The sequence below is a fragment of the Micromonospora sp. NPDC047557 genome, assembly GCF_043205095.1.
In the GTDB taxonomy this organism is placed as follows: Bacteria; Actinomycetota; Actinomycetes; order Mycobacteriales; family Micromonosporaceae; genus Micromonospora.
Map to the genome: position 1 here is coordinate 56,758 of NZ_JBIDDK010000017.1, position 90,457 is coordinate 147,214.

At 70.4% G+C, this 90,457-nt stretch carries 65 protein-coding genes and 3 pseudogenes (1 of these 68 cut by a window edge); 28 read left to right on the plus strand and 40 right to left on the minus strand.

All coding sequences use genetic code 11. The features are described from left to right. Positions 1-725, minus strand: the 5' portion of a protein-coding gene (locus tag ACGGAQ_RS28760; RefSeq protein ID WP_393054554.1) for a hypothetical protein. 1,129 nt of this gene lie to the left of the window's left edge; 725 of the gene's 1,854 nt are visible here — the first part of the coding sequence; the start codon lies at positions 723-725; its stop codon lies beyond the left edge, outside the window. Between the two features lie 630 nt (positions 726-1,355). Further along, positions 1,356-1,769 carry a winged helix-turn-helix transcriptional regulator gene (locus tag ACGGAQ_RS28765; protein ID WP_393054556.1) on the minus strand — a complete coding sequence of 138 codons (414 nt, stop codon included), beginning with the start codon at positions 1,767-1,769 and terminating at the stop codon, positions 1,356-1,358. A gap of 109 nt (positions 1,770-1,878) precedes the next feature. On the opposite strand from ACGGAQ_RS28765, the gene ACGGAQ_RS28770 reads away from it, so the two are divergent. Then, a complete protein-coding gene (locus ACGGAQ_RS28770; protein ID WP_393054558.1) occupies positions 1,879-2,730 on the plus strand; it encodes an NAD(P)H-binding protein in 852 nt (283 codons plus the stop codon). Here ACGGAQ_RS28770 and ACGGAQ_RS28775 read toward each other — a convergent pair. The 8 genes from ACGGAQ_RS28775 to ACGGAQ_RS28810 are packed head-to-tail and all read right to left on the minus strand — an operon-like array spanning position 2,722 to position 8,940. Continuing rightward, entirely contained in the window at positions 2,722-3,549 is an 828-nt protein-coding gene (locus tag ACGGAQ_RS28775) for an IclR family transcriptional regulator (RefSeq protein WP_393054560.1), read from the minus strand. The genes ACGGAQ_RS28770 and ACGGAQ_RS28775 overlap by 9 nt on opposite strands. Then, complete coding sequence (gene pcaC, locus ACGGAQ_RS28780; protein WP_355139690.1) at positions 3,546-3,926, minus strand: 4-carboxymuconolactone decarboxylase; 381 nt, start codon at positions 3,924-3,926, stop codon at positions 3,546-3,548. Before pcaC ends, ACGGAQ_RS28775 begins: the two co-directional genes overlap by 4 nt. After that, on the minus strand, positions 3,923-4,702 hold the full coding sequence (gene pcaD / locus ACGGAQ_RS28785; RefSeq protein ID WP_393054563.1) for a 3-oxoadipate enol-lactonase: 780 nt from the start codon (positions 4,700-4,702) through the stop codon (positions 3,923-3,925). The genes pcaC and pcaD overlap by 4 nt, the downstream gene beginning before the upstream one ends. Further along, positions 4,699-6,039, minus strand: a complete 1,341-nt coding sequence (pcaB, locus tag ACGGAQ_RS28790; protein WP_393054565.1) for a 3-carboxy-cis,cis-muconate cycloisomerase — start codon at positions 6,037-6,039, stop codon at positions 4,699-4,701. The genes pcaD and pcaB overlap by 4 nt, the downstream gene beginning before the upstream one ends. Next, positions 6,014-6,586, minus strand: a complete 573-nt coding sequence (gene pcaG / locus ACGGAQ_RS28795; RefSeq protein WP_393054567.1) for a protocatechuate 3,4-dioxygenase subunit alpha — start codon at positions 6,584-6,586, stop codon at positions 6,014-6,016. Before pcaG ends, pcaB begins: the two co-directional genes overlap by 26 nt. Beyond that, positions 6,579-7,328: a protocatechuate 3,4-dioxygenase subunit beta gene (gene pcaH / locus ACGGAQ_RS28800; RefSeq protein ID WP_393054569.1), complete on the minus strand. Its 750-nt coding sequence runs from the start codon at positions 7,326-7,328 to the stop codon at positions 6,579-6,581. The genes pcaG and pcaH overlap by 8 nt, the downstream gene beginning before the upstream one ends. Further along, the gene (locus tag ACGGAQ_RS28805; protein WP_393054571.1) at positions 7,325-8,095 is read right to left on the minus strand and encodes a CoA-transferase subunit beta; all 771 of its coding nucleotides are present in this window, start codon (positions 8,093-8,095) and stop codon (positions 7,325-7,327) included. Before ACGGAQ_RS28805 ends, pcaH begins: the two co-directional genes overlap by 4 nt. A gap of 26 nt (positions 8,096-8,121) precedes the next feature. Then, the gene (locus ACGGAQ_RS28810; RefSeq protein ID WP_393054573.1) at positions 8,122-8,940 is read right to left on the minus strand and encodes a CoA transferase subunit A; all 819 of its coding nucleotides are present in this window, start codon (positions 8,938-8,940) and stop codon (positions 8,122-8,124) included. A 297-nt stretch (positions 8,941-9,237) separates the two neighbouring features. Here ACGGAQ_RS28810 and ACGGAQ_RS28815 point away from each other — a divergent pair, with 297 nt between their 5' ends. The 7 genes from ACGGAQ_RS28815 (at position 9,238) to ACGGAQ_RS28845 (ending at position 16,485) form a co-directional block, all read left to right on the plus strand. After that, on the plus strand, positions 9,238-10,698 hold the full coding sequence (locus ACGGAQ_RS28815; protein WP_393054575.1) for a benzaldehyde dehydrogenase: 1,461 nt from the start codon (positions 9,238-9,240) through the stop codon (positions 10,696-10,698). Between the two features lie 17 nt (positions 10,699-10,715). After that, positions 10,716-11,897 carry a 4-hydroxybenzoate 3-monooxygenase gene (gene pobA / locus ACGGAQ_RS28820; protein ID WP_393054577.1) on the plus strand — a complete coding sequence of 394 codons (1,182 nt, stop codon included), beginning with the start codon at positions 10,716-10,718 and terminating at the stop codon, positions 11,895-11,897. 188 nt (positions 11,898-12,085) lie between these two features. Continuing rightward, positions 12,086-13,060 carry an ABC transporter substrate-binding protein gene (locus tag ACGGAQ_RS28825; RefSeq protein ID WP_393054579.1) on the plus strand — a complete coding sequence of 325 codons (975 nt, stop codon included), beginning with the start codon at positions 12,086-12,088 and terminating at the stop codon, positions 13,058-13,060. Positions 13,061-13,131: 71 nt separating this feature from the next. Next, positions 13,132-13,932, plus strand: a complete 801-nt coding sequence (locus ACGGAQ_RS28830; protein ID WP_393054581.1) for an ABC transporter permease — start codon at positions 13,132-13,134, stop codon at positions 13,930-13,932. Then, positions 13,929-14,753, plus strand: a complete 825-nt coding sequence (locus ACGGAQ_RS28835; RefSeq protein ID WP_393054583.1) for an ABC transporter permease — start codon at positions 13,929-13,931, stop codon at positions 14,751-14,753. The genes ACGGAQ_RS28830 and ACGGAQ_RS28835 overlap by 4 nt, the downstream gene beginning before the upstream one ends. Next, the gene (locus ACGGAQ_RS28840; protein WP_393054585.1) at positions 14,746-15,558 is read left to right on the plus strand and encodes an ABC transporter ATP-binding protein; all 813 of its coding nucleotides are present in this window, start codon (positions 14,746-14,748) and stop codon (positions 15,556-15,558) included. Before ACGGAQ_RS28835 ends, ACGGAQ_RS28840 begins: the two co-directional genes overlap by 8 nt. A gap of 39 nt (positions 15,559-15,597) precedes the next feature. After that, positions 15,598-16,485, plus strand: a complete 888-nt coding sequence (locus ACGGAQ_RS28845) for a PaaX family transcriptional regulator C-terminal domain-containing protein (protein ID WP_393054587.1) — start codon at positions 15,598-15,600, stop codon at positions 16,483-16,485. Here ACGGAQ_RS28845 and ACGGAQ_RS28850 read toward each other — a convergent pair. From ACGGAQ_RS28850 to ACGGAQ_RS28890, 9 genes are all read right to left on the minus strand, one after another. Then, positions 16,409-17,935 carry a long-chain fatty acid--CoA ligase gene (locus ACGGAQ_RS28850; RefSeq protein ID WP_393054589.1) on the minus strand — a complete coding sequence of 509 codons (1,527 nt, stop codon included), beginning with the start codon at positions 17,933-17,935 and terminating at the stop codon, positions 16,409-16,411. The two genes, ACGGAQ_RS28845 and ACGGAQ_RS28850, sit on opposite strands and share 77 nt — an antisense overlap. Positions 17,936-17,994: 59 nt before the next feature. Further along, positions 17,995-18,447, minus strand: a complete 453-nt coding sequence (locus ACGGAQ_RS28855) for a MaoC family dehydratase (RefSeq protein WP_355066778.1) — start codon at positions 18,445-18,447, stop codon at positions 17,995-17,997. Positions 18,448-18,464: 17 nt separating this feature from the next. After that, positions 18,465-19,346 (minus strand): amidohydrolase family protein, encoded by an 882-nt coding sequence (locus ACGGAQ_RS28860; RefSeq protein WP_393054591.1) that lies wholly within the window; start codon positions 19,344-19,346, stop codon positions 18,465-18,467. 51 nt (positions 19,347-19,397) lie between these two features. Beyond that, positions 19,398-20,324: an SDR family oxidoreductase gene (locus ACGGAQ_RS28865; RefSeq protein WP_393054593.1), complete on the minus strand. Its 927-nt coding sequence runs from the start codon at positions 20,322-20,324 to the stop codon at positions 19,398-19,400. Between the two features lie 100 nt (positions 20,325-20,424). Next, positions 20,425-21,162, minus strand: a complete 738-nt coding sequence (locus ACGGAQ_RS28870; RefSeq protein WP_393054595.1) for an IclR family transcriptional regulator — start codon at positions 21,160-21,162, stop codon at positions 20,425-20,427. Positions 21,163-21,216: 54 nt separating this feature from the next. After that, on the minus strand, positions 21,217-22,170 hold the full coding sequence (locus ACGGAQ_RS28875; RefSeq protein WP_393054597.1) for a PDR/VanB family oxidoreductase: 954 nt from the start codon (positions 22,168-22,170) through the stop codon (positions 21,217-21,219). After that, positions 22,167-22,385, minus strand: coding sequence for a hypothetical protein (locus tag ACGGAQ_RS28880; protein WP_393054599.1), 219 nt, complete (start codon positions 22,383-22,385; stop codon positions 22,167-22,169). Before ACGGAQ_RS28880 ends, ACGGAQ_RS28875 begins: the two co-directional genes overlap by 4 nt. Further along, a complete protein-coding gene (locus ACGGAQ_RS28885; protein WP_393054601.1) occupies positions 22,382-23,425 on the minus strand; it encodes a Rieske 2Fe-2S domain-containing protein in 1,044 nt (347 codons plus the stop codon). Before ACGGAQ_RS28885 ends, ACGGAQ_RS28880 begins: the two co-directional genes overlap by 4 nt. 264 nt (positions 23,426-23,689) lie before the next feature. Then, positions 23,690-27,196 (minus strand): BTAD domain-containing putative transcriptional regulator, encoded by a 3,507-nt coding sequence (locus ACGGAQ_RS28890; RefSeq protein WP_393054603.1) that lies wholly within the window; start codon positions 27,194-27,196, stop codon positions 23,690-23,692. A 174-nt stretch (positions 27,197-27,370) separates the two neighbouring features. On the opposite strand from ACGGAQ_RS28890, the gene ACGGAQ_RS28895 reads away from it, so the two are divergent. From ACGGAQ_RS28895 to ACGGAQ_RS28920, 6 genes are all read left to right on the plus strand, one after another. Continuing rightward, positions 27,371-28,999: an AMP-binding protein gene (locus ACGGAQ_RS28895; RefSeq protein WP_393054605.1), complete on the plus strand. Its 1,629-nt coding sequence runs from the start codon at positions 27,371-27,373 to the stop codon at positions 28,997-28,999. Beyond that, positions 28,996-29,502, plus strand: coding sequence for a pyruvoyl-dependent arginine decarboxylase (locus ACGGAQ_RS28900; protein WP_393054607.1), 507 nt, complete (start codon positions 28,996-28,998; stop codon positions 29,500-29,502). Before ACGGAQ_RS28895 ends, ACGGAQ_RS28900 begins: the two co-directional genes overlap by 4 nt. Then, on the plus strand, positions 29,499-30,938 hold the full coding sequence (gntF, locus tag ACGGAQ_RS28905; RefSeq protein ID WP_393054609.1) for a guanitoxin biosynthesis pre-guanitoxin forming N-methyltransferase GntF: 1,440 nt from the start codon (positions 29,499-29,501) through the stop codon (positions 30,936-30,938). The genes ACGGAQ_RS28900 and gntF overlap by 4 nt, the downstream gene beginning before the upstream one ends. A gap of 138 nt (positions 30,939-31,076) precedes the next feature. After that, positions 31,077-32,180 carry an FUSC family protein gene (locus ACGGAQ_RS28910; protein ID WP_393054611.1) on the plus strand — a complete coding sequence of 368 codons (1,104 nt, stop codon included), beginning with the start codon at positions 31,077-31,079 and terminating at the stop codon, positions 32,178-32,180. Positions 32,181-32,350: 170 nt separating this feature from the next. Next, on the plus strand, positions 32,351-33,235 hold the full coding sequence (locus ACGGAQ_RS28915) for a class I SAM-dependent methyltransferase (protein ID WP_393054613.1): 885 nt from the start codon (positions 32,351-32,353) through the stop codon (positions 33,233-33,235). Between the two features lie 534 nt (positions 33,236-33,769). Beyond that, the gene (locus ACGGAQ_RS28920; RefSeq protein ID WP_393054615.1) at positions 33,770-34,837 is read left to right on the plus strand and encodes an aromatic acid exporter family protein; all 1,068 of its coding nucleotides are present in this window, start codon (positions 33,770-33,772) and stop codon (positions 34,835-34,837) included. 153 nt (positions 34,838-34,990) lie between these two features. Here the strand turns inward: ACGGAQ_RS28920 and ctaD are convergent, their stop codons facing one another. Continuing rightward, a complete protein-coding gene (ctaD, locus tag ACGGAQ_RS28925) occupies positions 34,991-36,991 on the minus strand; it encodes a cytochrome c oxidase subunit I (protein ID WP_393054617.1) in 2,001 nt (666 codons plus the stop codon). 540 nt (positions 36,992-37,531) lie between these two features. Here ctaD and ACGGAQ_RS28930 point away from each other — a divergent pair. Further along, positions 37,532-38,638, plus strand: a complete 1,107-nt coding sequence (locus ACGGAQ_RS28930; protein ID WP_393054619.1) for a glycosyltransferase family 4 protein — start codon at positions 37,532-37,534, stop codon at positions 38,636-38,638. A gap of 340 nt (positions 38,639-38,978) precedes the next feature. Here ACGGAQ_RS28930 and ACGGAQ_RS28935 read toward each other — a convergent pair whose 3' ends face one another. Continuing rightward, positions 38,979-40,073 (minus strand): ROK family transcriptional regulator, encoded by a 1,095-nt coding sequence (locus tag ACGGAQ_RS28935; protein WP_393054621.1) that lies wholly within the window; start codon positions 40,071-40,073, stop codon positions 38,979-38,981. A gap of 88 nt (positions 40,074-40,161) precedes the next feature. On the opposite strand from ACGGAQ_RS28935, the gene ACGGAQ_RS28940 reads away from it, so the two are divergent. The 3 genes and pseudogenes from ACGGAQ_RS28940 (at position 40,162) to ACGGAQ_RS28950 (ending at position 42,566) form a co-directional block, all read left to right on the plus strand. Beyond that, on the plus strand, positions 40,162-41,436 hold the full coding sequence (locus ACGGAQ_RS28940) for a DUF1479 domain-containing protein (protein ID WP_393054623.1): 1,275 nt from the start codon (positions 40,162-40,164) through the stop codon (positions 41,434-41,436). 61 nt (positions 41,437-41,497) lie between these two features. Then, positions 41,498-42,255: pseudogene (locus ACGGAQ_RS28945) on the plus strand (transposase); the annotation flags it as partial. Then, positions 42,252-42,566 carry a hypothetical protein gene (locus ACGGAQ_RS28950; RefSeq protein WP_393054625.1) on the plus strand — a complete coding sequence of 105 codons (315 nt, stop codon included), beginning with the start codon at positions 42,252-42,254 and terminating at the stop codon, positions 42,564-42,566. The pseudogene ACGGAQ_RS28945 and the gene ACGGAQ_RS28950, both read left to right, overlap by 4 nt. A gap of 1,160 nt (positions 42,567-43,726) precedes the next feature. On the opposite strand, the gene ACGGAQ_RS28955 is transcribed toward ACGGAQ_RS28950, so the two are convergent. Then, positions 43,727-44,293 carry a hypothetical protein gene (locus tag ACGGAQ_RS28955; RefSeq protein ID WP_393054627.1) on the minus strand — a complete coding sequence of 189 codons (567 nt, stop codon included), beginning with the start codon at positions 44,291-44,293 and terminating at the stop codon, positions 43,727-43,729. A gap of 618 nt (positions 44,294-44,911) precedes the next feature. After that, the gene (locus ACGGAQ_RS28960) at positions 44,912-46,024 is read right to left on the minus strand and encodes a hypothetical protein (protein WP_393054629.1); all 1,113 of its coding nucleotides are present in this window, start codon (positions 46,022-46,024) and stop codon (positions 44,912-44,914) included. Positions 46,025-46,831: 807 nt separating this feature from the next. Here ACGGAQ_RS28960 and ACGGAQ_RS28965 point away from each other — a divergent pair. Beyond that, positions 46,832-47,311, plus strand: a complete 480-nt coding sequence (locus ACGGAQ_RS28965; RefSeq protein WP_393054631.1) for a hypothetical protein — start codon at positions 46,832-46,834, stop codon at positions 47,309-47,311. 240 nt (positions 47,312-47,551) lie between these two features. After that, a complete protein-coding gene (locus ACGGAQ_RS28970) occupies positions 47,552-48,124 on the plus strand; it encodes a hypothetical protein (protein ID WP_393054633.1) in 573 nt (190 codons plus the stop codon). Positions 48,125-48,180: 56 nt separating this feature from the next. On the opposite strand, the gene ACGGAQ_RS28975 is transcribed toward ACGGAQ_RS28970, so the two are convergent. The 5 genes from ACGGAQ_RS28975 to ACGGAQ_RS28995 form a co-directional block, all read right to left on the minus strand. Then, the gene (locus ACGGAQ_RS28975) at positions 48,181-48,999 is read right to left on the minus strand and encodes a hypothetical protein (protein WP_393054635.1); all 819 of its coding nucleotides are present in this window, start codon (positions 48,997-48,999) and stop codon (positions 48,181-48,183) included. Between the two features lie 36 nt (positions 49,000-49,035). Continuing rightward, positions 49,036-50,577 carry a glycosyltransferase family 39 protein gene (locus tag ACGGAQ_RS28980; RefSeq protein ID WP_393054637.1) on the minus strand — a complete coding sequence of 514 codons (1,542 nt, stop codon included), beginning with the start codon at positions 50,575-50,577 and terminating at the stop codon, positions 49,036-49,038. A 19-nt stretch (positions 50,578-50,596) separates the two neighbouring features. Next, positions 50,597-51,730 (minus strand): glycoside hydrolase family 26 protein, encoded by a 1,134-nt coding sequence (locus ACGGAQ_RS28985; protein ID WP_393054639.1) that lies wholly within the window; start codon positions 51,728-51,730, stop codon positions 50,597-50,599. Further along, positions 51,718-53,433: a glycosyltransferase family 2 protein gene (locus tag ACGGAQ_RS28990; protein ID WP_393054641.1), complete on the minus strand. Its 1,716-nt coding sequence runs from the start codon at positions 53,431-53,433 to the stop codon at positions 51,718-51,720. The genes ACGGAQ_RS28985 and ACGGAQ_RS28990 overlap by 13 nt, the downstream gene beginning before the upstream one ends. Positions 53,434-53,725: 292 nt before the next feature. Beyond that, a complete protein-coding gene (locus tag ACGGAQ_RS28995) occupies positions 53,726-54,880 on the minus strand; it encodes a glycosyltransferase family 39 protein (RefSeq protein WP_393054643.1) in 1,155 nt (384 codons plus the stop codon). A gap of 172 nt (positions 54,881-55,052) precedes the next feature. On the opposite strand from ACGGAQ_RS28995, the gene ACGGAQ_RS29000 reads away from it, so the two are divergent. Next, positions 55,053-55,727: a hypothetical protein gene (locus ACGGAQ_RS29000; RefSeq protein ID WP_393054645.1), complete on the plus strand. Its 675-nt coding sequence runs from the start codon at positions 55,053-55,055 to the stop codon at positions 55,725-55,727. A gap of 569 nt (positions 55,728-56,296) precedes the next feature. Beyond that, a pseudogene (locus ACGGAQ_RS29005) lies at positions 56,297-56,491 on the plus strand (cation:proton antiporter); the annotation flags it as partial. A gap of 112 nt (positions 56,492-56,603) precedes the next feature. On the opposite strand, the pseudogene ACGGAQ_RS29010 reads toward ACGGAQ_RS29005, so the two are convergent. Further along, a pseudogene (locus ACGGAQ_RS29010) lies at positions 56,604-57,218 on the minus strand (metallophosphoesterase); the annotation flags it as partial. Between the two features lie 206 nt (positions 57,219-57,424). On the opposite strand from ACGGAQ_RS29010, the gene leuS reads away from it, so the two are divergent. Continuing rightward, positions 57,425-59,890 carry a leucine--tRNA ligase gene (gene leuS, locus ACGGAQ_RS29015; RefSeq protein WP_393054647.1) on the plus strand — a complete coding sequence of 822 codons (2,466 nt, stop codon included), beginning with the start codon at positions 57,425-57,427 and terminating at the stop codon, positions 59,888-59,890. Positions 59,891-60,091: 201 nt separating this feature from the next. Beyond that, entirely contained in the window at positions 60,092-66,067 is a 5,976-nt protein-coding gene (locus tag ACGGAQ_RS29020) for an amino acid adenylation domain-containing protein (protein ID WP_393054683.1), read from the plus strand. Here the strand turns inward: ACGGAQ_RS29020 and ACGGAQ_RS29025 are convergent. The 9 genes from ACGGAQ_RS29025 to ACGGAQ_RS29065 are packed head-to-tail and all read right to left on the minus strand — an operon-like array spanning position 66,030 to position 81,636. Then, positions 66,030-66,797, minus strand: a complete 768-nt coding sequence (locus ACGGAQ_RS29025) for an aspartate/glutamate racemase family protein (protein ID WP_393054649.1) — start codon at positions 66,795-66,797, stop codon at positions 66,030-66,032. The two genes, ACGGAQ_RS29020 and ACGGAQ_RS29025, sit on opposite strands and share 38 nt — an antisense overlap. Beyond that, positions 66,794-68,068, minus strand: coding sequence for an MFS transporter (locus ACGGAQ_RS29030; protein ID WP_393054651.1), 1,275 nt, complete (start codon positions 68,066-68,068; stop codon positions 66,794-66,796). The genes ACGGAQ_RS29025 and ACGGAQ_RS29030 overlap by 4 nt, the downstream gene beginning before the upstream one ends. Next, positions 68,065-71,163 carry an amino acid adenylation domain-containing protein gene (locus ACGGAQ_RS29035; protein ID WP_393054653.1) on the minus strand — a complete coding sequence of 1,033 codons (3,099 nt, stop codon included), beginning with the start codon at positions 71,161-71,163 and terminating at the stop codon, positions 68,065-68,067. The genes ACGGAQ_RS29030 and ACGGAQ_RS29035 overlap by 4 nt, the downstream gene beginning before the upstream one ends. Next, on the minus strand, positions 71,160-73,058 hold the full coding sequence (locus ACGGAQ_RS29040) for an amino acid adenylation domain-containing protein (protein WP_393054655.1): 1,899 nt from the start codon (positions 73,056-73,058) through the stop codon (positions 71,160-71,162). The genes ACGGAQ_RS29035 and ACGGAQ_RS29040 overlap by 4 nt, the downstream gene beginning before the upstream one ends. Continuing rightward, on the minus strand, positions 73,058-77,608 hold the full coding sequence (locus tag ACGGAQ_RS29045) for an amino acid adenylation domain-containing protein (protein WP_393054657.1): 4,551 nt from the start codon (positions 77,606-77,608) through the stop codon (positions 73,058-73,060). The genes ACGGAQ_RS29040 and ACGGAQ_RS29045 overlap by 1 nt, the downstream gene beginning before the upstream one ends. Positions 77,609-77,667: 59 nt before the next feature. Next, positions 77,668-78,534 carry a hypothetical protein gene (locus tag ACGGAQ_RS29050; protein WP_393054659.1) on the minus strand — a complete coding sequence of 289 codons (867 nt, stop codon included), beginning with the start codon at positions 78,532-78,534 and terminating at the stop codon, positions 77,668-77,670. Further along, on the minus strand, positions 78,531-79,481 hold the full coding sequence (locus ACGGAQ_RS29055) for a fatty acid desaturase family protein (RefSeq protein ID WP_393054661.1): 951 nt from the start codon (positions 79,479-79,481) through the stop codon (positions 78,531-78,533). Before ACGGAQ_RS29055 ends, ACGGAQ_RS29050 begins: the two co-directional genes overlap by 4 nt. A gap of 8 nt (positions 79,482-79,489) precedes the next feature. Continuing rightward, entirely contained in the window at positions 79,490-80,566 is a 1,077-nt protein-coding gene (locus tag ACGGAQ_RS29060) for an amidinotransferase (protein WP_393054663.1), read from the minus strand. Then, positions 80,563-81,636 carry an aldo/keto reductase gene (locus tag ACGGAQ_RS29065; RefSeq protein WP_393054665.1) on the minus strand — a complete coding sequence of 358 codons (1,074 nt, stop codon included), beginning with the start codon at positions 81,634-81,636 and terminating at the stop codon, positions 80,563-80,565. The genes ACGGAQ_RS29060 and ACGGAQ_RS29065 overlap by 4 nt, the downstream gene beginning before the upstream one ends. A 214-nt stretch (positions 81,637-81,850) precedes the next feature. Between ACGGAQ_RS29065 and ACGGAQ_RS29070 the strand changes: the two genes are divergently transcribed. Further along, positions 81,851-82,576, plus strand: a complete 726-nt coding sequence (locus ACGGAQ_RS29070) for an alpha/beta fold hydrolase (protein WP_393054667.1) — start codon at positions 81,851-81,853, stop codon at positions 82,574-82,576. Here ACGGAQ_RS29070 and ACGGAQ_RS29075 read toward each other — a convergent pair whose 3' ends face one another. Beyond that, positions 82,577-84,676, minus strand: coding sequence for a BTAD domain-containing putative transcriptional regulator (locus tag ACGGAQ_RS29075; RefSeq protein ID WP_393054669.1), 2,100 nt, complete (start codon positions 84,674-84,676; stop codon positions 82,577-82,579). 349 nt (positions 84,677-85,025) lie between these two features. Between ACGGAQ_RS29075 and ACGGAQ_RS29080 the strand changes: the two genes are divergently transcribed. Genes ACGGAQ_RS29080 through ACGGAQ_RS29090 form a run of 3 tightly spaced genes read left to right on the plus strand, consistent with a single transcriptional unit; the run spans position 85,026 to position 88,305 of the window. Further along, entirely contained in the window at positions 85,026-86,903 is a 1,878-nt protein-coding gene (locus ACGGAQ_RS29080; RefSeq protein WP_393054671.1) for an amino acid adenylation domain-containing protein, read from the plus strand. Next, complete coding sequence (locus tag ACGGAQ_RS29085; protein WP_393054673.1) at positions 86,900-88,057, plus strand: NAD(P)/FAD-dependent oxidoreductase; 1,158 nt, start codon at positions 86,900-86,902, stop codon at positions 88,055-88,057. Before ACGGAQ_RS29080 ends, ACGGAQ_RS29085 begins: the two co-directional genes overlap by 4 nt. Before the next feature lie 35 nt (positions 88,058-88,092). Continuing rightward, on the plus strand, positions 88,093-88,305 hold the full coding sequence (locus ACGGAQ_RS29090; RefSeq protein WP_393054675.1) for an MbtH family protein: 213 nt from the start codon (positions 88,093-88,095) through the stop codon (positions 88,303-88,305). Positions 88,306-88,563: 258 nt separating this feature from the next. Here the strand turns inward: ACGGAQ_RS29090 and ACGGAQ_RS29095 are convergent, their stop codons facing one another. Then, positions 88,564-89,706: a transposase family protein gene (locus tag ACGGAQ_RS29095; protein ID WP_393054677.1), complete on the minus strand. Its 1,143-nt coding sequence runs from the start codon at positions 89,704-89,706 to the stop codon at positions 88,564-88,566. Positions 89,707-90,457: the final 751 nt, after the last annotated feature.

The window sequence follows — 90,457 nt, forward strand, 5'->3', positions numbered from 1 at the left end:
AGGTAGGCGAACGCGATCAGCACCGCGCCGGTCGCGCCGGTCGCGCCGTTGACCAGAGGCGGATGCCTGCGCCAACGGGCCAGCCCGCCGGTCGCCGCGCCGACGAGCAGGGCCACCGCTGGCAGAGTCAGGAGAGCCTGGCGGTGTGCCGCGTCGGCGTCGAGCCCGGCCTGCTCCAGCACGCCGATCCGTACGGCGGGCAACGGCCCGGCGGTTGCGAGCGCCGGGACGACCGAGATGAGCGCCAGCAGCCAGACCACGCCGCCCACCGCCGCCATGTTCCAGCCCAGCGGCGGCTTCAGCAGTACGGCGATCGCGGCACCCGCGCCGACCAGCGCGCCGACGATCGCGCAGATGCCGAGGGCCCACATCGGGTCCACAGAGAAACGATCGGCGGCCTGGGCCGGCCGGACGCAGAGCGGCGCGATGACGGTGGCGCCCAGCGCGGCAGCGGCGGCGATGGCCACCAATCTGCCGGTGCTTTCCAGCACCCCGTACCGGCGGGCCAGGCGTGCGGTGACTACGGTGCCGGCTACTGCGGCGTGTGCCGCGAACCAGCCCACCCAGGCGAGCTGGGCGGGCCACTGGTTGACGGTGGCTCCGGTGGAGACGCCGGTGAGCTGGACGATGCCGAAGCTGAACGCGATGCCGAGCTGACCGGCACCGGCGAGCACGCCCATCCCGAGAGCCGCGACCAACAGGTTGCGCCAGGTGCGAGAGACCATGTCCGGCACCGTACGCACCTTTTAGGCCGATTGTGACTGAAATGCGATATTCCATGTCGGACGGCCGTGCCAGCGGTCATCCCAATTCGACCAGGTGCGCGACCTACCTGGTGCGGCCCACATCGGTGCGCATGTGGACCGTGCCGGGGTCGCGGGTGGCCGGTCGGCTCGTCGGCGTCGATCACCGCCCCCGGCGTCCTCGCCACGGTGGCGGCGAGGTGAGGCCGGCCACGGCCGACGCGCCCGGCGTCAGAGCCGGAAGGTGAAGGTGGCATCCGCATTCGCCCCGGACCACCTCAACCAAACGATCACGGCAATGGCCGACGCCCAGCCAGTGGCCAACTAACGCCACTCACGGCCGCAGTCCAGGCCACGATCACGGCTTGTAACGCAAAGCTCGCCCGGTCACCAGTTCCGCAGTGGGGGTGACGCTATGCACCTGGTCGGTGCTGGTGCTGGAGTCCGCCCAGTCCCTGACCTGGCTGTTGTCCCCCGAGTTGAGCCGCGTACTACTGGTCGCCGGGCTGGCGTTCCATATCGCTATCACCGTCGTCTTCGAGCTGGTCACCTTCGGCCTCGCGATGAGTGGGGCGCTGCTGCTCTACCTGCTGCCCGCCGGACACCACCAGGTCAGGCCGTCGGCGCTGTCCCTAGGACGCGCGGCGCGGGGTCGACGTGTGCCCATCGCCCGACGTCATAGGAGCGCCGCGCTCGCTCCACCTCTGGAAGGTGGGCATCGGCCCAGGTGGTCAGGTGCGCGAAGAGCGGGCCGAGACTGGCACCCAACTCGGTAATTTCGTACTCGACTCGAGGGGGCACCTCGGCGTGGTAGGTACGCGCCACGAGCCCGTCGCGTTCGAGTTGCCTAAGCCGCTGCGTGAGCACCTTCGGCGTGATGCTGGTCAGCAGGCGCTGTAGCTCCACAAAGCGCTGCCGACCATATTCGTGCAGGGCCCACAGGATGGGCGTGGTCCATCGACTGAACACGATGTCGACGACCGGCGCGACCGGACATGCCAGCTCGGGATCTGCCGACTGCTTCACGTGCCCTCCGTCACAAACGCATTACTATCCTCTAGGTACCTACTATGCCGATGCTACTAGCGTCTCCTTTCAGCCGTGCGAACGCCACGGTCGAACTGGAGAAACAGACATGTTTGTCGTGGTAGGAGCCACCGGGAACGTCGGCCGTACGCTCTCGTCAATTCTCGTGGCGTCGGGTAACGCCGTGACGACGGTGTCGAGGGGACGACGCCCACTCGCCGTACCGGACGGGGTTCGCCATCACCGCGCGGACCTTGAGCAGCCGGAGAGCCTTCGCCCGGCGGTCGCCGGCGCCGAGGCGCTTTTCCTGCTCGTGGAAGGCGCCGGAGCCCATCTCGACATGCGCGAAATCCTGCGGGTCGTCGCAGCGGGTGGCGTGAAGCGCATCGTGCTGCAGTCCTCGCAAGCGGCCGGCACCCGGCCGGATTCGCCGTCACATGCGCCACTGCGCGCCATCGAGGACCTCGTCCGCCACTCCGGCCTCGGCTGGACAATCCTGCGCCCCGGCGGCTTCGCCTCCAACGCCCTTGCCTGGACTGAACCGGTCCGGGGCAACCGGATGGTCGCCGCACCGTTCGGCGACGTCGGCCTGCCTCTGATTGACCCGGCCGACATCGCCGAAGTGGCGGCCGCCGCCCTACGCGACCACTCACATGATGGCCGCACCTACGAACTGACCGGCCCTGCCCTGAGTACGCCGCGCGAGCGGGTCGCCGACCTCGCCGCCGCGCTCGGCGAGCCGATCGGCTTCGTGGACCAGACGCCAGACGAAGCCCGCGAACAGATGCTGCGGTTCATGCCACCACCGGTGGTCGAGGGCACGCTGGCGATCCTCGGCGCGCCGACCAAACGTGAGCAGCGGATCAGTCCGGACGTGGCCGACGTCCTGGGCCGCTCACCACGCCCCTTCGCCGCCTGGGCCACGCGTAACATCGACGCCTTCCGCCGGCCCTCAAGCTGAGCTGAGCCCGCGCGCGTCGGCCGTCGGCGCCCGGCTCAGGCCGCCCTGGATGTCCTCCTCGATCCGCTTCGCGGCGGCCAGCAGCGGCGGGAGCAGTTCTCGACGGATCATCTCGAAGGACCCTCGGCTGGCGTGCGCGGACACGTTCACCGCGGCGATCACCGACCCGTTCTCGCCGTGGATCGGCGCGGCCACCGAACGCAGCCCCTCCTCCAACTCCTGGTCCACGATGGCGTACCCCTGGGCGGCGATCTTCGTCAGGACGGCGCGCAGCTTGGCCGGGTCGGTGACGGTGCGCCGGGTCAGCGGCCGCAGCTGCGCGGTGGCGAGGTAGTCGTCCAGCCACTCCACCGGTTGCGCGGCGAGCAGCACTCGGCCCATGGAGGTGGCGTACGCGGGGAACCGGGTGCCGACGCTGATCCCCACGGTCATGATCCGCTTGGTGGGCACGCGGGCGACGTAGACCACCTCGTCACCGTCGAGCACGGACACCGAGCAGGACTCGTGCACCTGCGCGACCAGCGCCTCCATGTGCCGCTGCGCGACCTCGGGCAGGCTCAGGCTGGACAGGTAGGCGTAGCCGAGTTCGAGGATCCGGGCCCGCAGCGAGAAGAGCCGGCCGTCGGTGTGCACGTAGCCCAACTCGACCAGGGTGAGCAGGAACCGGCGCGCCGCGGCCCGGGTCAGCCCGGTCCGTCTGGCCACCTCGCTGAGCGTCAGCTGCGGATGTTCGCCGTCGAACGCCCGGATCACCGCGAGGCCGCGCTCCAGCGACTGAACGAACTCCGGCGACCTCGTCGCCTCCTCGCTCACGCTCACCCGGCCTCCTGCCGCAGGGTCTCCCGGGCCACCTTGAACGCCCGGTTCGCCGCCGGTACACCAGCGTAGACGCCGACCTGGAGCAGGACCTCCGCCACCTCCTCCGGGCTGAGCCCGTTGCGCAGCGCGGCCCGGACATGCATCGCCAACTCCTCGTCGTGGTGCAGGGTGGCGAGCACGGCGAGAGTGACGCAACTACGGGTCCGCCGGTCGAGGCCCGGCCGGCTCCACACCTCCCCCCAGGCGTAGCGGGTGATGAAGTCCTGGAAGTCGGCGGTGAACTCGTCCGTGCCGGCGATCGCCCGGTCCACGTGCGCGTCACCCAGCACCTGTCGACGTACCGTCATGCCGGCCTCGTGCCGCTCGCGGTCGTTCATCCGTCACCCCGTCCCTCGTGGAAGTGTTCCAACAGGAGTCGGCACACCTGCTCGGGTTGCTCGACGTTGGCCAGGTGCGCCGCCGCGTCGACCACCGCCAGCCGGGCCCGTGGGATGCGCCCCACGATCTCGCGGGCGTGCTCCACCGGGGTGGCCGGGTCGTCCGCGCCGGCGATGACAAGCGTCGGCGCGGCGACCCGGCCGAGGTCGGGTCGGAGGTCCATCGCGGCTATCGCCTCGCAGCAGGCGGCGTATCCGGCCGGCGACGTCGTGGTCAGCATGGCGCGGTGGGTGGCGACCACCTCCGGCCGGGCGGCGGCGAAGGCCGGGGTGAACCAGCGGGCCACCACCGCGTCGGCGATCGCCGGCAGGCCGTCGGCCCGGACCGTCGCGGCTCGTGCCCGCCACTGCTCGGGTGGGCCGAGCGATGCCGACGTGCAGAGCAACGCCAGCCGCCGCACCCGGTCGGGCGCGTACGTGGCGAGCCACATGCCCACCATGCCCCCGATGGACAACCCCGCGTAGTGGACCCACGGCACGTCGAGGTCGTCCAGCGTCCGCAGCAGCTCCCGGCCCAGCAGGTCCAGCGTGTACGGCCCGGGCGGCACCGCCGACCGGCCGTGGCCCAGGTGGTCGTACCGGATGACCCGGAACCGTTGGGCGAGCGCCGGCACCTGGGGTTCCCACATGGCGGCGGCGGTGCCGAGGGAGCTGCCCAGCAGCAGCACCGGCGCGGCGACCGGGCCGTCGACGGTGAGATGCAACCGGGTGGTCATCCGCCCGCTCCCCCGACGGCGGCCAGGGCACTGTCGACGAACCGGCCGGCCGAGCCGAGCCAGCGGTACGGGTCGAGCGCCTCGGCCAGCTCCGTGTCGGACAGGTGGGCGCGGACCTCGGGGTCGGCGAGCAGCGCGGCGGAGAACGAGGGTTCGGCGGCGGCGCGGGTCACCAGATCGTGTGCGACGCGGCGGCCGACGGCGGGCGCCAGGCGCGCGGCGACCGCCTCGGCGAGCAGGCGGCCGCCGGTCGCGTCGAGGTTCTCCCGCATCCGCTCCGGACGGACCTGCAGCCCGGTCAGCATCCGGGCGCACCGGGCGGTGGCGCCACCGGTCACGTGCAGCAGATCGAGCAGCGGCTCCCACTCGGCGTGCCAGCCGCCCGCAGCCCGCTCGTGCTCCTGCACCGCCGTGGCGAACAGGGTGGCGACGAGACCCGGACCGCGTCGCGCCGCGGCCGTGACGAGGATCGAGTCCACCGGGTTGCGCTTGTGCGGCATGGCCGAGGAGCCGCCTCGTCCGGCGCCGCCCTCGGCGACCTCACCCACCTCGTTCTGGGCGAGCAACCCGACGTCGAGCGCGATCTTGCCGGTGGCCACCAGGAGCGCACCGAGGGCGGCGGCCAGATCGAGCCAGGGTTGACGGCGGGTGTGCCAGGGCAGCGGGCTGGGCGGGAGGCCCAGGTGCGCCGCGAACCGCTCGGTGACCTCGGCGCCGGCCGGGCCGAACGCGGCCAGGGTGCCGACCGCACCGCCGAGTTGCGCGGGCTGCGCGGCGCGGGCCTGACGCAGTCGGTCTCGGGCCTGGACCAGACCGGTCAACCAGCCGGCGGCCTTGAGCCCGAAGGTGCTGGGTGCCGCCTGCTGCCCGAGCGTCCGGGCGACCATCACAGTGTCCCGGTGCGCGTCGGCCAGCCGGGCGGCGGCGTCCACTGCCACGTCGAGCTGAGCCAACAGCGGCCCGAGCGCCCGCACCGCCACCAGGACCAGCGCGGTGTCCAGCACATCCTGGCTGGTCGCTCCACAATGCACCCAGGCTCGGGCGTGCTCCGGCACGGCGGCGGTCAGCTCCCGCACGAGCGGGACGACCGGGTTGCCGGTGGCGTCGGCGGCCCGGCCCAGCGCCGCCGGATCGTACCGCTCGGCGCGGCACCGCTCGGCGATCGCCTCCGCTGCCGGTACGGGCACGATGCCGGCGCCCGCCGCGGCCCGGGCGAGCGCGGCCTCCACGTCGAGCATCGCCTGGAGCACTGCCGGGTCGCTGAGTTCCGCGTCGACGTCCGGGGCGCCGGAGAGGCCGCCGAGCAGACCGTCAGAGGGCGAAGAAGACGGTCTCATGGTCGCCCTGAAGGTGGATGTCGAACCGGAACCCCTCCGGGGCGGGACTCGCCAGCAGGGTGCCACGGCGGTCGGCGTCGACGCTGCGCAGCACGGGGTCGTCGGCGTTCGCCGCCGACTCGTCGGGGAAGTAGAGCCGGGTGACGAGGCGGTGCAGCAGCCCACGCCCGAAGACCGACAGGGTCAGGTGGGGGGCTTCGGTGCCGCCGTCCGGCTCGGGCAGCGCACCGGGCTTGAGGGTCAGCAGCCGGTACCACCCCTGCCCGTCGGTCTCGCTCCGCCCGAATCCGCGAAAACCCGGGAGCGCGGGCGGCCGGGCACCCCGAGGGTCGTCCGGATGGTCGAACCGGCCCTCCGGGTCGGCCTGCCAGCTCTCCACCATCGCGTCGACCACCGGCGCTCCGGTGCCGTCGACGATCCGACCGCTGATCCAGAACGCGCCCGGCGTGCCCTCGGGCACCACGTACGGGCCGTCGGGCCAGCGCAGACCGATGTGCAGGTACGGCCCGACGGTCTGCGCGGGCATGACGCCCAACTGCTCACTCATCGTCGTCCTCGTCCTCGAAAGGGGTGCTCTCCCGGCCGCGCAGCACGATGTCGAATTCGTACGCCAGCGCCCACTCCGGTGCGGTGCTGGCGTGGTCATACCGGGCGATCATCCGTTCCCGGGCCTTCGGGTCGCGGACCGAGTTGAAGATCGGGTCCTGGAAGAAGAGCGGGTCGCCCGGGAAGTACATCTGCGTCACCAGCCGCTGGGTGAACGCGCGGCCGAAGAGGGAGAAGTGGATGTGCGCGGGCCGCCAGGCGTTGTCGTGGTTACGCCAGGGGTAGGCGCCGGGCTGCACCGTGATGAACCGGTAGCGCCCCTGGTCGTCGGTGAGCGCCCGGCCGACCCCCTCGAAGTGGGGGTCGAGCGGCGCCGGCCAGGTGTCCCGTGCGTCGCGGTACCGACCGGCGGCGTTGGCCTGCCAGATCTCGACCAGCGTGTGGGGTACCGGTCGGCCGTCACCGTCGAGGACCCGCCCATGCACGATGATCCGCTGTCCCTGCGGCTCGCCGTCGTGCTGGCGGGTCAGGTCGTGGTCGAGCGCACCGACCCGCCCCTGCCCCAGCAACGGCCCGGTGATCTCGGTCAGCCGCTGCGGCAGGTGGACCAGTGGGTGTCTCGGCGCCCGCGCCACTGTCGACTTGTAGCCGGGGCTGAGCAGGGGTGGGTGGGCATCGACGTCGTCGCGCCGGTACCGCGGTAGCACCAGGCCGCTGCTGGTCCGGCTGTCCTGAGTGGTCATTGTCGTCTCCCGTCGGACTTCGTCGCCTCCAGCGCCCGCAGCACCGCGAGTTCGCGTGCCGTCGGCGGCGCACCGGTGGCCAGTCCCCCGGCGACGGCGAGGTCCCAGCCGGTGGCCGCCCCCGCCTGGTCCCGGGTCACGCCGGGGTGCAGTTGGGTCAGTGTGAGTTCGCAGGTGACCGGGTCGGGTTCGAGGACGCCGAGGTTGGTGATCACCACTCGGGGGCCTCCGCCGCGCAGACCGAGTCGCTCCCGGTCGCCCGGGCCCGTCCCGTACCCGACCGAGGTGACGAAGTCGACCCGTTCGGTGAACGTCCGGAGGTCCTGTCGGACGATCACCACGACCTCGCCGCAGGAGGCGGCGATCTCCGGGGCGCCACCGGCGCCGGGCAGCCGGACCTTCGGGGCGTCGTAGTCGCCGCCGACGACAGTGGTGTTGATGTTGCCGTAGCGGTCGATCTGCGCGGCGCCGAGGAAGCCCACGTCGATCCGGCCGGGCTGGAGCCAGTAGTTGAACACCTCGGGCACCGAGACGACCGCGTCAGCGGTGTCGGCGAGGATCCCGTCTCCGATGGAGAGCGGAAGCCGGTCCGGCTTCGCGCCGAGGCACCCGGATTCGTAGATGAGCACCAGGTTCGGGGCGTGGGTCGCCCGGGCGAGATTCGCCGCGGTGCTGGGCAACCCGATCCCGACGAAACAGACGGTGCCGTCGCGTAGTTGCCGTGCTGCGGCGACGGTCATCATCTCGTCCGCGGTCCAGTCCGTCATCGCGTTCCCTCGCTCGCTGCGCTGGCTCACGCCGCCGCGCCGGCCTTGTGCACATGCTCGTCCAGCCAGGCGCGGAAGGTGTCGCGGTGTCGGCTGACGGCGTCCCAGTCCCGGTAGAAGTCGTTGTCCCGCACCGAGTAGCCGTGGGCGTAGGAGGGGTGCGCGCCTCCGGGCACCTCGGCCACCGCGGTGACCGCCCAGCCGGGCAGGACCACCTGCCCGGGTACGGGTTCCAACTCGTCCACGATCTCCTCGACGGTGACCAGTGACCGGTGGGCGGCGAGCACCGCCTCCTTCTGCACCCCGGTGATGCCCCACATCTGCACGTTGCCGTTCCGGTCGGCGCGCTGGGCGTGCACCACCGTCACGTCCGGCCGCAGGGCGGGGACGGCGGTCAGCGTCTCGCCGGTGAACGGGCAGGTGATGGGCCGGATGTTGGTGGTGTGCCCGGGCAGGTCGGTGCCGGTGTAGCCGCGCAGGACGGCGAACGGCAGCCCGGACGCCCCGGCGACGTACCGGTTGGCCATGCCCGCGTGACTGTGCTCCTCCAGGTCGAGTGGGCGTGGCCAGGCGTGCTGCACGGCGTCCCGGAAGCGGTGCAGCGACCCGACGCCCGGGTTGCCACCCCAGGAGAAGACCAGGCGACGGGCGCAGCCCGCCCCGATGAGCTGGTCATAGATGACGTCGGGGGTCATCCGCACGAGGGTCAGATCCTGTCGCCCCTGGCGGATGATCTCGTGGCCGGCGGCGAACGGAATGAGGTGCGTGAACCCTTCCAGGGCCACCACGTCGCCGTCGCGGACCAGGTGCGCCACGCCGTCGGTCAGCGAGACGAGCTTCGCCATGGGCCTCCCCCGCCTCCTGCCCGAACCGTGCTGCCGTCAGCCGTTCGCTATGCGGACTGCCGTACTCATCTCGAACGTACGACGGGGAACGACATCCGTCAACGACAGGCGGGACAGCCGTCCACAGTGCTCGGCAATCACGCCCGGCGATGCGTTGACGCGAGCCGGGCCACGTGCCAACGTTCATAGAGAGAACGGCCGTTCGGTAAGCGAACACCTTCGGGCCCTTCGTGAGCGGAAGTCCGCCCGGTCACCCCGGGACCAGCCCACCGGCCCCACGCTCCGAGGAGGACCGCCATGACACTGCTGGACGTCACGACCTGGCAGGGCACCCTGCACAGCGACGGCTGGGTGGAACCGGCCGGCGGCACGGCACCCGTACGATCCCCCGCCACCGGCGAGGAGATCGGCCAGATCGGCGTGGCGAACGCCGCGGACGTGACGCGCGCCTGCGCCCGCGCCGCCGCCGCCCAGCGCGCCTGGGCCGCCGCCGGCTACGCCGAGCGGGCCGCTGTGCTGCGCCGGGCCGGGCAGCTGTTCGAGCGGCACGCCGCCGAGATCGGCGACTGGATCGTGCGGGAGTCCGGGTCCATCCCACCCAAGGCCGGCGTCGAGACCGACACCGCGGCGCAGGAGTGCTACGAGGCGGCGGCGCTGGCCTCGCACCCGCTCGGCGAGATCATCCCGAGCGCGCAACCGCGGCTCAGCCTGGCTCGCCGGTTGCCCGTCGGCGTCGTCGGGGTCATCGCGCCGTTCAACTTCCCGCTCATCCTGGCCACCCGTTCCGTCGCCCCGGCCCTGGCGCTGGGCAACGCCGTGGTGCTCAAGCCCGATCCGCGCACGGCGGTCTGCGGCGGTGTCTCGATCGCCCGGGTCTTCGAGGAGGCCGGCCTGCCCGACGGGCTGCTGCACGTCCTTCCCGGCGGGGTCGAGGTCGGGGAGGCGCTGGTGGCCGACCCGAACGTACGGGTGGTCAGCTTCACCGGGTCCACCGCTGCCGGCCGCAAGGTCGGCGAGGCGGCGGCACGCCACCTCAAACGCGCGCACCTCGAACTCGGTGGCAACTCGGCGCTGATCGTGCTCGACGACGCCGATCTGGACCTCGCGGTCTCCGCCGGCGCCTGGGGGTCGTTTCTGCACCAGGGCCAGATCTGCATGACCACCGGTCGGCACCTGGTGCACGAGAGTCTGTCCGAGCGGTACGTCGAGCGGCTGGCGGAGAAGGCGAACCACCTGCCGGTCGGCGATCCGGCCAAGGAGCAGGTGGCGCTCGGACCGATCATCGACGAGCGCCAGCGCGACAAGGTCCATGCACTGGTCACGGCGAGCGTCGACGCGGGTGCCCGGTTGGCGGCCGGGGGCACGTACGAGGGGCTGTTCTATCGGCCGACGGTGCTCACCGACGTCACCCCCGCGACCCCGGCGTACGCCCAGGAGGTCTTCGGCCCGGTCGCCCCGGTGATCACCTTCGCCGACCAGGACGAGGCCGTGCAGTTGGCCCGACAGACCGAGTACGGCCTGTCGCTGGGGATCCTGGGCCGCGACGTGATGAGGGCGATGGCCCTCGCCGACCGGATTCCCAGCGGGATCGTGCACATCAACGATCAGACGGTGAGCGACGAGGCGGTGGCGCCGTTCGGTGGGGTGGGGGCGTCCGGCACCGGCTCCCGGTTCGGTGGGCCCGCGGCGAACGTCGAGGCGTTCACCGAGACCCAGTGGCTCACCGTGCAGGGCGCCATCACGCGGTACCCGTTCTGACTCGGGAGGACAGGAGCATGCCGGGAATGCGTACCCAGGTCGGCATCGTCGGCGCCGGGCCGGCGGGGCTCATGTTGTCGCACCTGCTGCACCTGCGCGGGATCGAGTCGGTGGTGTTGGAGAGCCGCAGCCGCGACCACGTCGAGCACCGGCTCCGCGCCGGGGTCCTCGAACAGGGCTCGGTCGACCTGCTCTGCCGCAGCGGCGTCGGTGAGCGGCTGCGACGGGAGGGACTGCGCCACGAGGGCATCGAGCTGCGCTTCGCCGGGGAGTCGCACCGGGTGCCGATGGCAGATCTGACCGGGCGGGCGATCACCGTCTACGGGCAGCAGGAGGTGGTCAAGGACCTGATCGCCGCCCGACTCGCGGCCGGTGGCGCGATCCTCTTCGAGGCCGACGCGGTACGCCTGGACGGTCTCGACTCGGACTCGCCGGTCGTCCACTTTAGACGGGACGGGCGCGACGAGGAGCTGCACTGCGATTTCGTGGCCGGCTGCGACGGGTTCCACGGGGTGAGCCGCGGCGCGGTGCCCGAGGGGGTGCTGACCACCTACGAGCGGGCGTACCCCTTTGCCTGGTTGGGCGTCCTCGCCGCCGCGGCGCCGGCGGTGGACGAACTCATCTACGCCAACCACGAACGGGGCTTCGCCCTCTACAGCATGCGCTCCCCCGAGATCTCTCGGCTGTACCTGCAGGTCGCGCCGGACGAGGACATCGCCGCGTGGCCGGACGAGCGGATCTGGACGGAGCTGCGGGCCCGGTTGGAGACGGTGCCGGGATGGTCGCTCAACGAGGGGCCGATCCTGGAGAAGTCCATCACTCCAATGCGCAGCTTCGTGGTCGAGCCGATGCAGTGGCGGCGGCTGTTCCTGGCCGGGGACGCCGTGCACATCGTCCCACCCACCGGCGCGAAGGGCATGAACCTTGCCCTCGCCGACGTCGCGCTGCTCGGGGACGCCTTCGCCGCGTGGTACGACGAGGGCCGCACCGATCTGCTGGATGCCTACTCGGCCACGGCGTTGCGCCGGGTCTGGCGGGCCCAGCACTTCTCCTGGTGGATGACCTCGATGCTGCACCGGCTGGAGCGCGACGACCCGTACGAGACGAAGCTGCAGACCGCCACGCTGAGGTACGTCGCCACCTCCCGCGCCTACGCCACCAGCCTGGCCGAGAACTACGTGGGCCTGCCGGACGTCTGACCGGGCCGCCGAGCGATGTTTAACCTATTCATGACGGGCGTCAGAAATTATTGACTTTCAATGCCGGGGTGACTGACCATGGCCAACACAGCGGCGTGCGCCCCCACGCAGCGGTAGTTCACCTGCAGATCCGAGGCATCCGCCGACTTCCGACGCACCCACCACCCCGCCCAGGAAGGGCCTCGCCAATGAAGAAGGTCATGGCTCTCGGGCTGGTCGCCGCTACCGCGATCGCCCTCACCGGATGTACCGACTCCGACGCGTCCAACCCGTCCGACCAGACCTCGGGGGACCTGCGCAAGGTCCGGGTCGCGGCGCTGCCCATCACCGAGACCGCCGCGCTCTGGGGCGGCGTCAAGGCGGGCATCTTCGCCGAGCGCGGGCTCCAGGTCGAGGTGCTGCCCGCCCAGGGCGGCGCGCAGGCCATTCCGGCGCTCATGAACGGCGACATCGACTTCGCGATCGGCCAGCCCTTCGGCCCGTTCCGGGCCGACCTGCGGGATCTCGGCGTCGTCATCATCGGCAACTACGCCTCCTCGTACGCCGACGGCGACGACATCAACGCCGTGGTCGCCTCCGCGAAGTCCGGCATCAAGCGGCCGGCCGACCTCGCTGGCAAGCGGGTCTCGGTCAACAGCCTGGGCGCGGCCGGCGACGTGACGATCATGGCGGCGGTCGAGAAGGACGGCGGCGACCCGTCGAAGATCAAGTTCGTCGAGGTCGCCTTCCCGGACGCCCCGGCCCAACTCGAATCCGGCAACATCGACGCCGCCTGGGTGCCGGAGCCCTTCGTCACCCAACTGAAGGCCCGCGGCGACACCTTCGTCGTCGCGCCCTACCAGGCGGTGGTGCCCGGCCTGACCACGCTCACCACCATCACCACAAAGGAACGCACCGAGAAGGACGCCAAGCTGGTCGAGGACTTCACCGCAGCGATGAAGAAGACGCTGGAGTGGGCCAAGGACCCCGCCAACGAGGCGGCGCTGCGGCAGGCCATCAAGGACAACCTGCAGCTGCCCCCGCCGGTGGCCGAGTCGGTGCGGCTGCCGGCCTTCGGTTGGGAGGTCGACCGGTCGAGCCTGCAGACGCTCGCCGGGCTCGCGCAGAAGTACAAGGTTCTCGACAGGCAACCCAACTTCGACCGTCTCATCCAGCAGCAGTAGCCGGCGCGATCCCGCCCTCCCCGCCCCCGGACCGGGGAGGGCCTCGCCGCCCGCCTGACGACGGGAGTGACATGCGCGTGTTCCCCACCCGACGCCTGCGCGCGTTACGCAAAGCGATGCTGGGCGTCGTCGGCCTGACCGGGTTCCTCGTCGTCTGGCAGTTGATCCCGATGCTGGGCCTGATCAACCCGCTGTATCTGCCGTACGTGACGGACGTGCTGGCGCGGCTGTTCGAGCAGCTCGTCGACCTCGCGTTCTGGCGGCGGCTGGGCAGCACCATGACGTCCTGGGCGATCGGCCTGACGGTGGCGACGGTCGCCGCCCTCGTCCTCGGCACTGTCGTCGGGTTGGTGCCGTTCCTGCGGCGCGCGACCCACACGGTGGTCGAGTTCCTGCGACCGATCCCGTCGGTCGCCCTCATCCCACTCGCCGTGCTGATGTTCGGCATCCAGCGGCAGGCCGCCCTCGTCATCATCATCTACGCGTCGTTCTGGCAGGTGTTCGTGCAGGTGATCTACGGCGTCGCCGACGTCGACGCGGTGGCTCGCGACACCGCCCGCAGTTTCGGTCTGACCCGGCGGGAGCAGTTGTCGCACCTCGTCCTGCCGACCACCCTGCCGTACCTCATGACGGGCCTGCGCCTCGCGGCCGCGGTCGCGCTCATCCTCGCCATCACCGCGGAGATGGTGATCGGTAACCCCGGTCTCGGGCGCATGATCGAGCTGTCCCGGTCCGCCGGAGACGCCGCCGGCCTGTACGCGCTGGTCGTGGTCACCGGCCTGCTCGGGCTCACGGTGAACATCGTCTTCCGGTTCGTCGAGCGTCGGGTGCTGTCGTGGCACCAGTCGGTACGAGGAGAGGAGCCGTTGTGACCGCGTACACCGGGCGGATCGCCACCACGGCACGCCGTTGGACGGTCGGATCCCGGATCGCGGCGAGCCTGCTCTACCCGTTGGGGCTGCCGATGCTGCTGCTGGTGCTCTGGGGTCTGGTGGCGACGAGGTCGACGAGTCGGTTCTTCCCCGACCCGTTGACGATCGCCGAAGCCTTCCGGGAGACCTGGGTCGGCCCGGCGTTCGTCGAGGACGTACTGCCGAGCCTCGCCCGCCTCGGCCTCGGTGTCGTCGCGTCCATCGTGCTCGGCATCGCCGCCGGCACCGTCATCGGCCTGACCCGCTGGTTGCGCGAACTCCTCGAACCGCTGCTGGAGTTCCTCCGGGCCATCCCGCCACCGGTGCTGATTCCGGTGGTGATGCTCCTGCTCGGGATCACCGACACCATGAAGGTCGTGGTGATCGCCTCCGGCGCGGTCTGGCCGATCCTGCTGAACACGATCGAGGGTGTCCGGGGGACGGACAGCGTCATGACGGAGACCGCGGAATCGTTCCAGGTCACCTGGTGGGAGCGGCTCTGGTTCCTCGTTCTCCCGGCCGCCAGCCCACGGATCATGGCCGGGGTTCGGCAGGCCCTCTCGGTCGCGCTGATCCTGATGGTCATCTCCGAGATGTTCGCCTCCTCCTCCGGCCTCGGCTACCGGATCGCCTACTTCCAGCGCAACTACCTGATCGCCGAGATGTGGAGTGGCATCCTCCTCCTCGGTCTCGTCGGCGTCTTCCTCGCCGTAGCTTTCGGTCTCGTCGAACGGCGTGTTCTGCGCTGGTACCACGGAATCAGGGAGGTCAACCGTGCCTGATCGGAGCACCCTGCTGCGGGTGGAGCACCTGCGGAAGGTCTACGAGTCGGCGACGGGCACCGTCGAGGCGATCGGGGACATCAGCTTCACCATGGACGCCGGTGAGCTCGTCTGCGTCGTCGGGCCGTCCGGTTGCGGCAAGACCACCCTGCTGAAGTGCCTCGCCGGCCTGCTGCGGCCCACCAGCGGCGTGGTCGAGATGGACGGCTCGCCGGTGACCGGGCCCAGCCCGGCCATGGCCGTCGTGTTCCAGGAGTACGGTCGCAGCCTCTACCCCTGGCTGACGGTGCGCGGGAACGTCGAGCTGCCACTGCGGCACAAGAGGCTCACCCGCGCGACCCGGGACAAGCTGGTCGTCGACGCTCTTGAGGCGGTGGGCCTCGCGCACGCCGCGCGAAGCCACCCGTGGCAGCTCTCCGGGGGGATGCAACAGCGGGTGGCGATCGCGCGGGCGATCGCCTACCAGCCCGACGTCCTGATCATGGACGAACCGTTCGCCGCCGTCGACGCGCAGACCCGGGCCGACCTGGAGGACCTGGTCCGCGAGCTGCACGCCAGCCGCACCATCTCGGTTGTCTTCGTCACCCACGACATCGACGAGTCGGTGTATCTCGGTCAGCGGGTTCTAGTATTGTCCACGTCGCCGACCTGGGTCCAGGAGGACCTCGCGATCGACCTGCCGCCGGAGCGCGATCAGATCACGACCCGCGCTCTGCCCCGTTTCACGGAACTGCGGACGCACGTCTACGACCAGATCCAGCGGGCCAAGCGCGGGCAGGCTGTGGCCCCGCGATCCGCGCGGTGATCGGCGGCCAGGCCAACGAGTTCGCCGAAGGGAAGCGCTGTGGGTAGTCGTCAGCCGAAGCAGTTGTTGCTCGCCTTCTTCGGCGAACACGTCGTCGACGCCGCCACGGGGCCCATCCGGGCGAGCGCCCTGATCAACGTGCTGGAAGGCGCGGACGTCGCCGCGCCGGCCACCCGCGCGACCCTCGACCGTCTCGTGCACAGCGGCATCCTCGCCCGCAGTAGGAGCGGCCGGGAGACGCTGTTCTCACTGACCGAGCACGGGGCGGCGGTGTTGCGCGAGGCGAAGGACCGCGTTCGCGGGCCGCGGCCGTTCGACCCGCAGGGCAGCGGCTGGACCCTGGTCACCTTCTCGATCCCGGAGGGTCAGCGGATGCTGCGGCACCGGCTGCGCTCCACCCTCACCTGGGAGGGCTTCGCGCCGATCCGGGACGGGCTCTGGCTCGCGCCCGGCGAGGTCGACCTCGCCGGGTCGTTGGAGCCGCTGCGCCAGGACCTCGCGCCCAACACCGTGATCGCCTTCCACGCCCGCGAACTCGCCGGCTTCCCGATCGGCGAGAGCGTGCGCGCGGCCTGGGACATCGAGGCGATCCGACGTGCGCACCTCGCCTTCATCGAGGTGTGGGACGACCCGTCCGCGCTGGCGATGGCGCCGAGCGCCCTCACCGTACGAACCATGCTCGTGGCGGACTGGCTCGCGCTGCTGCGCGCCGACCCGAGGCTGCCGGCCGAGTTCATGGACGCGGAATGGCCCGCCGCGAGATCGGTGCGAACCTACCGCCGGGTGCACGACGAGCTGGCCGAGGCGTCCGCGGCGGAATTCGCCGAGCTCGTCGCGACCCGGCCCGCGACTAGGCGCCGAACCGGGTCCGCAGATCGGCCTTCCGCACCTTCCCCGACGCCGTCCGCGGCAGCTCGTCCACGATGACGACGTTCTTCGGGAGCTTGTAGCGCGCGATCCTGCCGTCCAGGCGGGCCCGGACGGTGGCGGTGTCCACGGACGCCCCGTCCCGGACGGTCACGATCGCCCACGGCACCTCCCCCCAACGCTCGTCCGGTACGCCGATGACCGCGGCCGAGGTCACCCCGTCGACCTCGGTGAGCAGCTGCTCGAGTTCGAGCGGGTAGATGTTCTCGCCCCCCGAAATGATCATGTCCTTGAGGCGGCCGGAGATGTAGAGGTAACCGTCGGCGTCCAGGTGGCCGAGGTCGCCGGAGCGGAACCACCCGTCGGCCGTGAACGCCTCGGCGGTCGCCTCCGGCAGCCCGTGGTAGCCGGGGAATACGTTGGGACCGGCCACCTCGATCTCACCGACAGCGCCGGCGGGTAGCACCGCACCGGTCGCATCGGTGATCCGCACGTCGGTGAAGAAGTGCGGCAGACCGACACTGCCCTGCTTCACGCGGGTCATCGTGGGCGGCAGCGCGGTGGCGCCCGGCGCGGCCTCGGTCATTCCGTAACCCTGGGAGAACGACAGGCCCCGGGCCTCGTACGCGTTGAGGATGCGGGCCGGCACCGCCGACCCTCCGCAGGTGAGCTTCGTCAACGTCGACAGGTCGGTCGACGCCCAGGCGGGGTGGTCGGCCAGCAGCTGGTAGGTGGTCGGCACACCGCTGAGCATGGTGACCCCGTGCCGCTCGATCTGCGCGAGCGCGCGGCCCGGCTCGAAGCCCCTCTCGATGACCATCGTGGCGCCCTTGAGGATGACGGGCAGGGCGCCCATCCCGAGCGAGGCGACGTGGAACAGCGGCGAGATCATCAGCGCGACGTCGGTGGAGACGACGTCGTAGTCGACCACACAGTTGAGCGCCACCCAGGTGAGGTTGCCATGGGTCAGCACCGCGCCCTTGGCCCGGCCGGTCGTGCCCGAGGTGTAGACGATCGCCGCCGGATCCCCGTGGGCGGTGTCGGCATGGTCGGTGAACGGGGTGACGGCGCCTCGGGCAAGCCGGGCCAGCCCGGGCCGGTCCGCGCTGCCCTCGCCGTTGACGATGACGTACGGGGTCCGGGCGGTCGTCGCGGCGGAGGCCACCGGCACCGCGAAGTCCGGGTCGTGGATCAGCACCCGCGCGGCACAGTCGGCGAGCACGTAGCCGATCTCGGGTGCGGCGAGCCGGGTGTTGACCGGCACGAAGACCGCCCCGACCTGCGCCGCCCCGAACATCACCTGGAGGAGTTCGGGGCTGTTCTCACCCAGGTAGGCGACGGAGTCGCCGTTGCCGACGCCCCGCTCCCGCAGCACCGCGGAGATCCGGTCCGTGGCGTCGGCGAACTGGCGGTACGTCATGGGCGACCGGTCGCCGTGGATGATCGCGATCTGGTCCGGGGACTTGAGCCGGCGCTTGGCCAGCCAGGCGCCAATTCCGTGCTGGTGCATCATCATTCTCCTGGGGGTGGAGGTGGTGTGCTCGCCCGGCTCGACGGATGCCCCCGGGCTCAGGCGTAGAAGCGGTACAGCCCGCGCGCGACGACCGCCGGCTTGGTCCCGCCCTCGATCTCGATCGTCTGGTCGACGGCGAGCTGGTAGCCGCCGCGGACCTCGACGACCTCGACGACTGTGGCCCGCATACGCACCCGAGCCCCCACCACGACCGGCGCGGGGAAGCGCACCTTGTCGAGGCCGTAGTTCACCTTCGTGGTCACGCCCTTGACCTCGAGCAGCTCGGTCCAGAAGGGAACCGCCAGCGAGAGGGTGAGGAAGCCGTGCGCGATCGGCGCGCCGAACGGGCCGGTCTTCGCCCGCTCCGGGTCGACGTGGATCCACTGGTGGTCGTCCGTGGCGTCCGCGAACAGGTCCACCTGGTCCTGGGTGACAGTGCGGTACCCGGTGTGGCCGAGGTCGGTGCCGGCGAGGTCGCCGAGCCGCTCGTAGGTGATGGTCGTCGTCATGGCGTTTCCTCTCGTCGTCACCGGGCCAGGCCCAGCAGTCGGGCCGCGTTGTCCTTCAGGATGCCCGGGAGCACGTCCGGCTTGAGGTCGGTCGACTGCACGTCGCGAAGCCACCGGTCCGGGGTGAGCATCGGGTAGTCGGTGCCGAAGAGCACCCGGCGCTTCAGCAGCGAGTTCGCGTAGCGCACCAGTTCGGCCGGGAAGTACTTCGGGCTCCAGCCGGACAGGTCGATCCAGGTGTTGTGCTTGTGCGTGGCCACCGACAACGCCTCGTCCTGCCAGGGCACCGACGGGTGGGCCATGATGATCTGGAGGTCGGGGAAGTCGGCTGCGATCGGGTCGAGCAGGATCGGGTTCGACCGGCCGAGGCGCAGGCCGTAACCGCCCGGCGTACCCGCGCCGATGCCGGTCTGCCCGGTGTGGAAGAGCGCCGGGACGCCGGCCCGCTCCAGCAGGCCCCACAGCGGCGCGTACTCGTCGTGGCTGGGGTCGAAGCCCTGCACGGTGGGGTGGAACTTGAAGCCGCGAACGCCCTCCTCCCGGATCAACCGGTCGGCGAGTTCGACTGCCGCTCCCCCGGTGCGCGGGTCGACCGACCCGAACGGGATGAGCACGTCGGCGTGCTCGGCCGCCGCGCGGGCGATCTCGACGCTCGACAGTGGCTGGTGCTTCAGTTGGGTACGCGCGTCCACGGTGAAGACGACAGCCGCCATCTGCCGTTCGCGGTAGTACCGCGCCACCGCGTCGACCGCGGGCCGTGGGCCGTCGGTCTTGAAGTACGCCGACGCCGCTGCCACGAGCGGTTCGGGCAGTGAGGTGTGACCGTGGTCGTCGACCTCGATGTGCACGTGCATGTCGATCGCCGTGACGTCGTCGAGGTCGATCGCGGGCTGGTACATGGGGCCAACCTCCGTCGGGCGGGTCGGGGCGGGCAGGTCTGCTCGGGCCGGTCAGGACGGCGCGGTCTCGAACTCCTCAGGGAGTTTCGGGAATCGTTCGCCGACACTCTGCGCGGCACCGGCGAACGTCGTCGGCCAGGCCTGGACCAGCGCGTCGTACGTCCAGCCGCCCTCGCGGTGCGCGGTCAGCGCCGCCTCCGGGTGGGTCCAGATCTGCAGGCGGTCCCCGCCGACACCGATCACCTGACCGGTCACCGAGGCCGCCGCGTCGGAACCGAGGAACGCGACCAGCCCGGCCACGTCGTCCGCCGTGCCGAATCCCAGCTCCTTTCGGAAGAACGCGGGCATCGGCTCGCCGTTCGCCTCGGCCCGCACCGCCGCGGCGAAGTAGGGAACGGTGGCGGTCATCGCGGTCGCGGCGACCGGGACGACGGTGTTGGCGGTGATGCCGGCCCGCTTCAGCTCCAGCGCCCAGGTCCGGACCATGCCGACGATGCCCGCCTTGGCAGCCGCGTAGTTGGTCTGGCCGAAGGTGCCCCGCTGCCCGGTGGGTGACCCGACGCAGATGATCCGCCCGCCCTCGCCGGCCTGCCGCATGTGCTGCACCGCCTCGCGCACGGTGGTGAACGTGCCACGCAGGTGCACGTTGATGACGGTGTCGAAGTCGTCGTCGCTCATCTTCCACAGCACCGTGTCGCGCAGCACGCCGGCGTTGGTGACGAGGATGTCCAGCCGTCCGAAGTGCTCGACCGCCGTGCTGACGAGTTCCTTCGCGGTCTCGGTCGGACCGACCGGTGCGACCACCGCGACGGCCCGACCGCCGGACGTTTCGATCGTCGCCACGGTGTCGGCGGTGGCCTCGGCGTCGACGTCGTTGACCACGACCGAGGCGCCCCGCCGCGCCAACTCCTGCGCGTAGGCGAGGCCGAGACCCCGCCCGGCGCCGGTGACGATGGCGACTTTGCCGTCCAGTGACATGGGTGCTCCCTCTCGTCGGTGCCGGGCCTCCGGGTAACACGCGCACCGGAAACGTAATGCAGAATTTGGCCGGGCGTCAACGATTTGCAGTATGTCTACATCAGACGGCCGGGCCGGCGGAGCTGATCAGCGCCCGGGAGACCACCCGGCCCGCGGCCTGCACCAGTGGCGCCAACGCCACCGGGTCCGCCCGGTCATGGGCGACCACCAGCGAGATCGCCGCCACCACACCCTCCGGTACGCGGATCGGCGCGGCCACCGAGAGGGCGTCCATGGTGACCTGACGGTCGCTGACCGCGTACCCGGCCCGGCGCACCTCGGCGAGGCAGCGACGCAGCCGCTTCGGGTCGGTGATGGTCAGTTCGGTGTACCGCTCCAGCGGGGCGGCCAGCACCTGCTCCTGGACCTCGGCGGGCGCGTGGGCGAGCAGGACCAGCCCGACGCCGGTGGCGTGCAGCGCGAAGCGACCCCCCACCCGGGTGAGCACGGGCACCGCGTGTCGCCCGGCGATCCGTTCGATGAAGACGAGTTCGAGATCCTGCCGGACGGCGAGCTGGACGTTCTCGTGGGTCACCTCGTACAGGTCCTCCATCACCGGCAGAGCCAGCTCCCGCAGCCCCAGGCCCCTGGGGGCGAGCGAGCCCACCTCCCACAGCCGCAGACCGATCCGGTACCGCCCGTCGTCGCCGCGTTCCAGCGCCCCCCACGCGACCAGCTCCGCGGCCCGCCGGTACACGGTGGGCAGTGGCATCCCGGTGCGACGCGCCAACTCGCTCAGGGTCAACGCCGGGGTCGCCGGGCTGAACGCGTCGAGCAACGCCAGCACCTTGCTCGTCACCGACCGTCCCGGCTCTGCGCGCACCCCGTCATCATCCCCGCCCATGTCGGGCGCTCACAGCTCCAGCACGAGTCGGTGCGTACGGGCCCGGGAGACGCAGATCATCATGGTGTCCCCGGCGGCCCGTTCCTCGGCGGTGAGCAGGCTGTCGCGATGCTCGGGCACACCGGCGAGCACCGGCGTCTCGCAGGTGCCGCAGGTGCCCTCCCGGCAGGACGAGAGGACCTGCACCCCGGCCTCCTCCACCGCCTGCAGGATCGGTGTGCCCGGCGGCACGGTCACCGTCCGCCCGGAGAGCGCGAGTTCGACCTCGATCGTCGTCTCCGGCGCGCCGGTGTCGCCCCGGGCGGTGAAACGCTCGACGTGCACGCAGCCGGGTGGCCAGCCGCGGCAGTGCTCCTCGACCGCCGTGATCAGTGGTTCCGGGCCGCAGCAGTAGACGAGCCCGGTGCCGGGCCGGCCCAGCAACCCGGCCAGGTCGAGCAGGCCGGTCTCGTCCTGGGGGTGCAGGCTCACCCGGTCGCCGTACTTCTCCCGCAGGGTGGTGGCGAAGGCCATGGTGGCCCGGCTGCGTCCGCCGTACACCAGCCGCCAGTCGGCGCCTGCGGCGTCGGCCGCGGCGACCATCGGTGCGATGGGGGTGATACCGATGCCGCCGGCAATGAAGAGGTAGCGGCGTGCCGCGACCAGCGGGAAGGTGTTGCGCGGTCCGCTCACCCGGACGGTCGCGCCGACGGTGAGCCGCTCGTGCGCCAGCCGGGAGCCGCCGCGCCCGTTCGGTTCGCGCTGCACCGCGATCCGCAGAACGGACCGCTCCGCAGGGTCACCGCAGAGGGAGTACTGACGGGCCAGCCCGGCGTCCAACTCCAGGTCGATGTGCGCGCCCGGGGTCCACTCGGGCAGGTCACCGCCGTCCGTGCGACAGAGGCGGATCGCCACCACCTCCGCCGCCACCTGATCGCGACCGGCGACCACCAGCTCGACACCGGTCAGCACGTCCGCAGTCACTCGCGCATCGCCAGTTGCCTCGCCGGCCCGGGCACCGGCCCGGCCGCACCCTGGTGACCCTGCGGGTGGCCGAGCAGCCACTCCCACAACTCGACCGGCTCCTCGGTGCGGCGCTCGGCACCGCAGTGGCAGATCCCGCGCAGGGTGTCGGTGCCCGGCACCCAGTGGATCCGGTAGACCCGGTCCCCGGTGCGGGAGCCCGCCCCGGACCTCATCGCGCCGCTCCCACCGTCCCCGACCCGACCATCCGCGCCAGCAGCCGCCGGGCGGCCAGGCCACCGGTGTCGATGTTGATGCTCAACTCCTGATACCTGTCCGGCTCGGTCGCGATCACCTGCTCCAAGATGTTGAGCGCGGTCACGTCCTGCATGACAACTTTGTGATTGCTGTGGTGGAGGTACTCGCTTACCGACTCGTCGTCGATCGCGAAGTCGCGCGCCACCGCCCAGAAGTCATAGGTGGTGTGCTCCGTCGACGGGGTGATGGCGTACACGATCTCGGCGTGGAACGCTTCGTGGTCCTCGCCCTCGGCGGGCGGGTAGACACCCTGCGGCGCGATCCGGCTGTGCAGCAGGTAAAGGCAGGGCGGGTGGTACTCGATGTCCTGCCACCGGGTGATCCGGCCCTGGATGCCTGTGGAGCGCGCGTAGAACGGCGGACATGCGGCGTCGTCCATGTGCCGACTGACGTAGACGATCCCCCGGTCCTCGTCCACCTCTGTGGTGATCGGGGTGTTCGCCACCTCCGGCGTGCCGATGTAACCGCCGTGCAGATAGGTCTCGTGGGACAGATCCAGAAGGTTGTCGACCAGCAGGCCGTACCGCGCGTTCAGTGGCGCCATGCCCCGCACCACCGCGTAGCGCGGGTCGGCCAGCCACGGTGCGCGGGGAATCGCAGCCGGGTCGGCCCGGTCCAGGTCGCCGATCCAGACCCAGATGAAGGAGTCCTGTTCGACCACCGGGAAGGAGACCACCCGCGCGGTGCGCGGGATGCGCTGTTGACCGGGTACGAAGACGCAGGCGCCGGTCGGATCGTAGGTGAAGCCGTGGTAGCCGCAGACGATCGTGTCGCCGTCGAGCCGGCTCTCCGACAGCGGGAAGCGCCGGTGTACGCACCGGTCGGCGAGCGCCACCGCCTGCCCGGCACCGGTGCGGTACAGCACCAGCGGCTCACCGAGCACCGTTCGGGCGAGCAGGTTCCGCCCCACCTCGCTGCCGTAGGCGGCCACGTACCACTGGTTACGCGCGAATGCCATGCGACCGGACCTCCATGCCGACGGACGTCGATGGAGCCGGATCGTCCCGTGCGGTGTCCCCGCTGCGGAACCGGAGCTTTCACTGAATGAAAGGCCGGGGCTTTCGCACCTGACGGTGTGGCTGCCGTGCCGACAGTACGGCAGCCACACCGGGGCGTCACCTGTTCTGCTTCTCCTGGCAGGGCACGCAGAAGCGAGCCGCGTCACCGCCGGCGATGATCACGGTGCCGGCGGAGAACGTCAACGGTGGTATTGCGATGCGTGCTACGAGCCGGTCCGCCGGGCGAGCGCCTGAACTCGGCGCAGGTCCGCTCGGCATCCGGCAAGGCCGAATTCGGCGATCGCTCGCTCGAGGTGCTCAGCCCGGTCGAGCCCGAGGGCTGACCGCTGTCCCGCGACGAGGTGACGGCCGAGTTCGTAATGGGCGCGTGCCAGCTCGTAGGGCATCTGACGTCGCTCGGCGTCGCGGGCTGCCCGGACCCACGCCCGCCGGGCGGGCTCGGCCCGGCCGCCCAGCCATCGGTACCAGCCCAGGCAGATGAGCGCCCTCGGACGGGCAATGGGAAACGTGCGGGCGTAGCGGCGTAACCGGCGCAGGGCGACTGCGGTGCTTTCGCGCAGCTCGGCCGGGTCAGGCTCGCCCGCTCCGCGCGCCGATCGTCGATGCGGATCCGCCAGCTCGAGCAGCGCCAGAGAGACCTCGGCAATGCCGGCGAGCGCCTCGATGGCGTACTGCTCGAACGACGGATGTGGGCCGATCAGGTGGTCGGCGGTGCGGATCGCCTGCCACGCGTCCAACGGCTGCCCGCGGGCAAGGTGTTGGCGAGCCACGGCGGCGTGGAGGCGGGCCGCGTCGATCCTGGCCGCTGCCGGCAAAAGCTGTGCGGCCTCTTCGGACCAGCCTGCCAGCGCCGGGTCGTCGGGGTTGGCGCGCAGGGCCGTCTCGATCAGGACGAGTAGACCCCAGAGGTGTACGACGGGATCGCGGCGGTGTCGGCCGGAGGCCATCGCCTCGGCGGCCGCTGCGGCCGCCTGCGCGTAGCGGGCGGTGAGGTACCGGGTGGCTGCGCTGATCAGGAGCACCTCGTCGGCCCACCGGTGCATCGGTGTTCGGCGCCGGAGTTTCAGGACCCGGTCGACGCCGAGGTCGACGGCGGCCCAGTCGCCGACCCCGGTCCAGTGCAGCCCGCCCACAATGCCGACCCAGCAGGCGGTGAGCGGATCGTTGGTGCGTTCGACGGCGCTGCTCGCGGCGCGAAGGTGGCGGCCCGCGAGCCGGTGCAACCCCACGGTGCCGATCATCATCCCGACACCAGCCTGCGCCCGCACGATCAGATCGAGGTCCCCGGCGCGTTCGGCAGCGTTCAGCGACGAGATCGACGCGGCGAGGACCGGAAGGTGCTCATCGAGTACCCAGTAGACCTCGGCGATCGTGAAGCAGGCGGCAGCGCGTTCGCGGGCCGCCTCACGCCGGTCCGCATCCCGGGCCACGACACCACCCGGCCGCAGGCCGTGAAGCGTCCGGCGGATCACCTGTGACGCGAGCATCCCCAGTCGCCCCGACCTCGACGTCGGGACGCGGCCGACCAGGAGGTCCAGTGCCCGCTCCAGGTGGTACCGAGCGGCGTTCGCCTCCCCGATCTGCTGGTGCGTCTCGCCGAGCATGCGGTGCCAGCGGGCCCGATGCAGGGGCGCGACGTCACGTTCCAGGGCCGCGCGGAAGAAGGCCTGAGCCTCCCGGAACCAGCCCAGGCGCTGGTACACCGCCCACAGCCGGACCAGGTGAGCGTCGAGCGTCATCGGGTCGGCGCCGAGGATGAGCCATTCGGTGGCGGCGCGCAGGTTCTCCTGCTCCGTTTCCAGACTCGGCCCGCCCTCGGCGCGGGCCTCGCCCGGCGGGGGCAGCAGTGCGACGTAGTGCTCGGCGTGGCGCCACCGGGTCCGCGCCTCCTCCGCGGGGTCCGCGGCCAGGCTCTCGGCCGCGTACTGCCGGAGCAGCTCGTGCATCTCGTAGCGGCCGTCCTCGTCGACCGCGATCAGCGACTGGTCGACGAGGCTGGCCAGCATCGGCAGTCCGGCGCCCGCCACGGCGCCGGCGGCCGCGAGGTCGAAGCTACGGCGCAGCACCGACAACCGCCGTAGGGTCCGGCGTTCCTCGTCGGTCAGCAGCTGCCACGACCAGTCGATCACGGAGCGGAGGCTGCGGTGTCGCCGCTCCACGTCGGGTGCGGTGGTCTCGAGCAGTTCGAGCCCGCTGGCGAGCCGATCGGCGATGGCGGCCGGGGTGGCGGAGCGCACCCAGCGGGCGGCCAGCTCGATGGCCAGCGGCACACCGGCGACCAGCCGGCACACGCGGCCGGCCCCCGCGGTGCCGTCGATGGCCAGGGAGTTGGGACGCAGCAGCCGGGCCCGCTCCTGGAAGAGCTGCACCGCCTCGTAGCCGGCGGCGTCCGCGTCGGCGCCCGGCGGTGGGTACGGCAGACCTGGCACCTCGACCAGCCACTCCACACCCAGCCCCAGCGGCCGCCGGGACGTCACCAACAGCTGCGCGCCGGGTGCTCGCCGCAGGAGTTCGGCGAGCATCCCCGCGCTGTCGCGGAGATGCTCCAGATTGTCGAGCACGAGAAGCAGCTCGCGGCCGGCCAACTGCTCGGCGAGCAGGTCCAGCGGTTCGCGGGGCACAGCCAGGTCGATCTCGAGCGCGCGGGCGAGACCGGCGACGACCAGATCGGCGGCCTCGGCCGGCCGGGCCGGGCTGGTGCCAACGAACGACACGAACACCGTCCCGTCACGACGACGCCCCTGCCGATACGCGGCGACCTCTACCGCCAGCCGGGTCTTTCCGATCCCGCCGGGACCCACCAGGGTCACGAGCCGGCACGTGGGATCATCGAGAAGCTCATGCAGGCGCGCCAGCTCCTTTTCCCGACCGACAAGCGCGGTGAGCGGGCGAGGCAGATCGGTCGTCGGCGACCCGGCCGCCAGGGCCACGTCCTGCCGAGCGGCGGACGCGAGCGGGTCAACACCCAGCGCGGTGAACCCACGGGCGGCGGCGATCTCGTCACGGAGGGCAAGCGTGTCCGCCGCCGGCTCGATACCCAACTCCTCCCGAAGGAGATAGCGGCAGGTCTCGTACTGGGCGAGCGCGGCGCTACGCTGACCGCCCACGGCCAGGAACCACATCAACGCACGGTGCGCCTCCTCGTGCAGGCGCTCCAGCTGCAGCAGGCGGCGGGTCACCTCAATCCCGGCGGCAGCATCCCGCCGGTCTCTGGCCCGCTGCACGGCACGGTCCATGAGCGCGAGCATGTCCGCCCGAACAGCGGCGCGCCGCTCGGTCAGCCAATCATCGAAAAGCGGCGCTCCCGGGACGCCGAAACCCTCGAGGAAGTCGCCTCGGCAGAGCCGGACGGCCTCCAGCAGCTCGTCGTCGTCCTGGTGGGCGGCGGCGACCCGGCTCACCTCCGCGACGTCGACCCACACCTGCCGGCTGTCCGCCAGCGCTATGGTCTGCCTGCTCACTGCCACCTGCTCCGGGACGACCCGGCGCAGCTTGGTCAGCACCAGCCGCAGATTGGCCCGGGCCGTCGGCTCCGGAAGGTCGCTCCAGAGCAACCCGGCCAGCGCCGAGCGTGAGTGCGCGGTGCCGGTGACCGCCAGGTAGAACAGGAGCGCCGTCGCCTTGGCGGAGGCCAGCTCCACCAGGGGACGCCCATCCATCGTCAGCTCGGCCCCGCCGAGCACCCGGACACGCAACTGTTGGTTCCGCATAGCCACCACCGTCGTCGTCCGGAAAGAACTCTATCGCTTTCCACGCTGCGAAAACGGTCGGGAAACGGTCTGCACACGGCAGCTCCCTACGGTCGGCTCATGAGTGTCGGAACCCGGGCCCACCAGCGGCAACCTGCCCAGGTTGGTGCCGGCGTCAACGGTGAAGGAGTAGCCATGGCCGTTGTTCATCCGTCCCGCAGCGATCTGCCGGACGTCCAGGTCGGCGGGACCACCGTGCCATCGCTGGTACTGCGGCATGCCGCCCGCCTCGGCGACAAGCCGGCCCTGATCGACGGCGCAACCGGCCGCACGATCAGCTACCGGCAACTCGCCAACGGTGTGGAGCGGGTCGCGGCCGGCCTGGTCGCCCGAGGCTTCGCCCCGGGTGATGTGCTGGCCCTCTACAGCCCCAATACGCCGGAGTTCGCCCTGGCCGCCTACGGGACGATGGCAGCCGGCGGGATCGTCACCGGCGCCAACCCGATGCTCACCGTCGAGGAGCTGGCCGGTCAGCTCGCCGACGCCGGGGCGCGGATGCTGGTCACCGTGCCGCCGTTCCTGGACCGCGCGGTGGCCGCCGCCGAGCGGGCGGGCGTCGAGGAGGTGCTGGTCTTCGGGGACGCGGTCGGCGCGACGTCGTTCCGTGAACTGATCGCCCACCACCACCCGCCGGCGACGCTCGCGGACGATCCCGATCGCGGACTCGCCGCCCTGCCGTACTCCAGCGGCACCACCGGCCTGCCCAAGGGAGTGGAGCTGACCCACTCGAGCGTGGTGACGAACGTTCGCCAGAGCCAGGCGGTGATGGGTTTCCGCGAGGACGACGTGGTGCTCGCCGCGGCGCCGTTCTTCCACGTCATGGGGTTCAACGTCGTGCTGCCGTGCAGTCTGGCGGCCGGCGCGACCGTCGTCACCCTGGCGCGCTTCGACCTCGAAGCCTTCCTTCGGACGATGGAGGAGTATCGGGTGACGCTCAGTATCGTGTCGCCGCCGATGGCGACCGCGCTGGCCGATCATCCACTGGTGGACGACCACGACCTGTCCTCGTTGCGGAGTCTGGGCGTGGGTGCGGCTCCCCTCGGTGCCGATGTGGAGCAGCGATGCGCCGAGCGGCTCGGGTGTGTGGTCAGCCAGGGCCTCGGCATGACGGAAGCCACCGCCATGGTCGCCGTAGGGCCACTCGACCAGCCGCGGCGCGGGTCGGTCGGTCGACTGGTGCCGAACACCGAGGCGCGCGTCGTCGATCCGAACGGCGGTGCCTACCTTGGTGCCGGGCGCGCCGGCGAGCTATGGATCCGCGGCCCGCAGGTCATGCGGGGCTACCGCGACCGTCCGGAGGCCACGGCCGCCACCATCGACGCCGACGGCTGGCTGCGCACCGGGGACCTGTGCTACTTCGACGAGGACGGTTACCTGTACGTGGTCGACCGGTTGAAAGAATTGATCAAGTACGAGGGGTACCAGGTGGCGCCGGCCGAGTTGGAACACCTGCTGCTCACCCACCCGGCGGTTGCGGACGTGGCCGTGGTACCCCGGCCCGACCCGGACGCCGGCGAAGTGCCGGTCGCGTACGTGGTGCTGCGGGGACCGGCGACAGCTGCGGAACTGCTGGCCTACGTGGCCGAGCGGGTCGCTCCCTACAAGCGGCTCCGCGCCGTCCGGTTCACCTCGTCAGTGCCGAGGGCGCCGTCCGGCAAGCTTTCCCGCCGGGTGCTGGTCGAGGCCGAGCGCACCGGATCGGAACGGGCGCGGACAGTGCAAGACTCCCCGCCCGCAGTCCGCGCGGACGGCGGACAGCGATGAACATCCTGGTGGCCGGAGCCGTCGGCCGTGGCCCGACCGAGCTGGCCGCCTTCGACGCCGCGCTGGTGGCGGCCGGTGTCGCCGACCGGAACCTGATCTACCTCAGCTCGGTGTTGCCGCCCGCCAGCTCCGTCGAGCAGGTCGACCGGATCGGCCGTACGCCGGGTAGCTGGGGCGACCGGCTGTACTGCGTAATGGCACGGGCGCGGACGGCGGTGCCGGACGCACAGGCCTGGGCCGGTCTCGGCTGGGTGCAGGACGACTGCGGGCGCGGACTGCTGGTAGAACACGACGCCGACGACGAGGTGAGCCTGCGAGGGCTGGTGACCACGTCCCTGGACGCGCTGTGCCGCAACCGCGGCACGAGCTTCCCGTCGCGTGGCATCGCGGTCGCCGGCGCCCGCTGCACCGGGCGACCGGTCTGCGCCTTGGTGGTCGCGGTGTTCCAGTCGATGGCCTGGGAGCCGGGCCGACGACCGGCCAGAGCGGCGGCACCGGTATGAACGACATCGGTGCGGCTCCGGTGGGCCGGCCGGCGGGCGGTGCCCCGACGACGCACCGCAAGCTCTGGAACTGGGTCTTCAGCCTCGTCGCCACCACGGCATCGGCCTACGCGCTGGAGGCGAGCGGGGTGGCGGCCGGCGCGTGCCTGGTCGCGTCCGGCCTGCTCAGCAGCCTCGACCACCGCGGGACGGTGGTGTTTCTGGTCGCCACCTACGCGGTCTGGGGGTTCGGCCTGCGGACCGGTGTGCGGGCGAACTGGACGCTCCTGGCGACGACGGGCACCAGCACCAATGTGTTGTCCAAGGCGTTGTACGACGTGCTCCGGCGCAGGGCGAGCGGCGTCCGCGCACCGCGCCTGGCGGCGGCCCTCGGGTACGCCGGTACCGAGGTCGCCAAGGAGGTGCCCTACTACGCGGGCGCCTTCGGGATCGCCGCCTTCAGCGACTCGATCACCTCGAACGAGGCACTCGTGTTCCTCGGCGGCGCCAACCTGGGCGCCGCCCTGTACGAGTACGGCCTCGCCCGCCTCACCCGAGCCTTCCTGACCTGGCGGCGCCGCCGGTACGCGTCATTCGACACGGACTGGATACCGGCGGAGTACCTCGCCGACTACTACCGCACCGTCGAACCGGACGAGATCGCCACCATCGCGTTCATCGTCGAGGCGATGGGACGCGCGGAACGTGGTCAGCCCGTGTTGTTCTTTGGGGTGGGGCCCACCCTGCATCACGTTTTCGCGGCCGCCGAGGTGGCCTCGGAGATCCACCTGGGCGACTACCTGCCGGCGAATCTCAACGAGATCCAGCGGTGGATCGACCGCGAACACGATGCTCACGACTGGCGCCCGTTCGTCCGCTACACCCTGCGGTGTGAGGGGGTCAGCTGCCCGACCGACGAGGACGTGGCGATCCGTGAGGATCTCGCCCGGGCGAAGATCACCGCGCTGATCCGGGTGGACGCCCGGCAGCCCCGCCCGATTGACCGCCGATACGCGACGGTGGTCAGCGCCTACTGCGCGGACTCCGCCACCGCCGACCGGGCGACCTGGCAGTTCTTCATGCGCAACATCACTGGCCTGGTCCGGCCCGGGGGTCTCTTCGTCACCGCGGCCCTGCGCCGCTGCCGCGGTTACACCGTCGGGGAGAAGACTTTTCCCAGTGCGGATGTCGACGAACACGACCTCCGGGCGGTGCTGCGACCCGAATTCGGGCCGCTGGACGGATCAATTGAGGTACGGCAGGTCGCCCGGGAGAACTCACACGGCTATTCGGCAATCGTCCTGTGCTCTGCCCGCAAGCGTCCCCGGCCACCCCACTTCCGCCGAGAATGCGGCGAGGGCAGCGGTCAGCGCCCGGAATTGTCACCGGAGGAGGTGTTGGATCTCCTCGGTGCTGGCGGTGGACCCGCCACTGTCGAGTTCGACGGGAACGACTGATCGCGCGTCATCGGCCTGCCGTGCCGAGTGCCTCCCACCACCTGACGATTGAGCAGGTCACGGGCGGGGTAGTGCCCGTCCTCGCGGAAGATCAAGCGGCGGCCGTCCCCGGTCCGCTGGGCGGAAGGGGTATCACCGGTGCGGACGTGGGGGCGCGACGCCGTCGCGCGGTTGCGGGGCGACGGGATGACCGTGGTCGAGCTGACCGCCGCCGCGGTGGTCGCCTGGATCGTGGCAGCGGTGGTGATCCGTCACCCGGACCCGTTCTACGCCCCGACCGCCGCGCTCGTCGTGCTCGGTGAGTCCCGGGGTCGACGGCTGCGGCAGACCGTCGAGATCCTGCTCGCCGTGGCCGCCGCCGTACTCGTCGCGGAGCTGCTGGTGTACGCGCTGGGCCCGGGCACCGGCACGGTCCTGCTGGTGCTGGTACTGACCACCACGACGCTCGTGGTGATCGGTGCCCGCCGTGCCCTGGTCGTGCAGGCCACCGTCTCGGCCATGTACCTGGTCGTGGTCGCCGCGCCGCACGGGACGCTGATGCCGTTCCGCTTCGTCGACGCGCTCATCGGCGGCGCGGTGGCGCTGGCCGCCAGCCAGCTGATGGCCGCCCGCGACCCGCTGGCGCCGCTGGTGGCGCAGGCCCGGCGCAGCTACACCGACCTGGCCGACCTGCTCGATGAGGTGAACGCGGCGCTGCAGGGCTGCGACGAGGATGCCGCCCGCACTGCGCTCGACCAGGCCCGGCAGGTGGACGACTGCGTCGCCCAGCTGCAGACCGCCGTGCTCGCCACCGGTGAGACGCTGCGGCTGGGGCTGCGCCGCCGGCACCTGGGCAAGCTCGCCGACGTGGAAGCGACGGTGCGGCAGCTCGATTACGCCGCCCGCAACATCCGGGTGTTGACCCGGGCCGGTGTGACCCTGACCCGCCGACACACCGCCACACCGCCAGAACTGGCCGCCGCGATCGGCGCGCTGACCGCCGCCGTACGGTCGGCCGGGGAGGCGCTGGCCAGCGACCTGAGCGGCGCCGACGCCGACCGGCATGCGCAGCGGGCCGACGCGGCGGCCCTGGAAGCGGTCCGCATCGCCGCGGGCCTGCTCCGGTCCGACCCGCCGCTGCCGGTCACCATGATCGTCGGACAGATCCGGTCGACCGCCATCGACCTGCTACGCGGCGTCGGCCACGACGACATGACGGTGCTGGACCGGGTGGACGAGGCGCTCGGCCTGCGCCGGGCGTGACGCCTGTCGTCCGGCCGGAGACAACGATCCGCGCCACGACGTGATGCGGCGTCACAGCGTCCGGCACCACCGCCCGGCGGCGACCGACGACGGCGTGGCGTTGCCCGACAAACAGGTTCTCGCTGTTCGCGAACGATCGTCCGGGTATGCGGCGGGACTACGATGACCCGGTGACGCCGGACAAGTGGGCCCAGTGGCTCCTGACCCGCCGGGACGGCGACAGCGCGGGCCTGCGCTTCCGTAACGCCCTGGATCTGGCCGCGTTCCGTGACGGCGTCCTTGAGGGAGCCGAGCTGGTGGCCGACGACGTGGTCCTCGACGTGGGCTGCGGGACGGGACTGGTCGCGTTCGGCGCGCTGGATCGGCTCGGCCCGGACGGCCGAGTCATCTTCAGCGATGTCTCACCGGATGTGCTCGACGAGTGCCGGCGCACCGCCGGTGGCGACGAGCGGTGCAGCTTTGTGGTCGCGCCGGCCGATGACCTCGCCGGAATCGCCGACGCCTCTGTCGACGTCGTGACCACTCGCTCGGTGCTCATCTACTCCGACCGCAAGGCCGCCGCCTTCGCGGAGTTCTTCCGGGTCCTGCGACCGGGCGGACGGATGTCCCTGTTCGAGCCCATCAACGGCTTCGCGGAGCGGCTCCGGCCCGATGATCTGTTCGGCTTGGGCAACTCGCCCGTCAACGACCTGATCGCCAAGGTCAGCGATGTCTACCGAAGCACCACCGCGGAAACCACCCGACCGATGATGGACTTCGACGAGCGTGACCTGGTCGACTGGGCAGTATCCGCCGGCTTCGAGGCGGTGGAGCTGAGCTACCGCGCCCAGGTCGACGTGCCCGCCGACCCGATCGGGGACTGGGAGGCACTCAAGCGAGTGGCACCCAACCCCCTGGTCCCCACGTACGGCGAAGCGATCGCCGCCGCCCTGACCGACGACGATCGCGAGCGTCTCGACACATACATGACCGCCCTGGCCGCGGCCGGTACGCCGACGCGGCGCACGATGGCCACGGTGTTCCTTCGCGCACGGCGTCCGCACGGGTCCCGCTGAGGACGTACCGCGCCGCCCCGCACTCACTGACCCGACGGACACACGTCTTGCGCTGGCCCGGTTGTCCTCAGCAGGAACACCGACTCGCCCCCCCCTTCAACCATCGCGAGCCCGAGCTGCAATCGCGCTGATCGCGACAGGCACGGAGGCCTCCAGCGGGCAGTCGTGGGCGGCGTCGTCCTGCACTGCGACCTCGACGGCGACACCCTCGTGGACGCGGCGACGAATCGCCATCCTCGCGCTACCTCTTCAGGCCGTGGCGAGCATCGGGTCGACGACGTCTGCCAGATCGCCGCTGTGCCGGGGCCAGGCTTGCGGGGACGGGTCGCTGCCAGTCGCGAATAGCTGCCCGGACGGGAAGATGTTGACGGGACCTACTGGACGCTGATTTGTTGGTCGCTGCTTTGGGTAGTCACGCGCATGTGTGCTGCCCAGGAGCGCCCGCCCGGTCCGCCCTCCGACGTTGACGATGTAGCGAGCCAGGTGCGCAAGGCGGCAGAGCGGGCTCGCCAGCGTGGTCGTCGGGAGTGGCGGGTGCGGCTGCGCCTGACGAACGTCATCCTGGTGATCACGGTGCAAGCAGCGCTGGCCGCGGCGTTGTCCTGGGTCATCGGGCACGACGTGTTGGGCATTCCTGCGCCGGTTTTCGCTCCGTCCGCGGCGATCGGAACGATCGTCGCCGCAATCGGTCAGCGGGTCCGACGAACCGCCCAGACGCTGATCGGGGTGGTAATCGGAATCCTCATCGGAGACGCTCTGCTCTATACCGTCGGTCCGGGACCGGTGCAGATCGGTCTGGCGGTGGGTATCGCGATCGCGATCGCGCTGTTCCTTTCCGGTGGCAGCGGCGCGATCGTGGCCCACGCGGGTGCTTCGGCTGTCGTGATCGTGACCCTGTCGCCGGTGGACCCCAACCTCGAGTGGCCCAGAATTCTGGATGCGTTCATCGGTGGGGCGGTGGGGCTGGTGGTGGTCACGCTCTTGTTTCCGGTCAACCCGATGCGCATTCTCGACCGGGCGGCCACGCCGATCGTCCAGCTGATCAGCGCGGAACTACGCACTATCGCGACCGCTCTGAATGAGCGTGACGCTGAGCAGGCGACCGCTGCCCTGCAGCGCCTGCGGGGCTCGGGACCCGATTTCGCACGATTGTCGCAGGCGCTCGACGGGGCGAAGGAGGTGGTGAGTCTGGCTCCGGCGAGATGGCTCCGGCGAAATGACGTGGAACAGTTCGCCCACTTCGCTGAGCATGGTCAACGGTTGGTTGGCGACGCACAGGATCTGGCGCGTACCTCGGCGACCGCGTTGCAGTACGACGAGGTGGTTCCGCGGGAGCTGACCAGCACACTCAGGCAACTCGCCGACGCCACCGAGCACCTTCGGGCTGAACGCGTCTCAGGACGTGATCCGCAGCGGGCGCGGGCGACAGCCCTTGAGGCCATGCGCAGCGCCCGCAAGGCCGGCGACGTTGCCACCGGCCGGTTCAGTCAGACCCTGGTCACCCAGATGCGGGTCGCGGCGAGTGACCTGCTCCGCGCCAGCGGTCTCGATCCGGAGACGGCCAACCGGCTGACACGGGAACGTTACGGCGAAAGCGCTTGAGATGGCAGAGGTGATGACGCCACTGACGGCGCAGGTGGCTGTGTCCTGCTGAAAACTACCGTTACCTGCACGACACCCCATGGGCTGCCGCGCGGCGTGGTTGAACGGGACGCTGGTCCGTAAAGGGGTAGGCGGGACTGGCGACCCGCCTCCTTACCTTCTCTCGTCGTCCTCCTCGCCGGGGTGGCGCCATTGCGGCGGGGCCTCGTCTCCGCGTTGGGAATCCAGCGGGTTCTCGTCGGCTTCCGTGGTCCGCTCGAAGCTCGGGCGGCGCGTCTGCTCCGGTTCGGGTACCTCGACGGGGCGGGCACCGGACTGCGGAATCTCCTGGTATCTGGTCGCGGCCTCGGCGCCGTGGACACCCTCGGCGCCGGGTGTCTCCGGCACATGCCGTTCGCGGTGCAGTTGGTCGCGGAGTTTCTGCGGCGGCTTGGCGGCACGCTGCGGCAGGTCACGGCCGAGGTCGGCGACCAGGCGGCCGTATTTGGCGTCGAAGGCAGGGCGTTCTGAGCGGATGCGTGGGATGCGGTCGAAGTTGCGCAGCGGGGGCGGGCAGGTGGTGGCCCATTCCAGGGAGTTCCCGTACCCCCAGGGGTCGTCGACGGAGACGGCGACGCCGAAGCGCCAGGACTTCCAGACGTTGTAGATGAAGAACAGGGTGGACGTACCGAGCACGAACGACCCGATGGTGGAGATGGTGTGCAGGGTGGTGAACCCGTCCTGCGGTAGGTAGTCGGCGTAGCGGCGGGGCATGCCGCGGTTGCCCAGCCAGTGGTGGACCAGGAAGGTGGTGTGGAAACCGACGAACATGGTCCAGAAGTGGACCTTGCCGATTCGTTCGTCGAGCAGCCGCCCGGTCATCTTCGGGAACCAGAAGTACACGCCGGAGAACGCGGCGAAGACGATGGTGCCGAAGAGGACGTAGTGGAAGTGCCCAACGACGAAGTAGCTGTCGTGGACGTGGAAGTCGACCGGTGGGCTGGCCAGCAGCACGCCGGTCAGGCCGCCGAAGAGGAACGTGACGAGGAACCCGGTGGCGAACAGCATCGGGGTCTCGAACGTCAGTTGACCCTTCCACATGGTGCCGATCCAGTTGAAGAACTTCACTCCGGTGGGCACGGCGATGATGAAGGTCGTCGCGGAGAAGAAGGGCAGGAGGACCTGGCCGGTGGCGAACATGTGGTGCGCCCACACGTTCAGGGAGTAGATGAAGATCGCCCACAGTGCCAGGACCATGCCCTTGTAGCCGAACAGTGGTTTTCGCGAGAAGACCGGCAGCACCTCGCTGATGATGCCGAAGAACGGCAGCGCCACGATGTAGACCTCGGGATGGCCGAAGTACCAGAACAGGTGCTGGTAGAGCAGCGGACCGCCGTTGCCCGCGTCGTAGACGTGGCTGTCGAGCACGCGGTCGGACAGCAGGGCGAGGAGCGTCGCCGACAGCAGCGGAAACACCACGATCGCCATCAACGCGGTGATGAACATGGCCCAGGTGAACAGCGGCATTCGCCACATCGTCATCCCCGGGGCGCGCAGGGTCAGGGTGGTGGTGATCAGGTTGACCGACCCGAGGATGGTGCCGACCCCCGAGAGCACCAGCCCGATGACCCAGAGGTTGCCGCCCACCCCTGGTGTGTGTTCCACCTGGCTCAGCGGCGGGTAGGCCGTCCATCCGAAGTCCGCGGCACCTGCTGGGGTGATGAAGGAGCCCAGCACCATCAGCCCGCCGAACAGGTACAGCCAGTAGGCCAACGCGTTCAGCCTGGGGAAGGCGACGTCGGGTGCGCCGATCTGCAGGGGCACGAGATAGTTGCCGAACGCGAAGGCGAGGGGGGTGGCGAACAGGAACATCATGATCGTGCCGTGCGAGGTGAACAGCTGGTTGTACTGCTCCTGTGAGAGGAATTGCAGCCCCGGGCGGGCCAGTTCGCCGCGCATGAGCAGCGCCTCGATGCCCGCGGCGATGAAGAAGAAGAACGACGAGATCAGGTAGAGCAGGCCGATCTGCTTGGCGTCGGTGGTGGCAAGCAGCCTGAGCAGGGCATTACCGGGCACTGCTCGACGTAGCGGCCCGGGGTAGCCACCGGACCTCGCCGGGGCCAGGATCGCCGGGTGACGACTCTGACCAGGCCCAGTACTCGCCGGCTTTGGCATGACTCACTCCCAGACCTGGGTCGGTAAGACGCTCAACGATCGTAAGCGGCCGAGTCACAACGAAAGGTGCTTCTCCGGCAAATCCGGCGGACGATACTGAGCGCGCGGTCAGGAGCACCTCGTCCGGGGGTGCCGCTCAGCTGCCGCGGTGGCGTCAACGGGTGACGCGACGGCGGGGTGACGTGGCGACGTCACGACGGCAGATTTCCGAGGGGCTGAGTGCCCATCCTGTGGGGTCCGTGAGCACGACGGCGCTCGAAAACCATGCGCACAGCAGGGCCAATCGCTCGCAGGGACCCGGCGGTCGGGCCGGGTCTGCGTTCGCCGCGCGTAGCCGAGCCCCGGAATCTGCGGACCGCGAGATCGGCGCCGCGAATCGTAGGGCGTGGTCCGTAAGGCTGAGTGAACGGTCAGGGCGCGCTTGTTGCGCTCAGTGATTGGACAGTCAGTTGCGGCCTGACGCTGAGTGGCCGGTTAGTAATGCCGTTCGAGGGGAAGGTGGCGGTCGACCACGCGTACCGGTGACCGATCGGAGAACTCATGGCCGTGAACCAGGCAGCGGCGCTCACCCGCGATCGACCCCTGCGCATCGCGATGGTCGTTCCACCCTGGCTGCCCGTGCCACCACCGGGCTATGGCGGGGTCGAGCAGGTCGTCGCCGGCCTGGTGGACGCCCTCGTGCTACACGGTCACGAGGTGACCCTGTTCGGCGTAGGCGACCAGCACGGCACCGTGGCCCGCAGCTTCGTCTCCACCGCACCCGACGTGCAATTCGAGCGACTCGGCGAGTCGCTGCCTGAGCTGGCCCATCTGGCCCGGGTGAAGCACCTGATCAAGGCGGCGGACTTCGACCTGGTCCACGACCACACCCTTATCGGTCCGCTGGTCGCCGGGCGCCGCGCCGTACCGACGGTGGCGACCGTGCACGGCAACCCGGTGGGCGAGCACGGCGACGTGCTCAGCGACACCGACCGAGGGGTCGGCCTGGTCGCCATCTCGCACAGCCAGCGTCGACTGAATCCGGGGCTGCCGTGGGCCGGCACGGTGCACAATGCGTTGGACCCCCGAAGCATCCCGTACAAGAGCGCACCCGGCGTAGGGCCGGTGCTGTGGCTGGCTCGGTTCAGTCCTGACAAGGGCCCGGACGTGGCGATCCGTGCGTGTCGGGCCGCCGGGTTGCCGCTGCTGCTCGCGGGCAAGTGCAACGAGCCGTCCGAGCGCCAGTACTACGACGAGGTGGTCAAGCCGATGCTCGGCGAGGACGTCACCGTGGTTTTCAACGCCGACCGGGAGGCCACCCTGCGAATGCTGGTGGAAGCCCGGTGCCTGATCATGCCCATTCGGTGGGAGGAGCCGTTCGGCATGGTCATGGTGGAGGCGATGGCAACCGGAACGCCGGTGGTCGCGCTCGCCCGAGGCGCGGCGCCGGAGTTGGTCCGCCCCGGGGTCACCGGGCTGGTCTGCGAGCGATCCGAGGAGCTACCGGACGCTCTGCGCGCCGTGAAGCGGCTCGACCCAGCGGACTGCGTGGCGCACGTGGCGGAGAACTTCTCGACCTCCCGGATGGCATACGGCTATGAGGCGGTCTACCGACGGTTCCTCGCCGAGGCCAGTGCCGGATCAGACGTAAGCGAGCCGGTCGGCTGACCCCGTCTGGAGCCTCCGGGGGACGGATACAAGAGCATCGAAGTACCCGGCGCGGGTCGCTGCTCGGTCACGTCGAACGTCACTCGACGCATCCTTTCGGCGCGGCGGGCGAGGGTGTGTATCGCGCGATGCGGTGGCAATGGGCGCGGCGTTGGCGGTGGTGACCACGGGATGCGGCTCGGTGACTGCTCGAGCCGGCTCGGCCTCTCGCACAACGGAAGTGAACAGGTCGTTGAACTCCGACAGCCGCAGCGGCCGATCGGCTGTGGGCAGGAGGCGCAGCAACCGGTAGCCATGCGGCCTGTCGACAAACTCGACGATTTGAAAGCTGGACGCCCGGTCAGCCGGTCGTCGTGATGGCTGACCGGAGGCGGTTGAGCGCCTCCGCGCGCACACCGGCCAGAACCGGCTCGTCGGTCAGCACGGCGGGCCGCACGGGGACCTCGCGCGGCATCCGTGTTGTCGCCGAGCGGATGCTGCCAATCAGGGTCGGGCCCCACGAACCGCCAACAACGATCTCCTGCGGGTCGGCAAGCGCGACCACGGCGGCGACGACACCGGCAACGGCCTGGCCGATGAGCTCCCGCGTCGCGGGGTCGCTGTCGAGGAGCCGCTCGACGTCGATCGCGGTCGAGCCGTCGCGGCGCAGACCCAGCTCGTCGAAAACCTCGATCAAGCGGACCGCGCGACCACCCGGCCCGACGGTCAGCAGGTGGGCGATCTCACCGGTCAGGCCGGTATGCCCGCGGCGGACCTCGCCGTCGCTGACGATCGCACAGCCCAGCCCTTCACCCAAGAAGAGGTAAGCGAAGTCGCGGGCGGTGTTCCGCTCGGCCAGCGCCGCCCAGTTCACGTCGTTGTCGACGACGACCGGGCCGCCCGCGCGCGGCGCGAGGACGGCGACCGGGTCGAGGTCACCGACCAGGAAAGGTGAATCGGGCAGCTGCACCAGGCGGCCGGTGGCGCGATCTACCGGGTCAGCCGCGCTGACGACGGCCAGCCGAGCCGGCCGGCCGGCTGCGGCGAGAACCTCGGCGGCCGCGGCGGCCAGCGCATCGGCAGCCTGGCTCGGGCGGGCCGGCCGGTCGATCGGTCGGACCGCGCGCGACACGGTGTCGCCGTAGACGTCCAGGCACTCCGCCACGACACCCTCCGGGGCGATGACGACCGCCAGCGCCACGCCCACCGCCGGCGCGAGGGCGTAGTACGAGCCCACCCGACCGCGACCGCGACCACCCGGGGTGCGCTCACCTGTGTCGGCCACCAGCCCGCGTTCGGTCAGCCGGCGCACGCTCTCTCCCGCTGTCGGCTTGGAGATGCCGATCTCGACGGCAAGCTCGGCGCGAGTAAGTCGACGGTGCTGCATCAACGCGCGAAGCACGTGCTCGTCGGTGAGCGACCGGACGATCTCCTGCGACGGCAAGGTGGGCTCCACGCCAACATTCTAGTCAGGGCTATTGCCTAGAAGAGTTTCGACCCAGTAAAGTCTTTCAAGTAACGGGGGCTAACTAGAAGGAGACGCCGTGTCGACCAGCACCACACTGCCGCACTGGGAGCAGACCCCCACCGACCTCAAAGCGGCCACCCGGGAGATCAAGGCCGCGCTGCGCGCCCAGATCGAGGCCTCCGGGCGTACGGTCGACGAGGTTTTCGCCGTCGTCGAACAGCGGGTCCAGGCCGCCATCGATGACATCAACACTGCCCGCCGTCGCGGCGAGAGCGTCTGGCCGGTCATCGACTACGCCGACATCGCGAACGGCACCGTCACCGCCGAGCAACTCGACCTGCTGCGCCGCCGGGGCTGCCTGGTCGTGCGCGGCCACTTCGACCGCGACCAGGCCCTCGCGTGGGACCGGGACATCGTCGACTACGTCGAGAGCAACAACTTCTTCGAGAACTACCGCGGCCCCGGCGACGACTTCTTCGGCAGCGTCGGCTCCAAGCCCGAGATCTACCCGATCTACTGGTCGCCCGCGCAGATGCAGGCCCGCCAGAGCGACCGGATGGCGGCCGTCCAGGCCTTCCTCAACAGCCAGTGGAAGTCGGAGTCTGACGGCGTGCAGTGGTTCGACCCGAACAGGGATTCGCTCTACCCCGACCGCATCCGCCGCCGCCCCGAGGGCGCCGACTCCGCCGGCCTGGGCACCCACCTCGACCCCGGCACCCTGGACCTGTGGATGACCAGCGCCTACCAGCAGGCGTTCCGGCACCTGTTCGACGGCAGCGTCGAACAGTACGACCCGTGGGACGCCGCGCACCGCACCGACGGCCCGCAGTACCCCGGCACCACCATGTGCTCGGCATTCCGCACCTTCCAGGGCTGGACCGCCCTGTCTGACATGGCCCACGACCAGGGTGTGCTGCACACCGTGCCGATTCCCGAGGCTATGGCGTACCTGATGCTGCGCCCGCTGCTGTCCGACGTCCCCGACGACGACATGTGTGGCGTTACCGTCAACCAGGTCTTCCCGGCTGGCCACAAGTGGCACGCCCCGCTCATGGAGGCACTGGCCGGCATCCCCGACGTGCAGGCCGGTGACTCGGTCTGGTGGCACGCCGACATGATCCACAGTGTCGCGCCGGTCGAGTCGCAGAAGGGCTGGGGCAACGTCATGTACATCCCCGCCGCACCGTGGTGCCCCCGCAACGAGAAGTACGCCGCCAACGTCCGCGAGGCGTTCCTCAGCGGATCGAGCCCTTCGGACTTCCCCGCCGAGGACTACGAGCGCGAATGGCCCAACCGCTTCCAGCCCGAAGACCTCAACGAAACCGGCCGCCGCGGCCTCGGAATCGCCTAGACATCCACGAACGCTGCACGCCTCTTTCCGGCCTCTGCCTTACCGAGACACAACGACTGAGCGGATACGCGCCCTGGCGGCCGGCCTGCTCACCCAGATCCACCCCGCCCTGGAACGAGTCCTCGGCCCGAAAGCGCAGCACAAAGCTGTGCTGGAGCTGCTGTCGCGCTGCGGCGGACCGATTGGACTGCGCAAGGCCGGCCGCCGCAAACTGCTCTCGATCGCCGCCGTTCACGCACCCCGCATGGGCGAACGGCTCGTCGAGCAGATCATGACCGCCCTCGACGAGCAGAGCGTCACCGTCCCCGGCACGACAGCGGCGGAAACGATCCTGCCCCGCCTCGCCGACAGCCTCCGCGATGTCCTGCGACAACGCGACCAGGTCGTCAATCAGGTCGAGAGGATGCTTGATGCGCACCCTCTTGCCGGGTCCTGACCTCGATGCCCGGCATCGGCGTCAGGACCGCCGCCCGGATCCTGCTCGACGTCGGCGACGGCAGCAGCTTCGCCACCCCCGGCCACCTCGCCGCCTACGCCGGCCTCGCGCCAGTGACCCGATCCGGAAGCAGCATCCGCAGCGAACACCCACCCCGCGGCGGCAACAAAGCCCTCAAACGCGCGTTCTTCCTCGCCGCGTTCGCATCCCTCGCCGACCCTGTCAGCCGGGCCTACTACGACCGCAAACGCGCCGCAGGCAAACGCCCCAACGCCGCCCTCATCTGCCTCGCCCGCCGCCGCTGCGACGTCCTGTTCGCCATGCTCCGCGACAAAATCCCCTACCAGCCCTGGCCGCTGCCGGCACTAGCATCAGCGGCGTGAAGGACCTGGACCTCGACGACTTCGCTGCCATCGTGCACGCCCGCGCCAACCAATGGAACAACGCAGGCGTGCAATGGGAACTGCATCGCGGACCCACCCGCGACAAGTCAGCGGCCTGGATCGTCTGCACCACCACCGACCGCGAGGCACAACTGACCATCTGGACCAGCGGCGAAGCCGAACTCGACCTCGCCCACATCTCCACAGGCGCCGTCCTCAGCACCCACTACGAAATGTCCACCATCGCCGACCTCACCGCCTGCCTCGACGACCTCACCTACCGTTTGACGTCGACACCCTCCGGGACTTGACCAAACCCATAGGGACACCCCCCGACTCAGCCGTCGGGCGCCTGGCACCGCCAAACAGCCCTCTACCACCTGCCCGGCGCGATCGAGATCCAGGACGAAATCTGCGATGAACTCGACCAGGCCCATCACCAGCGTTGAGGCCTTCACGAGCACATCGGCGAGGCCCAGGGATGCCACTTTAATCGTCGTTCGTCGATGACGGTCGGCCGTGCGACGACGAGACCGGCAGCCCGACACGCCGCGCTGCACTAGGCCTGTTGGGAGCAGCGATGGGTGACCACTTCGGTATCCACTGGGAAGTCACACCGCACCCATCGACCGCATCACCGCAGGTAGAAGCCCTCATCTCTGTCCGGCGTCGGTGAGTACTTCGGGCTCGGTGACCTCTTCGCTAACCTGCACCCAATCTGCCCCCAGTTGCAAGGCCGGGCCAACCAACGACTCCACACCGCGTTGATCTGCGCACACACCCCGCCAAGGGACATAGAGCATCGTCGACTGCTGCGCGGAACTGTGGAGTACTCCGCGGTGAAACAGGACGCCGCACCGACTCTGACCTGGAGAGATGGAAAACCGCAGGCCGGGCGAGTGCAGTTGCGGGCCGTCGGGTGCAGTTCGGTGCAGTTGAAGGCCGTTCAGTGCACCCTGTTGCTCCCCACCTGCTCCCCCGATCCCAGCTCGTGACTACGCTGCGGCCGCTGACCGGCGGTAGATAGTCCCGCAGGTCGTTCTTGGCCCGATGGCGGACGCTGGCCCGAGGTACGGCCATCGGAGCAGCCACCTCCTCGCCGCTACGGACATGGGTGACGGCCGGGCCTACCAGAATGGGGAGCAGGAACAACCCCCGGACGTAAACGGACTTCCCACCAGGGCTTGGACGCACTAGCCTCGCAGGCCGGCCTGCCCCACGTGCGGCGCCGTACCGCACGTCACTGACCCAGGGATGGCAGCACCGTTCGAGCCGGGCCAGGCTCCGGGGAGCCCGCTCATCGTGAGCGGGCTCCCAAAACGGCTCAACCGAGGCCCAACAGCTCAGCTGCAGAGGCGCGGATCGCGGCAGATGAGTGCGCAGGTGGCGACTCGGCGATGAGCCCGATAGCCCCTGTCGAGGTACCGGCAGATCCCGTATGCCGCTTGGTGGACCGATCCCGGCCGTCTGGTCAGGCAGGTGGGTCGTCCCGGTAGAGATCCGATTTCACATCTCGGCCGCTCCAGCGAGTGGCCGTAAGCTCCGGCCGCTGCCGGACGGGTTTGGGCACCCAGCCGTATCGTCTGGTGTCGGGCGCTTCGTTGTCCCAGTCAGCGATCAACGCGAACGGGTCTGGGATGATGCCCGCCTTATCGTCGCACGTCGTCAGGACGACCATAGATGGATAAAAGCGCGTCTCCTGGGCCACATCGCAGTCGTCGGTCCGAGAAGCGACCAAGGCGCAGCACTTCTCGCAGGCTACGCAAGGGTTCCATGCCACGAGAGACCAGCAGCCGACCTGAACGAGGTCGTGGACGAATCGTGTGCCACGGACGTCGCCGGGCGAGAGCACGAACGTGTTGACGACCTGATCACGGCCGTAGACGGCCGCGTCGATCGCATAGGTGCCGGGTTGGAGCCGCGGAGGGTTCACATGGTGGTGGTCCAGCAGCGACCAGTGCGGTCCGGCGGGCAGCTCGACCAGCCGCAGCGGAACGCTCAACTCGTTCCCGCACGACGCGCACTGAAGGCTTTCCACTCCTGGAGTGTGTCATTTCAAGCCGAGCGTACGCATCCGCAAAGGGGCCATGCGGGCCACCGCTGCCGCGACCTCGGACAGATCGTCGGCCGCCACGGCCCCGGTCACCCGATGCCGCTGCCACATGCTGCAAATCGGCACGACCTCCGACAGCTGCCGGGGGTGACGGACGCTCCGCACCAGCGCGCACGGTCGGCGGCTAGATGAGGGCCCGCTACCTCGGCGATGCGAGAGGGTCTCCGGCATTCAGAGGGCGGCGATTGAGCTGGGAGCTCGTTCTTGCCGAGCCAGTGCGCGTATCACGTCCAGGGAACCGTGTCGCCAGGCGGCGAGGCTACCGACTCTGGCCTGCGGAAACGAGGAGCCGCAGGCTGGGGTGGGTGCAGTTGCGCGTCGTTCGATGCCGTTGGACGCAGTTCAAGGCCGTTCAGGGCACCCCGTTGCTCCCCACCTGCTCCCCCAAACCGGTTCCATACCGCCAAAGAACCTCGGAGTGTTTACCCCAGGGTCGCTGGAACAGGGGAAGGTCAGCTCAACCTCTGCTGGCGGTTTGTTCAGCCTTCGGCCCGATGCTGTCGTTGGGGCATGAGCTGTGGTCACCCGACGTGTTTCGGGCTGTCATACGAGGATGAGTGCAGCTGCCGCGAGCAGGGGCGGCAGCATGAACGGCGCACGGTACCCGAATTGCTCCACGAGCAGGCCGGCGAGTGACTGGCCAGCAGCCGTGCCGACGGGTCCGGCGGCGCAAACGATGGTCATGGTGATCGCGACTCGGGTAGGCGCCAGCCGCTCGGTGATGGCATAAATAGTGATCATGTAAGGTGCGATGGCGATTCCCGCTACCAGGATGACCGCCGCAAATGGCAGTCGTGTCCCGCCAGCGGGTAGCAGGGTCATGGCGACGAGAAGCCCGAAAGCGAAGAGGCGATAGCGGGTGCGCAGGGCCACATGGGATGGGATCCAGGCATAGGCGATGCCGGCGATGGCGCTGCCCGCACCAAGTGCGGCATACAATAAGCCTCCGGTGGACGGGTTGTCTGCCGCAGTAGCGTGTGCCGTCACTCCTACCTGAACGGTGCCGAAGATCGCGCCCATGATCGCCATGGCGGCACACATTGCTGCCAGCCCTGTCCGGGGCAGTGGCGATGCCGCGGATCGTGACGGTGCCCGCTCGGGTGCGGTCGTATACAGCAGCGCCACCGGTGCCGCCGCCGCCAGGAGAAGCACGATGCAGGCCGTGAGCGGCGCACCCGCAGGTACGGGCGCCCAGGTCGCGGCGAGGAGCCCGACAACAGCAGGCCCAGCAATGAAGCTCGCTTCGTCGGCAGCAGCTTCGTACGACAGGGCGGTGGTCATCAGACCTGGCTGTTCAGGCCGCGACTGTGCCAGATAGGACCAGTGAACTCTGATCAGCGGACCTACCTGTGGTTGAGTCGCGCCGACGAGGATGGCAGCGGCAAGAAGTGTCGGGCGATCGGTGAGGGTGGCGGCTAGGAGACCGGCCAGAGCGACGGCGTTCGCAATGGCCATGTAGACGCCAAGCTGACGGATGCTGATGCGATCGGCCAGCTGTCCGACGATGACACCTCCCACGCCGATGGCGAGGCTCTGAGCTGCGGCGGCTGCCCCCGCGAAGGCGTAGCTGCCCGTGACATGCTGCAACAGCAGCAGCGTGCCCAGCGGTGTCATCGCATACGGCAACCGGGCGAGAAATCCGATGGGGAAAACCACGGAACGGGTTGTACGGGCGAGCTCCCTGTACGACAAGGCGTTCTCCTCGCATGACGAAGAGACGCGCCTACCCAGCCACCGGACGCGTACAAATCCCGATTCTGAACGCAGACTAGCAGCGTCAAGGTCATCGATCAAAGCCTAAATGGCGCCTCATCGTTCTCCACCGGGTGGTAGGCATCCCGGTCGCCGCGGATGTCGACGCCGTTGTTGGCCGTATCGAGGAAGCCGTCAAACCAGTCCACGGGATCGACCATCGCACTACGTGCGCTGGGACCGGGCTTCCAATCGCTGGGCTGCCTAAGAGCACGACGGTCGTTCTGCAGAATCACCCGCGGGCAAGCAGAAGGTCCCGCACGCTAGCGGTGGTCTCCTCCCGTTTCCGCAGCCGAAGCGCTGTCCAGCCGAACAATCCCTAATCGGGAGCCACTAGGGCCACGGCAGTCACACACCCTGCGGTCACCGGGGGATGTCGCGGTCGTCAGCGCTTCGACACGCCACGTCATCCGACAGGAGCAGACCAGGACCGGCGCGCGCACAAGGCGGCCGAAGCGCGCACCGGACCATGGCCGGGTGCGACAAGTGGCACAGCAACATCCTTCCAGCCTGCCCGCAGGGCAAGCCAGCGCAGATGTCACCTGTCGGTGCACCAGACCCGAGCGCCAACGGATACGAGTCGAGTTAGGTGACGCGGACCGCGGCATGACAGTGCATTCAATCTCGGGTGACGGCTGACGTGGGCGAGAAATGAGGTGAGCCGAGGTCACTACCGTGGCGTGCATGGAGTCGCCCACTCGAGCACTACCCATGTCGGATCTGCAGGCCCTGCTCAGCGTGTTGGTGACCGTCCACGGTCACCTCATGGCCGACGAGCTCCCACCGGACCTGGTGCGCCGTCTGCTCAGCCGCCTCACCGACCACGGACCGTTGCCTGACGGCGCCTCGGCCGGCGAAATGAATGCCTTGCTGGCCGATCTATGCCAACGCATGCATTGGGCGATGTCGGAAGAGTACGGCGACTATCCCGAGCCGTCGCCGCGGCGAACCACCTACTACCTTGACCTCCCAGACGAGCCCGACATCGTGGCCGCATGCATCGCGCGCTTGACCGACCTCGGCGGCCAGGTTAGTGAGCAATCGCTTGAGCGATCTGTCCCTTCGAGTCGGCGACACATCGCCGCAGCATTTCCCGATCTGCCGCCTGACCCGGCCCATCATGCCCGGGTGCCGCAGCTGACAGCCCTCGCACACCGCTACGGAGGGCGCTACGCAGGCTTCGGCGCCTGACATGCACCACCCGGCAGCGCACCATCGGCGGCAGATCCGCGTACCTGATCTTGAACGTGTGGCGCCCCCGGACGCCGCCTCCGTGAGGCGGAGGCGACACCGCACGCATGGGCGGCCCCGGGTGCGACGTCAGACGATGAACCGCGATGCCGCGGCACCGGGTGGGGAGTACGTGTACCTAGGGAAAGCTGGGCACGCATGCCCATCCATCGGTTGCCGGCGATGTAGAGGATGGTTCGCATGCGAAGGACTTTGATTGTGGTGACGGCCGTGATCCTGGGGCTGGTGTCGGCCAGCGGGCCAGCGGCGGCGCAGCAGCGGCCACGGGGGATCCCTGACCGGGTCATGTTGCAGCCGGAGGATCTCGGCGGGGCCGTGCCGGGGCCGGTGGAGGACGGGCTGGTGTGGTCGCTGCTACCCCAGCCGTGTGCGGACACGCCGGTGCCGCAGCCGGTGGTGAACCGCACCGAGGCGGCCGATCTCGGTACCCGATTTCGGATCTACGAGAACGTCGCCAGGTACCGCGGCGATGGGGCACACGTGTACATCGCCGAACTGAAGGCGCAGCTCGCCCGGTGCGGGGTGGGCGGCGACGAGGAGGGCTTCGACCCGGTCGCCGAGGATCACCTCGGGCCCGACACTGTGCTGTTCCTTGGCACCTACGACGAGGGCGACCGCTACGTCGGCTATGTCGCCGCCGCGGTCGGCCGCTACGTGGTGGTGGTCATGATGTCGGACTCGTACCTGGGGGCGGCCGATCTGACCACGTTGAACGGGCTGGCCAGTGCCGCGATGAGCCGAGCGGCGGCGTGACGCGGGGAGGCCGGCCGTCTTGAGAGGGCCGGGCTCTGGACGTGGCGCCGGCTGATTCAACAGTTGATCCAGCGCGCTGGGCGCAGTCGGGAACCGTTGACGGAGCCTACGACGAGGCCGTCATCGGCGATTCCCCAGCCGAAGGGATCCTGGACATCGGGGATGGCGCCGCCCAGGGCGACGAGCCGGTCGCCGTGCGCAACGGTTCGGTCGCCGAGCACGGTGCCAAGACTGTTGACGTCCTGCGTTGATACCAGCGCCGGGTGGACGGCGGCCGCCACGTCGGTCCGCAGGTCCCAGCGCACCAGGGCAGTGTCCTCGTCCCCGCTGCCGGTGCCGATACGACCAACTGCCCAGGTCCCCTGGGCCGCGGAGATCCCCGACCACCGGGCGCCGGGAGCGGTGAGCCGGTCCGTCCTTCCGTCGGGATGGCGTACCCAGCCGAAGCCGTCCGCGGCGAACTGCGGTATCTGCGCCTCGATTGGGTCACCGCCGACCCGCTGCCGACCGTGTCCTCGCCGTGCATCTGCTTCCGACGCTCCGCGGCACGAAGCCAGGAACTGCCAGCAGATGCGGTCATCCGGCTGCTCAACGACGGCGACAGCGGCGTCCGTACGACCATGGCTACCCACGCCCCGCACCTGGTCGACCTGATCACGGCCGAGCGCCTCGACCGTGAGTTCCGCCCGGACAAGAAGACGCCCTGGCGACCCGCTGACGTCTTCACGTTCCCGCCACAAACTCTGCGCCGACCGGCCACCGATCCGGATCCGCGGATGCGGTGCCTGGCACCCCGAGATCCGGACCTGCCAGTCGAGCTGGCCCGTGTCCGGCTTGTCGGCCTGCACGGTCACCGCGATGGGCTCGGCGTCCACGGGTCACACCTACAACCGGACAGGTAGCCCCAGTGGTCACGGACCGGGACGGCGGGCCAGCAGCACCACGGCCACCCCGACGAACCGGTCGGTGCCGGTGACGGCGAACTCGCGGCGGAGCAGCTCGGCCCGGGCGGGCGGGATGCCCTCGTACGGGTCGCCCGCCCCGCCGACGACCAGCCAGATCCGCCGGACGTCGCCCAGGCAGGGAGCGGGGTCGACGCAGTCGATCGCCCAGAACCCGCCGGACCGGCCGGGCGGCACGGCGAGGAAGACGTCCCGCGGCGCCGTGCGCAACTGGTACGCCATCGGCAGTGGGGCGCTCCACCCGCGCCAACCGGAGTAGGCGATGCCGTCACCGGTCTCGTACCGCCGGTCGATCAGGGCGGCGGCGGCGCGGTAGTCCGCCTCCCCCGGCACCGGGCTGCGTCGGGCCTCCACCTGGCCCGGTAGGCCCACCCCGGCGACGGCCAGCACGGCCGCGCCGAGCACCGCCGCAGGCCCGCCCGCCGGCAGCGCGCGCCGCAGCGCGGCGACCGGCACGGCGATCCCGACCGCCGCCAGCAGCGCCCAGGCGGGCAGCGTGAACAACACGAACCGGGCCAGGAAGAGGTGCACCAGCGGGTGGCTCAGGTAGCAGCACACCGCCGGCGCCACGGCCCAGACCAGCAGCGGAAGGAGCAGTGCGCGCCGCCGGCGCCAGAGCACGGCGGCGCCGGCCAGGCCGGTCCCGACGAACGTCACGGCGACCGGGAGGGAGCCGAACAGCTCCCGGGGGAAGCGGGCGAGCGCCGCCTGGTCGCGGGTGATCCAGGAGACCTGGTCGGCCTGGCGGGACGCCGCGTACAGCAGGGGCGCCGCGGCCACGGCGACCACCAGCACGGTGAGCGCCCAGGCCCACCGGGTCCGCCGGGCACCGCCGCGGCGGACCGCCGAGCCGACCAGCAGCGCGTGGGCTGCCAGCACCGTCGCCGCGACGGCGTGCAGGCAGGTCAACGCCAGCAGGCAGCCGCCGTAGCGGACCCACCGCGGCCACGAGGGCCGGTCCAGCGCCCCGACCAGGGCGAGCGTAGCCAGCACGGTGAGGGCGACGACCCAGGCGTACGAGCGGGCCTCCTGCCCGTACCGGGACACCGACGGGATCGCGACGAAGAGCAGACCGGCGGTGACCCCGACGGTGCCGTCGTACAGCTTCGCGCCGAGCAGGGTGAGCGCGCCGGCGGCCACCGCTGTGCCGACGATGGACGGGAACCGCAGGGCGAGGGTGGAGTCCCCGGCCAGCGCGGTCCACCCGCGCAGGGCCAGGTAGTAGAGGGCGTGGGTGAGGTCCATGTTGCCGAGCAGATGCCGCAGATCCGGCCACGCGAGGGTGGTGGTCAGCCAGCTGACCGACTCGTCGAACCAGATCTCGCGGCCGCCGCTGCCGAGGGCCGCGACCGCGAACGCGACGAGACTGACGGGCAGGGCGACGCGGGTACGCGACACCGGCGCGCCCGCCCGGCGCGCCGACGCGGCCGGCGCCGCGCGGCCGGGCGCGGTGGGGTGCCGGTCCGACCTGACGGGCTGGGGCACGCTCACGGCGGCGGACGGCCTATTCCTAGACCCGGATACGCGGCACCATCGCCGGCGACCAGCCGACGTCGTACCGGGGGGCGGCGACGGCGCGGGCGAAGGCCTTGGCGACGGCGGGCGAGCTGACGATCCGCCAGTCGACCTCCTTGCGCGCCTCGAACCAGATCACGCCGATGATGTCCGGGTGGCGGGGCAGCAGCTCGAAGGCCTGCCGGATCCACTCGGCCTTGCGCCCCTTGCCGTCGGAGGCGCCGGTCTCGGTGACGACCAGCGGCTTGTGGGTGAAGCCGCGGATCTCCCGGATCGTCGGGCTGAAGATCGCGTCGAAGGACCGGTACGTCGAGAGCGCCCCGGTGCCGTAGTAGCCGGAGAGCCCGACCCAGTCGACGTAGTCGTCGCCCGGATAGAGCGTGGCGAGTTTCGGGGTGGAGTGGTCCCACCTGACGTTCGGGCTCCACGTCCAGATGACGTTCTGCACCCCGGCGGCCTTGAACACGGCGTGGACGTGCCGCCATGCCTTGACGTAGTCACCCGGCCGGTTGCCGTTGGCCGTCTCGCACCACGGGTACCAGTCGCCGTTCATCTCGTGGGCGAACCGGATGGCCACCGGGTACCCGAGGGCCTTGATGCCCTGCGCCCACGACCGCAGGTACGGGTCGAAGCTCCCCCGCGTGATCTGGGCCAGCCGGTACCGGGGCTGGTCCGAGCGGACCCTGTCGATCTTGCGGGCGCTGAAGCCCTTCTTACGGGACGTCTCGTCCAGCCGGTAGTCCCACGGTTCCCACGCCAGCATCGGCAGCATGCCCCGGTCGCGGATCCGGTCGAAGAGCACCCGGTCGAAGGCCGCCGACGCCCATCCCGCGCCGAAGAGCATCGCCTGCGGCTGACGCTTCGCGGCGGCGGCGAACGCATTCACCGGCGTGAAGTCGTACGGACCCTCGTTCGTCATGACGCCGATGAACGTCTTCCCGGCCGGCGGAAAGAGCACCGGCTCCGGGCGCGGCGGTGGTGCGGGCGTCGCCGGGGCGCTCGGTGCGGCCGTCGCCGCGGCCTCCTCCCGGGCTCCCGACGCCGTGCGCGGCGCGATCACGAAGGCGTACGTGAGCAGCAGCGCGATGATCAGCGCCAGCATGCTCCGCGGCAGGGTCAGCCTCGCCATGGCACACTCCGTTCCGCCGGCACCCGCGTCCTCGGCGGGTGGCGGTCCTCGCTACGGGTACGCGCGGCGGCGCGGGCCGCGTCGTCGCGGTGTCGCCCACGGCGCGTCACACCGGAGACGACGGCGATCAGCGGCGGGCCCAGGCCGGTCAGGAGGGTCAGCACCGGCCAGACCCACAGCAGGGTCAGGCCGTGGTCCAGCAGGAAGCTCGCGCCGAGCACGGCGGCGGCGAGGGCCGCCCAGCCGAAGTGCAGCCGGAAGGTGCCGAGCGACTCCGTGGTACGCAGCTTCCCCTTGGCCGTCACCACGAACGCGAGCTTGCGCCGCAGCAGCGCGCCGACCGCGGCGGCAACGTAGACGGGACCGGTGAAGAGGGCCAGCGCCATGCCGACCACACCGATCTCCTCCCGTTCGTGCGGGGCGATGTTGAAGCGGCGCAGCCAGAGCCAGAGCGCGAACCAGGTGCCGATGGTGCCGGCCCAGAGCACCGACCACACGGTCACGTCGAGCTGGGCCGTGCCGACGCCGGTGAGCAGGTACAGGCCGGTGGCGAGGTTGCCCAGCAGGAGGCCGACGGCGACGCTCGGGTAGTAGAACTGGAGCAGCCGGTACTGCCAGCGGCGCCGCGTGCCCAGCTCGCGCGGTGCGCGCAGCTCGGGTCGGACCAGGATCTCGCAGATGCCGGCCGCCCACCGCTTTTGCTGGTTGAAGTAGTCGGCCCACGAGGTGGGGCCCTCCCCGATGGCCACCACGTCCGGGGTGTAGACGCCCTTCCACCGGTTGCCGGTGTGCGGATTGACGGCGGCGTGGACCCGGATGCTGGTGAGGTGGTCCTCGATGATGGAGTCCTGGTAGCCCCCGACGCTGCGCCAGGCCGCCGGTCGGTAGAGGTGGCCGGTGCCGGTGAGCAGTGGCGCGTCCAGCCCGTTGCCGCCGCGCGCGATGAGTCCGTTGTAGAGGTACTGCTGCACCGACGCGCCGTGCGCGACCCAGTTCTGGTGCATGTTGCCGTAGACCTGCGGGGTCACCACGAAGGCGACGTCCGGGTCGCGGAAGTAGCCGAGGGTCCGTTCCAGGAAGCCGGGCAACGGCACGTGGTCCGGGTCGACGTTGGCGACCACGTCGTAGCCGTGCTCGTGCTCGGCCCGCCAGGCGTTGTGGTTTCCCGACTTCGTCCTGGCCCGGAACTCGCCGCTCGGCTGGTTGTACTCGGGTCGGCCCTTGCGGCTGAAGTGCCGCACCCCGAGCCGCGCGGCCATCTCCTTCACCGCGGGGTCGTCTCCCTCGTCGAGGATCCAGACGTCGACCTGGCCGCAGTAGACAATCTGCCGCATCCGCCGCAGGGTCCGCTCGGCGACGTCGAGCGGCTCCTTGCTGGGCACGATGGTGGTGAGCAGCGCCACCCGCAGGCCGACGGGCGGATCGACGGGGACCGGATCCTTGGCATGGAACGCGAAGACCCAGATCACGACGTTCTGCGCGAGGCGGATCAACTCCACGCCGACGACCACGCAGAAGCCGAGCCGGGCCGCAGTCGTCTGCCAGCTGCCCATCCCGGTCACGCCGGGCCCCGGCACGTGCGCCGGGAGCAGCAGCCACCCGACGAACAGCAGCCCGGCCGCACTGTTGACCAGAACCAGAAGCGTCAGGATCAGCCGGGACGCGGGCGACAGGGCCGGCCGGAACTGGACCGGCGCCGCCACGTGCCCCGGCGCGATCAAGGGTCCGGCCGTCGTACCGCACGCGGCGTAGGCGCGGCGCGCCCGGACGTTGCGCTGCCGACGGTCAGGCGGCTCCGACGACCCTCCGATCGAGGTCGGGGCCGGAGCGACGGCGATGCCCTGCCCGGCGACGGGAGACCGCCGGCTGTCGCTGGCGATGACCACATTGCCCCCATGGATTTCTGCCCGACTCGAACTCGACCGGAGCTGATGCTATTCGGACAATTTGCTTAGAACGGGCTAGTTGCGTAAATGACCATGAGCCGCGCTCTCCTCAGCCACCGGCGTGGTGCGCCTCGCGTGCCGTCGCACCGTCGGCGGGTCGCGTCCACAAGTGAACGACCCTCGTGAGATCGCCGGTCGCCCGCTCGCGCCCTCCGGGCGTGGACCGGGCCAGCTGCGCCGGGGCGCCAAGCACCGCGATCGCCACCAGGGCGACCGCGCACCACCCGGCGCGCACCCGCGCCAGCGCGACCGCGCCGAGGGTGGCCCACGCGGGCAGCGTGAAGAGCAGCACCTCCGGCACCCAGACCGGCGTCGCCTGCGCGACCAGCAGCAGACCCAGCGGCGGCACCACCGCCCAGGCGGTGTAGAGGGCGGCGGAGCGTCGCAGCGGCAGGCTGAACAGCGCCAACCCGGCCAGCACGACCCCCAGGGCGGTGACGCCGAAGAGGTTCCGGGGCGTCGCGGCCAGCACGTCCAGAGTGGGCTCCGACCCCCGCGCGATCCCGCCGCCGACGACGCCACTGGTAAGCCCCAGCGCGACAGCCGCGGGGAGCGCGCCGAGGATCGCGACCGCCGACCACCGGCCGACCACCCCGCGTCGGAAGACGAACATCGACCAGCCGTGCCCGGCGAGCAACAGCAGCGCGAGACCGTGCGAAAGGCCCAGCAGCAGCACCGCGGCGCCGTAGCCGGCGAAGCGTCCGACCGTCGGCCGGTCAACCGCCCGCACGAGCAGCAGCGTGGCGAGCACGGCGGCGAACACCGTCAGCGCGTACGGCTGGATCTCCTGCGCGTACCGGGTCGACGTCGGCAGCAGCGCGAAGATCACGCCGGCCAGCAGGCCCACCCGCGGCGTGAAGAGTCGGGCCGCCAGGAGCCCGACGAGGGCCGCGGCGGCGGTGACGGCCACCATCGACACCACCCGTATCGCCGGGCCGGACGCGCCGAGCACCTCCGCAGACCAGCGCAGCAGCGGCGAACCGGCGAGGCCCGGGGTGCCGCCGCCCGGCGGAGTGGCCACGCCGGCCCGCAGGAGGCAGAGCGCGACCGTCAACAGTGCCGGCACCAGCCAGGCGGTGACCCGCCACCGGCCGGTGTCGGTCGTCGCCTGGGTGACCATCGCGTGGTCCTCACCCCAGGGGTCCTCGACGTCGACCTCCGTCGACGCCAGCCGGGGCAGGACTATGGTGTCCGCGTCCTTCATCGTGTCTCACGCATCTCTGTCGGATCCGGCGGTGCACACCGCGGCGGGGGCGCGCCCCACGGCGACGCGAGCCGGGCGTACGCGCGGCGTGGGCAGCACGCGGCGCAGGACCGGCCGGACTCCTGGATCGGGTACGGGTGTCCACTGGAGCATAGGGAACAGAACAGGACAGATGACTCGGATGCGGCATAAGCCCCGAATCGGCGATCACCCGGACGTTGAGGTCTACCTCAACGCCCTCACCGCCCAGTACTTCAGCAACCTCGACCATGTCATCGAGATCCTCGCCGCGATGGATGTCCTCGACGACGACAGGCCGGCAGCCTTGGAGAACCTCATGGCCTCGAAGGTGGCCAATCTCCATTCCTGGTGCCACGACCTGCTCACCTGGGCACGCCTGCTGCGTGACGAGTGCCCTCGCCACCGCCCCCGCGACGAAAAGACCGTTCGCGCCCACCTCGGCCACGCGGCGGACGCCGCCGCACACTGGCCGCAACACGGCCACCTGCGCGAAGTCACTCGCGACGATGTCCTCATCTACCTCGGCACTCCGCGTGGAACACGCCGGGAGAGCGCGGCAACGGCACTACGCGCATTGTTCCGCTGGGCCAAATCCCACAAGCTGATCTTCCGGAACCCGACCCACGCGATCTCGATTTCGAAAGCACCAGACCCGGTCCGGCAGCCGCTGCGGCCAGACGAGATCACCGCAAGCGTCGCCGCCGCGACCACTCCACAGGCGAGACTCTGCGTGAGCCTCGCGGCCGTCCACGCCGCCCGGCCAGGTCAGATCCGGCGAAGGCACCGCGATCCGCTGGGCCGCCAACGCACGACAGCTACTCGCTAACGGCACTGCGGCAACTGACCGATGACTGGCTTTGGTCGTGAATTCCAGGCTCTGGCGCACGTTTCGTCAATGACCTCGGGGGGGTCCGGCTGAACTACCAGCCTGAAACGCAAACGGTGCGCGCTGCAGTGGATCTCAGCGCGCACCGTGGGGCAATGGTTTGTGTCCGAGGGGGGAAGCTCTTGTACGTATCATCGGTGCTCCATTTCGGGTGCACATGCTCGTAGATTACGGCACGTTCAGGGTTGGCTCAACCTCGCGCGCTCATTACCGGGCGTGAGCATGAATCGAAGTCGGGCCGCGTATGGTCCAATATTGCCAGCCAGCTGGCTCGGTTATCGACTGACCGAAATGAACGTGCAGGCAGAAGCTTGAGCCCCACCGCAGGGGTCCTGGTGAGTTTCAGTCGACCGGCGTTGACGGCAACCCGTGCCGCTCGCGTTCTTCGGTAGCGAGCGCGCTAGGTTCACCGCCTTCGTCGAACTCTGAAATTCACCACAACCGCGCACAGCGCCAGAGCATCCAGCGCCGACCAACGCGATGCAACGAGGTGTTCCCGCAACGCGGAGATCTGTGGCGCTTACCTCGCCGCTCGCCTGCACCGCCTGCCCGGCCGGCAGCCGGCGATCCTCGCGGTCCTGATGAACACCCGTGGCCTCACCGAACTGATCATTCTCACCGTCGGCCTGCAACTCGGACTGCTGGACACCGAGCTGTACTCGTTGATGGTGGTCATGGCGATCGTGACGACGGCGATGGCCGGGCCGCTACTTCAGCTCCTCGGGGTCGGGACGGGCAGGTGCGACCGCTGGCCGAGCCGGCGCCGGCCGTCAGCGGCGCCTGAGTGGACGCCCAGCGCCGGGCAGCGGCTCCGGCTCACTGTTCCGGCCCCAGAACGCGCCGCACGGGCGGGCGGTCCGGTGTCCTCCTGCGCCACTCCCGCAGGTAGCCTCAGGAGACCTCCTCGAACCGCACGCCGTCATACCAGGTCGTATGCGGGATGTGGAGGTGTCCGTAGATCGCTGCCACCGCCCGGTACCGCAGGTGCCACTGGGCGATGCGCTCGGTGCCGCACCACTGGGCGAAATCCGGGTACCACAGCACGTCGGTGGGCTCTCGCCGCAGCGGCCAGTGACTGACCAGCACCGTGGCCGTGTCGTCCGGCAGCGCGTCGAGCCGTGCCGTGGTCTCGTCGATTCGGGCGTGGCACCACGACTCACGGTCCGGGTACGGATCGGGGTGCAGCAGCATCTCGTCGGTGCAGACGACACCTCGGTCGTAGGCGCGTTCGAGTGACTCCTCCTTACTGGTCACTCCCGGAACCTGGAACGAGTAGTCGTACAGCTGAAATATCTGAACGACCGTGACCTGCCCGCCCGGGCCGGGGAACACGGGGTAGGGATCCTCCGGCGTGTGCACACCGTTCTCCCGGCACATCCGGACCAGCTCCTGGTAGCGCTCCTCGCCACGCAATCGCACCGGATCCGACGGTGCTCACGGTTCTCCGGGTAGGAGACGTGCAGGTCGCGGACCGCGAACAGGGAACCGGCCATGCCATGATCTTGCCAGTCCCGATGGCCGGCCCGCCACTGCGGACTCCGGCACTCGATCATGAATGGTGCTAACCGAACAGCGGTGACCACTGTGGCATCCTGTTCCCGAATGTCGCCTAAACGCCGGACGGAGCCCGCACCGCGATGAGCAAGGCTGAATTCGCTTCCGAGACCCACGACCCGTCGTCTCTCATCGAGAAATGGCTCCCGATCTGGGACGAGCTGCGGGTCTCCGAAGCGCGCGGGCTGGCCGGCGACGGCGCGGACGACGAACCGCGCTCCTCCGTGGTGAGCATGTTCCCCTACCCCTCGGGCGACCTGCACATGGGGCACGCCGAGGTGTACTCGATCAGTGACGCGCTCGCCCGATACCTGCGGCTCACCGGCCACAACGTGCTCAACCCGATCGGCTGGGACTCCTTCGGGCTGCCCGCGGAGAACGCCGCCCTAAAACGGTCGCTGGACCCCCGCGCCTGGACCTACGACAACATCGCCGTCCAGGCCGAGTCGTTCCGCCGGCTGGGCATCTCGTTCGACTGGCGAACCCGCCTGCACACCTCGGACCCGGAGTACTACCGCTGGAACCAGTGGCTCTTCCTGCGGATGTTCGAGAAGGGCCTGGCGTACCGCAAGCAGGCTGCGGTGAACTGGTGCCCGAACGACCTGACGGTCCTGGCCAACGAGCAGGTGATCAGCGGCCGTTGCGAGCGGTGCGGCACCGAGGTGGTGCAGCGTGCCCTGACCCAGTGGTTCTTTCGCACCACCGCCTACGCCCAGCGGCTGCTGGACGACATGGTGGCGCTGGAGGGCAACTGGCCCGCCGAGATCCTCGGCATGCAGCGCAACTGGATCGGGCGCTCGACCGGCGCGCACATCGACTTCACGGTGATCGGACGCGATGAGCCGGTCCGTGTCTTCACCACCCGGCCGGACACCCTGTTCGGGGCCACGTTCTTCGTGGTCGCGGTGGACGCGCCACTGGCCGACGAGTTGTGTGCCCCGGAGCACAGGCCCCAGCTCAAGGAGTACCGCGCCCGGACAGCCTCGGCCACCGAGATCGAGCGGCTCGCCACCGACCGGCCCAAGACCGGCATCTTCCTCGGCCGGTACGCCGTCAACCCGGTGAACGGCGAGCACCTGCCGATCTACGCCGCCGACTATGTGCTGGCCCACTACGGCACCGGCGCGATCATGGCCGTTCCTGCGCACGACCAGCGGGATCTGGACTTCGCCCGGGCGCAGGACCTCCCGATCCGGACGGTGATCGACACCGGGGACGCCGAGCCCAGCGCCGCCACCGGCACGCTGATCGGCTCGGGCCCCTTCGACGGGCTCACGGTCGCGGCCGGGGCTGAAGCGATCATCGCAGCGCTCGAGGAACAGGGCACCGGCACCGCGGCCGTCACCTACCGGCTGCGCGACTGGCTGCTCTCCCGCCAGCGGTACTGGGGAACCCCCATCCCGATCATCCACTGCGCCGGCTGCGGCGAGGTGCCCGTGCCCGACGACCAGTTGCCGGTCGAGCTGCCGACCGAGGGCTACCAGTTGCGGCCGGACGGTGGCCGCTCGCCCCTGCGGAGCGCGGAGGATTGGGTACGGACATCCTGCCCCCGCTGTGGCGGACCGGCCGAGCGTGACACCGACACGATGGACACCTTCGTCGACTCCTCCTGGTACTTCTTGCGGTACCCGGCACCGCATCACACCGCGGGCCCGTTCGATCCCAGCGCGGTGCGGCGCTGGCTGCCGGTCGACGTCTATATCGGCGGCAAGGAGCACGCCACCGGTCACCTGATGTACGCCCGCTTCATCACCAAGGTCCTGCACGACCTGGGGCTGGTGCCGTTCGTGGAGCCGTTCACCAAACTGATCAACCAGGGTCAGGTGATCATGAACGGCAAGGCGATGAGCAAGACCCTAGGCAATTTGGTGGTGCTGCAGAAGCAGATCGCCGAGCACGGCCCCGACGCGGTACGTGTCACCATGCTGTTCGCGGGTCCGCCGGAGGACGACATCGACTGGGCGGACGTCTCCCCCAGCGGATCGGTGAAATGGCTGAATCGCGTGCTGCGCCTGGCCGCCCAGGTGGGTGCGGAACCCGTCGGTACGGTACCGGGCGACCCGGAGGCCCGCCGGTCGGTGCACCGGCTGATCGCGTCCACCACCGAGGCCATGGAGCACCGGCGGCTCAACGTCGCCGTCGCCCGGCTGATGGAGCTGACCACGCTGCTGCGCCGGACCTTCGAGTCCTCGGGCGCGGCTGATCCGGTGATCCGGGAGGGCGTCGAGGCACTCGTACGCATGCTCTCCTGCTTCGCACCCTTCACCGCCGACGAGTGCTGGGAGATCCTCGGCCACCAGCCGTCGGTGACCGTCACCCACTGGCCGCAGGCCGATGCCGCCCTGCTCGTCCAGGAGACCACCACCTGTGTGTTCCAGGTGAACGGCAAGGTTCGCGACAAGGCCGAGGTGTCCGTCTCGATCTCGGAGGCTGATTTGGGCGACCTGGTCCTGGCGTCTGCGCCGGTCCGCCGGGCCGTCGGAGAGGCGGAGATCGCCACGGTCGTGATCAGGGCGCCCCGGATCGCTAACGTCGTGACCAAGCGCTGACAGGTCTCCGTACCAGAACCGTAGCGAAACGCCGCACATGTGCCCGCCGTGGGCGGACCAGCGGCGTCGGCTCCAATCCTTGATCAGCGTTCGGGCCGGGTGATGCCCGTGAGCTGATGGATAGTCGGCTCGCTATCAGGCTGCCACCCGCCACCCGCGATCGCGGTGGCCGGCCGCCGCGGGGACGAGGAGGCGGACGTGATGACGGCACAGCCGATCGACGACAGGACGGCACCGGCGGCTGACATCAGGCGCCCGGACCTGTCCGAGAAGCGCCGGCGCCTGCTGGACGCGATGCTGGGCACGACGACGCCCGTCGCGGCCGACCGGATCACCCCGGCCAGCCGCGGAGGGCCGCTGCCGCTCTCTCCCGCACAGCAGCGGCTCTGGACGCTGGACCGGCTGATATCCCGGACGCCGCTGTACAACGCGCCCCTGGCCTACCGCCTGCGCGGGCGCCTGGACCGGGAGGCGCTGGCCGAAGCGCTCACCCGCCTGGTCGCCCGGCACGAGGTGCTCCGGACCACCTTCTCCTCCCGCAACGGAGTGCCTGAACAGGTGATCCGACCGGCCCAGCGGGTGCCCGTCACGCTGGTCCACGTCGCGTCGAACGGTGCACGACCGGGTCTGGCCGACATCGCTGACCGCGAGGCCAAGATCCCGTTCGATCTGGAGCAGGGACCGCTCTTCCGTGTCTCTCTGGTGCCGCTCGGCGATGACGACACCGTCCTGCTCCTCACGTTCCATCACATCCTCACCGACACCTGGTCGCTGGGCGTGATGTTCCGTGAGCTCGCCGCCGAGTACGACCGCGCCCGCGGCGTCGCAGCACCCGATCTCCCGCCGCTGCCGGTGCAGTACGCCGACTTCGCAGTTTGGCAGCGCGAGTCGCTAATCGGCGAGCGGACCCGCCGCGACCTGGACTATTGGACCGAGCAGCTGCGCGATGCGCCGCGAATGCTCACGCTGCCCACCGATCGGCCCGCCCCGGTGATGCCCACGTTCGCCGGCGCCACGCACGAGTTCACCGTGCCGGCCGGGATCACCGCGAGGCTGCGCGCCCTGGCCACGGCACACGACGCGACCTTGTTCATGGTGCTGCTGGCCGGCTTCGCCGCCACCCTGGCCCGGTACACCGGCCAGACCGACGTGGTGGTCTGCTCGCCGGTCGCAGGCCGCTCCCGGGTGGAGCTGGAGCACCTCATCGGGTTCTTCGTCAACAATCTTCTGCTCCGCATCGACCTCAGCGGCGACCCGGCGTTCACCGAGGTGCTCCGGCGGGTGCGCCGGACCGCGCTGGCCGGGTACGACCACCAGGACCTGCCGTTCGAGACGCTCGTCGAGGCGCTCAAACCGGAACGGCATCTGGGCCGGCAGCCACTCGCGCAGATCTCGTTCCAGGTGGCCGAGCCGGTCGGTGGGGAGGCCGAGTTCCTGCCGAGTCTCGCCGGCGTCACGGTCGAACCGATGGCGACCCACACCGGCACGAGCAAGTTCGACCTGTCGATCGCGATCACCGCTCACCCGGATGGGCTGCGCGGCACCGTCGAGTACGCGACCGAGCTCTACGATCCCGCCACGATCGAGCGGTTCACCGCGAACTTCGGCACCCTCCTGGAGAGCGTCGCCGATCTCCCCGAACGGCCGGTGCACACGCTGCCCGCTGTCGCCGAGCCGCAGCTGCGCCAGCTGATCACCGAGTGGAATCGGACCGAGCATCCGATCAGTGCGGGACCGTGCCTGCACGACCTCGTGGAAGCCACGGTACGGCGGAACCCAGAGGCCGTCGCCGTAGTGGCGGACACCGTGGAACTCACCTATCGGGAGCTGGACCAACGGGCCAACGGGCTGGCGCACCGCCTTCGGGCGAACGGCGTCACCGCCGACGACCTGGTGTGTCTGCTCGCCGACCGGTCACCGGCCACCGTGGTCGCCCAGCTCGCGATCCTCAAGGCCGGAGGGGCCTACCTCCCGCTGGATCCGGACCAGCCGCCGCAACGCCTGGCCGCGCTGATCACCGACTCCGGAGCCGGCATGCTGCTGGTCCAGCGGGGGTTGCTGGACGCCGTCCCGTCCCGGCAGCCCGCCACCGTCGTGGCGTTCGACGAGGTCGAACCCGGTGCTCCGAAGCCACCCCCGCGGATTTCCACCGCTGACAACCTGGCCTACGGGGTGTTCACCTCCGGCTCGACCGGGCGGCCCAAATGCGTGGTGACTCCGCACCGAGGCATCGTGAACATGCTGGAGTGGGCGCGGCACGAGTACCGGATGACTCCCGCCGACCGGATGGTCCACAAGGCTCCGTACAGCTTCGACGTGTCGGTGTGGGAGGTGTTCTGGCCGCTGGTCTACGGCGGCGCTGTGGTGATCGCCCGTCCCGGCGGGCAGCGCGACGCCCGTTACCTGGCCCGGCTGGTGAAGCAGCACCAGGTCTCGACGATCCACTTCGTGCCCACGATGCTCCGGGCGTTCATGGCGGTGCCGGCCGCCCGGGACTGCGATCGGCTCCGGCAGGTCATCTGCGGCGGCGAGCCGCTCACCACCGACCTGGTGGCCGACTTCTACGCGGCGTTCCCCGAGGGCGTGACCCTGCACAACCAGTACGGCCCGGCCGAAGTCTCGGTGCAGACCACCACCTGGCCGCTGGATCCCGGATGCCGCCGTGTCGTCCTCGGCCGGGGGGTCTGGAACACCCGGCTGTACGTCCTGGACACCGCCGGGCTGCCGGTGCCGGTGGGCGTCACCGGCGAGTTGTACCTGGCCGGTGTCCAGCTCGCTCGCGGTTACCTGGGCCAACCCGGACTCACCGCTGACCGGTTCGTCCCGGACCCGTACGGGCCGCCGGGCAGTCGCGCGTACCGCAGCGGCGATCTGGTGCGCCGGCTGCCCGACGGCACGCTGGAGTTCGCCGGGCGTGCCGACTACCAGGTGAAGATCGGCGGCCACCGTATCGAACCCGGGGAGGTGCAGACCCGGCTCGCCGAGCATCCGTCGGTGGGGCAGGCGGTGGTGGTGGCGCTGCCCGTGTCCTCGAATGCCAAACAGCTGGTCGCCTACGTGGTCGTCGAGCCCGGCCGCGAGCACGACCGGCTGGAGTCGGTGCTGCGCACCCACCTCGCCGAGCGGCTGCCCAGCTACCTCGTGCCCACCTGGATCGTCGTGCTGGACGCCCTGCCGCTCAACCACAACGGCAAGGTGGACGTCTCCGCGCTGCGACCGCCGCATCCCGGGGACCGGCCCGAGCATGTGCCGCCACGTACCGATACCGAGCTGGCGCTCAGCCGGATCTGGGAGCAGGTGCTACGACTCGACCGGGTAGGCGCCGACGACAACTTCTTCACGCTCGGCGGCGACTCGATCCGCGCCATCGAGGTCGTCGCCCGGGCACAGGGCGAAGGTCTGGAGCTGACCCCGAACCAGATCTTCCAGTACCAGACGATCGGCGAGCTGGCCCTGGTGGCCATCGCGGAAGCGGCCGCCGGTCCCCGGTCCCGGCCGGAGACCGCCCTGGCCGGGCCGGCCGTGGTCACCCCGATGCAGCGGCTGTATCTCCAGACCGGCGGCCGGGACGAGGACAGCCTCGCCCAATACGTGTGCCTGACCGTCCCCGCCCGTCTCGGCGCCGACGACCTGGATCGGGCGATCGGGCAGCTGATCCAGCGGCATCCGGCGCTGCGGACCAGGTACCGCCAGACCGCCGGCACCTGGACGCAGGAGGTCATGCCGTCTCGGCAGGCCGCGCTGCTGAACCGGATCCGGACCGGTGCCGACCTCGACGACGCGGCTGAGGCCTGGGTGCGCGAGGCCGTGGCCCGTCTGCGGCCCAGCGAGGGCCGGCTCGTCGAAGGCGCGCTGGTGTCCGACGGGGACAGCCACCTGCTCGTGCTGATGGCGCACCATCTTGGCGTGGACGCGGTCTCCTGGCGCATCCTGGTGGCCGAGCTGGAGACACTCTGCCGCGAGCCAGGCCGCGCGGTGGAGCTACCGGTACCGACCACCTCCTTCATCAGGTGGAGCGAAGGACTCGCCGCGCGTGCCGCCCGCACCGGCGTGGCCGAGGAGGCGTTCTGGCGGGATCGCTTGGCCGTGCCGGTTCCTCGGCTGCCCCGGGACCGGACGAGCGCGGAGGCGCCCGCCTACGGCACGGCCAGGCGGTTCGTCCTGCACGTGTCGAAGGAGGTGACGGACGCGCTCACCGAGGTGGGCCGCACGTACCGGGTCCGGCCGCACGAGATCTTCATCGCCGCGACCGTGGCCGCCCTGCGCCGCTGGACCGGCGCCGAGCAGATCCGGGTCGATCTGGAGGGACACGGCCGCGAGGACGTCCTGGAGGGGGTGGATGTGACCCGCACGGTCGGCTGGTTCACCTCGCTCTACCCCCTGGTGGTCGCGAACGCGGGGATCGGGGACGCGGCCGCCGAGCTGGTGGCGGTCAAGGAGGAGCTCCACCGGACACCCGACCGCGGCCTGGGCTTCGGCTGGGTCGCCGGGAACGCCACCGGCGAGTACCTGTTCAACTTCCTGGGCAGCCTGGACGGCGACGGTGCGCCGGGCAGCCTGCTCACGCCGGTCGGTGAGCCGCTGCGGCTGGCCGCGACGCCGTCACGGCCGCGTACCCACCTGATCGAATCCGATGCGTATCTGACCGGTGACGGTGCCCTCGTGCGCTGGCTTTACGAGCCGGCGATCCACGACGAGGTCACCATCCGTACGATCGCCGCGCATTTCGCCGCGTTCGTCGACGAGCTCGTCGAGCTCTCCCGCCTGCCCGGGGCCGCCGCGCTGACCGCCGGTGACTTCCCGCTGTCCGGCCTGACCACAGCGGAGCTGTCCCGGCACTTCGGACCGGGACACGAGGTCCAGGACATCTATCCCCTCTCGGCGATCCAGGAGGGCCTGCTGTTCCACACCCTCACCGCGCCGGACGCGGCGATGTACCTCACCCAGGCCAGCTGGGAGCTGGGAGACGTGCATGCGCCCACGCTCGCCGCGGCCTGGCAGGAGATCGTGCGGCGGACCCCGGTCCTGCGTACCCGGCTCTCCTGGCAGACGGTCCGGGAGCCCATGCAGGTGGTGGAGCGTGAGGTACGACTGCCGGTGGAAGTGCTGAACTGGGCCGGTCGACCGGCCGGGGAGCAGGCGCATGCACTGGACCAGCTGCTCGCCGACGGCCGCCGGGACCCGCTGGCCCTGGACCGGGCACCCCTACTGCGGATCACACTGATCCGGACCGCCTCGGCGAACTGGCGCATCGTCCTGGAGTGTCACCACGTCCTGCTGGACGGCTGGAGTGTGGTCATGCTTCTCGCGGACGTGCTGACGGCGTACCGTCGCCTGCGTTTCGGAGCCGATCTGCGCCTGCCGGCCCGGCCCGCGTTCCGGCACTACATCGACTGGCAGCGGCGCACACGGAACGACCAGGACCGGGACTACTGGATCGCACACCTGGAAGGGGTGACCGGTCCCACCCCGCTGCCGATCGGGCCGCCGCCGGGCGGCGCCGGGCAGGGCGCTCTGGACGTGCCCCTGCCGACCGGCTTCGCCGGTCTTGCCGACGCATTCGCACGGCGTGAGCAGATCACCCAGGGAACCCTCCTGCAGGGCGCGTGGGCGCTTGCCCTGGCCCGGTACCAGGACGCCGGTGACGTGGTCTTCGGGGTCACCGTCTCCGGGCGCAGCGGCCTGCCCGGGATCGAGCTCATGATCGGGCTGCTGATCAACACTCTGCCGCTGCGGGTCCGTGTGAACCGGGACGAGCCGGTCGGCGAGTGGCTACGGGCACTGCAGGCGGAACGCGCCCAGATGCCCTCGGAGCACACCTCGCTGGCCCAGGTGAAGAGCTGGAGCGGATTCCCGGCGCGGGCGCCGCTGTTCGACAGCATTCTGGTGATCGAGAACTATCCGATGGACGAGAACATCCGCAGTCAGCTCGGTGGGCTGTCCGCGGAGGTGCTGCGGGTGGAGGAGACCATCAGCTATCCGATCCGGGTGCTGGTCGCACCGGGCGCCTCGATCGAGATACAGCTGCGCTATGACCGGGCCCGCGTCGCTCCGGAGCATCTGGCGGCACTCGCCGCGAACCTGGGGACGGCGCTGACGGTCCTGGCCGACGGCTCGGCCGGGACCGTCAGCGGGGTTCTCAAGCGGCTGAGCCCATATCCCTCGGACGCGAGCTGAAGCATCCGCATCCGTGCCGGCGCCGGTCAGCCAGCCCGGCTGCGGCCAGCACCGCACCGGCGATGGCGTCCGACACCGACACCACCCGGCTGGCCCGCTCCCGCGGCACCCACAGCACCGGCAACTCGGTACAACCGAGCACCACGACGGTCGACTCGTCGGTGTGCCGCAGGATCAGATCGTGCAGAACAGCGGCGTCCGAGGCCCGGATCGCACCGGTCTTGACATTGTCGATCAGGCCGTCGACGACCGTCTGCTCGGCCGGAGCGGGGTAGCGCAACGCGACCCCGTCCGGCCAGACGTCGTTGTAGAGTCCGACCTGCCGCGCCGCGGAGGTGCACAGCACCACGGCCGCGGAGGCCTCTCGGGCGCGCAGCTCGCCGGCGACCTCACGCAAACCGTCCGCGATCGGAACGCCGGCCTGCTCCTCGATCGCTCGCCGGTAGGCATGGGTGGTCGCCGACGCCAGCCCGACCACGGTGCATCCCAGCGAGCCGAGGCTGCGGGCCGCGTCGACCAGCTGGGGCAGCGGCGACTCCGCGGCGGCGCCGAGATGCGCGATCCGGCTCGGGAACGGCCGGCTCAGCAGCACCACCGACGGATGCTCCTGGTCGGAGACGGCCGGGGTCATCCGGACCAGGCACTCGTAGACGTGGGCACCGGCAAGCGGGCCCAGCCCGCCGATGATGCCGATGCCGCCCAGCTGCTGCCACGGCAGCTGATGTGTCACGCGGGACGCTCCGTTCCGGTCGCCGTGGTCGCCGCCGGAGGCCGGCCCAGCGTGCGCCAGACCGGCATCGTGAACACAGTGGCCGCGGCCAGCGCGTAGCCGGCGGCGAAGACCCACAGCGTGGTACGGAGCCCGCCGCCGGCCAGCAGCACGCCGCCGAGCAACGGGCCGAGCGGAACCAGGGCGAACGCTCCGGAGAAGACCGCGCCCAGCACCCGGGCCCGCAGGTCAGCCGGTGTCCGCTGGTAGGCGGCGCTGCTGAGGATCGGATTCAGCACACCTGAGCAGAAACCGGTGGCCACCACCACGACGAGCAGCACCGGCAGGCCCGGCTCGGCCGCCAGGATCAGGCAGCGGGGAACGCCGACGAGGGCGAAGGCGATGCCGAACAACTGCCAGCGGGGCAGTCGCATCCCGTACGTGCCGAACGCGAGGCCACCGAGCACCGCGGCGAACGCCGACGTACCGATGAGCAGGCCCGCGGAGCCGGCTCCGGACAGAACCTCGTCCGCGTAGACCGGGATCACCACCGTCGAGTACGCCACGTCCAGCACGTTCGTCACGGCGAGAAGGAGGGCGATCGCCCGCAGCAGCGGCTCCCTGGCGGTGAAGGCGAATCCCTCCTTGAGCTCGGCCAGGTAACCGGACGCGGCGGCGGCCGGCCGGCCGGTCCCAGGAACCCGGACCAGCGCGACCAGCAACGCTGAGACCAGGAAGGTCGCGGCGTCCAGAACCAGCACGTTGACCGGCCCCATCACCGCGATCAACACACCGGCCAGCGGCGCGCCGACCATCCGGGCCGAACGTTCCAGCACCCCGAGGAAGCTGGTGGCTCGCTCGATCGGCATGGCCGCCTGCTCCGCCAGGTCCGGAAGCATGGCCTGCCGACCGGTATTGCCGGGCGTGTCGAACAGGGCCGCCACGAACACCAGGAGCAGCAGCGTCGGGAAGGAGAGCGCGTCGAAGCGGTGCAGAACCGGGATCAGCCCGATCATCACCCCCGCTACGAGGTCGCAGACGATGCTGGCGCGCCGGTGCCCGACCCGGTCCACCACGGCGCCGCCCAGCGTCAGGCCGAGCACCATCGGCAGGAAGGCGATCGCGGCGGTCAGGCCGGTCTGGGTTGCGCTGCCGGTGAGGGTGAGCACGAACCACGGCACCGCGAGGATCGTCATGGCGTTGCCCGTCAGCGAGATCCCGTGTGCGGTCAGCACCGTCCAGAACGGAACCGCCGACCGGTTCCCGGTGTTCACCTGCTCGCCGGCGCTCAACGCGATCCCGCCCGCGACGTCGTGGGCGACGTCGCGCCGAACGCGTCGTCGAGAGCCTGCCGCACGGAGGTGACGAAAACGCCGGTCCAGCGATCGCTGAAACGAGCCGCGTCACAGACGAAAGACATGTGGATGTCCGGTCCTCTCAGGTACACGTAAAGCGCCAGCGGGTGGCGCGACCTGGGAGCCTCCAGGTCGGCTGCGACGATATCGAAGCCAGGCCGAGCGGATTCAACCTCGACGATCTCCTGTACGTTGAACAGCGCCTGAGCGAGACTGAGCTCCGGGGTCAGCGCGGACGGCGCCAGGCTCTCCAGGGGCACGTCCACCTGCTCGTACGCGTCTAGCATCCGGCCGCGTACCTGTTCCAGCAGACCGGGCCAGTCGTGCCCTGCCATATCCACCGGCACGAGCACGGTGCCGGCCAGGTACCCGATCGTGTCCCGGGTCTCCGGCGCTTGACGGCCCGTGACCGGCATCGCGACGGTGAAACGCGTGCGCCCGCACGACTTGGCGAGCGCGTGCGCATACGCGGCACACAGGACCATCGGTGGTGTGCAGCCGTGAGCCCCGGCGTACGCGGCCAGCCGGGCCGTCGCGGCCGCGTCGAGCACCATGCTCCGGACCCGCCGCTCGCCGTCGGCGGGGTTCAGGAACGGGTATCCGTCCGGTAGATCCGGGATCAGCCGGGCCTCCGGGTCGATCCGGGCACGCCAGAAGGCGGCGGCGGCCGCACCTTCCGGCCCGGCCGCCGCGGCGGCCCGCTCGTCGGCGATCTCGGCGAACGGCCGAGGCACGGACCGTGGCAGGTCGCCCTGACCCCGGTACGCGGCCAGCGCCGCCACCAGTTCCCGGTGCAGCACTCCCATCGAGGCGCCGTCGAACACGATGTGGTGCACCACGACGCAGAGCACGTGTTCGGTGTCACCGGTCCGCAACAGCCGGACGCGCAGCAACGGCCCCTTCTCCAGGTCGAATCCGGTACCGGCGACGCTGCGCACCCAGCGGCTCACCTGATCGTCCGGCGCCGCGTCGCCGAGGTGGTCGACCGGCACCCGGATCTCGGACGGCTCACCGACGAACGCTCGGGGCTCACCGTCCACCACCGGAAAGCTGGTGCGGAACGCGTCGTGCCTCCGGGACAGGTGGGTGAACGCCCGGTCGAGCAGCTCCGGTTCGAGCCGGCCACTGATCCGGAAGACGCCACTGACGTGGTAACCGCTGCTGTCGGGCACCGCCCGGCATATCTTCCACACCCGTTTCTGGGCGGGTGAGAGACGGTGCGCCGGTCCCGGCGGTGCGACGATCCGGGCGGCGTCGTGCCCGGCCGGCAGGCGCCGGACAGCCTCGGCCTGCGCCTCCACGGTCGGCGCGTCGAAGATCGTCCGTACCGGGAAGCGGACCCCGAAGGCAGCGCCGATCCGGCCGGCCAGCCGCATCGCCAGCAACGAGTGTCCGCCGAGGTCGAAGAAGCTCTGGTCGACGGCGAACTCGACGTCGCCCAGCAGTTCCGACCAAATCGCCGCGACAGCGGCCTCGTCCGGCGTGCGTGGCGGCTGGATCGGTGCCGCCGGCGCGGGCAACGGCGTGATCGCCGGCAGCGCGCGCCGGTCCACCTTCCCTCCGGCGGTGCGCGGTAGCTCGGTGACCACGAGGTAGGCGGTGGGCAGGGCTGCCTGCGGCAAGGTCCGGGCCAGTTCCCGGCGCAGGCCGGCGGCCTCCGGCGGCCGCCGTGGATCGACCGGCGTCAGGTAGGCCACCAGCGTCACGTCGCCGGTGCCGGCGGTCTCGGCGAGACAGACCGCCTCCCGGACGCCAACCACCTCGCGCAGCGCCCGTTCCACCTCGCCGGGCTCCACCCGATGACCACGGATCTTGACCTGGTCGTCGGTCCGGCCGAGGAACTGCAGGGTGCCGTCGGAGCGCCGGCGAGCCCGATCCCCGGTTCGGTACATGCGGCCGCCCGGCACCCGAGGGTCCGGGAGGAACACGGCCGCGGTCCGGCCTGGGCGGTTCCAGTAGCCCCGGCTGACCCCGTTCCCGGCGATGTAGATCTCTCCGGCCAGCCCGGCCGGCACCGGGCGCAGCAGCGGGTCAAGGAGCCGCACCTCGGCGCCCCGGATCGGGCCGCCGATCGGCACGTCGTCGCCGGGCCCGCCGTCGGCCGGCACCCGGTACGCCGTCGTGGTCAGCGTCGCCTCGCTCGGCCCGTACATGTTCACCAGATCCGCCGAGGGGAACACCCGCCGCAACCCGGACAGGTCGGACCGGTGCAGCCGCTCGCCGCTGAGCAGCACCGTTCTGACGGCCGGTAGCGCATCGGACAGCCTGCACAGCTCCCGGGCAAGCGACGGAACCAACGCGAGGACGGCGCTCACCGAGGCGTCGCGCATCAGCGCGGCCGCCGCCTCCAGATCACGGCCGCCGTCCGGCGCGACGACCACGGTGGCCCCGGCGGTGAGCGGGTAGTAGGTGTCGCGCAGCGAGGCGTCGTATGACGGGTCGGTCAGCTGGACGACCCGGTCGGCCGGGGTGAGCGTCCCGTGCTCGTCCAGGTCGTCGAAGTAGTTCGCGATACCGCCGTGGTGGCCGACGATGCCCTTCGGCCCGCCGGTGGATCCGGAGGTGAACACCACGTAGGCGGCTGAATCCGGCGACAGGACGGGGAAACCCGCGGTCCGGTCCGGGGTGGCCTCGGGGCCGGTAGCGTTCCCGTCGCCGATCCAGTGCGACACCCCGCGCAGCTCAGGTGCCTTGCCAACGGCGATGCCGGCGATCGGCACGGCAGGCAACATTCGATTCAGCGTTTCCGGCGGCTGGCGCGCGTCGAGGGGCACGGCGACGGCGCCGGCCCGCCACACGCCCAGCATCGTGGCGATCGACTCCGCCGAGCGGGTGGCGACCACCGCGATCATCCGCTCGGGGCCGGCACCCGACGCGATCACCTGCCGGGCGACCGCGTCGGCGGCCTCCTGTAGTTCGCCGTACGACCAGCGGCGATCGCCGTCGACGACCGCGACGGCGCCCGGATCGGTGGTAGCCCGCGCAGCCACCCGCTCGGCGAGCGGGTGGAAGCCTTCGTGGTCCTGGTTCACTCGTCTCCTCGGGGGGATTCGCCGGCGGCACGGACCAGTTCCTCGGAGGCCCTGCGGACGCGATCGCCGATCTCCGGGTCGGCGGCCAATACCGCGGCGAAGGCCCGCGGCGTGGCGGCCTCGAACAGCGTGCCCACCGCCACCTCCACGACGAACACCGCGTTCACGGCAGCGACCAGGCGCAACGCGCGCAGCGAGTTGCCACCGACGGCGAAGAAGTCACTGTCGGCGCCCAGCCCCGGCTGCCCCAGCGTCTCCTCCCAGACGCTGACCAGCACCTCCTCGATCGCGGACGCGGGTGCGGCCGGCACCCCGGCCGGCACCTCGACGACGATCTCCGGCAGCGCCGAGCGATCCACCTTGCCGCTGGTCGTCAACGGCATCCGGTCGAGCACCCCGATGGCGTCCGGGACCATGTAACCGGGCAGCGTGGTGCCCAGGTGGGCACGCAGGTCCTCGCTGGAGAGGGTGGGGTCCGATGTGGTGGTGTACGCGAACAGGCGCCGGTCACCGACCTGGTCGGCCCGGGCGACGGCGACCGCGTCCCGCACGCCGGGGTGAGCGCGCAGCGTCGCCTCGACCTCGCCGAGCTCCACCCGGAATCCCTGGATCTTCACCTGGAAGTCGCGGCGGCCGAGGAATTCGATGTTGCCGTCGTCCAGGTACCGGCCCATGTCGCCGGTCCGGTACAGGCGATCCGACAGCCGATCGTCGACGACGAAGGCGGCCGCGGTTCGCTCCGGGTCACGCCAGTAGCCCTGCGCGACGCCAATCCCTCCGATGTAGAGTTCGCCGGGCACTCCGGGCCGGCACGGGAGGCCCTGCTCGTCGAGCACGTGGAAACGCTGATTGGCGAGCGGCTTGCCGTACGGGATGCTGCGCCAGCCCGGATCCACCCGGTCGACGACGTAGAAGATCGACCAGATCGACGCCTCCGTGGCGCCCCCGGCGCTGACCACTGTCGCCCCGGTCGCCAGGGCGCGCAGCCGGTCGGGCAGGTCGACCCCGATCCAGTCGCCGCTGAGCAGCACGAGACGCAGGCTGGCCATCCGTTCGCCTCCGCCACGGCTCTCGGCCAGTTCGACGAGCATCCGCAACAGCGCCGGCACCGAGTTCCACACGGTCACCCGGTGCCGGACGACCAGGTCGAGCCAGACGGACGGGTCGGGCAGCGGCGTCCGGGGCGGGATCACGATCGTGGCGCCGGCGGCAAGCGTCCCGAAATAGTCGTAGATGGACAGGTCGAAGGTAAACGACGACACCGCGAAGACCCGGTCGCCGGGCCCGACGCCGAACCTGTCGTTGATGTCCAGCAGCGTGTTCACCGCGCCCCGATGCGAGATCATCACGCCTTTCGGCTGTCCGGTGGAACCGGAGGTGTAGATGATGTACGCCAGATCGTCGGGGCTCACCGGCACCCGGGGCCGCCCGGCCCGGAGCGGGCCGGGCGGGTCACCGACGACGACCCGCGTCATGGTGGCCGGGATCGGCGGCACGGCGGCATCGCCGGCCAGAACCGCCGCACGCGCCTGCGAGTGGTCCAGCAGGCGCCGGATCCGCTCCGCGGGGAAGTCCGGATCGATGGGCACGAAGACGCCGCCCGCTCCGAGCACGCCGAGCGCGGCAGCGATCTGCTGCCAGCCCTTCGACACCACGACCGCGACGATCTCGCCCGGCGCGAGGCCGGCCGCCAGCAGCCCGTCGGCCACCTCGTCGGCGTGACGCTGCAACTCCCGGTAGGTCATCGAGCCACCGGGGTGAACGATCGCGGTGGCATCCGGATCGAGGCCGGCCCGGTCATGGAAGAGTTCGTGCATCAGCCTTTCTGCGCCCGGGAACAGCACCTCGGCGGCCCCGGCCGGGGCCAGCACCTCAGTCCGATCGACCGTGGTCATCATGATCTCCGTTCGTCGCGAGTGCTCGGTTCCGGCTCGTCGCCGGTGAGCTGCAGGACTGACACCGGAAGGCTGGGATCCGCAGCGGCACTGGTCAGCAGCGCGGTGTAGTAATGGGCGATCTGCTCGACGGTCTCCCGATCGAACAGCTCGGTCCGGTAGACGATCGTGCCGTCGATGGTGTCGTCGTCGGCGAGCAGCGAGAAGCTGAGATCGAACTTGGCCGTAGTCACCGGCGACGGCATCGGTGTGGTGGTCAGGCCCGGCAACTCCGGCCCCCGCGACACACCCTCATCCACCGAGAACATCACCTGGAAAAACGGATTACGCGACCCGTCCCGCCGCCCCGCCAACTCCTTCACCAACCGCTCGAACGGCACATCCTGATGCGAGAAAGCCTCCACCGCACCCACCCGCGCCCGCCGCACCAACTCCACAAACGACGGATCCCCCGACACATCCGACCGCAACACCACCGTATTCACAAAGAACCCGATCAAATCCTCCAACTCAGCACGCCCACGACCCGCCATCGGCGTACCCACCGCAACATCCACCGCACCGGTAAACCGATGCACCAACCCCACCAACCCCGCCTGCAACACCATGAACAACGTCGCCCCACACAACCGCCCCACCGCCCGCAGACGACCCACCACCTCCGCACCCAACCCAAAACCCACCACCGCACCCGCCGAACCCACCCGCACCGGACGCACCCGATCCGACGGAAACTCCACCCGCTCCAACCCCGCCAACCGACCACGCCAAAACGCCAACTGCCCCGCCAACACCCCCGACTCCAACCACGACCGCTGCCACCACGCGAAATCCGCATACTGCACCGGCAACACCGGCAACACCGGCACGCCACCCACCACCCGCGCCGCATACGCCACCGACAACTCACGCCACAACACCGGAACCGACCAACCATCAAGCACCAAGTGATGCGCCACCACCACCAGCACGTGCTCACCCACACCCACCCGCACCAACACCACCCGCACCAACGGCCCCACCTCCACATCCAGCACACCCGACACCACCGCACCCACCAGCGCGTCCGGATCGCCGGAAGCGGTGTGGTACTCGACGGTGACGGTGGACGCGTCCAGGGTCTCGAGGTAGGCGTCGCCGTCGATCTCGGTGACCCGGCTGCGGAGGATCTCGTGACGGGTGACGACGTCGGTGACGGCGGCGCGCAGCGCGTCCACGTCCAGCGGCCCGGACAGCCGCAGGATCGCGGGACTGTTGTAGTCACTCCGGCCGGGCTCGTATTTGACCAGGAACCAGATGCGTTGCTGTGCGGCGGAGAGCGGGCACGGCCGGCCCGGCGGACGGCGCGGGATCGCGGTGACTTGCGCGGCGGTGCGCACCGTCGCGGCGAAGGCGGACAGCACCGGATTCTGGAAGATCTCCCTCAACGGAACGTCGACGCCGAGCTTCCTGTTCAGGTCGGCGACCACCCGGGCGGCCCGCAGCGAGTGCCCACCCCGGTCGAAGAAGTCGTCGTCGCGGCCGACGCGCTCGGTCTCCAGGTGGACGGCCCAGATCTCGGCCACCGCCCGCTCCAGATCGTCGCGGGGCGGTGTGTACGGCGTGTCCGCCGATCCGCTGTCGACGGGCGGCAGCGCGGACCGGTCGACCTTGCCGTTGGGGGTGACGGGCAGCCGGATGAGCGCTGCCATCCGGGTCGGCACCATGTGGTCGGGCAATGTGGCACGCAAGTCCTGACGCAGCCGTCCCCACGGCATCTCGGCGCTCGGTTGCCAGACCACGTAGGCGGTCAGCTCGGCGCTCTCGCCTTCGCCCCGGACGAGAACGACGGCCTGCCGCACCGCGGGATGCTCGCCGAGCGCCGCCTCGACCTCGCCGGTCTCGATGCGCTGGCCGCGGATCTTGACCTGCGTGTCGCAGCGGCCGAGGAACACCAAACCGCCCGCTTCGGTCCAGCGGGCACGATCCCCGGTGCGGTACACCCGCGAGCCGGCCGGCCCGAAGGGGTCGGGGACGAAACGTTCCGCGGTGAGGCCGGGCTGGCCGGCATATCCGCGCCCGACTCCGGCCCCGCCGATGTAGATCTCTCCGGCCACGCCATCCGGTGACAGCAAACCGTTCTCGTCGAGCAGGCGGATCGACCAGCCGCGCATCGGCCCTCCGAGCGGAAGCGGCGCACCGGGCGGAAGCTGGTTGATCCGGTACGCGGTGGCGGAGACCGTGGTCTCGGCCGGCCCGTATCCGTTCCACAGCTCGCCGACCCGGCCGAGCAGGTCACGGACCAGGTCGCCGGGCAGGCTCTCGCCACCGGCCATGGCCCGCAGGCCGGGTCGCCGCCAGCCGGCCGGCAACAAGGACCAGGTCGCCGGGGTGGCAAGGGCGACCGTGACGCCGTACTGATCCACCGCGGCGGTGAATGACACGCCGTCCCCCGCCACACCGCGAGGCAGCAGCGCGACCGCCGCCCCGGCGGTCAGGGGTGCGAGGATCTCGGCGATCACGATGTCGAACGCCGGTGATGCCAGCGCGCTCTGTACCTCGCCCGGTCCCAGCCCGAGAAGGCGGCACATCTCCCGGCTCAGCGCGGCGAGTCCGCGATGGGTCAGCATCGCGCCTTTGGGCTCGCCGGTTGTTCCGGAGGTGAAGGCCAGGTAGGCGAGCTGATCGGGATGAACCGGGGCGGGGGCGGGCGCCGGCTCGTGCCCCTGCCAGGCGATGGCGGCAGGGTCGAGCACTGACGACCATTCGCCGAGGTCCCCGTCGAGGAGGGCGGGCCGGGTGACGACGATCCGCGCGTCGGCCGTACGCACCATCCGTTGACGGCGCAGCACCGGCTGGTCGGGGTCAAGCAGGAGGAAGGCAGCTCCGGCGAGCAGCACCCCGGCAACGGCGGCGATCATCTCGGGTGATCGCTCGAGCTGTACCGCGACCACCGTCTCCGGGCCTGCTCCATGCTCGCGCAGCGCGCAGGCGATCGCGTGTGCCCGAGCGGCGAGCTCGCGGTAGGTCAGCGTGCCTCCAGGCCCCGTCACGGCCGGCGCTCCGGGGTGCTCGGCCGCCCGCCGCAGGAACGCCGCTGGGAAGGACTCGTCCGCGTCGCGGTCGCCGCCGTCACCGCGGCTCAGCACGATTGCCCGCTGACGCGGGGCGAGGAGGTCGACGAGCGAGAGGGGCTTCTCGGGTTCCCGGGAGACGTTCTCCAACAGCGTCACGTAGTGCGCGGCGATGCGCTCGGCGGTCTCGGCGGTGAAGAGGTCGGTCTTGAAGATGACGTTGCCGGACAGGTCGTCGCCGTCGACCTCGATCGCGATTCCCAGCTCGAACTCGGTGTGCTCCGGGATGAGCGGCATCGGTGTGGTGGTCAGGCCCGGCAACTCCGGCCCCCGCGACACACCCTCATCCACCGAGAACATCACCTGGAAAAACGGATTACGCGACCCGTCCCGCCGCCCCGCCAACTCCTTCACCAACCGCTCGAACGGCACATCCTGATGCGAGAAAGCCTCCACCGCACCCACCCGCGCCCGCCGCACCAACTCCACAAACGACGGATCCCCCGACACATCCGACCGCAACACCACCGTATTCACAAAGAACCCGATCAAATCCTCCAACTCAGCACGCCCACGACCCGCCATCGGCGTACCCACCGCAACATCCACCGCACCGGTAAACCGATGCACCAACCCCACCAACCCCGCCTGCAACACCATGAACAACGTCGCCCCACACAACCGCCCCACCGCCCGCAGACGACCCACCACCTCCGCACCCAACCCAAAACCCACCACCGCACCCGCCGAACCCACCCGCACCGGACGCACCCGATCCGACGGAAACTCCACCCGCTCCAACCCCGCCAACCGACCACGCCAAAACGCCAACTGCCCCGCCAACACCCCCGACTCCAACCACGACCGCTGCCACCACGCGAAATCCGCATACTGCACCGGCAACACCGGCAACACCGGCACGCCACCCACCACCCGCGCCGCATACGCCACCGACAACTCACGCCACAACACCGGAACCGACCAACCATCAAGCACCAAGTGATGCGCCACCACCACCAGCACGTGCTCACCCACACCCACCCGCACCAACACCACCCGCACCAACGGCCCCACCTCCACATCCAGCACACCCGACACCACCGCACCCACCACCTGGTCGACCAGACCGGCGGCGGGCACGCCGGACAGGTCGACCAGGGGCACGGGTACCGGAGCGGGTGGGTGCACGACAGGGGCGGGACGGCCGTCGCGTTCCGGGAAGGTGGTGCGCAACGCTTCATGGCGGCCGACCACGTCGGTGACGGCGGCGCGCAGCGCGTCCACGTCCAGCGGCCCGGAGAGGCGGAAGGCGAACGGCACGTTGTAGTCAGGGCTCGGTTCCCGGGTACGCTCCGCGAGCCACAACCGGGCCTGGGCGTACGAGACGACGGGTTCGCGCCCGGCTCGCGCCGTCACCATGGCGGATTCGGCGATCCGCTGTTCGGTAGCGGCCTGGATCGCCCGCCGGAGGCGGCTGCGAGCCGGATCGGTTGTCATCTGCGCTCCTTCGTTGCCCGCGGCCGGGCCGATCACAACGGTCGATCATGGATCTGCGGTCAGGTCCACCAGAGGATGTCGCCGGCGGGGTCGCGGCCGGTGAACGCGGTGAGCAGCAGCCGTCTCGGGCTGCAAGGCCCGGGGTCGCCGCCGAGCACGGCGTGCACCAGGTTGCCGTTGATCACGACCAGGTCGCCACCGGCGACCTCCACCGTGAGGCTCTGCCGGTCGCGCAGTACCGCGTGCGGGTAGGGGTATCCGCTGTGTGTCAGGCCGAGCCTGGCCCGGGAAGCGTCGTCGGGTTCGACGTTCCACAGCCTGAGCTGGCCCGCGCCGGCCGGCGCCTGCGGGTACGCGTTGATCGCCATCACCCGCCGCACCTGTTGGATCTCGAACCCCTTCTGCAGCGGATCGGAGAGCTGAGCGAGGTCGTCGTGCGGCAGCAACTGGAACTCACCGGCGTTGTTCCAGCACACCGCCTTCGAGTCGGCCGCGACCCTTCCGCCGTGCCGGGCCGCGCGTACCGCGACGCCGGGCTGGTGGGCGCCGAGCCGGCGCCGGAACGCGGAGATCGGATCGGTGGTGCCGGCATAGAGATCGGCCAGCGCTCGCGTTCCGGCCGCGACCTCGGACAGGTACTGGTCGGTGGTCTTCTCGATGTGCGAGGCGCCGATGATGTACGCCTCCACACCGTCCTCCCCCTCGCCGTACCGAGGGCTGCGATGTATCGACTCCCAGAAGTTGCTCTCGATGGCACGGCGGTCCGGCTCGCTGATGAAGTTCGTGATCCGGTATGCGGCGAGCCGGCCGTCCAGTACATCGACCACCGCGCCGAAGTCGGCCTCCCCATCGGTCTGGTGCAGCCGGAACCCGGAGGCCGGCAGCTCCGACCCGGTCACCGGGAGCATCGCCGTTTCGCTGCTCATGCGCTTTCCCGGGTCGTCGTGTGCAGCAGCGCACGCCGGGTGTGGAGGAAACCGAGCATGGCCGGGACCGGGCTGATGATGCGCTCGGTGGAGTCCAGCCGGACACGGGCCCGCTCCCGCACCGCCGGCAGCTGCGACCAGTGCGCGGTGGGGTTCAGGTGGTGCTCCTGGTGGTATCCGTCGTTGAAGGAGAGCAGGTTGTAGAGCCGGCCGTAGTGGCTGACCGAATCGGCGGCACGATCGTCCGGATTGGCGCCGTAGTGCCGGTAGTAGTTCTGGACGTTGACCATCGTCAGGGCCAGGAAGAACGCCGGCAGGTAGCAGGCCAGCGTCCACTGCCAGGAGATGGCCGCGAACACGATCAGAGACAGCGAGTGCGCCGCGCGGTCCAGCTGGATCTGCCCCAGTTCACGGCCACGACGCGGGTCGCGCGGCGAGACGAGCGACAGCAGGACCTGCTCGCCGGAGCCGACCCGCCACAGACGGGTGGCGCTGAGGAACTCGCGGGCCCTGCCGATCAGGGACTCGGCGGCTCCGCCGACCGAGTACCGCAGCATCGGGGCGTGGTTGCCGTCCCGGCCGCCGCGGTAGGTGGAGGTGATGTCCCGGGTCGTCCCGTCGGCTTGCAGCGGGTCGTTGTTGAAGCGGTGGTGGTTCCGGACGTGGGTGAGCTGGTACGCCATCACCGACTGCCCGATGTTCAACGAGTTCAGGATCGACACGGCGGAGTTCAGCCGGCGGTCGGCGAACCACGGTGAGTGGGTGACCAGATGGGTGATGACGATGATGTTGTAGGCCATCATCACCGGCAGGGTCAGCCCGGTGACGACCTTCACCCATGGCGCCATCTGACCGAACAGCGCCGCCATCGCGACCATCGCGGTGAACTGACCCACGCTCAGGGCCACGAGGATGCCGTCCAGCGGTGACTTCTTCCATATCTGCACGAGTGCTCCTAGAAGTAGGACACGAGCGAGCCGCGGCGCCGGACGTCGAGGGTGGCGCAGTGGAACGAACCGCCGAAGCTGTTGAAGTTGCGGAAGTCGCAGAGGATCGGGGTGAAGCCGTACTGCTTCATCGTGGCGATCATCGGCTCGTCGCTCGCCTCGACGACGACGCGCTGCTCGTCGAGCATGAGGATGTTCATGTTGATCCACTTGCTGGTGAAATAGAGCGGGTGCGAATCCGGCAGCACCGGCCGGGGTGCCTCGATCACGTCCCATCCGCGGAACAGATCCGGCACCCGGGGCACCCGTTCGGGGTTGATGAGCAGCTTGCCCGGCGCCATCGGCACGAGGGTGGCGTCGATGTGCATCGGATGGGTGTCGGCGAAGTCGAACACGTGGATCCGGTACTCGTCGCCGAGCTGGCGGCGCAGCCACTCGATGCCGAAGTCGTTGGTGACGTTGGACCGCTGCGCGATGATGTCCCGGCCGCAGCGGGTGAAGTCCGCAGCGTCGAACGTCGGCTCGAACTCGGTCACCACCAGTCGTGCCGGTAGTTCCTCGCTGTCGGTCCAGTTCGGGTCGAACTGCTCGTCCGTCAGTTCGGGCTTCGGCGCGGCGGTCCACCGGGCGCCACCCGCGAAGTACTCCTTGAGCAGCGGCCGGTAGGCGAGCGTCTCGTAGTACCGCGACCGCCAGGCGGTCGGGCACTCGATGATCTGATCGCCGACCACGAGCAGGACGTCGCGGGGCATCGCGGCGTACATCCCGGTGCTAGCCCAGCTCAGCGTCCGGTATTCGGTGCGCTGCGGGATCTCCTCGGGTCGCCGGACGCGGACCCCTTCGGCGTCGAGGATTCGTGCGAACTCGTCGAGTTCACGCCGGGCGGCCGCGACCAGCTCCGGCGGGAAGGGACGGCCGGCCATCGTACGAAAGGTCTCGTGCTGCTGAGGCGGCAGCACCGGGGGCAACGCGGCGTGCCAGGGCGGGAACACCGCGCCGTCGACGATTCCGACGATCACCTCTTCGAGCGGGTCCCACTCGGTGTAGGACTGGACCGGACCCGTCGCCGTCTCCGCCGAGGTCACGCCTGGGCCGTCCGTAGCGTGCGGTGCGGCGCGAAGGTCTGCCTGTCGCCGGACCATGCCGTGCCGTTCGCGACCGCGTCGAGCCGCGCCAGATGGTCGGCTTCGAGCACCACGTGCGCCGCGCCGACGTTCTCCTCGAGCCGGGAACGCTTGGTGGTGCCGGGGATCGGCACGACGTCGGGCCCCTGGGCGAGCAGCCACGCCAGAGCCAGCTGCGCGGCGGTGATCCCCATGTCGGCAGCGATCTCGCGGACCGCCTCCAGCACGGCGACGTTGCGTTCCAGGTGCTCACCCTGCAGTCGCGGGTCGAGATGGCGGTCGTCGTCCGGTGTCAGATCGCTGGTCCGCAGGTCCCGCCCGGTGAGGAATCCACGCCCGAGAGGGCTGTACGGCACCAGGCTGATCCCGAGCTTGCGGGCGGCCGGGACGACCTCGTCAGCCGGACCGGGCCACCACAGCGACCACTCGTACTGAAGCGCGGCGATGGGGTGCACGCTGCACGCCCGGGCCATCTCCTCCGGTCCGGTCTCGGACAGCCCGAGATAACGCACCTTGCCCGCCTTCACCAGCTCGGCCATCGCCCCGACGCTGTCCTCGATCGGTACGTTCTCGTCCACCCGGTGCAGGTAGTAGACGTCGATGCGGTCGGTACCGAGCCGCTGCAACGAGTTGTCGCAGTACCGGCGGATGTCCTCCGGGCGAGCGGACACATAGGCGGGATCGCCCGGATTCTCGCGGATGATGCCGAACTTGGTGGCGAGCACGATCTCGTCGCGCCGGTCGCCGAGGGCCCGGCCGACGAGTCGTTCGTTGCCTCCTGCGCCGTAGCTCATCGAGGTGTCGATGAGGGTCACGCCGAGGTCGACAGCGTGCCGGAGGGTGGCGATGGATTCCTGCTCGTCCGCGGGTCCGTAGTCCTGAGACATCCCCATACAGCCCAGACCGAGCGCGGAGACGGACAGACCCTGAGTGCCGAGACTTCGTGAGGGCAGTGGGTTCCTGAGGTTGTCCACGAGTACCTCCGTGAGGTGTGATGACGGTTGGGCGGCCAACGAAATCCTGCGCGGCATCGCTGACCTCCGATGAGCACCTCGGCGTTCAGTCAGCGCGAACGTCACCGCAGGTCAGCGGGTTCACAGCGGACGGCGCGCGGAACCGCTACGGTCCGGGCCATCCGGTCGGCCCGGTACGGCTGCCCGCCCGTGCCACAGTCGTGGGCCTCGGATCGCAGCACAGGGGGCCCACGTGTACGGCACAGCTCACCGGCGTGACAGCCGGTACGTCATGGTCGGTGCAACGCCGACATACTACGAGGTACACGGATCGGGGCAGCCCCTGCTGCTGTTGCACGGCGGCATGTGCACCCTGGAGACGATGGAGGCGCAGCTGTCCGGGCTCGCCACCGGGTTTCAGGTGATCGCGGCGGAACGGCGTGGCCACGGGCGCACCCCGGATGTGCCCGGTCCGATCACCTACGCCGCGATGGCCGAGGACACCCTCCTCCTGATGGACGCGCTCGGAATCGCCTCGGCACACGTCGTCGGATGGAGTGACGGCGCGATGGTCGGCCTGCGCCTCGCGCTCCTCTGCCCGGAGAGGGTGCGCAGCCTCGTCTTCATGGGCCAGTCGGTGACGCTGGAGGGGATGCGGCCGGGCGTGGTGGAGCTGTTGCGTTCCACCACGCCCGCGATGCTGCCGGCCGCCCTGGTCGCCGGCTACGCGAAGCTGTCACCGGACGGGCCGCAGCGCCTGGACACCGTCCTGTCCAAGATGCGAGTCCTGTGGGGCGAGCCGACCGGCGTGACGCTCGCCGACCTCGGCGGTCTGGCGGTGCCGGCGCTGGTTCTCATCGGCGACGCCGACCTGGTGCTCGTCGAGCATGCGCTCGCGGTCCAGTCGGCGATGCCCCGGGCCCGGCTCGGTGTGGTACCCGGCGCGGCACACACCATGCCGGCCGACAAGCCGGATCTGGTCAACCGCATCATTCTCGACTTCCTCACGGGTCTCTGATCACACCAGCGACGCCGCGTACGACCTCAGCAGGCTGTGCATCGCGTACTGCTGCGGCGCCCGCTCGGTGATCAGGTTGACCAGCGCGAGCTCGGCGAGCGCCTGCCTGGTCCGGTCGTACGGCACCCCGGCCAGCTCCATCGCGGTGGACAGGTCCACTTCGGGTTCGGCACGCCGGCCCAGCAACCGAAACAGCCGGGCGGCGGTCTGGCCGACCTTCGAGTACGACCACGAGAAGACCCGGCGCAGATCGGTGGAGGGTTCGCCGTCGTGCAGGGCGCTCAGCGCACCCTCGGCACACATCTGCGCGGCCAGCGCGGAGAGGGTGAGCATCGGGTTGGTCGCCGCCCGCGCCGACGCGATGGCCAGTGCCAGGGGCAGTCCGGCACATCGTCCGATGAGAACGTCCACGGCGCGCGGCTCCGCGGCCACCCGCCGCTCGCCGAGCCGGCGGACCAGCAGCGCGTGTGCCTCCCCCCGGGGGAGCAGATCCAGCGAGGTGAAGTGGGCGCCCTCCAGGGCGACCAACCCACGCATCGCGTTGCGGCTGGTCACCACGACCATGCAACCCGGTGTCCCGGGAAGCATCGGACGGACGTGGTCAGCGTCCTGGGCGTTGTCCAGCACGACCAGGATCCGCTTGCCGGCGAGCATGCTGCGAAACGTCGCCGCACGCTCGGCGAGCCCCGCGGGTAGCCGGTAGGACGGCACGCCGAGCGCTTCCAGGAAGCCGCCCAGCACGGTGGAGGGATCGGCCGGCGACGAATCGGGCCCGAATCCGCCCAGGTTGGCGTAGAGCTGCCCGTCGGAGAACTCGCTGCGTACCCGCTGGGCCCAGTGCAGCGTCAGCGCGGTCTTGCCCACCCCGGCGGTTCCGGAGACCACGGCGAGGGTCAGTGCCCCCGGGGTGTCGTACGTCCGGGCGACCAGCTCGTCCAGCGCGTTGAGGTTTCTCACCCGGCCGACGAAACCCTGCGGTTCCGCCGGGAGCTGGGTCGGCACCCCGATGATCGGATCTCGCTCGGCAGGCGCCGGCTGGGGCGGCATGCGGGCCGGCTGCGGGTGTCGACCGGCCTCGCCGGCGAGGATGACGTTGTGCACCTGGCGCAGCTCCGCCGCCGGGTCCAGGCCCAGCTCGTCGGAGAGCCGTTCGCGCAGGTCGTGGTAGACCTGCAGGGCGGCCACCTGCTGGCCGGTCGCGGCCAGGCCCACCATGAGCTTGGCGTAAGCCGGTTCGTGCCAGGGACTGAGCATGATCAGGTCGTGCAGCGCGGGCAGACTCTCCTCGTGGCGGCCGACCTGTGCGGCCACGTCGGCGTACTCGAGGATCATCCGCTCGTACTCCCGCAGCAGCGCACCGACCGCAGGCTGCGAGTGCAGCTCGGGCAGGTCCTCGAGAGGTGTGCCGCGCCAGATCCCGAGGGCGCGCTGATATTCCACGATCGCGGCCTCCGGCCGATCCGCCGCGCTCTCCCGGCGTGCCTGGTCGATGACCCCGCGGAAGGCCAGGTGGTCCACCTGGTTGTGCTCGACCCTGAGGACGTACCCGCCCGCGACCGCCACCAGGATGTCACCGGCCCGTGACGCCGAACGCCGCGACCGCAGCTTCCGGCGCAGCCGGGAGATCTGGGACCGCACCAGATCGGACGCGGTGCACGGAGGTCGCTGACCCCAGATGAGATCGACCATCGACTCCAGCGCGACCGGGACGTTGGGCGACATCGCCAGTACGCCGAGGATCCGGCGTTGCGGCTCGGAGCGCAGTTCGACGGGCTCCCTGTCGACCCAGACGGTCAGCGCACCGAGCAGCTGGATCTGAAGGTTCGGCGCGACGACCGGTTCCTCCTGCCCGAGCCGGACGATCTCGGCCGTCTCCTGCTCGGACAGATCGAGTGCCGCGGCCAGGCGTCGCAGGGTGGCGGCACGAGGGTGGGCCACCCGATGCTGTTCGAGGTCCCGGAGGCCGCCGAGGCTGAGTTGAGCCTTGCCGGCCAGTTCGTCCTGGGTCAGCCCGGCGCGCCGCCGCAGATGGCGCAGACGCTCGCCGATTCGGATCGGCTGAGGGATTCCCGGCAGTGTCGAGGCTCGTCCCGGGTTCACCGGGAACCACTTTCATTACATCGAAGTAAATGATCGTTAAGTTGCGATGACGTGCAGGTTTGTAGCAATTGAGGCTCCCCGTTGACGAACTCGTTACCTTGTCGCAACCGGGCCAACCTTATCAAAGATCAATGTAGACGGATAGAAAGGATCGATGATCTTGCTCGCTTTCCTGGTCCTGGACAGGGCCTCGAACCGTAGGAAACCCGCACTCGCACCGGGCTGATGCGTCCCGCCTGGGATTCGAGCGGCCCGGGACCGTATCCGATCGGCGCGCCGCCGGTCCGCCCGGGAGCAGGAACCTTCGCCACGATGAGTCCGGCAGACGACGTACGAGGGGAGCTCACTTGTGGAGCGGTTTCCGGCCGATCCAGCAGACATCCGTCCGGGCACGGACGCCCCTTCGGTCGCCGATCTCATCGAGCGCAGGGTGGCGCACCAGCCGGACGCCGTCGCGGTGTCCGACGCGGACGTCACCCTGACCTACCGGGACCTGGACCGGGCCGCGGCCCGGCTGACCTGGCGGCTGCATCGGGCCGGCGTACGGCCCGATGAACCGGTGGCGCTCTGCCTTCCCCGCGGCGCGGCGCTGGTGGTGGCCGCCCTCGCCGTGCTCCGCGCCGGCGCCGCGTACCTGCCCCTCGACCCCGATCAGCCCGTTGACCGGCTGCGGCTGCTGCTCGCCCACTCCGGCGCGCGGATCCTGCTGATTCCGGAAGCGGCCGGCCCCGGACCGGATCTGACCGCCGAGCACGTACTCACCGCCGGCGTCGCCACGACCGGCCAGGAGCATCCGCGGACGGCCGCGCCGGCCGCGGACCGCCTCGCCTATCTGGTCCACACGTCCGGGTCGACCGGCACGCCCAAGGCCGTCGCCGTACCGCATCGCGGGCTGTCCAACCTTGTGGCGTGGCACGTCCGGACGTACCGGATCGGGCCCGGTGACCGCACCGCCCAGGTGGCGTCGCCGGGATTCGACGCGGCCGTCTGGGAGATCTGGCCGAGCCTTGCGGCGGGCTGCTCGATCCATGTGGTCCCGGACGAAATCCGGATCCAGCCCGCCGAGCTGCTGCGCTGGATGGTCCGGCAGGAGATCACCGTGAGCTTCCTGCCGACCCCGCTCGCGGCCGAGGTGATGCGCCTGCCGGCTCCGCCCGGCCTGCGGCTGCGGACGCTGCTGACCGGCGGGGACCGGCTCACCTCGCGACCGTCTCCGGACGCCCCCTACCAAGTGGTGAACCACTACGGGCCGTCCGAGGCGTCCGTCGTCGCGACCGCCGCCGGCGTCGGCGGTACCGCCGGCGGGCTCCCGCCGATCGGGACCGCGATCGACGGGGTACGGGCACACGTGCTCGACGACGACATGAATCCCGTCACCGGCGGCGTGCCGGGCGAGCTCTGCATCGGCGGCGCCGGACTGGCCCGGGGATACGCCGGGCAGCCCGGAGCGACCGCCGCCCGATTCCGGCCGGATCCGTTCGGGCCGCCGGGCGGGCGCCTGTACCTCACCGGCGACCGCGTCCGACGCGACCACGACGGGGTGCTGCACTTTCTCGGCCGCAGGGACGACCAGGTGAAACTGCGCGGCTTCCGGATCGAGCCGGGCGAGGTCGAGGCGTGTCTCCGCGACCATGATGCGGTGCGCGAGGCCGTGGTGGTCCCCACCGCGGCCGGGACCAGCCTGATCGCGTACGTCCAGGCCCGGCCCGGCCGGCACGTCGACACCGGCGACGTCCGCGAGCACCTGGGGCGGCACCTGCCGTCCTACATGGTGCCGGACACCGTGGTCGCGGTCGGCGAATTCCGGCTGACTCGCAACGGCAAGCTCGACCGCGAGGCGCTCCGCGACGTTCCGGAACCGGAGCCGGACGGGCAGCGGGTTCAGGGTCCGCGGGACGCGCTCGAGCAGGTGATCGCCTCGGCCTGGACGGACGTGCTCGGGTCGCCGCCCGAGCGCGTGCCGGACGTTCAGACGAGCTTCTTCCACAGCGGCGGCCACTCGCTGCTGGCACACCAGTTGATGGCCCGGGTCAACGACGCGCTGGGTTTGGTGATGCCGGTACAGCTCCTGTTCGAGGCGCCGTCGATCGCGGCCCTGGCCGAGGCGGCCCGTGCCCTCGCCCCGGACACCGCGGATGAGGCGGCCCGGCTGGCACAGCACATCGCCCGGCTCTCCGAGGACGAGATCGACCGCCTTCTGGCCGAGTACGAGAAGGGAACACGATGACCGTACAGGTGCCATCGTCAGCCGAGGTCGTCGTCATCGGCGGCGGCATCATCGGAGTGAGCACCGCCTACCACCTGGCCGCGGCCGGCGTACGCGACGTCGTGCTCCTGGACGCGGGTGCGCTCGGCGGCGGCTCCACCGGCAAGGCCGCGGGCGGAATCCGCACCCAGTTCTCCGACGAGATCAACATCGCGCTGGCCGTCCGCAGCATGGAACTGCTCAAGTCCTTTCCGCAGCGTTTCGGCCAGCAGATCGACCTGCATCAGGCCGGCTATCTGTTCCTGCTCGACTCCCCCGACAGCGTGGCCGCCTTCGATCAGAGCGTCCGGCTCCAGAACGACCTGGGGATCCCAAACCGCATGATCACGCCGGCCGAGGCACGCCGGCTATCGCCGCACATAGTGACCGACGGGCTGCTGGCGGCGGCCTACTCGCCGGAGGACGGGTACTGCACCCCAGAGTCGGTGGTGCTCGGCTTCGCCACCGCGGCCCGCCGGCACCATGCCCAGCTGATCCCGTACTGCCCCGCTACCGCGATCGAGACCGCCGGCGGTCAGATCGCCGCGGTGCGCACACCGGCCGGGACGATCCGGACCGGTGCCGTCATCTGCGCCGCCGGCGCCTGGTCGGCCCAGGTCGGTGACTGGGCCGGCGTCACGCTGCCGGTCGCCCCGCTGCGCCGTCAGGTGGTCTACACCGAGCCGATGGGCGGAGGTCGTCCGCGCGTGCCGTTCACCATCGACTTCGGCACCACGTTCTATTACCGCGACGAGGGCCAGGGCCTGCTGATGGGCTTCTCCGACCCTGACGAAATGACCGGATTCGAGCAAACACCTACCGACCGGTGGCTGCCCGCGATGGGCCGGGCTATGCAGCGCCGGGCGCCCGCGCTCACCGGAGTCGGGATCGCCGGCGGATGGGCCGGCCTCTACGAGGTCACCCCGGACCACAACGGCCTGATCGGGGAGGCCGGCGGGATCTCCCGCTTCCTCTACGCCGGGGGATTTTCCGGACACGGATTCATGATGGGCCCGGCCGTCGGCGAGGTGCTGCGGGACCTGTACCTCGGCGTCACGCCGTTCACCGACGTGACCGGCTTTCATGCGAGCAGGTTCGAGCACGCCGACGTCCGGCGCGAGCAGAACGTCGTCTGACCGAGAAACATCACGCAGCGAGACAGGAGCACAGGATGTCGTACGAGGACGAGGACGATCGCGCCTACACGGTCGTCCTCAACGACGAGGAGCAGTACTCGATCTGGCCGGTGGGCCGGGACATCCCCGCGGGCTGGCGCCCGGCCGGCACGACCGGGCCGAAGGCCGAGTGCCTCGCGTACATCGACGAGGTATGGACCGACATGCGGCCGCTCAGCCTGCGCCGCGCCATGGCGGAACAGGCATGACCATCGCCCGGTGGCGGATCAGTGGCTACGCAACGCCTCGATCACCTGGTCGACGTCCTCGGTGGTGCTGCCGAGACCGAAATTGATCCGGACAAGGCCGGGCGTGTCACCGCAGGCGCCGATCGCGGTGTTCTGGATCAGGCGCGGGCCAGGGGATGCGCGCAGAACTGGCCGGCGCGGACGCCAATGCCGTGATCGCGGCCCAGCCGCAGCGCGACCTCGGCGGAGTCCTGCCAGGAGGGCGCGGGCGTTTTCTGGTTAGCGGGTCTTGGCGCCGTCGGTCGGTGCCTGGGCGATGATCACGGCGGCCGGGTCCGGACCGGGCGAGCCGGCCAAGGCGGACAGCAAATGCAGTTGCTCGCCGTCGGCGTCGACAGCGCCGCGTACGGTCTTGCCGTCCAGACGGATCTGTGCTCGTGTATCGGTGCTGGTAGGACCCTGTTCGCCGGCGCCGGTGCGCTGGGCGGTGGTCCATTCGGCGATGACCGCGTCCAGGACGTCGTCGTCAATGTCGGTGCAGACCCGCCACAGTGTCGAGCGTGACGGCCGTCCGCCGGGTCGGGCTTCGACTCGCTCATACAGGCTGTCGAGGATGTCGGCGGGTACGTCGGCGACCCAGCCGCTGATCGCGGTGTAGCCCTTCAATCCGGCTATCGCGGCCGCCGCGACCAGGGCGAGCACGACCGCGACCGGATGATCACGGTCCTGACCGGATCGGCCGTCGCAGACAGCGAGTAGCGACTCCAGCAGATCGTGACACGAAGGCGTGAACGAGACATCCTCGGACGTCCACGCGGGCGACGAATCGGCGATAAGGATGGCAGACTGTGCGGCGGTCCGAACCATCGCACGGACAACATCGATGTCCTGTCGCGTGCCGATGGTGACGGCGCGCCCACCGGGCCGGTACAGCAGCAGATGGTCCGCGCTGCCGGTACGCCCGAAGTCATAGGGGACGCTCCGGTCCTGGGCGTTGCGCAGGTCGAACCAGCCGACGCTGCCGACACCCCGGTGAGAGACGTGGATTGCCAAGTACGTGTCGGCGGGGTCGTGCCGCACCACGTCCAGGTAGCCGGTGCCGGGCCGGTAGACGGCGAGGTGGTCGGCCATGCCGGTGTGGGCATAGTCGAAGGCGACGATGCGGTCCCGCGTGTCGGCGAGGTCGTAGCCGGCGATGCCGCTGGACGAGATCAGGTGCGGCCAGAAGGTGTTGCCGGCCGCGTGCCCGACGATGGTGACGAGCCCGGAGCCGGGGCGGTACAGCAGCAGGGCGTCCTGCTTGCCGGTGTGCGCATAGTCGTAGGCGATGACCTGGTCGTTCGGGCTGGTCAGTGCAAAACCGTCGATGCCCTGATGCGATCCGACGACCGTCGTGAGCGGCCCCGCGGCGCTGTGTTGCAATAGTCGTCCGCCACAAGCCGGTGGTAGCTGTACTTGACGCCAGGGTTGGCCTGCACGCCGTACATGGTGGAGCCGATGCCATAGACGCCAGTGGGCGTCGTGGAAACGCCCTCCACATGACTGTCGCTGAACCCCTTGGTGCCGATCCGCGCGCTCAACACCCCGAACTTCGACCGCCACACGCCGTTCACCTTCTCGAACGTCTCAAGGGACGACGCTCGTGCCGTAGCCGTTGCTGTAGACGATGATGAGCTGGCGGGTGCTGGCCGGAATCGTGTGTAGCCGGGAGGCGATGTTGCTCTGTGCGGCCGGCGTACCGGCCTTGCTCGTCGGGGCGCGCGACGGCGACCGGCGGGGAGACGGCTTCGTGGACCGGCTCGCCGAAGGCGATGAGGAGGGACTTGCGGGGTCAGTCGGTCCGGGAGCGCCGGTCACCGAGGTAACCGGAGCCAACCCGGCGTCCACGGTGCCGTTCCGGCCCGGATCTGCGCAGGACGTGAGTCCGAGCCCGCCGAGCAGCGCCACCGCGATGGCACCGAACACAGCCCGCCTGAACGGCGTTCGCATTCCTACTCCCTCAATGGTTCTGGATGTCAGCCGGTCGCCCAGCCGGAAGGCGACCGCGAGTCGGGGGACTCTTGCCCTGAGTTGGTCTGAGAGCGCGTTTGGTTTGTGGGTCGGTCGGGTGTGTCGCACAGGGGGTCCGACCGATGAGCCTGGCTCGGTCGGTGGACAGGTATGGATCGAGTGC

Excerpts from the sequence above, each read along its gene's own strand:
- ACGGAQ_RS28965 (WP_393054631.1), top strand. The coding sequence starts at position 46,832 with ATGTCGGATCTGCAGGCCCTGCTCAGCGTGTTGGTGACCGTCCACGGT.
- ACGGAQ_RS28895 (WP_393054605.1), top strand. The coding sequence starts at position 27,371 with ATGGCCGTTGTTCATCCGTCCCGCAGCGATCTGCCGGACGTCCAGGTC.
- ACGGAQ_RS28890 (WP_393054603.1), bottom strand. The coding sequence starts at position 27,196 with ATGCGGAACCAACAGTTGCGTGTCCGGGTGCTCGGCGGGGCCGAGCTG.
- ACGGAQ_RS28830 (WP_393054581.1), top strand. The coding sequence starts at position 13,132 with ATGCGCGTGTTCCCCACCCGACGCCTGCGCGCGTTACGCAAAGCGATG.
- ACGGAQ_RS29065 (WP_393054665.1), bottom strand. The coding sequence starts at position 81,636 with ATGCCGCGCAGGATTTCGTTGGCCGCCCAACCGTCATCACACCTCACG.
- pcaD (WP_393054563.1), bottom strand. The coding sequence starts at position 4,702 with ATGACCACCCGGTTGCATCTCACCGTCGACGGCCCGGTCGCCGCGCCG.
- ACGGAQ_RS29050 (WP_393054659.1), bottom strand. The coding sequence starts at position 78,534 with ATGAGCAGCGAAACGGCGATGCTCCCGGTGACCGGGTCGGAGCTGCCG.
- ACGGAQ_RS28970 (WP_393054633.1), top strand. The coding sequence starts at position 47,552 with ATGCGAAGGACTTTGATTGTGGTGACGGCCGTGATCCTGGGGCTGGTG.
- ACGGAQ_RS29045 (WP_393054657.1), bottom strand. The coding sequence starts at position 77,608 with ATGACAACCGATCCGGCTCGCAGCCGCCTCCGGCGGGCGATCCAGGCC.
- ACGGAQ_RS29090 (WP_393054675.1), top strand. The coding sequence starts at position 88,093 with ATGTCGTACGAGGACGAGGACGATCGCGCCTACACGGTCGTCCTCAAC.
- ACGGAQ_RS28930 (WP_393054619.1), top strand. The coding sequence starts at position 37,532 with ATGGCCGTGAACCAGGCAGCGGCGCTCACCCGCGATCGACCCCTGCGC.
- ACGGAQ_RS28885 (WP_393054601.1), bottom strand. The coding sequence starts at position 23,425 with ATGGCATTCGCGCGTAACCAGTGGTACGTGGCCGCCTACGGCAGCGAG.
- ACGGAQ_RS28900 (WP_393054607.1), top strand. The coding sequence starts at position 28,996 with ATGAACATCCTGGTGGCCGGAGCCGTCGGCCGTGGCCCGACCGAGCTG.
- ACGGAQ_RS28995 (WP_393054643.1), bottom strand. The coding sequence starts at position 54,880 with ATGAAGGACGCGGACACCATAGTCCTGCCCCGGCTGGCGTCGACGGAG.
- pcaB (WP_393054565.1), bottom strand. The coding sequence starts at position 6,039 with ATGAGACCGTCTTCTTCGCCCTCTGACGGTCTGCTCGGCGGCCTCTCC.
- ACGGAQ_RS29085 (WP_393054673.1), top strand. The coding sequence starts at position 86,900 with ATGACCGTACAGGTGCCATCGTCAGCCGAGGTCGTCGTCATCGGCGGC.
- ACGGAQ_RS28770 (WP_393054558.1), top strand. The coding sequence starts at position 1,879 with ATGTTTGTCGTGGTAGGAGCCACCGGGAACGTCGGCCGTACGCTCTCG.
- ACGGAQ_RS29070 (WP_393054667.1), top strand. The coding sequence starts at position 81,851 with ATGGTCGGTGCAACGCCGACATACTACGAGGTACACGGATCGGGGCAG.
- pcaH (WP_393054569.1), bottom strand. The coding sequence starts at position 7,328 with ATGACCACTCAGGACAGCCGGACCAGCAGCGGCCTGGTGCTACCGCGG.
- pcaC (WP_355139690.1), bottom strand. The coding sequence starts at position 3,926 with ATGAACGACCGCGAGCGGCACGAGGCCGGCATGACGGTACGTCGACAG.
- gntF (WP_393054609.1), top strand. The coding sequence starts at position 29,499 with ATGAACGACATCGGTGCGGCTCCGGTGGGCCGGCCGGCGGGCGGTGCC.
- ACGGAQ_RS28985 (WP_393054639.1), bottom strand. The coding sequence starts at position 51,730 with ATGGCGAGGCTGACCCTGCCGCGGAGCATGCTGGCGCTGATCATCGCG.
- ACGGAQ_RS28855 (WP_355066778.1), bottom strand. The coding sequence starts at position 18,447 with ATGACGACGACCATCACCTACGAGCGGCTCGGCGACCTCGCCGGCACC.
- pobA (WP_393054577.1), top strand. The coding sequence starts at position 10,716 with ATGCCGGGAATGCGTACCCAGGTCGGCATCGTCGGCGCCGGGCCGGCG.
- ACGGAQ_RS29000 (WP_393054645.1), top strand. The coding sequence starts at position 55,053 with ATGACTCGGATGCGGCATAAGCCCCGAATCGGCGATCACCCGGACGTT.
- ACGGAQ_RS28860 (WP_393054591.1), bottom strand. The coding sequence starts at position 19,346 with ATGTACCAGCCCGCGATCGACCTCGACGACGTCACGGCGATCGACATG.
- ACGGAQ_RS29040 (WP_393054655.1), bottom strand. The coding sequence starts at position 73,058 with ATGACCACGGTCGATCGGACTGAGGTGCTGGCCCCGGCCGGGGCCGCC.
- ACGGAQ_RS28810 (WP_393054573.1), bottom strand. The coding sequence starts at position 8,940 with ATGGCGAAGCTCGTCTCGCTGACCGACGGCGTGGCGCACCTGGTCCGC.
- ACGGAQ_RS28825 (WP_393054579.1), top strand. The coding sequence starts at position 12,086 with ATGAAGAAGGTCATGGCTCTCGGGCTGGTCGCCGCTACCGCGATCGCC.
- leuS (WP_393054647.1), top strand. The coding sequence starts at position 57,425 with ATGAGCAAGGCTGAATTCGCTTCCGAGACCCACGACCCGTCGTCTCTC.
- ACGGAQ_RS28850 (WP_393054589.1), bottom strand. The coding sequence starts at position 17,935 with ATGCACCAGCACGGAATTGGCGCCTGGCTGGCCAAGCGCCGGCTCAAG.
- ACGGAQ_RS28865 (WP_393054593.1), bottom strand. The coding sequence starts at position 20,324 with ATGTCACTGGACGGCAAAGTCGCCATCGTCACCGGCGCCGGGCGGGGT.
- pcaG (WP_393054567.1), bottom strand. The coding sequence starts at position 6,586 with ATGAGTGAGCAGTTGGGCGTCATGCCCGCGCAGACCGTCGGGCCGTAC.
- ACGGAQ_RS28805 (WP_393054571.1), bottom strand. The coding sequence starts at position 8,095 with ATGACGGACTGGACCGCGGACGAGATGATGACCGTCGCCGCAGCACGG.
- ACGGAQ_RS29020 (WP_393054683.1), top strand. The coding sequence starts at position 60,092 with ATGACGGCACAGCCGATCGACGACAGGACGGCACCGGCGGCTGACATC.
- ACGGAQ_RS28815 (WP_393054575.1), top strand. The coding sequence starts at position 9,238 with ATGACACTGCTGGACGTCACGACCTGGCAGGGCACCCTGCACAGCGAC.
- ctaD (WP_393054617.1), bottom strand. The coding sequence starts at position 36,991 with ATGCCAAAGCCGGCGAGTACTGGGCCTGGTCAGAGTCGTCACCCGGCG.
- ACGGAQ_RS28880 (WP_393054599.1), bottom strand. The coding sequence starts at position 22,385 with ATGAGGTCCGGGGCGGGCTCCCGCACCGGGGACCGGGTCTACCGGATC.